The following is a 112194-nucleotide window of genomic DNA, read 5'->3' on the forward strand; positions in this document are numbered from 1 at the left end:
GAGAGAGAGAGAGAGAGAGAGAGAGAGAGAGAGAGAGAGAGAGAGAGAGAGAGAGAGAGAGAGAGAGAGAGAGAACCCCATGCGATGCAACAGATACGACACCCCGCGCAGGGTGTAGCGGGTATGGAACATCCGGGCGATCAGATCCGAGACCCGTGCCAGCGTCCAGCGTTGGTCCTCGTCGTAACCGTGCGCGGCGGGGTCCTGCTCCAACGCTTGGGCCAACCGATTCAGACGGGTGTCGTCCAAGCGGCAGGATGACCCGCCGGCACCTTTCGACGCCAGCGCCGCCGTGCCACCGGCCCGCCATCGACGGCGCCAGACATAGACCGCGTTGGTCGACACCCGCAACCGCCGGGCGATCTCCGCGACGGGCACATCCCGGACGAACAGGTCGGCCGCCTGTAATCGCACCGCTTCACGTCTGGCTCTGCCCTGCTCGGACAGGCCACCTCCATCCGCGTATCTCATGACTCGGGGATACCCACTCCTGGGGCATGGTCATCAAGAACACGCCGTGGACAGCACGATCAACCCTGGCCATTCAAGATCTGTAGCACTGTTCACAAAATTCATTCGGGTGGTTCGCCGATGTTGTGGAGTCAAAAGTCTACCCGCGCAGACAGTCACCATGAAGACCATGACCACGAGAATTTTCATTGACAACGCAATTGCGCTTCTGGCGAGTAAGCCTGCGGAACCGAGCAGGTGAAGAGCGCGGTAAGCAGTACAAGTTCTGCCACGAATCCTTCTAGTAGCTTTACTGCTGAGGACGACCAGCCCCACTGGAGTCAGTTAAATGTCGCATAGGCGGCTTTACGCTTTCCGAGAAAGCTCAGGCAGCTTGGCGAATAGAAGTGCGTGACACAGGCAGGTCCTGCAGCAATGATTTCATCACAGTTGGTATCGGGTGCGATCGAATACGGCCGTGCGGATGTCGTTCAAGAACGAGTACTTCGAAAACTGGGATCAAACTCGACCAGGGGTTAATACGGCTTGATGGACTATTCCGTGATGGATCTCGTGGTCGACTGTAAAGTCATTAATCAACTATCTCTATCCGGTTGATAGAGGGCGCTTAAATACCTATTTAGGCCCAATTGGTCGAAATCGATTTTAGCTCTAGCGATATCGGGATCGTCGCCGCGTAGCACCTTGCGATATTCCTTCACTGCTGCGGTTATGCCAGGAAATACACTTTCCGGCGGAGGTGTGTTGTGATGTCCGCAGAGTCCATCTAAAATCATTCCGACACGTTGCCGCCAGGCTGGGTCGACACAAAATTTGATTCCAATCTTATCTGGAATATTCATGCAATCTCTAGTAGCTGGGCAGTTATTTATAGGCAATCGCCAATCGATGGACCCATAGCATCCGAGATGCGTCCCGAAAGCCGCCTGCATCATGACATGTTCAGTGATCGACAGCTGCTCCCGCAAGATGATTCGGTTGTCAACTTGACTAGCATCGTGGTGCTGAGGGCCATCTTGAAACGTTACCGAGAACCAGTCGTAACCATCTGGTCGCTCGATCGAACATACGGCAGGAACGAGATCAGGCAAAAGTAACAATGGGGACAGCAGGGCGCGGTCAAATTGTTCGTTAACGATCTCCAGGTTGACGATTGAGGTTCGAAGGAGATCGATCTCCGCCACCATGTCATCCGCAATTAGTATAGTGCCGCCTTTCATTGAGGCAGACATTTGCGAAAAAAACTCTTCAGTGTGCGTAAGTGATCTTCGGACGGTCTCTACAGTTTCTTCTAGCATTAACCCAATCGAAGGAAGGCCGATCTGTCCTAGGTAGGAATTAACATTTCCGAGGGATGGCCTCTGCTTCCAGAATCTCTCATAGTCGCGGAATATTTGCCATATAAATCGACCTGTTGTTACATTTCGCTTTTCGAGATCACGTCTAATGCTCATGAAACTTTCAGCTAGACCAGGATTCGGTGCGGGAAGAACGCGGTGATCATAGAAACAAGCGATAAATAAGAGTGGAAGAACTCCAGCAATATCTTCACGCTTGATGGAATCAATGCTGCTCGACTGCCTGCTGGCCAGCACCCACAAGGGCCAGGTGTAGAGCAAATAGTCAGCTGTCTTAGGGACTACTTGCATGTCAAAATCGTCTGATTCCAAGATCGCGGCGCACCATGCTAGCGCCTCATAAACCGCCTGCAATCCAATAGGCAGTCGAAATTCGAAGTTGGATCCCGACAACTCGACGTGAAGTCCATCAAGTTCCAGTCGCACTGCTGAGACGGGAAGCGGGTTCGCTACACCAGCGCTGTACCAGTTGGGGGGCCATGCCTCCCAGAGTGTTTTGAACATTGCCAATTTATCACAAAATGGTTTCGTGTCGTATTTGCCCTTCGGCGAATCTATCAGTGTCTGTTTAAGTAAATTAAAACAATTGCGTCGAAAATACGATAACATCACCCCTGTGGGAGTGCCACTGAATTGGAGATAATGAACCCACTCATGACGGAAAACGTCATTTTGACCAATGCTGCGACCCGGCGTATTCTCTAGGGCTTCATTGGTCAACCTTATTACCTGATCTGCACATCGTGTATCGGCAAGAATTTTCAGCATAGAGCGGTCGATATTCAACTGAACTCTTACCTCCCTACGTATAACTGCTGGTCAGCAAGTCTACCTTCAAGCACGGGCACCTGAGTCGCTTGCGTGTGATCTAGGACCAATTTCACGACCTCGGCGTACACGTTGCCCAGAGAGACCGAGATGGAGCCTGATTTTCGGTATTCAGCCAGAACCTCTAGAAGGTGATAAGTGAATACGCCATGTTTTAGAGCGCTGTCCTCCAATGCGACTTGATTCGGCCCGCACGCCATTAGTACTGAAACGCCCTCTCCGACGTCGTGGAGACTTCCATTATCTGCGGTGACCGCTGCGTTCAGCCAAACATCAGAAATAGCTTGAATTTTTGTAAAGTTTGGCCCGTCCATTCCTCGTGAACGAAATTTTGAATCGAACGTACGACTACTGCCCGCGAGACAGCAGTCAAAAATAAAGGTAACATTTCCCGCGCTAATTCTTTTGAGAATTATTGGCAGCTCATTGCTGAGTGAGATACTTGTTGCATACAAATGATCCATGTCTGCGTCAGACGGAAGCAAGTAGGCTTCCGTGCCATTTCTGATGTCAGCGCCAACTGGCAGTTCGCGAGCCCCATGGCCAGCGAAGAAGGCGACGATATTATCCTCTTCGTTTGCCGTCTTTAACCAATCACCCATCGCGTCGCGTATAGTCGACGTAGTTGCTTGATCGTCAATGAGAAGCAGTGATTCTACGGATGTTGATGCACGTCCCTGAGTTAATTCGTCATAGAACACCCGTGCATCATTTGCCGCCCACGACAGGTTTGGTATCGCGATCGATTGGTACTTATCGATACCAACGGACAGCACATAAGACTTTGACATATTTGATCACCAATCTTGTGTCCAGAATTCATCATACACTGCTAACGCAACAGCCACACCGGACTCTTGGAGTCCTGTATACATAAGTGGCTTGGATGGCGAGCTTCCAAGTAGGTCAGGCAACATTCGCTTCAGTATCCGCCTGGCCAGAATCTTGCTCTCGTGATCGGCGGCGGTTTGCGCTAATTTAAGGATAACGACAATCAGTTCCAGTCGCGCCTGTGGTGCGCTATACCGATTATTGAAAGCGCGATACTGTTCGGTGGGATCAAAAAATATGGACCCGTGATAGTTTGCATCCAGTTCGAGCATCCGCTCCCAAGTCAAAAAGACGGTGAGACAATCGAATCCGGGCCGATCACCGAAGCGACTGTAGGCTACATTCGCTATTCCTCGCAATGCTGCCGTAAGCTCTGAGGGCGCTTCCAACGCTATGCCTCCACGTGGGCATTGTCCTCTAACGTTTTCGACGCATTGTCCATCGCCAGGTTCGGCGGATAATTTTCCATCAGGAGGTCTCCTCGGGCCGGTCGGGTTGCCGTTATTGGTCATCGCGTGCGAAGCGTTCTATGCTTCTAACCCTTCGCAGGCAACAAGCTACAGTTCCTATTCTATCCGAGGGCACGTTTGTGGACCGTCGCCGCTGCCAAGGTTGACCTGTCCACAACCGCGGCAGCCGAGTGTCTAACCCAGCCAGCTTGCCGTTCGCCCTCGTCCCTTCCGTCCCATCTGTGCAGTTTTCGCATCAGTAAGACAGCCGAGACCTGCATCGAGTCCGCGTTTGCCGACGCTTACAGTGCTGTTGGAGACCTCGAGGCGTTCGTTCAGGCCGGTCGGGTGGACGCGATCACGCCCGACTCGGTTCGCCGTGACCTGTGGAAGGCGGCCTGATGGCGGGCAAGAAGAGCGGACGTCGTCGGTTCGGCCTGGTGCGCAAGCTGCCGTCCGGACGTTTCCAAGCGATGTACACCGGGCCGGACGGCAAGCGGCATCCGGCACCGGAGACGTTCGCTACCGAGCGGGACGCGGACCGGTGGTTGGTTCACGTCGAGAGCGCCATTGCGCGCCGTGAGTGGACTGATCCGGAGCGGGCGAAGATCAGGCTTCAGGACTACGCGGAGTCGTGGATCTCCGAGCGGCCGAAGCTGCGTCCGCGCACGGTCCAGCTCTACGGCTGGTTGCTGAAGAAGTACATTGCGCCGCACCTCGGCAATGTCCAGCTCGGTAACCTGGATACCCCGATGATCCGGAAGTGGCGTGCTGACCTGCTTCGCGCGGGCGTCTCGGAGACGATGGCGGCGAAAGCTTATCGGCTCCTCCGCGCGGTGTTGATGACCGCGACAAATGAGGACCGGATCATTCTGCGGAACCCGTGTCAGGTGGCGGGTGCCGGTGCCGAGAGCCCGGATGAGCGGCCAGTGCTGACCGTTTCCCAGGTCTTCGACCTGGCCTCTCGGATGTCCGAGCCTCGCTATCGGACGTTTGTGCTGCTTGCCGCGTTCTGCACGCTGCGATGGGGTGAGATCACCGGACTTCGGCGAATGGACGTCGCACCCGATGGGAGTTGGGTTCAGGTCGCCGGGGCGTTCGTCGAGCTGCCTGGTCGGGAGTTGGTCTGGGGGCCGCCGAAGTCGCGTGCCGGGCGGCGGAAGGTGACAGTGCCGGTCAGGATTCGTGCCGACCTCCTCGCGCACCTGGAGGAGTTCACCCAGTCGGGGGCGGATGCCTGGGTGTTCACAGGCAAGCGCGGCAATCCGCTTCGGCGGGGTGACTTCAACCCGAGGACAGGGTGGAAGAAGGCGGTGGCCGCTGTTGGTGTTCCGCATCTGCACTTCCACGACCTGCGGCACACGGGCAACACGCTTGCCGCGCGGACCAAGGCCAGCACCAAAGACCTGATGGCGCGAATGGGGCACGACAGCCCGCGAGCGGCGTTGATCTACCAGCACGCGACCAGCGAGGCGGACAGGGAGATGGCGGCCGGGCTGGACGGGCTGATCGCCAGGGAGCGTGTGCCTGGGGGAGAGGAGGCCAACAAGGTGGCAGCGTGGCGGGCGCTGAGTGAGGAACAGCGGGAAGCGGTTCGGCAACTCGCGGTGGCCATGCCCGAGCGGTCGGGCCGCTCGTAGTGGATGACGACGAGGGCGAGGCGGGGGCGCTGGTCCCGGCTGGCTAGTGCACGTGGAGTGCACGGCGCGGTTCTGCCCACGGTATGACGAAGGCCTAGGGGAACCGGAAATCGGCTCTTACCTGGGCCTTCGTCGTTGAGCGGGTGACGGGAATCGAACCCGCCTCTACAGCTTGGGAAGCTGTCGTTCTACCAATGAACTACACCCGCGTGCACTGCGGGACCGATCATACACAGAGCGGGGTCGGGGTGCGCGGGGGTCGGGGGTGGTTAGGCTGTGGCTGTGTTGCTGAGTGATCGTGATCTGCGCAAAGAGGTCGAGTCCGGTCGGTTGCTGCTGGACCCGTTCGACGGGGAGATGGTGCAGCCGTCGAGCATCGACGTGCGGTTGGACCGGTTCTTCCGGGTCTTCAACAACACCAAGTACACGCACATCGACCCGATGATGCAGCAGGACGACCTGACGTCGCTGGTGGAGACGGCGGCGGACGAGCCGTTCGTGTTGCACCCCGGTGAGTTCGTGCTGGGGTCGACGTTCGAGAAGGTGACGTTGCCGGACGACCTGGCTGGGCGGTTGGAGGGCAAGTCGTCGTTGGGGCGGTTGGGGTTGTTGACGCACTCGACGGCGGGCTTCATCGACCCCGGGTTCTCGGGGCACATCACGTTGGAGCTGTCGAACGTGGCGAACCTGCCGATCACGCTGTGGCCGGGGATGAAGATCGGGCAGTTGTGCCTGTTCCAGCTGAGCAGCGCGGCGGAGTTCCCGTACGGGTCGAAGCAAGCGGGGTCGCGGTACCAGGGGCAGCGGGGGCCGACGCCGTCGCGGGCCTACCTGAACTTCCACCGGACTGACACGAACCGCTGACCGGCACGACCACCGACCGGTACGAACCACCGAGCAGCCCGAACCGCTGACCGGCGCGAACCGGCGACAACCCCGCTAGAGGTTGAAGCCGTAGCGGGACAGGACGCGTTCGCGCATCGCGGGGTCGTTGCGGGGCACGGGTTCGAGGAAGATCTCGTCGAGGTCGGGGAACTCGGCGCGCAGTTCGCCGTCGATGCGGACGCAGGCGCGTTCCAGGTCGGCGGCGCCGAGCGCGTCGTCGAAGTCGAGGCGGGCGCACAGGAGCACGCGGTCGGTGCCGGTGAGCATGCTGAGCAGGTCGACGACGGCCTCGACCTCGGGCGCCTCGCGCAGCCGCTGGCCGATCGCCCTGATCATGACGGGGTCGGCCTGGCGGCCGATGAGCAGGCCGCGGTTGGTGCGCGCGAGGGAGTAGGCGACGGCCGCGAGGAGCACGCCGATGGCCAGCGACGCGATGCCGTCCCACACCGACGAGCCGGTGAGCTGGTGCAGGCCGACACCGGCGAACGCGATCAGCAGACCGGTCAGCGCCGCCGAGTCCTCCAGGAACACCGTCTTCACGGTCGGGTCGTCGGACATCCGCAGGTACTCGACGATCGAGCGGTCCTGCGCCTTGGACTCGCGGCGGACCTGGCGGACCGCCTGCGCCCACGACACGGACTCCATGGCGAACGCGAGCGCCAGCACGATGTAGCCGACCAGCGGCCGGGTCTGCTCCTCGGCTTCGCCGAACACCGTCCGGAAACCCTCGTAGAACGCGAACATCGCGCCCGACGCGAAGATCGACACGGCGGCGAGCAGCGACCAGAAGTACCGCTCCTTGCCGTAGCCGAACGGGTGCTTGCGGTCCGCGGGCTTGTCCGAGCGGCGCAGGGCCGTCAGCAGCAGGGCCTCGGTGAACGTGTCGGCGACCGAGTGCGCGGCCTCCGACAGGATCGCCGCGGACCCGGTGATGATGCCCGCGACGGCCTTCATCACGGCGATGGCCAGGTTCACGACGAGGGCCAGCACCACGGTGAGCTTGCTCTCGCTGCCCTGATCTGCCGCTTCCTCGCTCATGGTGCTGACCCTATTGCGGCTCGCCGCCGGCCGCCCATTGGTGCGTCCGGGTGAGATCCGGCCCGTTGTGCAACAAACGGGACGTTTCCGGAGTCCTTACAAGTGGGATCTCGACAGCAGGTGCAGACCAAGGGGTGGCGGAGCCGCCCGCGTCCACTTAGGACGCGGGCGGCTCCGCCGGTTTCCCGGCCCGGCGACTTTGTGTCGAAAATCCCGCGCGCACGTGACCTGCGCGGTTAGCCTGCGCCATGGGATTCTTGGTGCAGGTGCTGTTGACGGCGGTGGCGGTGTGGGTGTCCACCGTGATCCCCGGCATCGATCTGGGTGAGGCGTCCACTCCGGCGAAGATCGGCACGCTGGTGCTGGTGGCCCTCGTCTTCGGCCTGATCAACGCGATCATCAAGCCGGTGGTGAAGCTGCTCGGCTGCGTCTTCTACCTCATCACCCTCGGCCTGTTCGGCCTGGTCGTGAACGGCCTGCTGTTCTGGCTCGCGGGCACCATCTCCGAGTCGGTCGGCCTGCCGTTCGAGGTCACCGGCTTCTGGCCCGCGTTCTGGGGCGCGATCATCGTCGCCATCACCGGCTGGGTGCTGAACATCGTCTACGAGAAGATCACCGACGAGGACTGAGCTCATCACGAACGTACGCATCACGAACGTACGTACAGCTCATCACGTTGTCACGAGGAGTGATAACACTTCGCCGAACGCTAGGCCGTCGATATAGTGAATCCGAGTGTTGCTCCGTTCAACCGAGAACGGAGCAACACTCGGGGTAGTCATCCGGTGACCGAAGGCGGTCCAGGCCTCTTGTCACCAGTGCCTACCACTCCTGTTGGAGTCAACTTCCGCTAGCAGCTCTGTCCAACCAGATGCGGAAGCCCAGCACCAGCAGTCCGGCTGCTGCCACGTGCGGCGCCGGACTGCTGCTCAGGAGGGTCATTACCTCCAGGATGATCACAATCGCGCTCACTGCGGCCACTTGTTGTCTGTCGGGCCCCTGTGGCGATATCGATTGCGCGGAGGAATCCACCATCTCTCACCCCCTCTCCCGAGTCGGCGGTGGCATCCGCCCGTGGTCGGAGCGGATGGGTTCGACGGCGCGGTGTTCATGTGGCACCGGCCAAGGCAGGGGTGAGTCGCAGGTGCTCCCGCAGGGCCGCGATGTCATCGTGATCCTTGGAACGGCCGAGCAGTTCCTTGTAGCGAAGAACCTCGTCCAGTTGGGCGAACCTGAGGTTGTCGACGAGCTTCGCACCGTCGATCAGCGCGTCGGTGTCGAAGTCGGCGGAGATCCACTGCTGTGAAAACTGGATCCGCCCGCCGTGGAACTGCCAGACGACGTCGCCGGTCTCGGTGCCGGTCGCCTTCGCGCCGCCCGACGAAGTGACCTTCTCCCAGGCACTTCCTCTCGCGAGCACGTCCAAGTCCTGGATGTCGTCGCGCAGATCCTGTACGAACAGGGGGGCGCTACCGAAGATCACGAAGTGGTCGGGGTCGAGGTCCAATTCCCTGACCAGTTCCAACAAGCGGTCACCCTCCCGCCTTGCTGGTCCTGGTTGGCCCTTCATACCGGCTCCCGCCTCGTCGTGGATGGCTTAGATGATCGAAGTCTGGCTGCCCGAAGCGATTTCCCCGAGCGCTTCCCTGTTCCAGATCTCGATGGTCTGCCTGCCGGTGTAGATGATCTCCGCGTCCCGGAGCCTCCGCATGATCTTCTTGATCGAATCGTGCGAGGCAGCGGCCAGTGATGCCAGGTCGCGCTGGTTGAAGCGGAGAACTTGCTTGCCGTCCACCTGTTCGCCGAGATCGAGGTCGAGCAGTTCGAGTAGGACGTTGGCGAGCTTCCGCTCGATCGCCCAGTCGGAGCCGACGAACTTGCTCGTGGCCTCATCCAGCCGTCCGTCCGCCGCCACCAGTTGGGCGTGCATGGCACGGGGGAACAGGTAGAGGAAGTTCAACCACTGCTGGCCGGGGATGCGCAGGGCGAGCACCTCGTCGTAGGCGACGATGCTGGCCGACCGCGGTTTGCCGCGGAGGAAGGCCATCTCGCCGATGATGTCGCCGGGCTTGCGGATGGCCACGATCCGAGGCGGCCTGCCTGCGACGACCTTCACGTGGCCCTTCTTGATGAGGAGGACCTCGTCGGTTTCCTCGTGCTCGTGGAAGAAGATCTGCTCCGGCGAGCGCGGTGCCAGGAGTTTCCCCACATGGTCGAGGTAGCGGATCTCGTGCTCTTCGAGGACGGGCCAGGCGGCATCGACGCGCGCATCCTCTTTGAGGACGGGCCAGGCGCTCTCGGCCTGCGTGTCGGACTGTGTATCGCCCATGAGAGCAAAGTGTACTTCTACCCTTAGTCGCGTGCAATCCGTCCTGTAGTGAGGTGTCTCCTCCTTCCGCAATGAGGCGGATTCGACACCAGGTGATAGGTGTGCAACTACCACAAGAAAAGTGCCCCCGATCCATGGATCGGGGGCACCAAGTGCTGAACATCGTCTACGAGAAGATCACCGACGAGGACTGAGCCTCCTCGGCTCCGGTGGCGCGGAACCCGCCGGAACCGAGGTGCCGGTCAGGGTTCGACGCCCTCGGCCGGGACGGTGGCCGAGGTGAAGGCGGAGAACTCGATGGCCGTGCCCGCGGGCAGGCCCTCGTAGTAGTCGGTGCCGGGCTTGGCCAGCACCATGCGGTTGCCGATGAACCGGCCGGTGGTCGGGTCGATGATGATGTCGTCGCGGAGGTGCTCGGTGGTCACGCCCAGCGCCACACCGGTCTGCCCGGCGAGGTTGGCGGCGTTCTCGGTGGTCTTCAGCCCCGGCAGTCGGATCAGGGCCTGGTAGAGCGCGGCCCGCAGGGCGGGAGGGGCCTCGGGTGTGCTCAGGACCGACACGGCGAGGGACAGGGCCTGCGGGGCGTCGGCCTTGGCCGCCGACCACAGCTCGCCGTACAGGGCGTCCGGGTCGAGGGGGAGGCTGGCCAGGAACGGTGGGGCGGGGGTGTACCAGCTGCCCCGGCGTTCGTCGCACGGCTTGCCGTCGTCGGGCGTCCCACCCAGCACGTGGAAGTCGGGCCAGTCGCCGCACGGCCCCCTGCGGTCCTGCGTGGTGCGCTTGAGCGAGTCCAGCAGGCCGTTGTCGCCCTCGGCCTTGGCCAGTTCCTCGCTGCCGAGCACCCACCGCCAGTCGAGCGTGGACGAGCGCTGGAGCCACTCGCCCGACCGCTGCTTCGGGATCCACGTCTGCTGGACGTCGTGCACCAGCGCGCCCAGGGGTTTGCCCGTCGTGGTCTTGGCGCTGCCCATGTCCCACGAGTGCCGGGCCAGGTAGCGGTACTCGCCGTCGGCCAACGGCTCGTCCGGCGATTTCAACGCGCTCCGGGCGGCCAGTTCCAACGACTCGGCGGCGCTCGCGGCGGGCACCTCGTCGGAGGCGGCCCGCACCGCGAACAGCCCGGCGGCGACGAGCACCGTCGCGGCCGCGGCGGCCAGCCACCTGCCGCGCCGAGGGGCCTGGACGGGTTCGGTCCAGGCCTCCTCCATCCTGGCCAGCGCCTTGGCGCGGGCCTCGGGGCCGAAGGCGGGTCCGGCGGGCTGGTCGGCGAGCGCCCGGTCCAGTTCCTGGTCGGTCCACTGGTCAGGCATCGCCGTTCTCCTCTGCGTCGATGAGCGGGCACGCGGCCCGCAGGTGGCGGCGGGCGCGGTGCAGGCGCGACCGGACGGTGCCGACCGGGATGTCCAGCGCCTGGGCGACCTCGGCGGAGTCCAGCCCGGCCCACCCGGTCAGCAGCAGCACGTCCCGGTCGCGCTGGGCGAGCCCGTCCAGCGCCTTGCCCAGCTGGCGGGCCCTGACCTGCGCGTCCACCTGGTCCAGGACCCGGTTCTCGTGGCTGTCGGCGTGCCCCGGCGTCTGGACCCGAGCCGTCGCGGCGCGTTCCCGCCGCCGCGACCGCAGGTGGGTCCGCATGAGGTTCGTCGCGATCCCGTACAGCCACGGCCGGACGGCGGCCCGGTCCGGGTCGTACCCGGAGCGGCCGCGGATCGCCGCGACGAACACGTCCGCCACGAGGTCGTCGGCCGCCTCTGGTGCCCATCTCGACAGGTACCGGTGCAGCTCGTCGGCGTGCGCGCTGAACAGCGCCTGGAAGTCCGCCGCCGTCCGGGGTGCGACGCGCTCGGGCGGCACCTCCGGCGGCGGGTTCTTGTCGACCACAGTCATCACCCAGGTGTTTGGCCGCAGCGCCGTCCCGCGTTCACGACGGCGCCCCCGGTCCGACTCGGACCGGGGGCGCCGTTGGTCACGCGGGTGTCAGGCCTCGACCGGCGACTCCTGCGCGGGGGTGGGCTTGTCCAGGCCGCGGCGGACGGACGTGAGCAGCAGCTGGGCGACGTCGACGACCTCGACGTGCGCGCCCGCCTTGCCCTCGTTCTGCCGCGCGGTCAGCCCGTCGGTGAGCATGACGCGGCAGAACGGGCAGCCGGTGGCGATCTTCGACGGGGCGGTGCCGAGCGCCTCGTCCACGCGGTCGACGTTGATGCGCTTGCCGATCCGCTCCTCCATCCACATCCGCGCGCCGCCCGCGCCGCAGCACATCGAGCGGTCGCCGTGGCGGGGCATCTCGCGCAACGTGGTGCCGGACGCGCCCAGGAGCTCGCGGGGCGCGTCGTAGACCTTGTTGTGCCGTCCGAGGTAGCAGGGGTCGTGGTAGGTGATGTCCTCGGTGACCTCGGCGACCGGGACGAGCCTGCGCTCGCGGACGAGCTTGTTGAGCAGCTGCGTGTGGTGCACGACCTCGTACTGGCCGCCGACCTGCGGGTACTCGTTGGCCAGCGTGTTGAAGCAGTGGGCGCAGGTGACGACGATCTTGCGCTTGCCCGGCTCGCGGCCCTCGAAGACGCCGTTGAGCACCTCGACGTTCTGCTGGGCCAGCATCTGGAACAGGAACTCGTTGCCCGCGCGCCGGGCCGGGTCACCGGTGCAGGTCTCCTCCGGGCCCAGGACGGTGTAGGAGACGCCCGCGGTCTGCAGGAGCTCGGCCACGGCGCGGGTGGTCTTCTTCGCGCGGTCCTCGAAGGCGCCCGCGCAGCCGACCCAGAACAGGTACTCGGCGTCGCCCAGCTCGCCGTCGAAGACGGGCACCTCGAAGTCGAGGCCCTCGGTCCACGCCAGCCGGTCCTTGGCGTTCTGGCCCCAGGGGTTGCCCTTGTTCTCCAGGTTCTTGAACATGCCGCCCAGCTCGGACGGGAAGTTCGACTCGATGAGCACCTGGTAGCGGCGCATGTCGACGATGTGGTCGACGTGCTCGATGTCCACGGGGCACTGCTCGACGCAGGCGCCGCAGCTGGTGCACGACCAGAGCACGTCCGGGTCGATGACGCCCAGCTCGTCGGGGCCGCCGATGAGCGGGCGCTCGGCCTCGGCGAGCGCCAGGACGTCGATGGACTCCAGGCGCTTCTGGTAGTCGTCGCCGGTGATGCCGACCTCGTCGCCCGCCATGTCCTTGCGGCCGCCGGCCAGCAGGTAGGGCGCCTTGGCGTTGGCGTGGTCGCGGAGCTGGGTGATCAGCAGCTTGGGGGACAGCGGCTTGCCGGTGTTCCACGCAGGGCACTGCGACTGGCAGCGGCCGCACTCGGTGCAGGTGCTGAAGTCCAGCAGGCCCTTCCAGGTGAAGTCCTCGACCTTGCCGACGCCGAACACGTCCTTGTCGGGGTCGGCCTCCTCCAGGTCGAGGACCTTGCCGCCGCTCATCATCGGGCGCAGTGCGCCCAGCGCCACGGCGCCGTCGTCCTCGCGCTTGAAGTAGATGTTGAAGAACGCGCTGAACCGGTGCCACGCGACGCCCATGGTGAGGCTGCGGCCCACGACGATCAGCCAGATCATGCCGGAGAGCAGCTTCGTGATCGCCATGATCGAGACCCAGTCCGGCGACGCGGGCAGCAGCCCGCTGACCGGCCCGGTGACGAAGCTCGACCACAGCGGCAGCTCCTCGATCCCGCTGGCCTGCTTGAACGCCTTCACGCCGAGGATGCCCAGGCCCTCGATGACCACCACGGCCTCGACGAAGTACGCGGCCTTGAAGTTCGAGCCCGCGAACCGGGACACGCGGTCGGCGCGCCGGGGGTGGTTGAGCTGGCGGATGACGATCAGCGCCACGCCGCCCGCGACCGTGCCGATGCCGAGCAGCTCGACGAGCAGGCCCCAGATCGGCCACGCGCCGAACACCGGCCAGTGGAACCCGGGGTCGAACACCTCGCCGTAGGCCTCGAACAGGACGGCGGAGCCGATCAGGAAGCCCCACATCACCATCCAGTGCCACGGGGCGACGGTGCGCACCTTGGCCATCCGGGTGTGCGCGACGAACTCGACGACCAGCGTCCGCAGCCGCGGCCAGAACGGCCCGGTGCGGGTCGGGTCGGGCTGGCCGAGCCGGATGATCCGCACCATCCGGACGGCACCCGAGACGAAGACGGCCCAAGCCACGACGCTGATGGCCACGCCGATGACGCCGAGGACCAGTTGCAGGGCTCCCATGTGGTGGCGGCCTTTCTCCAGAAGCTCGTGGCTGAGGAGATTACGCCTCATTACTCGCCGGTAACCACTTGGGCGTGGCGGGGGTCGCAGAAGTGTATCGATCAACACCGAACTTGTGGGACACTCGTTCCAGTAGTTGGCGCGGGTCGCTACACGGTCGCGGCGGACGCCGGGCCAACTGAGAAGGAAGCTGTCAGAAAGCTGCCGACCCGGCACGTCTTCCCGCGTTCGGCCCCTTCTGCCCGCACCATCAACGCGTCGGAACCCGTCGCCGCGTTCCCACGCCAGGGGTTGGAGACTGCGTGCTCACCTACTTGATCTTCGCGATCGCGGTGCTCGGTGAGATAGCCGCGACGGTCTCGTTGAAGCTGTCGGCGGGCTTCACCAGGCCGATCCCCACCGTCGTCGTGGTCGTCGGCTACCTGGTCGCGTTCACGGCGCTGGCCAGGGTGCTCGACCGCGGGATGCCCATCGGGGTCGCCTACGCCGTCTGGAGCGCCTTCGGCATCGCCGCGATGGCGGGCATCGGGGCCGTGTTCTTCGGCGAACGGCTGACGCCCACTATGGTCGTCGGCCTCGCGCTGGTGGTGTGCGGCGTGATCACGATCGAGTTGGGGAGCGCGCCCTGAGCGAACAGGTGGACGGCAGACGAGCTCGTGGGGAGCGCCGCAGGCAGGCGATCCTCGAGGCGACACTGCGGGTGATCGAGCGCGACGGGGTGTCCGGCGTGAGCCACCGGTCCGTGGCCCGCGAGGCCGGGGTGCCCACGACGTCCACCACCTACTACTTCGCCTCGCTCGACGACCTGCTGATCGCGACCCTGACGTGGTCGGCGGACAAGCTCGCCGACGACATCAGCGGGCTGATCGTCAAGCTGGTCGACGCGCCCGACAGCGGCGTCGGCGAGATCACCCAGCGGCTCGCCGACCTGGTGGGCGTGCACCGCGGCCGGACCATGGCCGAGTACGAGCTGTACCTGCTGGCCGCCCGCAGGCCCGAGCTCAAGTCGGCCGCCCGGCGGTGGCTCGACCTCATCACGGAGGCCGCGCGGCCGTACAACACCGACCCGGTGGCGTTCCGCGGGTTCCTGGCCGCCCTCGACGGGCTGCTGATGCAGGGGCTGATCGCCGACGAGCCACCCAGCGTGTCCGACCTGGAACCGGTTGTGTCTTACCTGATACGTCCGCAGGAGCACCTGGATCGGCTCCGCGGCGGGACAATGGGCGCATGAGGTTCGCCGGTCGTGAGTCGTGGCAGGTCGGGCACGGGACCAACCAGGCGGTGAACACCGCGTTGTTCCTGCGCGACACGCTCGCGCTCTCGGTGGACACCGTGCCGGAGCTGCCCGGCCTCGACCCGTCGGTGCCCGTGTTCATCCCGTCCGGCGTCGACCGGGCCGGGGTCACCGAGGAGTGGCTCGGGTGGTGGGCCGACGTGCTCGACCACGCCCGCGCCGAGACGCCCGTGGACGCGCGGTCCGTCCCGACCAACGAGGACTCGACGTCGCTGCTGACCCGACCCGCCCTGCGGGCCGCGGTCAGGGCGCTGCGGGATCCCGCAGCGGCCTGGGAGTCCACCCGCGGCAGGCGCCCCCGTCCGGGGGCGCTTCCCATCGGTGAGGTCGTCCGCGGTGTCGAGGTCAGGATGGGCAGGCAGGTGAAGCCGTTCCGGCTGGTCATCACGGACGTGCCGGTGCAGGGCCTGGTGTGGGAGCGGATGACGCCCAACCACGTGATCGCGTCCCAGCGGTTCCTCGAGGACCCGGCCAGGTGCGCCCCCGCCCTGCGCGCGGTAGTCGAGGACCTCGCCTGAGGCGGTAGGGATAGCCCCCGTATGGAGCCGGGGGTCCACCCTGGTGCACGCCGGGGGACGGGCCCCTAGCGTTGGTGTCATGACCGGCGAGTTAAAGGGGGCAGTGGTGGGGAAGCGAATCGCGTTGCTAGCCGTAGCGGCGGTGGCCACGACGTTGTCGCTGTCGGCCTGCGGTGTCAGGTTGACCCAGGAGAGCTCCTCCGACGACTACACGGTGAACGACCAGATCACGACCGTCCAGATCGACAACGACGGCGGTGACGTCAAGATCCGCTCGGTCGAGGGTGCGAGCGCCACCACCATCAAGCGGACGCTCAAGTACTCCAAGACGGCGTCCAAGCCCAGCGGTCCCACGCACCAGGTGAGCGGTGGCGCGCTGGTGCTCAACGGCTGCGGCAACGGCTGCGAGGCCTACTACGACGTCGCCGTGCCGTCCAAGGAGACGACGGTCAAGGGCGACCTGGGGTCCGGCGACTTCGAGGCGCAGGACGTGGCCACCGTGGACGTCACGGTCGGCTCCGGCAAGGCGACCGTGCGCGGCATCGCGGGCACCGTGCGGCTGGACAACAACTCCGGCGACGTCAACGGAACGAACATCGGCGGCGCGTTCACCGGCAAGATCGGCTCGGGCAACGTCGTGCTGTCCGACGTCCGCGGCGAGGTGCAGGTCGTGAACGCCTCGGGCGACGTCCGCGCCGAGAAGGTCGACGGGAACATCTCCGCCGAGGCGAGCTCCGGCAACGTGGTGGTCGAGCTGGCCAAGCCGCACAACGTGAAGGCCGACTCCAGCAGCGGCGACGTGACCGTGACGGTGCCGAACGCGGCCTACCGGGTCAGCGTCGACTCCGGCAGCGGCGACAAGAAGATCGACGTCAAGAACGACCCGGCGGGCCAGTTCGAGCTGACCCTGTCGGCGGGCAGCGGTGACCTGACGCTCAAGGCGGTCTGACCGCTCCGGGAGGCGGGTGTTCCTGCGGGAACACCCGCTTCCTGCTGTTCCGGCTGGGCCGATCGGGTGATAGGACGGCTGTATTCGTGCCGCCTGTTCGATCTCGGACGATCAGGTGAACACGATGGAACCCATCCGGGCCGTCGAACGAGGGGTTTGCCGAACCATGCTGTCGAAGTCGTGGGTGCCGCTCGAACGCGGTGCGGCGCAGTGAGCCCGTTGAGCCCCGACGGCCCGCCCGCGGAGGCGTTCGCCTACCGGCTGGTCCGCCTGCGCGAGGAGGTCGGGCTGAGCCTGGCCGAGGTCGCCGCCGCGTCCGGGTACTCCGAGCAGGCGCTGGCGCACGCCACCGACGGCCACGCGCTGCCCGCGTGGGAGCTGACCAGCGCCTACATCGCGGCGTGCGGGGACAACCCCGCGCAGTGGCGGCCGTGGTGGGACCACGCGAAGGCCACGGCCACTGCGGCACCCGCGCCGGCCCCGGTGGCGGCGACGACGACCACGGGCACCGCGCTCCGGTTCAGCAGCAGCCCCCGCGCCCGCTGGGGCGTCGGCATCGCCTTCCTGCTCGTGGTGCTGGTGGTGCTCGGGTTCGTGCTGTGGCCGAAGGGCGGCGGTGGCGGCGGGGGATCCGTGCCGGACGTGGCCACGGATCTGCCGACCTGCTCCGGGGCGACGTCGGCGACGCTGACCGTGGCCGCGTCGGTGGACAAGTCGAAGCAGCTCGCCGAGCTGGCCGGGTCCTACGGGCCGCACGAGGCCGACGGCCAGTGCGTGAAGGTGGACGTGACGTCGGTCGACTCGGGCACCGCGATGGTCGCGCTCGCGCGCGGCTGGGCGGAGTCCGACGGCCGCAAGCCCGACGTGTGGTCGCCCGCCGGGTCGGCGTGGCTGCCGCTGGCCAGGGCGCGGGCCACCCCCGAGACCAAGGCGCTGTTCCCGGACAAGCCGGGGCCCGCGATCGCGACCAGCCCGTCGACGATCGCGATGCCCGAGCCGATGGCCCGCGCGCTCGGCTGGCCGGACACCGCGTTCGGCTGGGCCGACCTCGCCTCGTGGGCAGGCGACCCGCACTTCTGGGCGGGCAAGGGCCACCCCGAGTGGGGCGCGTTCAAGCTGGGCAAGACCAACCCGAACTTCTCCACGTCCGGGCTCAACGCGACGCTCGGCGCGGTGTTCTCCACCGTGGGCAGCATCCGCGAGCTGCGGCCCGACGACGTCGACAAGCCCGAGGTGGCCGAACGGCTCAAGGCCGTCGAGCACTCGGTCGTGCACTACGGCAAGACGACGCTGACGTTCCTGGCGAACCTGCGGCAGGCCGACACCGACGAGGCGGGCGCCCCGGCGTACATCTCGGCGGTCACCATGGAGGAGAACTCGGTGGTGGCCTACAACGCGGGCTACCCGTGCGGCTCCTACAGCGACGACGAGGGCTGCGCGAAGACCGACCCGCCGAAGACGAAGCTGGTCGCGCTGTACCCCAAGGAGGGCGTGCTGTTCTCCGACCACCCGTTCATCACGCTGAACGGGGTCGAGGGCGCGAAGAAGGCCGTGGCCGACGACTTCCTGGCCTACCTGCACTCCGAGACCGTGCAGCGGGAGTTCGCCAAGTACGGGTTCCGCGACTTCAAGCAGCAGCCGGTCGACCCCGACGGGCCGGCCTACGGGTGGCTGCCGAAGGCGACGATCAAGACCCTGGGCTCGCCGCCGGACGACGTGCTCTCGAAGGTGCTGAGCTCGTGGCCCGCGCTGCGCAAGCCCGCGAACGTGCTGGTGTGCATCGACTCGTCGCTGTCGATGGACGAGAAGGTGCCCGGCACCGGCGCGACCAAGCTGGAGCTGGTGAAGCCCGCCATGCGCCAGCTCGCCGACGGGTTCGACGACACCGACCGGGTCGGGCTGTGGAAGTTCTCCTCCGGCATCGGCGCGGGCGGCTCGGACTTCGTGCCGCTGGTGCCGATCGGCACCATGGACGGCGCGCGCAGGCAGGACATCGCGGCGAACATCGACGGGCTCCAGGCCAACGGGGCGACCGGGTTGTACGACACGATCGACGCCGCCGTCGACCTCGTGCGCGGCACCTACGACCTGAACTCGATCAACGCGGTGGTGCTGCTGACCGACGGCGTCAACGACAAGGCGCGCGGGATCCAGCTGCCGACCGAGCTGCTCGACGCGATCAAGGCGAAGGACCAGGCGGGCGAGAAGCCGGTGCGGGTGTTCACCATCGCCTACGGCAGCGAGCTGGACGCCGACGGCAAGGCGGGCGCGCAGGCGCTGGAGACGGTCTCGAAGGGGACCGGCGCGAAGAAGTACGACGCCAAGGACCCGACGACCATCACGAACGTGGTCATCGACGTGCTGTCGAACTTCTAGCGGGTGGGTGTCCCGGATCACTCCGGTCCGGGAACAACACCGCCGGTCCGTCCGTTGGACAGGCAAGAAGGTTGAGCCCGTTGGACTCAAGTCCGGTGGACCTGGCAAACTTGAGCCGGTAGCGCTCAACGCGATACCCACCAGCACGTACTACCAGGAGGAATTCATGGCGCGAGCAGTCGGCATCGACCTGGGGACGACCAACTCCGTCGTCGCGGTCCTGGAGGGCGGCGAGCCGACGGTGATCGCCAACTCCGAGGGCTCCCGCACCACCCCGTCCATCGTGGCCTTCGCCAAGAACGGCGAAGTGCTCGTGGGCCAGCCCGCCAAGAACCAGGCGGTGACCAACGTCGACCGCACGATCCGCTCGGTCAAGCGGCACATCGGCACCGACTGGAAGACCGAGCCGGTCGACGGCAAGGCCTACACGTCGCAGGAGATCTCCGCGCGCGTCCTGATGAAGCTGAAGCGCGACGCCGAGGCGTACCTGGGCGAGGAGATCACGGACGCCGTGATCACCGTGCCCGCGTACTTCGAGGACGCCCAGCGCCAGGCCACCAAGGAAGCCGGTCAGATCGCCGGTCTCAACGTCCTGCGCATCGTCAACGAGCCCACCTCCGCCGCCCTGGCCTACGGCCTGGACAAGGGCGAGAAGGAGCAGACGATCCTCGTCTTCGACCTCGGCGGCGGCACGTTCGACGTGTCCCTGCTGGAGCTGGGCGACGGCGTCGTCGAGGTCCGCGCGACCTCCGGTGACAACCACCTCGGCGGCGACGACTGGGACCAGCGCGTCGTCGACTGGCTGGTCGAGCGCTTCAAGTCCGCGAACGGCATCGACCTGACCAAGGACAAGATGGCGCTCCAGCGGATCCGCGAGGCCGCCGAGAAGGCGAAGATCGAGCTGTCCAGCTCGAACAACGCCAGCATCAACCTGCCCTACATCACGGTCGACTCGGACAAGAACCCGCTGTTCCTGGACGAGACGCTGTCCCGCGCCGAGTTCCAGCGCATCACGAACGACCTGCTGGAGCGCACCCGCGCGCCGTTCAACAACGTGATCAAGGACGCCGGCGTCTCCGTCGGCGACATCGACCACGTCGTGCTCGTGGGTGGTTCCACCCGCATGCCGTCCGTGGCCGAGCTGGTCAAGGAGCTGACCGGTGGCCGCGAGCCCAACAAGGGCGTGAACCCGGACGAGGTCGTCGCCGTCGGCGCGGCTCTGCAGGCCGGTGTCCTCAAGGGCGAGGTCAAGGACGTCCTGCTGCTCGACGTCACCCCGCTGTCCCTGGGCATCGAGACCAAGGGCGGCGTGATGACCAAGCTCATCGAGCGCAACACGACGATCCCGACCAAGCGGTCCGAGATCTTCACGACGGCGGACGACAACCAGCCGTCGGTGCAGATCCAGGTGTTCCAGGGCGAGCGCGACTTCGCGTCGGACAACAAGAAGCTCGGCATGTTCGAGCTGACCGGCCTGCCCCCGGCCCCCCGCGGCCTGCCGCAGATCGAGGTCACCTTCGACATCGACGCGAACGGCATCGTCCACGTCGGCGCCAAGGACCTGGGCACCGGCAAGGAGCAGTCGATGACGATCACCGGTGGCTCCGCGCTGCCGAAGGACGACATCGAGCGCATGGTCAAGGACGCCGAGGCCCACGCGGAGGAGGACAAGCGCCGCCGCGACGAGGCCGAGGTCCGCAACCAGGCGGAGACCCTCGTCTACCAGACCGAGAAGGTCGTCAAGGAGAACGAGGACAAGCTCCCCGAGGACGTCAAGGAGAAGGTCAAGGCCGCCGTGGCCGAGACCAACGAGGCGCTCAAGGGCACCGACATCGCCGCGGTCCGCGCGGCCGTGGAGAAGCTCGCCACCGAGTCGCAGGCCATCGGCACCGCCCTGTACTCCAACACGGGTGCGGCTCCCGGCGCCGAAGGTGCCGAGGGCGCTCCGGGCGCGGCCGCCGGTGACAAGGGCGCCGACGACGTCGTGGACGCCGAGATCGTCGACGAGGACGAGAAGAAGTGACCCATCCACACGAGGACGAGCAGGCCCCGGCGGTGAACGACCACCGCCGGGCCGAGCCCGAGCCGGAGCAGGCCGTCGAGGCCGAGGTGCTCGACGTCGAGTTCGAGGGCGGCAAGCACGCGGCGCCCGAGGTCCTCTTCGAGGAGGACCCGGCCGCCGAGTTCAAGGCGCAGCTCGACGAGCGCACGGCCGACCTCCAGCGGCTGACGGCCGAGTACGCGAACTACCGCAAGCGCGTCGAGCGCGACCGGGAGGCCGTGGTCGCCAACGCCAAGGCGCAGGTGGCGGGCGAGCTGCTGGCCGTGCTGGACGACGTCGAGAGGGCCGCCGCCCACGGCGACCTGACCGGCGCGTTCAAGGCGGTGGCGGACAAGCTCGTCGGCGCGCTCCAGCACACCGGGCTCGAGTCGTTCGGCCACGACGGCGAACCGTTCGACCCGTCGGTGCACGAGGCGGTGCAGCACGGCACGTCCCCGGACGTGGCGGGCCCGACCGTCAGCGCCGTGCTGCGGCGCGGCTACCGGTTCGGCGAGCGCGTGCTGCGGCCCGCGCTGGTCGCGGTGACCGACTTCGAGGCGAGCGACGTGTCCGTGCCTGACCAGGCGCAGGACTAGGTACTAGGTACTAACGGAAAGGAGGAGACGTCCGGATGAGTGCTAGGGACTGGATCGAAAAGGACTTCTACCGCGAGCTGGGCGTCTCCTCCGACGCCTCGGCGGACGAGATCAAGAAGGCGTACCGGAAGCTGGCGCGGGAGCTGCACCCCGACGCCAACCCCGGTGACGCCAAGGCCGAGGCGCGCTTCAAGGCCGTGTCCGAGGCGAACGGCGTGCTGTCGGACACCGCCAAGCGCAAGCAGTACGACGAGGCCCGCAGGCTGTTCTCCAGCGGCGGTGGTTTCGGCGGAGGCTTCGGCGGTGGCGGCGGCAACAGGTTCGACGTCGGCGACGTGTTCAACCGCGCGGGCGGGCAGGCGGGCGGGGCCGGTGGCCTCGGCGACCTGCTCGGCGGGCTGTTCAACCGCCGCGGCGGCAACGCCTCGTCGGCGACCCGGCCGCGGCGCGGCGAGGACGTCGAGACCAACGTCCGCATCGACTTCACCGAGGCGGTCAAGGGCGCGACGGTGCCGATGCGCCTGTCCAGCCCGGCCGCTTGCGGCACCTGCGGCGGGTCCGGCGCGAAGCCCGGCACCGTTCCGCACACCTGCACGAACTGCGGTGGCGCCGGCCTGGTGACCCGCAGCCAGGGCGCGTTCGCGTTCAGCGAGCCGTGCCAGGACTGCCGCGGCACCGGCAAGATCATCGACGACCCGTGCCCCGAGTGCGGTGGCGACGGCGTCAGCACCAAGACCCGCACGCTGACCATCAGGATCCCCGCCGGGGTCGACGACGGCCAGCGCATCCGCCTTGCCGGACAAGGGGAACCGGGCCGCAACGGCGGCCCCACCGGCGACCTGTTCGTCCGGGTCCACGTGAACCCGCACCCGCTCTTCGGCCGCTCGGGCAACGACCTCACGCTGAACGTGCCGGTGTCGTTCGCCGAGCTCGCGCTCGGCACGACGTTGACGGTGCCCACGCTGGAGAGCAAGGTGACCTTGAAGGTGCCCGCGGGTACCGCCAGCGGCCGCGTCCTGCGCGCCAAGGGCAAGGGCATCGAGAAGCGCGACGGCAAGGTCGGCGACCTGCTCATCACGTTGCAGGTGGCCGTCCCGAACAACATGGACGCCAAGGCCGAGGAGGCCCTGAAGGCCTACGCCGAGGCCACCGCGCAGCACGACCCGCGAGCGGAGCTGAACGCACTGCTGGAGAGCAAGGGGAGGGCGACATGACCACACCGGGGTTCCCCTTCCCGCCCGGCACCGACGAGGACACCCCGTTCTTCGTGATCTCGGTGGCGGCCCAGCTCTCCGGCCTGCACGCCCAGACGCTGCGCAGCTACGACCGCCTCGGCCTGGTCTCGCCCGGCCGCACGTCCGGTGGCGGCCGCCGGTACTCGATGCGCGACATCGTGCTGCTCCGCGAGGTCCAGCGCCTGTCCCAGGAGGACGGCGTCAACCTCGCGGGCATCAAGCGGATCATCGACCTGGAGAACGAGGTCGACGCCCTCCGCGGCCGCCTCGCCGAGCTCACCCAGGAGCTGGCCAACGCGCTCGCCGCCGCCGACCACGCCGCGGCCTCCGTGCACAAGACCTACCGCCGCGACCTCGTCCCGCTCCGGCACGAGACCGCCCTCGTGGTCTGGAAGCCCCAACCCCGCCGCTGACGCCAGGAGGTGCCCGTCTTCACGGGCACCTCTGTAGGGGTTGCTCCACCTCCTTTCGGGAGACGTCCGCCGCGCCCGCCCATGGTGACGATCATGAATGGATCGACGTGATTGGTTGCGGAGGGTGATAACTGAGGATGCCTCGCGTGTAGGAATCCGCAGGTCGCCGGTCGGCGCGACCGGTCGGAGAACGGGTGGGAAAGGGCTTCGGCGCGCAATTTGTCGCTGAGCAGCGGAAATGGCAATTTGTTACCCGTTCGAGTCCGATCGGAGAGTTTTCCGCGTCGGATTCCGGTGTCGCACTCCGGAAATGCGCGACCTCCGAAGAAAATGTCGAACATCCGTGACGTTGTTTTAGTGGCCCGTCCCGGTTCGCCCTAACGCGCTCGTTCCGCCCAGTAATCCAGATGGCGCCGGGTGGCCAGGGTGTCGGGGTGGTCAGGGCCGAGCACGCGGGTCCGCACGGTGAGCAAATTCGCGAACTGGTCGCGCGCGCCTGCCACGTCCCCCGTCCGACCTGCCAGGTACGCCTTGTCGTGCCTGGTCACGAGGGTGTCGGGGTGGTCGCGGCCCAGGACGCGCTCGCGCACCGCGAGCAGCTCCGCGAACTGGGCGTGCGCCTCGACGGGATCCCCGGCCTCCGCCGTCCAGTATGCCCAGTCGTGCCTGGTCACGAGGGTGTCGGGGTGGTCAGGGCCGAGCACGCGGTCCCGCACCGCGAGCAGGTCCGCGAGCTGGTCGCGCGCGCCCGCCGCGTCCCCGGCCCGGCCGGTCCACCCCGCGACGTCCTGGCGGCTCGCGAGGGTGGTGGGGCATTCGGGGCCCAGAACGCGCTCACGCGCGCGGAGGAGCCCGGTGAGCAGGCGGAGACCCTCGGGGACGTCGGCCGCCCTGAACGACCAGTGAGCGGCCTTCCCGAGGGTCGCCAGGGTGTCCGGGTGGTCGTCCCCCAGGACCAGCCCGCGCGCGGCGAGCAGGTCCGCGTACTGCGCTCGCGCGGTCGCCGGGTCGCCCGCCACACCGGTCCAGTGGGCGAGGGTGCCGCGGGCGGCCAGCGTCCGCGGGTGCGCGGCGCCCAGGACGCGTTCGTGGAGGTCGACCAGCCGCGTGAACTGGTCGCGCGCCGCCGCCGGGTCCCCTGTCAGGCCGGTCCAGGTGGCCATGGCGTGCCGCAGGTCGAGCGCGTCCGGGTCGTCCGGGCGGAGGTGGTCCAGCAGGGCCTGCGCGTGGGGGCGCAGCAACCGCCAGCGGGCCGTGCTCACCGCGGTCACCGGAGTCGTCGGCCACGCGGCGTCGAGCAGCGCTTTCACGGTGGTGAGCCACGGCTGTACCCGGTTCTCGAGCCGGTCGCGGACCACGGCCTGGACCAGCAGGTGCACGTTCACCATCGCGGGTGTGGCGCACCGGGTGACCAGGCTGTAGGAGATCAGCTCCTTGGCGGTGTCGTAGCGGGTGACGGGGTCGGTCATGAGGTCGCGCAGCTCCGGCGGCGCGGCGATCTCGTCCGGGTTCGCCGGTGCCAGCAGGACGCCGATCGGGATGGCGTCCCCCGCGACGAACGACAGCAGCGTGAGCAGGGCTTTCGCCCGTGCGGAGAGCCTGGTGAACGACAGCTCCCAGGTGGTCGCGACGTTCTCGCCGTAGTCGGGGAGGCCGCCGGTGCGGTGCAGCCGGGCCGGGTGGTCGCGGTACGCGGTGGCGTACTCGGCCAGCGGCATCCCGGTGGTGCCGCAGAAGGCCCCGGCCTGGGCCAGTGCGAGCGGCAGGTGTCCCAGCAGGCCCGCCAGGGCGGACGCCGCCCGCCGGTCGTCCTCACCGGACAGCTGGACCAGCAGCCTGGCCGCGGCCTTCGGGCGCAGCGGGCCGACCCGGACCGGGCCGCCGCGGTCACCCGCGTCCACGTGCCTGGTCGTGACCAGGACGTGCCCGTTGCCGCGGGGAGGCACCAGGTCGCTCAGCGAGCCCATGTCCGGGAGCTGGTCCAGGACCAGCAGCCAGCCGCGGCACCTGCCGAGCTGGGTGTGCGCGGCCATGACGACGTCCTCGGCCGTGTCGGCCAGCCCCGGTGCCAGGTCGTCGAGCAGGGCCCTGAACTGGCTTTCGACGGCGCTCGGGTCACCCGCGGCGATCCAGTGCACGACGTCGTAGTCGGCGTGGTGGCGCTGCGCGTAGGCGCGGGCGAGGCTGGTCTTCCCGACGCCGCCCAGCCCGGTCAGCGTCCTGACCACCGGCAGGCCGGTGTTCTCCGCGCGGGTGAAGGCGGAACGGAGTGCCGCGAGCTCCTTCTTGCGCCCCACGACCTGCGCGGGGACGCCGATGTCGGAGCGGATCGCGGGGAGGCCGGGCGCGGCGCGTGCCACCGGCCCGGCAGGGGGAGGGTGCGGCGGCTGCCCGATGTGCACGGAGCCGTTGATCTGCCCGACCGCCAGCGTGTTGCCCTCGGAGGTGATGCCACCGGTGAAGGTGACCGGCGCCCACGTGCTGGGGCCAAGGTCGCGGATGGCGGCACCCAGGCGGGCCTCGAAGTCGTGGTCGTGCGCCGCCGTGGACCGCAGGGCGGCCGCGATCCGCTCGCGGGTGGCCGCGCTCGCGTCGCCGAACCGCTCCACCTCGGCCCGCAGGGTCTCCAGCTCGCGGGTGCCCGCGAGCTCCCCCGCCACCACGTCGTGCAGCCGGTCGAGCCCCCTGTCGGCCGTGTCCCGGTGGAGCTCGGACACGGCCCGGTGCAGGAGGAGCTCGACCGCCTTGTCGAAGTCCACCCCGTCCACCCCTGGTCGTCTGCCATCGGACGCGGCCGGCGGTCGCTCGAGTGCCCCAGTGGAATCGACCGCTCCGGCTGGGCGCGGCTCAGTCCAGGGTGAACGGGTCGTACTTGATGCGGTCGAGCGGGGTGCCCGCGACGAGCATCCTGGAGACCGTGGAGCGGATCATGGCGGGCGAGCCGCACACGAGCACGTCCCGGTCCTCCCAGGCGCCGTAGCGCGTCACGACGTCGGCGAGCGTGCCCTGCTCGACGCCGCGGGCGCCGGGGTCGGACTCGAGCACCGGGACGACGGTCAGCCACGGGTTGGTCATGGCGATGCGCTGCAGGTTGTCGAGGTCGTACAGGTCCTCGCGGGTCCGGCCGCCCATGAACAGGTGCACCCTGGGGTTCTCGCCCCACTGCGCCATGTCGTCGATGATCGCGTGCATCGGCGCGACGCCGGTGCCGCCCGCGACCATCAGGACGTCCTGCCTCGACGCGCGGTCGACACCGAGGCGGCCCATCGGGGGACCGAGGCGCCAGACGTCACCCGGCTGGGTGTGGCCGACCACGGAACGGCTGACCCAGCCGCCCTCCACGGACCTGATGTGGAACTCGATGCTCCCGTCCTCGCGCGGGGCGTTGGCGGGCGAGAAGTACCGCCACAGCCTGCCGCGCTGGGGCGTCTCCACGCTCAGGTACTGGCCCGCCCGGTAGGGCAGCGGGTGGTCGGGCATCAGCCTGACCACGGCCAGGTCCCAGCTGACGCGCTGGTGCTCCAGCACCGTGGCGCGCCAGAAGGCCGGGCCGTCGTCCGCGGCGGCCGCCTCCTGCATGGAGCGCGCCATGATCGTGTACGCCTCGGCCCACGCCAGCTCCACGGCCGGAGTCCAGGCGGTGCCCGCGTACTTCTTCACGGCGGCCAGCAGCGCGGTGCCCACGGCCTCGTAGTGCACGGTCACGACGCCGAACTTCCGGTGGTCGCGGCCGAGCTGGCGGAGGAACGGGATGAGGTCGTCCGGGCGGTCCACCATCTGCACGGTGTGCACGAGGGCGCGCAGCAGGCGGCTGCGCTGCACCTCCATGTTGGCGGGGAACATCTCGCGAGTGGCTGGCGAGAGGCTGAAGAGCATGCCGTAGAAGAACTTGGCGACTTCTTCGGCGCGCGGCTCCACCACCGCGAAGCTCTCCCGGATCATGCGCACCATTGCGGTGACGCCGGGGGGCGGTTCGCGGTGTGGCGGAGTAGGGATGGGGCTAAGCACGGCGTTCGCAGTCATGATCCGGGCGCAGTCTCCACGTTCTTAGAGGCGCCAGCAAGGCGCACCGTCCACGTCAAGCATCCAACCCCGACGCGTCGACATTAACCCTTCATCTGGCTGGTTGACTCCTTGATGCCACCTTCGAGTGCAGCTTGGTTACATAGCGTCGCACGACTACCGGCCATCGGGTCAATATCCGCAGTTGTGTGTACCTTGATCGCCCCTTGTCCGGCGCGGTCGCGCGTGCGTTGCCCGCAGTAATCGCCCGACGTCACGCGGTGTCCTCCCTGTCGAGACCCCGGTTCCTCCTGTCGAGTGGTCTCCACGTCACATCGAAAAAGGTTGTATCGAGCAACTATCCAGGCATATAGTTGTTGATGACAACTAAAGGAGAGGGACATGGGCCCGACGAGCGAGACCTGCGTCGACGTGCTCCGCCAGCTGCACGCCGCGTTCCAGCTCAAGCACGTGATGACCGCGCGGGTGTGGGCGGACGAGCCGCAGCTGCACCCGGCCGCGGTCGGTCTGCTGGCCGAACTGGCGCGCCGCGGCGAGAGCCGGGTCTCCGACCTCGCGCAGGCCCACCTGGTCGACACGTCCGTGGTCAGCAGGCAGATCGCCCAGCTCGAACGGGCGGGCCTGGTCGAGCGCCGGGTCGCCCAGCACGACGGCCGGGTGCAGCTGATCTCGGTCACCGCCCTCGGGCTCGCCCGGCTCGACAGCTGGCGGCGGACCCAGATCGACCTGGTCCGGCAGGCGCTCGCCGGCTGGACCGAAGAAGACGTCCAAGCGTTCGCACGCCAGTTCGGCTTGTTCACCGACGACCTGCGTTCCCGACTGCTGGTCCCGGAGGCCATTCGATGACAGACGCGACACCCATGACCCACCGCAAGATCCTGGAGGCCCTGTCCGGGATCCTGCTGGCGCTGCTGGTCGCGATCCTCAGCTCGACGATCGTCGCCAACGCCCTCCCGACGATCCTCGCCGACCTCAAGGGCAACCAGACCCAGTACACCTGGGTCATCACCTCGACGCTGCTGGCGTCGACGGCCACCACCCCGATCTGGGGCAAGCTGGCCGACCTGTTCAGCAAGAAGCTGCTGTTCCAGATCGCGATCACGATCTTCACGATCGGCTCGGTGCTCTCCGGGTTCGCGCAGGACATGGAGCAGCTGATCGGCTTCCGCGTCGTCCAGGGCCTCGGCATGGGCGGTGTGCAGGCGCTCGCGCAGGTGATCATCGGCGCGATGGTCAGCCCCCGCGAACGCGGCCGCTACAGCGGCTACACCGGCGCGGTCATGGCCGCGGCCACGGTCGGCGGCCCGCTGGTCGGCGGGTTCATCGTCGACACCCCCGGACTCGGCTGGCGGTGGACGTTCTTCATCACCGTGCCGCTCGCGGTCCTGGCGCTCGGCGTGCTGGCGAAGACGCTGAAGCTGCCGACCGTGAGGAAGGACGTGAAGATCGACTACGCGGGCGCGTTCCTGATCACCGGTGGCGTCAGCCTGGTGCTGATGTGGGTGTCGTTCGCGGGCAAGGACTTCGGCTGGATCTCGCTGGAGACCCTCGGCTACCTCGGCGGGGCCGCGGTCGCGCTGGTGGCGGCGTACTTCGTCGAGCGCCGGGCCAGCTCGCCGGTCGTGCCGCTGCGCCTGTTCAAGCACCGCACGCTCTCGCTGGCCGTGCTCGGCAGCGTCGCCGTGGGCACCTCGATGTTCGGCGCCTCGGTCTTCCTCGGCCAGTACTTCCAGCTCTCCCGCGGCTTCTCGCCCACGAAGGCGGGCCTGCTCACGCTGCCGCTGGTCGCGGGCCTGACGATCGCCTCGACCGTGTCCGGCCAGCTGATCTCGCGGTACGGCAAGTGGAAGAACTTCCTCGTGTCCGGCGCGGTGGTCCTGGTCGCCGGGCTCGGGCTGCTGTCCACGATCGACCACCAGACCAACCTGGTGCTGATGGGCGGCTACATGGCGCTGACCGGTGTCGGCCTCGGCCTGACCATGCAGAACCTGGTGCTGGCGGTCCAGAACGACGTCGCCATGGCTGACCTCGGCGCGGCCAGCTCCACGGTCACGTTCTTCCGCTCGCTCGGCGGCACGGCCGGTGTCGCGGTGCTCGGCTCGGTGCTGGCCAGCCAGGTCGGCACCAAGATCGCCGCGGGGCTGCCCCCCGGTACCCCGAAGGGCACCGGCGGCGGCACGCTCGACCTGGCCCACCTGCCCGGCCCCATCCAGGCGCTGGTGCGCGGCGCCTACGGCGACGCCATGGCCACGCTGTTCCTGATCGCGGCCTGCGCGGCCGTCGTGACCGTGGTCGCGGTGGCGTTGATCAAGGAAGTGCCCCTGCGGACCTCGATGGACATCCCGCAGCCGGTGGTCGGTGCGCCGACCGGTGAGGCACCTGTCCACCTGCCTGTGGATGCCGACCTGCGGAATGTGGACAACTCGGCCCCTGCTGTGGACAACTCGCTACTACATGTGGGTGATCGGCGGTAGGCAAGGCCAAGATGTGCCCCCGACGCGCGACGCGTCGGGGGCACTTCCGCGTTCAGGGCATGGCGGCCTTCTCGGCGGCGCCGCGCTCGACGCAGAACTCGTTGCCCTCCGGGTCGGCGAGCACGACCCAGCCGCGGCCGTCGGGCCTGCGCTGGTCGTCCACGAGGGTCGCGCCGATGCCGAGCAGGCGCTCGACCTCCTCGTCGCGCGTGGTGTCCGGCCGCAGGTCGAGGTGCACGCGGTTGCGGGCGGCGGTCTTGCCGTCCGGGACGCGGACGAACAGCAGCGGCGTGCCGTCCGGGACCAGGACGGACGCCTCGGGGTCGCCCGCGAAGTCGTCGTCGGCCAGCGGGGCGCCGGTGACCCCGCTCCAGAACGTGGCCAGCGCGAACGGGTCGACGCTGCTGAAGGTGATGTGGTGCGGTGTGGCGCTCATCGGGCGATCATCCCCAGTCGGTGTGCCACGCCACACCGATTTTTCAAGTTGAGCGGAACGGACTCAACTTTGCTGACGTTGTGCACTGTGTGGGCCAGTGCTGAAGGCTGGCCGAGGGACATCTGCGATGAGGTGAGGAATGGACGCTTTCAACCCGACCACGAAGACCCAGCAGGCGGTGTCGGCCGCGGTGCAGGCCGCGACGGTCGCCGGGAACCCCGACGTGGGCTCCGTGCACCTGCTCGGCGCGCTGCTGGCTCAGGGGGACGGGCTGACCGCGCCACTGCTGTCCGCCGTCGGCGCGGACCCCGCGCTCGTCCACAAGGAGCTGGACCAGATCGCGCGCGGGCTGCCCGCCGCCAGCGGGTCCTCGGTGTCCGCGCCGCAGCTCTCGCGCGACGCCGCGCGGGTGCTGGGCAAGGCCCAGGAGCTCGCGACCGAGATGGGCGACGAGTACGTCTCCACCGAGCACCTGCTGGTCGGTCTCGCCCAGCACGGCGGCCAGGTGGCCGACCTGCTGCGCCGCCACGGCGCGTCGCCGGAGGCGCTGCGCGAGGCGTTCACCAAGGTGCGCGGCTCGGCGCGGGTCACCAGCCCGGACCCGGAGGGCACCTACAAGGCGCTGGAGAAGTACGGCGTCGACCTCACCGAGCGCGCTCGCAAGGGCGAGCTGGACCCGGTGATCGGCCGCGACTCGGAGATCCGCCGCGTCGTGCAGGTGCTGTCCCGGCGGACCAAGAACAACCCGGTGCTCATCGGCGAGCCCGGCGTCGGCAAGACCGCCATCGTGGAGGGCCTGGCCCAGCGCGTGGTCGCCGGTGACGTGCCGGAGTCGCTGCGCGGCAAGCGCGTCGTGGCGCTGGACCTGGGCTCGATGGTCGCGGGCGCGAAGTTCCGCGGCGAGTTCGAGGAGCGGCTCAAGGCGGTGCTCAAGGAGATCACCGACTCGGCCGGTCAGGTCATCACGTTCATCGACGAGCTGCACACGATCGTCGGCGCGGGCGCCACGGGCGAGAGCGCGATGGACGCGGGCAACATGATCAAGCCGATGCTGGCCCGCGGCGAGCTGCGGATGGTCGGCGCGACCACGCTCGACGAGTACCGCAAGTACGTCGAGAAGGACCCCGCGCTGGAGCGCCGGTTCCAGCAGGTGCTGGTCGGCGAGCCGAGCGTGGAGGACACGGTCGGCATCCTGCGCGGCCTCAAGGAGCGCTACGAGGTCCACCACGGCGTCCGGATCACCGACACCGCGCTGGTGGCCGCCGCGACCCTCTCGGACCGCTACATCACCTCCCGGTTCCTGCCGGACAAGGCCATCGACCTGGTCGACGAGGCCGCGTCCCGGCTGCGCATGGAGATCGACTCGCGGCCGGTCGAGGTCGACGAGGTCGAGCGGGCCGTGCGCCGCCTGGAGATCGAGGAGATGGCGCTCGGGAAGGAGTCCGACCCGGCCTCCAAGGAGCGGCTGACGGCGTTGCGCGCCGAGCTGGCCGAGAAGCGCGAGGCGCTGGCGGGCCTGACCGCGCGCTGGCAGAACGAGAAGGGCTCCATCGACAAGGTCCGCGACCTCAAGGAGCAGCTGGAGCAGCTGCGCGGCGAGTCGGAGCGGGCCGAGCGCGACGGCGACCTCGGACGGGCCGCGGAACTGCGCTACGGCCGCATCCCGGCGTTGGAGAAGGACCTGGAGGCGGCCACCAAGTCGACCGAGCAGGCCTCGGCGATGCTCAAGGAGGAAGTCGGCCCGGACGACGTCGCGGACGTGGTCAGCGCGTGGACCGGCATCCCCGCGGGCAGGCTGCTGGAGGGCGAGACGTCCAAGCTGCTGCGCATGGAGGACGAGCTGGGCAACCGGGTCATCGGCCAGGCCGAGGCGGTGCGGGTCGTGTCCGACGCGGTCCGCCGGACCCGCGCGGGCGTGGCGGACCCGGACCGGCCGACCGGGTCGTTCCTGTTCCTGGGCCCGACCGGCGTCGGCAAGACCGAGCTGGCCAAGGCGCTGGCGGAGTTCCTGTTCGACGACGAGCGGGCGATGGTCCGGATCGACATGAGCGAGTACTCCGAGAAGCACTCGGTCGCCAGGCTGGTCGGCGCCCCGCCCGGCTACGTGGGCTACGACCAGGGCGGGCAGCTCACCGAGTCGGTCCGCCGCAGGCCGTACTCGGTCGTGCTGCTCGACGAGGTCGAGAAGGCGCACCCGGACGTGTTCGACGTGCTGCTCCAGGTCCTGGACGACGGTCGGTTGACCGACGGCCAAGGCCGGACGGTGGACTTCCGCAACACGATCCTGGTGCTGACCTCGAACCTCGGGTCGCACGCGATCGCGGACGCCAACCTGGACGAGGGCCAGCGGTACGAGGCCGTGATGTCGGTGGTGGGCAAGCACTTCAAGCCCGAGTTCCTCAACCGGCTCGACGACGTGGTGGTCTTCCACGCGCTGGGCACCGAGGAGCTGTCGTCCATTGTGGACATCCAGGTGCGCAGGCTCGCGCGGCGGCTCGCGCAGCGCAGGCTCACCCTGGAGGTCACGCCGTCGGCACGGGACTGGTTGGCCCTCAAGGGCTTCGACCCGGTGTACGGCGCGCGGCCGCTGCGCAGGCTGGTGCAGTCGGCCATCGGCGACCAGCTGGCGAAGGAGCTGCTCGCGGGCGAGATCCGCGACGGCGACACCATCAAGGTGGACATGGTCGAGGACAGCTCCGGCCTCATCCTCGGCCGCTCCTGACCGGTCCGGCCGACCCCGCCCGCGCTCCCCGCGGGCGGGGTCGGCGCCACCGACCGAGGTAACGGGTTGATCTGTTCGTGCGAACCACCACGCAAGTGATCTTCGTTCTCGTGGGTGGGACCGCTACCCTTCGCACTGTGGGAATACCTGCCTGGGTCTGGTTCACCGTCTGCGCGGTGGCGGGAGTAGCCGGTTTCGCGCTGCTCGCGACCGACCGGGCGCAGCGCACCGCGCGCAACCGCGAACGCCGCAGGTGGGCCGCGCTGCGCGGCTGGCAGTTCGAGGAGACCGACCACGTGCTCCCCACCAGGTGGGAGAGCGGCGCGATCGCCTACTACGGGACCGGCATGGCCAGGGACGTGGTGGCCGGGTCGACGTTCACCGCGGACGGCAGGCGGCAGGTCTACGTGCTGGACCACGAGACCAACGGCAAGGTCAACTCGGTGCTGGTCGGCGTCCGCTGCCGCCGCCCGTTGCCGGTGGTCATCGAGCTGTGGCTGCCCAGCGTGCCGTTCCAGCGCGACCAGATGCCGGACCTGCTCGGACCGGTCGGCTCGCGCTACGCGTTCGTCACGGAGCTGGCCGCGGCCCGCAAGCTGATCACCCCCGACCTGGTCGACGCCGCCGAGGAGATCGGCGCGGACGTGACCGTGGTCTGGTTCGAGGGCGACTGGGTGATGGCCGCCGCGCCGCCCAACTCGAGCCCCGCCCGCCTGGAGCGCCTGCTGCGCGACGTGGGCGAGCTGGCCGACGTGGTCGACCCGTTCGACTCCGACCAGGAGGCCGAGAGCGGCGGCGAGGTCTACCGCCCGTCGTTCGGCCGCAAGCCCGCCAGCTGACGTGATCCGCGACACCCGTCCTACCCGTCGGTAGGACCCGCTAACGTCCTCCCCATGCCTACCGCACTGGTGACCGGCGCGACCGTCGGGCTCGGCGCCGCGTTCGCCCGCCGACTCGCCGCCGAGGGACACGACCTCGTGCTCGTCGCGAGGACCGCCCCCCAGCTCGAGGAGCTGGCCGAGAAGCTCACCGCGCGCCACGGCGTCGCCGTCGAGGTGCTCGCCGCCGACCTCTCCGACGCCGGTCAGCGCGCCGCCGTCGAGAAAAGGCTCGCCGACCCGGCCCGACCGGTGGACCTGCTGGTCAACAACGCCGGGTTCGCCAGCGCTGGCGAGTTCCTGACCATGGACGTCGACCGACTCCAGGCGCAGCTCGACGTGAACGTGACGAGCGTCCTGCGGCTCACCAAGGCCGCCGTGCCCGGCATGGTCGACCGCGGTCGCGGCGCCGTGGTGAACGTGTCCAGCGTCGCCAGCTTCCTGCCCGGCCGCGGCACGACCTACAGCGCCGAGAAGTCGTGGGTCACGGTGTTCTCCGAGGGCATCTCCATGTCGATCGAGGCCACCGGGTCGCCGGTGCGGGTGATGGCGCTGTGCCCCGGCTTCGTCCGCACCGAGTTCCACCGCCGGGCGTCCATCGACATGAGCACCACCCCCGACCTGATGTGGCTGGACGCCGACCGGGTCGTCCACGACTGCCTCGCCGACCTGCGCGGCGGCAAGCCCCTGTCCATCCCCGGCCTGCAGTACAAGGCCATCGTCACGGCCAGCAGGCTCATCCCGAGGTCGCTGCTGCGCAAGGCCGCGTCGCGCTTCGCGGGCGGTCGTGGCCGGACCTGATCGCGCTGCTCCCGGTGGGTGTGCAAAGGTTGGGCCTCGTGCGAACCGAAGTGGTCCTTGACGCCGGAGCCAAAGCCGAGCTGGCCCGGTTGGTGAGTGAGTTGGCCGTCGTGCACGGCAAGGTGACGCTGTCCTCCGGTCGCGAGGCGGACTACTACATCGACCTGCGCCGGGCGACCCTGCACCACGCCGCCGCCCCCTTGATCGGCAAGCTGCTGCGGCAGCTCACGGCCGACTGGGACTACGTCGCCGCGGGCGGCCTCACCCTCGGCGCCGACCCGGTGGCGACCGCGATGCTGCACGCCGCGGCGGCCGCCGGTGACGTGCTGGACGCGTTCGTGGTCCGCAAGGAGGCCAAGAAGCACGGCATGCAGCGGCGCATCGAGGGGATCGAGGTCACCGGCCAGCGCGTGCTCGCCGTGGAGGACACGACCACCACCGGCAACAGCCCGCTGACCGCCGTGGACGCGCTGCGCGAGGCCGGAGCCGAGGTCGTCGGCGTCGCCACCGTCGTGGACCGCGGCACCGGCGCGAAGGAGATCATCGAGGCGCGGGGGCTGCCCTACCGCTACCTCCTCGACCTGGCCGACCTCGGCTTGAGCTGATGACCGCGGTCGTCCTGCTCCTGGTGGTCCTGGTCGTCCTCGGGGTCGGGGTGGCGGTCGGGCTGTCCCGGCGCAAGCGCAACCCCATGCTCAACCAGCAGTACGCGTCCGAGTGGGAACAGCGGATGCGCGCGGTCGAGGCCGCCCTCGGCTGGCGGTTCGTCGCCGAGGACCAGGGCTTCCAGGAGCGGGTCCCGCGGATCGGTCGGATGCTGGAGGCCGACCGCAGCCGGGTGAAGTTCCAGCTGGTCGGCCACTGGCGCGGCGTCCCGGTGCTCGCCGTCGAGGTCGTGCTGCGCACCGACAACGTCGTCACCCACGAGTACCGCACCTACTCCGCGGTCGTCGTCCCCCGCCCGGTCCCCGGCCCGTGGGTGTTGATCAGCCCCCGCGACGACTCCGTGTGGGGGCTGTTCGAGCAGTTCGTCCAGACCGGCGACCCCGCGTTCGACCAGCGCTACGAGGTCCGCCGCAAGAACCCCGCCTTCGCCACCGCCCTGCTCGCCTCCGGCCTCGTCCCCGCCCTGCTGGCCGACCCGCGCGCCGCGGGCGTCGCGATCGCGTTCGACGAACACGCCCTCGCCGCCGTCGTCCCCGGCGGCCTCGTCCAGGCCCCGTTGGGTCATCTGGCCGATCTGCTGCTCGACCTCGGCACCCGAGTGCCGTGGCAGGCGCTACCACGCGGGTGAACCCCGCGTTTATCACGCGCGCGGCGTGGAACCCCCGTTCTACATTGGAACGGGAGGTGGGACGTGGTCTCTCAAGCGCTGGCAGAGCTGATCATGATCGTGCACTTCGCCGTCCTGGTGTTCCTCGTCGTGGGCGGCTTCCTGGCCCGGCACTGGCGCGGCCTGATCTACCCCCACCTGGCCATGGCCACCTGGGGGATCCTGGTCGTCGCCTTCCCGCTCAACTGCCCCCTCACCGCCGCCGAGAACTTCTTCCGCACGCGGGCGGGACAACCGGAGCTGGTGGACGGCTTCATCGACCACTACATCGACGGCGTCGTCTACCCGCAGTCGGCCGCCGGCATCGTCCAACTGCTCGTGGCCGTGCTCGTGCTGGGTTCCTGGACGGGGTACTACCGGAAGTGGCGCGGGGAACGGCACGCCGGGGCGAACCACGTCGGGGCGCACTGAGGTTCGGCGTGCTGAAGTTCACTGTTTTTCAGTGGCGTTCAGTGCAATTGATTCGATGCCTATTCCTGGTGACGTGAGAATGGTCGGTCACTCCAACGGTCTAGCCACTTCGCGGTGCGGAGCCCTTCTTTGTTCGCGAAGGCCGATTCTGACCGGAGTGGCGTAACGGGTGCGTCCCATCCGTACCAACTTTCATTAACATCGCTGAAACGTGCCTTATCCTTCGACCATGGGTCGTGGAGAGGCGGTCGGCTATGGGGGTGACGCGAGCACGTCCTGATGTTCGGCAGTCGACACACCGCGTCGGTCGTGGCAAGTCGACATCCATGCTCGGCAGTTTCATGGCCTGGCTGCAGGACTACGTGATCCACACCGGAGTTCTCGGCATCGTCGAGGCCGTCCTGGGCCTGTTGGCCTTCGGTGCGCTGCTGAGCGCCCTGTTGGGCTCGGCGGCGATCAAGGCCGGTGCGATAGTCACCGTCCTCTTCGTGATCCTCGCGCTTTTCATACTCCTGGTCGCCAACAAGGTCGAGTGGCGGCGGCGAGCCGACGTCCCGCGACGGGTCCTCAGGAACTATTGCGACAGCCTTGAATCACGCGGGCAGCAATGGCGCACGAAGAGCTGGGTCGAAGAAGTCGACGTCCAGGCCAACGGTGATGTCCGCCAGCGAATTTCCCTCTCGGTCGTGGCGGAGTGCGAACAGCTCGACTTCGTCACGCTGACCACAGGTCCGAACTGGGATTGGCCCGACCGGAACAAGCCGAAAGTCCGACTGAAGGTTCGCAGCTTCGAGATGAGCGACGAGGGTGGGACGCGCTTCGACTACATGTCCGACTGGTTGGAACGCAGTCGTCTGAAGGTGATCGTCTACCTGCACGAGCCCGCGTCCATGGGCAGTGAGGTCAGCTTCGTCGTGGACTTGGAATGGCCTGCGAAGTGCGTGCCGCTGATGCGGGGCTACGACCCGGACGACTTCGTACTCCAGTTCGGCAAGCCCGTCGAGGAGGTGAAGTGCGTGGTCGTCCTACCGCCGGGCTTCAGGGTCTGCTTCGACAAGCTCGGCCTGACGACGGCGGACGACTTCACGCTCAAGAGCTTTCCGACCAGGTCAGGGCAAGTGGAGACGACTCTCGTCGTTCACAACGCACCCGCGAACCGGAAGTTCGGGATGCGACTCGACCTGCGACATGAAGCTCAGCCCTAGTGTTGGGCCTGGATCGGTGTGAAGGCTCCTACTTGTTGGAGTCGCCTCCACTGCCGCCTTCTCCGCCAGTCCGCAACATCGCACGCCGCAACACCGATTGACCCTCGCTTCTGGTTTCGCAAATGCAAATACGCCTGAACGGGCTAGTCCAGACGGGGTCGTACCATACGCCAGTGATCGTCCTAGAGGGATTCCACGTCGTTAAGCACGCGCTTCGTTTCGGTGCCGAATTGGACTCCTTCATCACCACGAGTCGGGCGAGCATGATGGGTCTCGCGGCCTCTCATGCGCCTGACCTGCTGGAACAGTTCGAAGCGGCCCGAGAAGTGTCGGGCGAGGAGTTCGTGCGGCTCGTCGGAAAGAAGCATCCGACAGGGGTCGCGGGGTTCACTCGGAAGCCTGACGTCGATGTGTCTGGGCTTCTGGCCGGTCGGACTTCGCCGCTTGTGCTGCTCGACAACCCGCGCAACCTCGGCAACCTCGGTGCGGTCATCCGGGTGGCGGCGGGGTTGGGGGCGGGTGGGGTGGTGTCGGTGGGGGATGTGGATCCGTGGCATCCGAACGTGCTGCGGGGGAGTGCGGGGTTGCACTTCGCGTTGCCGGTGGGCCGGGTCGACGGGGTGGGTGGGGTGCGGGGGCCGGTGTTCGCGTTGGACGCGGACGGGGAGGACATCGGTGGGGTGCGGATTCCGGGGGACGCGGTGCTGGCGTTCGGGTCGGAGAGGCACGGGTTGTCGGGGGCGGTGCGGGAGCGGGCGGACCGGTTGGTGTCGTTGCCGATGAGGCCGTTGGTGTCGAGCTACAACCTGACTACGAGCGTGGCGATGGCGCTGTACCACTGGGAGTTGTTCCAGCGCGCTTCTTGAACGATCAAGAGATCACGATGGCGTCGTGACGGTCGAGAGGTCCACCCCGAAGCTGCTGGCGGCCCGCGCAGGTGTCGCCGAACGGGCCGTGCAGTCGCGGCACCTGCGTCGGGTCTGGGGTGTGCCGGGCACGCTGCTGGGCGTCGCCGCCTGGCCGATGGACTGGCGCGGGCACCTGCACCTGAGGTTCAACTACTGGTGGCAGGCGCACCTGCTGGACTGCGTGGTGGACGCGCAGCTGCGCTCGCCGAACGAGGCGCGGCGGCAGGTGGTGCGGCGGCTGGTGCGCGGGGTGCGGGTGCGCAACCTGGTGGGCTGGACCAACGACTTCTACGACGACGTGGCGTGGCTCGGGCTGGCGCTGCTGCGGGCGGCGAAGGAGGTCGGGGTGTCGCGGCCGTCGGCGGTCGACGCGATCGCGGCCCGGCTGCGCGAGGGGTGGACCGACCACGGTGGTGGCGGGATCTGGTGGAAGCGCGATGACGACTTCAAGAACGTCCCCGCGAACGGGCCGACGGCGATCTTCTTCGCGCGGCTGGCTGAGGCGGGCGGTTCGCGCAGCGACCTCGTCCGGTCGCGGTCCATCGTGGACTGGATGGAGAAGGCGCTCGTCGACCCCGAGTCGGGGCTGGCGTGGGACGGGCTGCACGTCCACCCGACCGGTGAGGTGCGCGAGGTCGAGACGACGATCTACTCGTACTGCCAAGGGGTTCTGCTCGGCGCGAACCTGGAGCAGGCCCGCACGTCGACCTCGCCGGTGTGGCTCGACCGGGTCGAACGGCTGATCCGCGCGGTCGACAAGGAGCTCGCCGTCCACGGTGTGCTGCGCGGCCACGGCGGCGGCGACGGAGGTCTGTTCGGCGGGATCCTGTTGCGGTACCTGGCTCAGGCGGCCGTCGCGCTGCCCGAGCTGGACCCAGGACGGGCGGGCGCCGCGCGGCTCGCGGCCGACATCGTGTTCCTGTCGGCGGAAGCGGTGTGGAACAACAGGACCGTGGCCGTCAGCGGTCCGCTGTTCGGTCCGGAGTGGACGACCCCCGCCGTCGTGCCGTCACGGGAACGCACGCCCGAGAGCGACCTGTCGGTCCAGCTCGGCGGCTGGATGGCGCTGGAGGCCGCGGCGCTGCTAGAACGCCACGACCTCCGACCGTCCTAGCGCCTGAGGTACGCGTGGTACCAGTCGAGGTAGTTGGTCAGCTCGTCGAGGTCGAACTTCCACGACCGCAGCGCGGGGTCGCCGATGGCGGCGACGAGGTTGGCCTGGTCGAAGCGCTTGCGCCCGGTCAGGTAGGAGTTGTAGAACTCGATCTTGCGGTCGAACTCGCGGTCCAGCTGGCTGAAGCTGTCCACGTCGTCGGTGTACACCGGCCGCGACAGCCCCGTCTTCTCGAACATCAGCCCCAGACCCGGCCCCACGACGACCGGGTCCGGGTGCGTCAGGTGGAAGATCCCGCCGGCGGCACCGGACTGGCTGACGCTCACCGCGTCGGCCGCCACCAGGTCGACCGGCACGAGGTTCACCCGTGCCTCGGCGTCCGCGCGGATCCGCATCGGCCTGGCCAGGTCCTCCGCGGAGCCGAGCGCACCGAGCGCGCGCTTGAACTGGGAGAGCCGCCGCTGGATCCCGTAGAGCCCGGAGTGCCCGCCGCACAGCGCGTACGTCCGGCTGTGCCCGATCACGATGCTCGGCCGCAGGGTCCTGGTCGCGAACGCGGTCGCCCCCGCGACCAGCCGTTCCGCCGCGGCCTTGCTCTCCTCGTACCGGTTGTTCGTCTCGACGCCGTCCATCCGCACCTCGGCGACGTCCCCGTCGAGACGCCCGGCCACGTAGGCGGTGCTCATGTAGTTGAACGTCGTCGCGCCCGCCGCCTCGGCCAGCTCCAGCGCGTGCCGGGTGCCGCCGATGTTGGTGTCCCGCAACGCCTCCCAGTGCCGGTCCTCGTAGCGCAGGTCCGCCGCGCAGTGCCAGAACTCCGCCACGCCGGTCAGCCCCTCGACGCCGAGCCGGGGCGCCGCCAGGTCGGCGGTGACGACCCGGCACCGCTTGTCGACCTCCAGGCCGAACGCGCCGTACTCGCGCGCCGCCGTGCCCAGCACCTGCCGCAGCCGTTCCTCCGGGCCCGCCTTGCGGCCGGGCCGCACCAGGCAGACGACCTCGTCGTCGGTGCGCGCCAGCAGCTCCAGCACCAGCGCCGCCCCGACGAGGCCGGTCGCGCCGGTGACGGCGTGTGCGCCGGTCACCGCCCGCTCGCGGTGAAGCTGACCGGCATCCGGCCGATGGCGTTGATGAAGTTGCCCGCGACGTAGCGGGGCGTGCCGACGCGCAGGTCCGGCAGCTGCCGGTAGACCTCGGTGAGGATGTGCCGCAGCTCGATCCGGGCCAGGTGCGCCCCGAGGCAGAAGTGCGGTCCGCCACCGCCGAAGGCGATGTGCCGGTTCGGGCGGCGGGTGATGTCGAAGGTCCACGGGTCGGTGAAGACCCGCTCATCGCGGTTGGCCGACGAGTAGAAGAGCACCACGTGCTCCCCCGCCTCGATGGTCTGCCCACCCAGCTCGGTGCGCTCCACGGCGGTGCGGCGGAAGGTCATGATCGGGGTGGACCAGCGGATGACCTCCTCGATCGCGCCCGGAAGGTGCGCGTCGGGGTCGCCGAGCAGGAGGGCGCGCTGGTCGGGGAACCGGTCGAGCGCGTGCACGCCGTGGCTGATGGAGTGCCTGGTGGTCTCGTTGCCCGCGATGAACAGCAGGATGAAGAACGCCCGGATCTCGTCGTCGGTGAGCCGCTCGCCGTCCACCTCGGCCTCGATGAGCGCGCTCATCAGGTCGTCGTCCGGGTGGTCGCGCTTCTCGTCGATCAGGTCGAACGCCATCGCGGTGAACGCCACCACGCCGTCGCGCAGCGCCTGCGCGGGGTCGCCGTGGCCGTACTCCTCGTCCTTGCAGCCGATCATCGCGTTGGCGTGCACCAGCGCGCGGTCGCGCTCCTCCTCCGGGAGGCCGAGGATCTCGCAGATCGTCCAGATGGGCAGCCGCTCGGCGATGCCGGACACGAAGTCGACCTCGCCGAGGTGGGCGACCGAGGCGACCACGTCCCGCGCGGCCCGCTGGATGGCGGAGTCCATCAGCGCCATCCGGCGCGGGGTGAAGGTGCTCGTGATGAGCTTGCGCAGCAGCGAGTGGCGGGGCCCGTCCATGGCGATGATGGACTGCGTCGCCTCCGCCAGCGCGGGCGTCAGCACCTCCAGCGTCACGCCGCCGAAGTAGGCGGAGGAGGAGAACGTCCGGGGATTGCGGCTGACTTCCGAAACACCGTCATGGGAGACGACGGCCCAATAGCCCTGCGCTTCCGCGGTCGGCATAACGGGGTTTTCAATCGGTTCCTGCCACGACACCGGTCGATTCCGCCTGAGGTCGGCGAATCGGGAATCCCGGTCCCGCGGGGACAACGCCCAGAAATCCTCCGAGGAGAGGTCGACCGAAACGAGGTTTCCTGAAGTCTTCATGAGTCGCTCGCCAGTTCCGCGAGTATCTCGCCGCGCAGAACGTCCTCGAGGGCGACCAGCGCCCTGGCGACCGTGCTGCCGTCGAGCACCCGGTGGTCGTAGGTCAGCCGGACGTCGAGGGTGCCGTCCGGCTCGAGTTGCCCGTAGTTCAGCGTCGTCGTCAACGGCGAGAGCTGGTGCAGGCTGGCACCGCCCTCGGACGCGGTGATGCTCGCCGCGAACGTGCCCAGGAAGCGGGCGCGCCACGGGCCGCGCGCCTGGACCGCGAGCCACCAGACGAGCCTGCGGACCGGGAACGGCAGGCCGCTCAGCCCGAGGATGCGCCGGAAGCTGCGCAAAGTCCCCAGCGGCGCGGTCTTGTGCCGCCGGATGATCGCGTCGACCTGGCGCACCGACAGCGCCTCGGGGTGGACGATCCGGCTGAAGAACACCGCGTCCTCGCCGTGGTAGGTCCGCTCGACGCTGAACGAGGCGGCGGTCTCCTGGTGCTCGTAGAGGTGCGGCCAGGGGAAGGAGAAGTACGCGCGCCGCAGCTCCGGGTGGCGCGACGACACGAGGGCGTAGGCCTTCACGAAGATCGCGCACCAGCTGACCCGGTCCGGCATCGCGGTCCGGGCGGCGACCACGTCGCCGAGCCGCATCCGCCTTTGCATCGGAACGCTGGGGACCTTGCGCGAATGGTGCAGCAGGTCGCGCATGAACTTCCTGGGCGGCGAAAGCCGGATGTTCCGGCCGCGGCGGAGGGGGACGTCCGGAATGGATCTTGGAAGGGCCCCCGCGTGTTCGTCTACAGGTGTCCTGGTGAGCATGCGTTCGACGATAGGGAGGAAAAGGACACCCTCCGAGAACGCGCAGGCGGATAGGGGTTGATGTAAATCATATTGCGCTCAGTGGCAGCCGCAGGAACGACGGTGTTTGAACGTCGGAGCGAGCCGGATGGTTTCCGGGGCCCGATCGGGCTCGGTGATCCGGGTCAGCAGCAGCCGGACGGCCGTCCGCCCGATCTCCTCGATGGGCTGCGCCATCGTCGTGAGCGGCGGGTCGACCAGCTCGGACCACTCGACCTCGTCGTAGGACACCAGCGCCAGGTCGTGGCCGATCCGCAGTCCGCGCGCGCGGACCTCGTGCATGACGTTGGTGAGCACCATGTGGTCGCCCGCGATCACGGCGGTGGGCGGCGAGGCCAGGTCCAGCAGCGGGCCGAGCTTGCCGTCGGAGGACACCAGCTCCTCGTCCCACTGGAGTCCCGAACGGCCGAGCCCGAGCCGGTAGCCGAGCACCCGCTCGTCGGTCGTGGCCAGGCCGATCTGGCCGGTCACCATGCCGATCCGCCGGTGCCCGAGCTCCGCGAGGTGCCGGGCGAGCTGCGAGGTCGACTGCACGTTCTCCGGGCCGACCTGGTCCATGTCCTGGCTCATCGTCAGCCGGTCCACGAGCACGGTCGGGATGCCCAGCCGCCGCAGCTCCGGCAGCACCGCGCCGCCCGCGCCCGCCGACGGCGTCAGCAGCAGGCCGTCGACCCGCCGCCCGCGCAGCATCCGCACGGCGGCCTGCTCCGACTCGGCGGTGTCGCGGGTGTCGATCAGCACGAGCGAGTAGCCCGCGGTCGTCGCCTCGTTCTCGATCGCCGCGATCAGCTCGGCGAAGTACGGGTGCGACACCAGCGACACGGCCAGCCCCAAGGACTTCGTGCCGCCGGTCACCAGCGAGCGCGCGATGGCGTCCCCGGTGTAGCCGGTCTCCTCGATGGCCTTGAGGACGCGTTCCTTGGTGTCCGGTGCCACTGACCTGGTCTCGTTGATGACGTGTGAGACCGTGGTGATGGAGACCCCGGCGAGGGTCGCGACCTCCCGCATGGTGATCATGGTGCTCGCCCCGTTCCGCTGGGCAGGTGTTCGCTTGCGCAATCGCTTGCGACGGGACCCTACCTGGCAGGAGGCGTTTCCACTGGTTGCGGTGTTGTGTGTCGGCCTGACAACCGTCGACGTCAGCCAGCAGGTGGCTGAATTCCCCGCTCCGGGTGACAAGGTGCAGTCCGGGGGTGCCCACGTGGCGCCGGGCGGTCCCGCGGCCAACGCCGCCACGGCCGTCGCGGCGCTCGGCCACCGGGCGGTGCTGCTGACCGCGCTCGGGCGCGACGCCTTCGGCGCGTTCGCCGCCGCCGGGCTCGCCGAGCGGGGCGTGGAGTTCCACGACCTCGCCCCCGACTCGCGGATCTCGCTCAGCATGGTCGCCGTCCGCGAGCGCGACGGCGAGCGCACCGTGATCTCCCGCAACGCCGCCGAAGTCTCGCTCGCGGCCACAGTGGACGTCGTAACACCGTTTGTATTCCAAGCCGACGTGGTCCTGCTCGACGGGCACCTCGGTCCGCTGGCCCTCGCGGTGGCAACTGCCGCCAAAGATGCCGGTTTGCAGGTGGTGCTGGACGCCGGTAGCTGGAAACCTGTGCTGGAAGACCTGCTGCCGCTGGTGGACGTCGCCGCGTGCTCGTCGGCTTTCGGGCCGACCGAGGACGAGCTGCACGCCCGCGGGGTGCCGCTGGTGATCCGGACGAACGGCCCGAACCCCGTCACGTGGTCGAGTGACGGGGAGCTCCACGAGCGGCCGGTACCGGTGGTCCAGGTGCGCGACACCAACGGCGCGGGGGACGTGTGGCACGGTGCCCTTGCCGTCGCGCTCGCCCGGCACGACCCGGTCGCGGAAGCGGTCGGGTGGGCGAACGCGGTGGCGGCGGTCAGGGTGCGCAACACCGCGCAGGATTGGGTTGAGGAGTTGGCAAGGTGGCAGGACAGCAGGTGAAGTTCGACGAGCTCCTCGATCGTGCTCGCGCGCTCGTGGACACCGGGGAGCGCAGGCTGCTCGGCATCGGCGGCGCACCGGGGTCGGGCAAGTCCACGCTCGCCCGCCGCCTGGTCGACGCGCTGGGGGCCGACGCCGCGCTCGTCGAGATGGACGGGTTCCACCTCGCGCAGCGCGAGCTGCTCAGGCTGCGCATCAGCGAGCGCAAGGGCGCGCCGGACACGTTCGACGTCGCCGGGTACGTCGACCTGCTCGGCAGGCTCAAGGCCGCCGGGCCGGACGTGATCTACGCGCCGGAGTTCCGCCGCGAGATCGAGGAGCCGGTCGCCTGCGCCGTCCCGATCGACCCCGGCGTGCCGCTGATCGTCACCGAGGGCAACTACCTGCTGCTGAACTACGACAAGTGGAAGCGCGTCCGCATCGTGCTCGACGAGGCGTGGTTCCTGTTCATAGACGACGACCTGAGGGTGCAGCGGCTGATAGACCGGCACCTGAGGTTCGGCCGGACGCTGGCGGAGGCCGAGGAGCGGGTCCTGCACGGCACCGACCACGTGAACGCGCTCATGGTGAACTCGTCCAAGTCCGGCGCCGACCTGCTCATCACCGACGTGGTGTGACCTCGACCTCCTCGTCGATCGGCTTCTGCATCTCCTGGCGGTAGCGCCACAGGCCGTACGCGGTGCCGAGCACGAAGAAGGCGATGCTGACCACGACCGCGGCGGTCTCCAGCCACGGCAGCGACGTCAGCAGGCCCGCGCCGTAGTAGCCGGCCAGCACCAACGTCGGCACCCAGGCCAGCGCGCCCAACGTGGTCGCGAGCAGGAAGCGCTTGGTGTCCATCCGCGCCGCGCCCGCCACCATCGGCGCCAGCGTGCGCACCCACGGGATCCAGCGGGCCAGCACGATCGCCCAGAACCCGCGCCGGTCGAGGAAGTCCCGCGCCTTCTCCAGGTTGGTCCGGTTGAGTATCCGGCCGCCCTTGCGGGCCAGCAGGTGCGTCCCGGTCGTCCGCCCGATGTAGTAGCCGACCAGGTTGCCGACCACGGCCACCACCATCGCGGCGGCGGAGAGCAGCCACGCGTTGAGCGCGCCGCTCTGCTGGGCGATGATCACGCCCGCCGCGAACAGGAGCGAGTCACCGGGCAGGAACAGTCCGAAGATGAACGCGCACTCGGCGAACAGGAAGCCCAGCGTGATCAGCCACACCGCCACCGGACCTGCGGTGTCGAGGGGGCCGAACGCGAGCGTGATGGTCGATCCGGACAGAACCACTCGAACAGCCTACGTCGAGCCCCGGTGTCCGCAGGGCGACCTTGACCCAACCGGTAGTGGAATCCTGTGCGTCGTGACTGGTCGTGCACGCGCGGTCACGCGAACGCCCCCTCACCGCGGGGTAAGGGGGCGTGGCGCTGGACCGGTCGACCAGGTGGTTCAGTGCGCGGGCGGCGCCGCGACCGGGTCGGACCCCACGGCCGTGCGCAGCGGGATCTCCTTGATGAACCACGTGGTGACGAACGCCAGGATCATCACGAACGCGCCGGTCAGGAACACCGCGTCGATCGACTCGGCGAAGCCCTCCAGGAACGGCCGCGCCAGCCGGGGGTCGACCTGCTGGAGGAACGAGGAGTCCTGCAGGACGCCCGCGTTGCCGCCGCCCTGGAACGCGTCCAGGACCGGCTTGTTGACCGGGTTGTTCAGCACCGCCGGGTCGCGCAGGGCCGCCTGGAACTCGGGCGTGGGCACGATCCGGGCGAACGCGTCCCTGATGCTGTCCGGCACCGTGCTGAACAGGATCGACAGGAACACCGCGACGCCGACCGTGCCGCCCATCTGGCGGAAGAACGTGGCGGACGCGGTGGCGACGCCGAGGTCGCGCATCGGGACGGCGTTCTGCGCGGCGATCGTGAGGGTCTGCATGCAGTTGCCGAGACCGAAGCCGAACAGGGTCATGAAGATCATCGGCTGCCAGATCGCCGAGTCCGCGTCCACCGTGTGGAAGAGGAACATCGCGACGACCATCAGCGCCGTGCCGATGATCGGGAAGATCTTGTAGCGGCCCGTGCGCGAGGTGATCTGGCCGGACAGGATGGAGCCGGTCATGATGCCCAGCGTCATCGGGATCATCAGCAGGCCCGCCTCGGTGGGCGTGTGGCCCTTCACGATCTGCAGGTACTGCGGGATCATCGAGATGCCGCCGAACATGCCGATGCCGACGATGAACCCGGCGATGATGATCATCGTGAACGTCGAGGTGTTGAACAGCTTGAGCGGGATCAGCGCCTCGTCGCCCATCCTGGACTCGACCCAGATGAACAGCGCCACGCCGAGCACGCCGATGACGTAGCAGCTGACCGACCCGACGGAGCCCCAGCCCCACTCGCGGCCCTGCTCGGCCACGATCAGCAGCGGCACGATGCCCACGGTCAGGAACAGCGCGCCCCAGTAGTCGATGCGGTGGTCGTGCGCCTCGTGCGGGAGCCTGAGCACGCGGAACACGACGGCCAGCGCGACGATGCCGATCGGCACGTTGACCAGGAACACCCAGCGCCAGCCGGTGACCCCGAGGATGGTGTCCTGACCTGCGAGGAAGCCGCCGATGACCGGCCCGAGCACGCTCGAGGTGCCGAACACCGCGAGGAAGTAGCCCTGGTACTTGGCGCGCTCGCGCGGCGGCATCATGTCGGCGATGATCGTGAACGCCAGCGACATCAGACCGCCCGCGCCGAGCCCCTGGATCGCGCGGAACGCGGCCAGCTCGTACATCGACGTGGAGAACGTGCAGGCGAGCGAGCCGGCCACGAAGATCGTGATGGCGGTCAGGTAGAACGGCCGCCTGCCGTAGATGTCCGAGAGCTTGCCGTAGATCGGCGTCGAGATCGTCGACGTGATCAGGTACGCGGTCGTCGCCCAGGCCTGGAGGCTCAGCCCCTGCAGGTCGTCCGCGATCGTCCGGATGGACGTGCCGACGATCGTCTGATCGAGTGCCGCCAGGAACATGCCGATCATCAGGCCGCTCAGCACGGCCAGGATCTGCTTGTGGGTGAGCTGGGGAGCCCCAGCCTCGGCGTTGACCATTGGACGAGTCTGCGCCATGCGCGGGGATGCCGCTGCACGATTACCGCCGGTCGGGGGACCTTATGTGCCCGGTTGTCGTCTTCGCCCCGGTTCCGGTGTGAGGCGCGTGACGCTAGCTTGGGACCATGGCACTGGTCGAGGAACTCCGCGCGGCGTTGGGTCCGAACGCCGTCCTGACCGACACCGACGTGACGTCCGCCTACCAGCGCGACATGATGCCGTTGGCCCCGTTCGGCACCCCGCTCGCCGTGGTGCTGCCGACCGGCACCGAGCAGGTGCAGGCCGTGGTGCGGGCGTGCGCGGCCGCCGGGGTGCCGATCGTGCCGCGCGGCGCGGGCAGCGGCCTGTCCGGGGCGGCCAACGCGGTCGACGGGTGCGTGGTGCTGGTGACCACGAAGATGAACGCGATCGTGGAGATCGACGCGGACAACCGGCTCGCCGTCGTCGAGCCCGGCGTGGTCAACCTAGACCTGCGCGGCGCCGTGGAGAAGAACGGCCTGTTCTACCCGCCGGACCCGTCGAGCTACGACTGGTGCACGATCGGCGGCAACCTGTCCACGAACGCGGGCGGGCTGTGCTGCGTGAAGTACGGCGTGACCACGGACTCCGTGCTCGGCCTCGAGGTCGTGCTGGCCGACGGCGAGCTGCTCAAGACCGGTCGCCGGACCGTGAAGGGCGTCGCGGGCTACGACCTGACGAAGCTGTTCATCGGCAGCGAGGGCACGCTCGGCGTGATCACCAGGGCGACGCTGGCGCTGCGGCCGCTGCCGCAGGCCCCGGTGACGCTGGTGGCGGCGTTCACCAGCACGGAGGCGGCCGGGGCGGCGGTCAGCGCGGTCGTGCGCGAGGGCCTGGTGCCGTCGTTGATGGAGATCATGGACCGCACCTCGATCGAGGCGGTCGAGCTGTACCTGAAGACCGAGCTGGGCGCCGGACCCGGCTGCGCCGCGCTGCTCATCTGCCAGTCCGACACCGGTGTCGAGACCGGGATGCGCGAGCTGGCCGTGATCGAGGAGCTCTGCCGCAACGCGGGCGCCGAGCTCGTCTACGCCACCGAGGACGTCTCCGAGGGCCGCGACCTGCTGACCGCCCGCCGCGCCGTGCTGACCGCGCTGGAGGTCTACGGCGCGTGGCTCACCGACGACGTGTGCGTGCCGCGCACGCGGATCGCCGAGCTCATCGCGGGCTGCGAGCGGGTGAGCGCCGAGGTTGGGCTGCGCATCGCCGTCGTCGGCCACGCGGGCGACGGCAACATGCACCCCACGATCGTCTACGACCCCGCGTCCGAAGACGAGTTCGCCCGCGCCCGCAAGGCTTTCGACGACATCCTCGCGATCGGCCTCGGCCTGGGCGGCACGGTCACCGGCGAGCACGGCATCGGCAAGATCAAGCGCGAGTGGCTGGAACGCGAGATCGGTCCCGTCGGTCTGCGCGTGCACCGCGAGATCAAGCGCGCCCTCGACCCCGGCAACCTGTTCAACCCCGGCTCGATGTTCTCGCTGTAGCAATGACTTCGGGGCACGACCGTCCGAACAGGACGGTCGCGCCCCGAAGTCGGCTAGGACGCGGGGGTTCCCGGTGCCGGGTCGTGGGGAGTGGTGACGGGCGGGTTCACCGGGGTCGGCGCGATGGTGAACCGGCACGGCGGCTCCGGCCGGGAGAGGTCGCCCATCACGTCCCGCGCGCGAGCCGTCCACTCGTAGGTGTGCCCGTCGACGGTGAAGCCCTCGGGCAGCCGGACCTCCATCGGCCCGTTCTCGCCGTAGTCGACGACGGTGGTGAACGCCGCGCTGGGGTCGGCAGCGTCCCACGCCGTGAAGACGGTCTGCGACCAGCCGTACCACGGGTTCCGCCGGAGCGCGCCGAGCACGGGCCGCGGGCTCAGCGTGTAGTTCCCGTCCCACCGGCAGGCCTCGCCGTCGACCGTGGGGTCGGCGGGTGCGGTGGGCGCGTCGGTGTACACGAGGTCGATCGAGAGGTCGTCGGCGTACTTCCTGCCGTAGGCCGGGTCGCCCATCCGCTCCTCGGGCATGAGCAGCGCCAGCGTCAGCGACATCTCCTGGCTTCCTGCCGCGTCCCGCACCTCGTCGAGCACGTCCCAGGTGATCCGGGACGACACGCACCCCGGCTCCGCACCGGTCTGCTCGACCCTGGAGAGCTCGGCGGGCTGGTTGAGCCACGACGGGTTGTGCGCCACCTCGGTCCGCCACAGCTCGGTCGCCCGCGGCTTCGCGCAGTCGTTGGCGGAGATCTCGGTGACCGACACCGTTGCCGAGACGATCTCGACCTCGAAGTAGTTCTGCAGCAGGAACGTGAAGTAGGACTTCGAGGTGCGTTCCGGCCCGTTCCCGTCCCGCCACGTCCCGACCGGGGCCATGCGGTAGTCGAGGTCGTCCTCCGACGGCCGGGCGGAGTCCGCGATCCTGAGCAGGTTCGCGGACGAGTGCACCGGGCTGGGCATCGCCGAGGCGGGCGCGGCGGAGTACGCCACCACCCCGGTCGTCGCCAGCCCGCTGATCAGCAGCGCGCCCAAGGCACGCCGAACTGCTTTCCTGGTCGCCATTCCCAGTCCCCCCAGAGGTTCCCGGCGACGTGCGCCGCCGGGTGCACAGGCGGAACCCTGGCGGCGGGGGACCCCGTGCCGCAAGTGCTACCGGGAAGTCGGTACGGACTCGCCTGGGGGAGGCGTTCGGTGCTCCGGGGTCAGCGGTCGCGGTCCACGCGCGGGATGTACTGGGTGGCCTCCGCGTCCACGGGCGGGAACACCTGGGTGATGTCGGCGGCTTCCTGCTCCACCAGGGACTTCTTCTCGCGGCGCGCCTTGAGGAACTCGATGATGATCGGCACGACCGACACGAGGACGATCAGGATCAGCATCATCTCGATGTTCTTGCGCACGAAGTCGATCTGGCCGAGGAAGTAGCCCAGGACGGTCAGGCCCGCGGCCCAGGCGACGCCGCCGATGGCCGAGTAGGTGAAGTACTTCTTCGGGTCCATCCGGCCGACGCCCGCCATGGCGGTGATGAACGTGCGGACGATCGGCACGAAGCGGGCCATCACGATCGCGCGGGCGCCGTACTTCTCGAAGAAGCCCTCGGTCTTCTCGACGTACTCCTTCTTGAAGATCTTGGAGTCCGGCTTGCTGAAGAGCGCGGGTCCGGCGCGGTGGCCGATGTAGTAGCCGACGACGTTGCCCGCCATCGCGCAGACGGTCACGAGCAGGCACACCAGCCACAGCGGGTAGTCCAGCGCGCCGGTGGCCACGAACAGCCCGGCGGTGAACAGCAGCGAGTCACCCGGCAGGAAGAAGCCGACCAGCAGGCCGCACTCCGCGAAGATGATGAAGCACACCGCGAAGAGCGCGAACCCCCCGAAGCTGCTCAGGATGTACTCGGGGTTCAGCCACTGCGGGCCGAGGGCAACCGTGGAGGTGGTGAGCGCAGCCGTCACACACGACACCGTACAGGCTGGACGAACTGGTCATCCCCGACGTCGACCGTGGGCGTTCAGCGCAACGTGAAGACCCCGACGACCGTTCCCGCGGCCAGTCCGAGGAGCACGGCGAGCAGCAGCACCCACCAGATGGACAGCGACGGCGGGCGCTCCGGCGCGGCGGGCGCGGGCCGCACCACGTGCAGGCCGGAGCTGGTGGCCTGCGCGCGCAACGCGTTGGCCACCAGCCGTTCCTGGTCGTCGTGCATGACCTCGAAACTAGCCGATCGGGTCGGTCTAGTCCTTCACCCACGCGCCCTTGCTCATCACGTCGCGCGGCCGCAGCTCGGAGTCCAGCACGACCAGGTCCGCCGCGAGCCCGGCGCGCAGCTCGCCGGTCTGGTCACCCAGACCGAGCAGTGCGGCGGGCCGGGTGGACGCCGCGTGCGACGCCTCGACGATGCTCAGCCCACAAGCCGTAACAGCGTTGCGGAACGCCGCGTCCATGGTCAGGGTGCTGCCCGCCAACGAGCCGCCGCCCGCGAGCGTCGGCACGCCGTCCACGACGCGCACCTCCAGGCCGCCCACGTCGTAGACGCCGTCGCCGACCCCGGCCGCCGCGATGGCGTCGGTGATCAGCACGGTCCGGCCCGCGCCCGCGTGCTTCGCGGCCAGGTGCACGGTCGTCGGGTGCAGGTGCACGAGGTCGCAGATCAGCTCGACGGTGACCCGCTCGTCGTCCAGCAACGCGCCGATCGGGCCGGGCTCGCGGTGGTGCAGCGGGCGCATGCCGTTGAACAGGTGCGTCGCCACGGTCGAGCCCGCCTCGATGGCGGGCCGGATCTGCGCCTCGGTGCCGTCGGTGTGGCCGACGGCGGCCAGGACATCGTTGTCGACCAGCAGCCGGACGGCCTCGACCGCGCCCTCCAGCTCGGGGGCCAGCGTGATCATCCGGACCGCGCCCTTGCCCGCGTCGAGCAGCCTGGTCACCGAGTCGCGGTCCGGCGGCCGCAGGATCGCCGGGTCGTGCGCGCCGCACCGGGCGGCCGACAGGAACGGGCCCTCCAGGTGCAGGCCCGAGATCAGGCCCTCCTGCACCAGTTCGGCCAGCTTCGCGATCTGCTCCACCATCTCCGGCACCGGCCGCGACACCAGGCTGGCCAGCAGCGTGGTCGTGCCGTGCCTGCGGTGCGCCGACGCCGCCTTGCGCACCCGGTCGGGGTCGGCGTTGGTGAACGCCTCACCGCCGCCGCCGTGGCAGTGGATGTCGACGAAACCAGGAACCACCAACGACCCGCCCACGTCCGTGGTCGGCCCGTCGGGCGGGGTGCCCTCGCCGACGGCCAGGATCCGGCCGTCGCGCACCGCCAGCCAGCCGGACTTGAGCACGCCGTCCGGCGTGACCACCCGACCACCGGTCAAGGTCACGTCCACCGGTCCGCCCCACGTGCTCATGAACCCTCCAACTCGTCGATGGCGAGCAGCGCCGCACCGAGGCAACCGGCCTCGTCGCCGAGCGCGGCCAGCCGCAGTTCAGGTCGTCGCTGGAAGGTGATCAACCCGTCCAGCTTCTTGCCCAGTGGCGCGACCAGCAGGTCGCCGGACAGCGCGAGTCCGCCGCCGAGCACGACCGCCTCCGGCCCGAGCACGCCCGCCAGCACCACGATCCCCCTGGCGAGGGCGTCGATCGCCTCGTCCCACACGACCGCCGCGTCGTCGTCACCCGCGCGGACCATGGCGGCCACCTCCGCCGCGCCGCCCACCCGGACGCCGGTCCGCTCGGTGAACCGGCGGGCGATGCCCCCGGAGGACGCGCGCACCTCGACGCACCCGGTCTGCCCGCAGCCGCACGGGTCCCCGTGGCCGACGTCGACGTGGCCGACCTCGCCCGCGTACCCGCCGCCGCCGTAGATCCGGCCGTCCAGCACGAGCGCGCCCGCGATCCCGGTGCCGATCGGCATGATCACCGCGTTGCGCAGGCCGCGCGCGGCGCCCATCCGGCACTCGGCGAGACCGCCCGCGCGCACGTCGTGTCCGAACGCGACGGTCAGCCCGGTGCGCTCGGCGATGAGATCCCGGAACGGGAAGTCGTTCCAGCCCAGGTTGGTGGAGTACACCCCGATGCCCTCGCGCTCGTCCACGACGCCGGGAACGACGACGCCGACGGCGTCGATCCCGTGCTCGGCGGTCGGCCGCAGCGCGTCGACGACGTCGACCACCAGGTCGACGACCGCCTCGGCTGTCGACGGACCGTCCACACCCCTGGGGGTACCCCGCCGCCGCTGTTCCACCGCGACGACGCGCTCGGGCGTACCCGCCACCAGCGCCGCTTTGGTCTCGGTTCCGCCGACGTCGACGGCCACCACGTGTCTCGTGCGTGCCACGAGGGTCGATACTGCGGCATGCACCGCCCATTGGTCTATACCAAGCACCGGAATGGGTCCGGTCGCGGAATCATGTGGGCGATGAACCGGTACGAGCGGCTCACCGCCCTGTTGGAGATGCTCGCCGCCCGCGGCCGCCTCGGGACCGACGAGGCGGCGGCCGAGCTGGGCGTCTCGGGGGCCACCATCCGCCGGGACCTCGACCACCTCGCCGAGCAGCAGCTGCTCAGCCGGACGCACGGCGGGGCGATCGCCCAGGCCGTGTCCTACGACCTCCCGATGCGCTACAAGAGCACCCTCAAAGCCGACGACAAGCAGCGCATCGGCCGGGCCGCGGCGACCCTCGCCGAACCGGGCTCGGTGGTCGGGCTGACCGGCGGCACCACCGTCACCGAGGTGGCCAGGGGGCTCGTGACCAGGCCGGACCTCGACCTGACCGTGGTGACCAACGCCCTCAACATCGCGGGCGAGCTGGTCGTCCGACCGCGGGTGAAGCTCGTCGTCACCGGCGGGGTGGCGCGGCCGCAGTCCTACCAGCTGATCGGTCCGCTGGCGGCCAGGATCGCCGACGAGCTGTCCCTGGACATCGCCTTCGTCGGCGTCGACGGCCTGGACCCGCAGCTCGGCGCCACCGCCCGCCACGAGGGCGAGGCGGAGCTGAACCGGGTCTTCGCCACCCACGCCGAACGCGTCGTCGTGGTCGCGCACTCGTCCAAGCTCGGCAGGCGGACCCTCGCCAAGATCTGCGGCACCGACGAGGTCGACGTGCTGGTGACCGACAAGGGCGCGACGGACCACACCGTCGCGCCGTACCTCGAACGCGGCGTGGAGGTCCACCGCGCCTAGCGCGACGCGGCCGTCCGGGACCACGCGGGCACCCGGCGGGTCATCGCGGGACTAGCGCGCCGCCATGATCTTCTGCAGCGCGTCGAGGGCACGGCTGGCCGTCGACTTCACGGTGCCCTTCGAGATCCCGGTGGCCTCGGCGATCTCCGCCTCGGACATGTCGCCGTAGTAGCGCAGCACGAGCACCTCGCGCTGCCTCGGCGGCAGCTGCTGGAGCGCCGCGACCACGGCCTGGTGCTCCGCCGTGAGCATCGCGAGGCTCTCGGCCGAACGCGCGTTCACCGCGTGCGGCGGCGTGTAGTCACGCGCCGTCTTGCGCCTGCGCAGCACGCTGCGCGACCCGTTGACGACCGCGGTCCGCAGGTACCCCAGGGCCGCCTGCGCGTCGCGCAGGTTGCCCCAGTTGCGGTGCAGACCCGTGAAGGCCTCCTGCACCACGTCCTCGGCTGTCGCGGGCTCGTCGACGAGCAGCAGCGCCAGTCTGACCAACCGCATCCGGTGCTGGCGGTAGAGGTCCTCCAGCGTCAGCGGACCGGCGGGCGCCGGAGCGGCGCCGTCCTGGATGCGGAGGTTGGTCAGCGTGTCCTGCACGCGCACGACGCCGCTGTTGTTCTGCTCGGGACCGACCACGGGGAGGACGTTACCGGTCTCCGGGTAGCTTCGGTTCGGCAACACAGGTTCTCGCTGGAGGTGCGCATGGCCAGGTTCGCGGTCGAGTTCGTGTACGGCCCAGACACGGCGAAGCTGGAGGAGGTCCGGCCGCGCCACCGGGAGTACCTGGACACGCTGGTGGAGAAGGGTGTCCTGCTGCTCTCGGGGCCCTACGCGGACGGGCTCGGGGCGCTGCTGGTGTTCGAGGCGGCGGACGAGGCGGAGGTGCGGGGGTACCTGGCGGCGGACCCGTACGCGCCGGCGGGGGTCGTGGGGAGGATCGGGGTGCGGGAGTGGAATGCGGTGAAGGGGACGTTGCTTTAGGGGGTGTGTTCGCCGAGGTTGAGGCTGGGTGTCGCTGCCTAGGTGAACGGGGTGTCGCTGCCTAGGTCAACGGGGTATCGCTGCGGCCGTGGGCGGTGCGGCCGGCTTGACTTGGGGCCCCTTTTTTGGGCTTCGTCGGGCGAAAAAGGGCAGGTGGTAGAGCCTGCCCGCCGACCAATTTTAAGCCCAAAAACCCCAAGTCAAGCCGGCCGCCAGCGGACGGGCGTGCTCGCTTCCAGCGTCGTTGGGCGGGTTGCTCGCTTCCAGCGTTGTGGGCGGGTTGCTCGCTTCCGCGTCGCTGGGTGGGGTGGGTTGGGTTGGGTTTGCTGGTTAGCGGGTTGCCGCTTGTCCGCCTGGGCCTACGGGGCGTGAGGATTCTTTGGCGCCGCGTTGGGCGATGTCGGCCAGCATGGCTTTGTCGCCCTTGGGGACGACTGCGGCTGATCGTCGTTCGACCACGGCCGGTGTGAAGGCGCGGAGCACCTTCACGCGGCCGACCCAGCCTGGTACGTGTACTGCCCGCGCTCGTTTCGCGACGCTCTTGGCGACGGCTTTCCCCACGTCGGAGACGTCGTACTTCTTGCTGGCCAGGCCTGGTAGTGCTTGGCGCATGGGGCCGAGGACGGGGTGTTGGTCGGCGCCGTTGACCATGTCGGTGTCGATCCACGAGAAGTAGGCGATGCCGACGTCGACGCCGAGGTGGCGGACCTCGGCGCGGAGGCTGTTGGCGAAGGCCTCGACGCCTGCCTTGGCGGCGGAGTAGGCGGCGTTGCCGGGGATCTGGACGATCGCGGCCAGTGAGGACACGACGAGGCAGTAGCCGCGGCTGGCGATGAGGTGGGGGAGGCAGGTGCGGACGGTGCGCCAGACGCCGAGCAGGTTGACCTCGATGACGCGTTCGAACGCGGGCGGGTCGATGGAGCGGACGAAGCCCGCCGAGGCGATGCCGGCGTTCGCGACGACGACGTCGATGCCGCCGAAGTGCTCGACGACGCCGGCCACGGCGGTCTCCAGGGCGGACCAGTCGGTGACGTCGGCCTCCCAGGCCCGGCCGCCGCAGTCGGCGGCGACCTGGGCCAGCAGGTCGCCCTCGAGGCCGATGAGGGCGAGCTTCGCGCCCCGGGCGGCGAGGCGCCGGGCGGCGTCGGCGCCGATGCCCCTGGCCGCGCCGGTGATCAGGACAACCTTGCCGTTGACGTCCACGGTGACCTCCCGAGCAGTTCCGGAAGGCCACCGTAGCTCAACTTACCGCCAGTAAGCTACTGGCGAGTTCAATTAGACGCTGGCGTCGGTGAGGCGGTCGACCTCGGCGTTGCTGAGGGTCAGGTCGAGCACCGGGAGGAGGGCGTCGAGCTGCTCGGTGTTGCGCGCGCTGGCGAGCACAGAGGGCACGGTCGGCTGGGCGGTGAGCCAGGCGAGCGCGACGGCGGCGACCGACGTGGCGCGGGCCGCGGAGATCTCGTCGAGGGCGGCCAGCACGCGCAGGCCGCGGTCGTCGAGGAACTTGGTCGCGCCCGCCGCGCGCGGGCTGTCCACGTCGACGCCGGGGCGGTACTTGCCGGTCAGGAAGCCCTTCGCCAGGCCCCAGTAGGGCAGTGCGGACAGGTCGTTCGCGGCCACGACGTCGGCCACGTCGCCCTCGTAGGCCGAGCGCGCGACCAGGCTGTACTCGGGCTGCAGCGCCACGAACCCGGCCAGGCCCTCGCGGTCGGAGATGGCCAGGGCGTTCGCCAGCCGTTCCGCGGAGTAGTTCGACGCCGCGATCTGCCGGACCTTGCCCGCCCGGACGAGCCGGTCGAACGCCGCCAGCGACTCCTCGGTCGGCGTGTCCAGGTCGTCGCGGTGGGCGTAGTACAGGTCGATGTGGTCGACGCCGAGCCGCTTGAGCGACGCCTCGGCCGCGGCCTCGATCGTGGCGGGCTTGAGGTTGTCCAGGCCCTTGGTCATGCCGACCTTGGTGGCGATCAGGACGTCCGCCCGGTTGCCGCGCGCGGCCAGCCACCTGCCCAGGATCGTCTCGGACTTGCCGCCCGCGTACAGGTCGGCGGTGTCGATGAAGTTGCCGCCCGCCCGCGTGTAGGCGTCCAGCACCGCGAAGGACTGCTCCTCGTCGGCGGTCCACCCGAAGACGTTGCCGCCGAGGGTCAGGCGGGACACGTCCAGGTCGCTGTTCCCCAGTTTCGTCATGGGTCGAATCTAACCGCACGGCGGGGACTCCACCGGGCGGATTAAAAGCCGCAGGGGAAGGGTTGGCCGGAGAGGTCCGATCCGATCAACGGGGAGTCGACATGGCAGTGGAGCTGGGAACGTTCGGCGTGTGGAGCCAGGCGCAGCTGTGGGTCGGGGCGGGGGACGCCGCGGCCGAGCTGGAGCAGCTCGGCTACCGGACCCTGTGGCTCGGCGGCTCCCCCGGAGGTGACCTCCAAGCGGTGTCCGACGTGCTCGCGGGCACCCGTGAGCTCACCGTCGCCACCGGCATCGTGAACGTCTGGTCCGAGCCCGCCGAACGGCTCTCCGCCACCTACCGCAGGATCGAGGACGAGCACCCCGGCCGGTTCCTGGTCGGCATCGGCGCGAGCCATCCCGAGGCCGTCGGCGAGTACGTGAAGCCCTACGACAAGCTCGTGTCGTACCTCGACGAGCTTGACGTGCCGCAGGACCGCCGGATCCTCGCCGCGCTCGGCCCGCGCGTGCTCAAGCTCGGCGCCGACCGCACCGCGGGCGCCCACCCGTACCTCGTGACGCCCGAGCACACCGCCACGGCCCGCGAGGTCCTCGGCGTCGGCCCGGTCCTCGCGCCGGAGCAGCACGTCGTCCTGGAGACCGACCCGGACGCCGCCCGCGCGCTCGCCCGCCAGTCGATCCAGCTCTACCTCGGGCTGCGCAACTACACCGGCAACTGGCTGCGCCTCGGCTTCACCGAGGACGACCTCGCCGACGGCGGCAGCGACCGGCTGGTCGACGCCCTGGTCGCGTGGGGCAGCCCGGAGCAGGTCGCGATCCGGCTGCACGCCCACCTCACCGCGGGCGCCGACCACGTCGCCGTGCAGGTCATCGCCCCGCAGGGCGGCCACGACCCCGAGGCGTTCCGGGAGCTGGCCGCCGCGCTGTTCTAGGCGGTGATCTCGACGCCCCGCCAGAACGCCACGTGGTCCTTGATCTGCGCGGCCTCCGCCTTCGGCTCCGGGTAGTACCAGGCCGCGTCGGTGTTCTCCGCGCCGTTCACGTCGAGGGAGAAGTAGCTCGCGGTGCCCTTCCACGGGCACCGCGAGGTGGTGTCCGAGGGCTTGAGGAACTTCGACTCGACCGACGACATCGGGAAGTACTGGTTGCCCTCCACGACCTGCGTTTCGTCACTGCTCGCGATAATTTCGCCGTTCCACCGCGCGGTAGCCATGGGCCAACTATGCCCATGATCGACTGGGTCCGCACGGCGGCGTCGTAGGATGCCGTTGATACGGCGTTCAGGGCACCTGAGGAGGACGACCGATGCCCATCGCAACCCCCGAGGTCTACGCCGAGATGATCGGTCGCGCGAAGGCGAACGAATTCGCCTACCCCGCGATCAACGTCACCTCGTCGGAGACCCTCAACGCGGCACTCCGCGGATTCGCCGAGGCCGAGAGCGACGGCATCATCCAGGTCTCGACCGGCGGTGCGGAGTTCGCGTCCGGCACCAAGGTCAAGGACATGGTCACCGGCGCTGTCGCACTGGCCGAGTTCGCACACGTGGTCGCCGCGAAGTACCCAGTCAACATCGCGCTGCACACCGACCACTGCCCCAAGGACAAGCTGGACGGCTACGTCCGCCCGCTGGTCGCGATCAGCCAGGAACGCGTCGCCCGCGGCGAGAACCCGCTGTTCCAGTCCCACATGTGGGACGGGTCCGCGGTGCCGCTCGACGAGAACCTCAAGATCGCCGCCGACCTGCTCCAGGAAGCCGTCAAGGCGAAGATCGTCCTGGAGATCGAGGTCGGTGTCGTCGGCGGCGAGGAGGACGGCGTCGACAACGAGATCAACGACAAGCTCTACACCACCCCCGAGGACTTCCTGAAGACCGTGGAAGCACTCGGCGCGGGCGACCGGGGCCACTACCTGCTCGCCGCGACCTTCGGCAACGTGCACGGCGTCTACAAGCCGGGCAACGTCAAGCTCCGTCCCGAGGTCCTCAAGCAGGGCCAGGACGCGGTCGTGGAGAAGCTCGGCCTCCCCGCGGGCTCCAAGCCGTTCGACCTCGTCTTCCACGGCGGCTCCGGCTCGCTGCTGGAGGAGATCCACGAGGCGCTCTCCTACGGCGTCGTGAAGATGAACATCGACACGGACACGCAGTACGCGTTCACCCGGCCGATCGTCCAGCACATGTTCACCAACTACGAGGGTGTGCTGAAGATCGACGGCGAGGTCGGCAACAAGAAGGTGTACGACCCGCGCAGCTACCTCAAGGCGGCCGAGGTCGGCATGGGCGCCCGCATCGCCCAGGCCTGCGAACACCTGAAGTCCTCCGGCCGCATGATCGCCGGCTGAGTCCTTCGGTTCGACGCGAAATGCCCCTCGGTTCGCCGGGGGGCATTCTCGTTGTCCGGTAACGCCCTTCGCCGGCCGGTCGATGTGATCACCAGGCCGAGTCGGGAGGGCGTGGTGGTGGAGTCGTCCAGTGCGCCGGTCCCCGGCGGTCAGCCGTCCTCCGGCGACCCCGACCAGTGGCAGCAGCTGCTGGAGAACGCGCTCAAGTTCGTCTTCTCGTGGATCGTGCTGGCCCCGATCGCGATCATCGTCGCGGGCAAGCTCGCGACGCAGGTGGTGCGCCTGCCCGGTCAGCGCGGGCAGCTGTTCCAGATCAAGATCCCGGCCCTGATCACCATGCGGGCCTCCGGGCAGGAGGTGACCCTCGGCTTCGCGGTGTTCATCCTGTGCCTCGCCTGCACGGGGTTCTTCGCGGGCAAGGGCGTCTACCACGTCTTCGTCGACGGGTTCGGGATAGATCCGGGCCAGTTCAACGTGCTGTGCGTCTTCAGCGCGTTCCTCTCGGTCGCGCTGACGTCCTTCCTGCTGGTGGTCGTCCGCGTCGCGGGTCACCTCCGCGGCCGCTCGGAGTCGGCCGCCAAGCGCGAGTACGAGGCGAAGATCGAGGAACTGGGGCAGCGCGGCTCCCTCGACCGCCAACCCGGCAGCGGAGGGGAGCGGAGATGACCGAGGACACCCCGTCCACCGGCGAGCTGCGACCGGACAGCGCACGCGGCCGGGTGATCGCCGTCATGTCCGGCAAGGGCGGGTCCGGGAAGACGATGGTCGCGACCACGATCGCGCGCAGGCTTTCGGGCGAGGACCACCCCGTCCTGCTGGTCGACGGCGACCTCGGCACCGGCGGGCTCTCGTACTACCTGGCGCTGAACTACGTGCGCAACATCCGCAACGGCCTCACCGACCTGCTGCTCGGCAGACCCGTCGAGGACGGGGAACTGCGCTCCCGGTACCTCCAGCGGGTCACCTTCGCTCCGCGCTCCGGCAACGCGCTGTTCCTGCCGGTGGGGGACTTCCGCAAGCTCAAGCTGGTGCGTTCCGAGCCCGTGGTCCCCTCCGAGCCACCGGTGGCCCTTCTCCTGGAGCGGTCGCTCGGCAGGCTCAAAGCGGCCCTGATGACCGAGGAGGCGACCATGGTCGTCGACTGCCGCGGCGGGGTCGACGAGGAGACGTTCGCCATCGGACGGGTCGTCGACGACATCATCCTGGTGTCGGAGCCGGACACCACCTCGTTCCAGGCGACCCGCCACCTCGCGGAGTCCCTCAGCGACGAGGGGCTGGGGCACAAGATCACCGGGTTCGTCCTCAACAAGGTGTTCGAGGACCCGACCGTGGTCCTGCGCAACGGGACCAGCTCGTTCGGCGCCCAGCCGCTCGGCGCCGTCCCGTTCGACCCGGTGGCGACCAGGGCGTTCCTCGTCGGCGAGGTGCCGCCCGCGAGCTCGGCGTTCTGGGTGCACGTGGTCGACGCGCTGGCCCGGCTGTACCCGCACGACGTGGACCCACCCGACCGCGAACGGCTCTACCGGCCCGAGCAGTACGCCGCGCTGGGCCTCACCTCACCCGCTTCGACACGCGGCGGCTACGCCTTGGCGATGGTCGCGCTGGTGCTGGGCAGCGTCCTGGTGGTCGGTGAGGCGGCAGGGGGCGTGAACGGCACGACCAGGCTCGTCGGCCTGGTCGTGCTCGCCACGACCGCCCTGTTCGCCGGGATCGAGTCGGTCCGCAGGACAGTGGGGCGGACCATCGAGGCCCTGTTCCGCCTCGTCGGGCTCTAGGACCGCTCAGGCGAGCGCCGGAGCCCGTCGTCGTGCCCACTGGTCCACGCCCAGCCACAGCGCCGTCAGCAGGGCGAACGTCACCCAGGCCGACGGGTACAGGATCGGGGGTGCGGCGAGCCACTGCTGCTGGACCCAGATGCCGCCGTAGCCGATGCCGGTCACGGCGGCCGCGCCCAGCACCGCGGCGGCCACCCTGGGCAGCGCGGAGGTGTGGGCGAGGTCGACGCAGACGCCGACGAGGAGCAGGAAGAGGGGCATGGCGGAGGTGGGGAAGCCGATGCCCATGAGGACGGGCCAGACCAGGCAGCGGTAGGCGACGTAGCCGCCCGCGACGAGGGTGGCGGACCAGGGCCTGCCGATGGTGCGCCTGGCCAGCACGAGCACGACGCCGGTGGAGACCAGGCCCCACAGCGGGTAGACCCAGTCGGCGATGGGGAGCGCGAAGCTGAGCACGGCGCTGCGGTCGACCGGGCGGCCGATCTGGTCGGCGGCGAACTGGAGCAGGATCGGCTCGGCCTCGGGTCTGCCGGCGTCCCAGGCGGCGAGCGAGACCACGCCGTACTCCTGGTGCTGGTTGGGGAACCAGGTGTTCTCCAGGAAGAACGCCCACAGCGCCGCCAGGCCGAACGTGCCCGCGCGGCCCTTCGGGTAGTGGCGCAGCCAGCCGCGGATGGCGCCCGCGAGCATGATCGCGGTGCCCAGGTACAGCATCGCGTGCGAGCCGCTCCACGACGTGATGTCGAGGCCGTTGATGCGGTGGTTGATCAGGTCGATGGGCAGCGCGATGAGGAACACCCCGGTGCCCCACTGCATCAGCCGCAGCGCGAGCCGGTCCACCCCGTAGCCGGTGAACGTGTGGAACAGCGTCAGCGCGACGACGATGATCGTGCCCGCGGTGTTGAGCAGGTGCGGCGGTGCGAGCTCGTCGCGCAGCCACTTGAAGTGCCAGGCGACGTCCCACGACGAGCCGAGCAGTTTCAACAGCAGCCCGACGAGCCAGAGCCGGTAGAGCAGCTCGGCGAGCGGCGTGGGCGTGTCGCGGCCGGGTTCTCCGCGCTCCCAGTACTGGTCGCGGAAGTCCGCGACGCGTCCCCTTACCCCCGTGTTCACCCGGTCATGATGCGCGGCGGGAGTTCCCGCTGGAAGCGCGGCTCTCCCTGGTCTTTGCCGAGATGTCCCCTAGGGGTCGCCGCCGACCAGGGCGAATGGCGGCGATGACACCCCAACGGGTGAGCGGCTTTGCTCCGGACGGCGGATCGCGGGAAGGTACCCCGCTGAGAGTCCGCTGAGAACGAACAGGAGATCGACATGGGCAAGAAGGTCGTCGCGGGCGTCGTCGTCTCGGCACTGGTGTTCGCGATGGTGGCCGTGGTCGCGAGGGTGTTCCTGTCCTGACGGCGGCGGTGGGGCACGATTACCCCATGACCAACCTCCTCGGTCCGGACCCGACCCTGCTGCCGGAACGCCCGGAGGCGCAGGCCGCCTCCGACGGCGGCACCGATCCGGGCAAGATCGTCCGCGCCTACCCGGACTTCAGCGAGGCGTGGGCGCTGCTCGCGGAGCGCGCCCTGCAGGCGGGCGACCCGGTCGCCGCGTACGCCTACGCCCGCACCGGCTACCACCGCGGCCTCGACCAGCTCCGCCGGGCCGGCTGGAAGGGCTTCGGGCCGGTCCCGTGGCGGCACCGCCCGAACCAGGGCTTCCTGCGCGCGCTCGCGGCACTGGCGCGGGCGGCCGACGAGATCGGCGAGGCGGAGGAGTACGAGCGCTGCTCGAAGTTCCTCGTCGACAGCGACCCGCAGGCGCCCGCCGCCCTCGGCCTGGGCTGATCCGGATGGGCGCGGTGCGGGCGGAGCTGTCGCGGCGCCTGCGGCGGTGGCAGCGCACCGCGCTGCCCATCGTGCAGGCCGCGCTGGCCGCCGGGCTGGCGTGGTTCGTGGCGACGGCGCTCGTCGGGCACCCGCACCCGTTCTTCGCGCCCATCTCCGCGGTCGTCTGCCTCGGCGTCTCGCTGGGGCAGCGGCCGCGCCGGGTGGCCGAGCTCGTGGTCGGCGTCTCGGTGGGCGTCGGCGTCGGCGACGTGCTGATCTCGCAGATCGGCTCGGGGCCGTGGCAGATCGCCCTGGTCGTGGCGCTGGCGATGTCGGCGGCCGTGCTGCTCGACGGCGGCGCGGTCATCGCGCTGCAGTCCGGGTCGTCCGCGGTGCTGGTGGCGACGCTGCTGCCGCCCAGCACGAACGGCGGGTTCGACCGGATGGTGGACGCGCTGGTCGGCGGGCTCGTCGGCCTGGCCGTGACGGCGCTGCTGCCCGCGAACCCGCTCACGATCGCCCACCGGCACGGCAAGGTCGTGCTCGGCGAGCTGTCCACGGCCCTGCGCGGCATCGCGAGCGCCGTGGACGAGCACGACACCGTGAAGGCGGCGGGTGTGCTCGCGCAGCTGCGCAAGAGCCAGTCGGCCGTGGACGACTTCAAGGACGCGCTCAAGGCGGGCAAGGAGATCGCGACCATCGCGCCGATCCGCTGGCGCCGCCGCGACGAGCTGGACCGCTACCGCGAGGCCGCCGCCCCCGTCGACTACGCCCTGCGCAACACCAGGGTGCTGGCCCGGCGCGCCATGGCGGCCCTGCGCGACGGCGAGGGCACGCCGGAGATCCTGCCCGACGTGCTGCGCAGCTACGCCGACGCGGTGGACCTGCTGCGCACCGAGCTGGCCCGCGGCGAGCGGCCGGAACGGACCCGTGCGGCGGTCCGCGACGCGGCCAGCACGGCGACCACGCGGGAGCTCGGCGGCGACGGCTTCTCGACCAGGGTGGTGCTCGCCCAGATCCGCTCGGTCGCGGTCGACCTGCTCCAGGCCACCGGCCTCACGCGGGCGGAGGCCGCGGAGGCGCTGCCGCCGCTGTCCCGCAAGCCGTGAGGGGACCGGGGCCCCCTCACGGCGTCAGCCCTCAGGCCGGTTGAGCACCCCGACCAGCAGCTCGTGCACGGCGGAGAGGTCCTCCGGGTCCTTGAGCGCGCAGGCACCACCCGTGAGGGCGTACCACTCGTCCGCTCCCTCGTAGCGCACCTCGGCCCGCACCGACCCGTCCTCGGCCAGCACGGTGCGCAGCTCCAGCTCGCCGGTGATCACGCCGACGTCGTCGGTCATGATCCCGCCGGGGCCCGCGACGAACGGTGACGAGTATTCGGCCATCAGCACCTTCCGAGCATGTCCTGCAACGCTGCCTTCTCCGACGAGTTCACGGTAAGCGCCCACTTGTACTTCGTGCGCGTCCACATCTTCGCGTAGGTGCACCAGTACGACGTCAGCGGCGGCTTCCAGGTGGCCGGGGTCTGGTCGCCCTTGGCCTGGTTCACGTTGTCCGTGACCGCGATCAGCTGCGGCCCGCTCAGGTCGTTCGCGAATTGCTGGCGCTTGGCCGTCGTCCAATTCCGCGCACCGGTCCGCCATGCCGCGGCCAACGGCACGACGTGGTCGATGTCCACATCGGACGAGGCCGTCCAGGTGGCCCCGTCATAAGGGCTGAACCAGCTTCCGGAAGTAGCGGCGCAGCTCGAATCCGTGACCACGCCGGAACCATCGCGCTTGAGCACGGTCTCCCTGGTGTTGCAGGCACCGGAAATCGTGATCCAGTGCGGGAAGAGATCGCGCGAATACCCCGTCATGGCTCCGTCGGTGGCCACCGTCAACGCCGCTAGCTCGGACTTCGCGGTGGCGGTGCTGGGGATGCCCGGTGGTGTCGCGTTCGCGGACGTGGCGAGTCCGAGTGCGAGCGCGGCGGTTGTCAGCAATGACAGGGCCGTCCTGCGGACGGCATTGTTGACCGTTGACATGTTTCCGACCTCCCGATTGGTGGATCGGAATTACTGTCGGACCGTCGAACGGTTCAGAACAATGCTTTCCGGTTACTTCTCGAAGAATGCTTCGGGGTCTACAACCCGCGCACCAGTCGCAGATCCTCCGTGTGGCGGTACCAGGTCCACTTGTTCATCTGGCGGGGGTGCGCGATTCCGTCGGACGTCACCGCGGTCGGCAGGCAGCCGAGCTGGAAAGCGCGTCCGGCGGTCTCCCGCACCTTCCGGCCGAGCAGCCGCTTGTGGATCACCCGGACGATGAGCCCGGCGCCGCCGTCGGGGTCCGGCGTGACCTCCAGGCGGGTGGCCTGGCCGCGCAGCACGTTGTCGTCGTCGCAGTAGCCGACACCGCGCACCGGGCTGATCACGCCGAGGCCGACCAGCACGCCGCCGGTGTCGTCGCGCAGCACCGGCACCTTGTCCGGGTCGCCGGACAGCGCCAGGTCGAGGGCGCGGCCGGTGTCGGTCGGCAGCCCCCACAGCGCGGCCACGGCCGACTCCGGCGACGACGGCACGTAGGCCAGCGGCACCTCCGCGACACGCTCGGTCCGCAACAACCTCAACACCACCGCGTTGAGGTCCGCGTCGGTCCCCGCGACGACGAGACGCCGGTCACCCAAATCGGACGTGATCGCGTCGACGTGCGCTTTTCCAGGCCGGGAGGGCACCTGGAGCACCTCGATGCCGTCACGCTCAGTGATCATCGGCGACTCATTGTCGAGGCTGGCGTTTCCGCAGGCCAGCACGATTCCGCGCACCATCAGCTCCTGGTCTACCCTCATGCACCGGCATTGCCCTTCCCAGTCCTACCCCTTGGAGTTTCACATGCCGGCCGTCGTGCTGATCGGTGCCCAGTGGGGCGATGAGGGCAAGGGCAAGGCCACGGACCTGCTCGGGGAGCGCGTCCAGTGGGTCGTGCGCTACCAGGGCGGCAACAACGCGGGGCACACCGTCGTGCTGCCCGACGGCCAGAACTTCGCCCTCCACCTGATCCCCTCGGGCATCCTCACGCCCGGAGTGACGAACGTCATCGGCAACGGTGTCGTCGTCGACCCCGGCGTGCTCCTGGCCGAGCTGGGCGGGCTGGAGGAGAAGGGCGTCGACACCGACCGCCTGCTGATCTCCGCCGACGCGCACCTGATCATGCCGTACCACGTGGCCATCGATAAGGTCACCGAGCGCTACCTCGGCAAGGCCAAGATCGGCACCACCGGTCGCGGCATCGGCCCGTGCTACCAGGACAAGCTCGCCCGCGTCGGCGTCCGCGTCCAGGACCTCCTCGACGAGAAGATCCTGCGGCAGAAGGTCGAGGCCGCGCTGGACATCAAGAACCAGATGCTGGTCAAGGTCTACAACCGCAAGGGCCTCGAGGTCGACCAGGTCGTCGACACGGTGCTGGAGCACGGCAGCAAGTTCGCCTCCCGGATCGCCGACACCCGGCTGCTGCTGAACCAGGCGCTGGAGCGCGGCGAGACGGTGCTGCTGGAGGGGTCGCAGGGCACCCTGCTGGACGTGGACCACGGCACCTACCCGTTCGTGACCTCCAGCAACCCGACGTCGGGTGGCGCGTGCGCCGGATCGGGCATCGGGCCGACGCGGATCACGACGGTGATCGGGATCCTGAAGGCGTACACGACACGCGTGGGCTCCGGGCCGTTCCCGACCGAGCTGAACGACGACATGGGCGAGTACCTGCGCAAGACCGGCGGCGAGGTCGGCGTGACGACCGGCCGCAACCGGCGCACCGGGTGGTTCGACGCGGTGATCGCCCGGTACGCGGCACGGGTCAACGGCATCACGGACTACTTCCTGACCAAGCTGGACGTGCTCTCCAGCCTGGAGAAGGTCCCGGTGTGCGTAGCGTACGAGATCGACGGCACCCGCGTCGAGGAGATGCCGATGTCGCAGTCCGACGTGCACCACGCCGTACCGGTCTACGAGGAGCTGCCGGGGTGGTTCGAGGACATCAGCGGCTGCCGTTCGTTCGACGAGCTGCCCGCGAACGCACGGGCCTACGTGGAGTTCCTGGAGTCGATCTCCGGGGCTCGGATGTCGGCGATCGGAGTCGGTCCGGGACGCGACCAGACGATCGTGCGGCACGACATGCTGGGGTGATCACGGCTCGGTGAGGAGGGGCGGTCTTCGGACCGCCCCTTTTCGTTGGGGTGGATTGGTTCTGGCTTCGGGTTCCGGCGGGGTCGGGCCGTGGCTTCGGCTGTCAGCGTGCTGTGGCCGATTTGACTTGGGGCCCCTCTTTTTGGGCCTCGTCGGGCGAAAAAGGGCAGGTGGTAGAGCCTGCCCGCCGACCAATTTTAGGCCCAAAAACCCCAAGTAAAATCGGCCACGTTCCGTGGGGTGTCCGGCGGTTGGTCGGGCTGGTGGCTTTAGGGCTGGAGTCGGCCTGTCAGCCTGTCCGCCTGGTTGCTCCTTTTGCCGGGAAGGCTCGTACACCGAGGTGTGTCAGCATTCGGGACGGGGGTGTCCGTGCGTTGACATCGTGTTGCGCGGCCCCAAAACTCGGGGTCATGGGTGAGCGCGAGGTTCTGGTCGCTCGTCTGCACGTCGACCTCCGGCGGCAGGCGAGTGCGATCTGTCGCGCGCGCTGATCATCGTTTGACGTCCGGGCGCTGACGCCCGCATTCCTTTTCGGTCACCGCTGGGAGAAATCGTGTCGATTTCCGCCGCGGGTGTACTCGCGCGCCCGGATGATGCAACGGCCGTGGCGGGTGGCACCCGGAGATCTCGAAAACGTCGTCCGCCCGATCTGCGCCGCTGGATCAGCCCGCTCGCGCTGGTCGTCCTCTGGCAGGTCGCGAGCAGCAGCGGTGTGCTGCCGCCGGACAAGCTCGCGTCGCCGGTGACGGTGCTGGGCTCCGCGGTGGAGCTGACCGCGGACGGGCAGCTGGGCAGTGCGTTCCTGGTGTCGATGGGGAGGGTCCTCGGCGGGTTCGCCATCGGGGCGCTCGTGGGTGTCGCGCTGGGGTTGTCGTCGGGGCTTTCCCGTTGGGGGGAAAGGATTTTCGACCCGCCGGTGCAGATGCTGCGGACGTTGCCGCACCTGGGGCTGATCCCGCTGTTCATCCTGTGGTTCGGCATCGGCGAGGAGCCGAAGCTGGCGCTGGTGGCGGCCGGGGTGGCGTTCCCGCTGTACCTCAACCTGCACGCGGGCATCCGGCAGACCGACCCCGGTCTCCTGGAGGCGAGCCGGGTGCTGGGGTACACGGCCGTCGAGCGGGTGGTGCACGTCGTGCTGCCGTCGGCGCTGCCGCAAACCCTGGTGGGGCTGCGGATCTCGCTCGGTGCGGCCTGGTTGTCGCTGATCGTCGCGGAGCAGGTCAACGCGGACGCGGGCATCGGGTACCTGATCAACAACGCGCGGGAGTTCCTGCGCACGGACGTGGTGGTGGTCGGGCTGCTGGTCTACGCGCTGCTGGGGTTGGCGACCGACGGGCTCGTGCGCGGGCTGGAGAGGAGGTTGCTGCGGTGGCAGGTGCGGTGAGCGTTCGGGGGCTGGTCAAGGAGTTCGGTGACCGGCGGGTGCTCGACGAGGTCGACCTCGACATCCGGCCCGGCGAGTTCGTGGCGCTGCTGGGGCGCAGCGGGTCCGGGAAGTCCACGCTGCTGAGGATCCTGGCGGGGCTCGACGCCGAGGTGCGGGGGACGGTCGAGGTGCCCGGCACGGTGTCCGTGGCGTTCCAGCAGCCGCGGCTGCTGCCGTGGCGGCGGGTGTGGCGCAACGTGTCCCTCGGGCTGAGGGGTGCGGGCAAGCAGAAGGCCGCCGGGCGCGCCGTCGCCGAGAAGGCGCTGGCGGAGGTGCGGCTGACCGACCACGTGGACGCGTGGCCGTTGACCCTGTCCGGTGGTGAGGCGCAGCGGGTGTCGCTGGCCCGCGCGCTGGTCCGCGAACCGGACGTGCTGCTGCTGGACGAGCCGTTCGGCGCGCTGGACGCGTTGACCAGGCTCGCGATGCACCACCTCGTCGACCAGTTGTGGCGCGACCACCGGCCCGCCGTGCTGCTGGTGACCCACGACGTGGACGAGGCACTGCTCCTCGCCGACCGGATCCTCGTGCTGGACGAGGGCCGGATCGTCGCCGAACACCGCGTCGGCCTGTCCAGGCCGAGGCGCCGAGCCGCTTTCGCCGAGCTCCGCACCAGGGTGCTGGCCGACTTGGGGGTTGACGACGTTGAAGCCGCTTAGGGATCTGCTGGTGGGTGTGCTCGCCGCGGGACTGCTGGCCGCCTGCGGGACGGCGGCCACGACGTCCTCGCGGGTGCCGAACGCCGTCAGCGCCGAGGACCTGGCCAAGGTGACGCTGAAGGTCGGCGACCAGAAGGGCGGCTCGAAGTCGCTGCTCACGGCCGCGAACCTGCTCGCCGACGCGCCGTACAAGATCGAGTGGGCCACGTTCACGTCCGGTCCGCCGCTGCTGGAGGCCGCGTCGGCCGGGGCGATCGACGTCGGCGGGGTCGGCAACACGCCGCCGATCTTCGCGGCGGCCGCGAACGCGAAGATCGCCGCCGTGTCGGTGGCGAAGGGCAACGTCACCAGCGACGCGTTCCTGGTGCCCGGCGACTCGCCGCTCAAGGAGGTCGCCGACCTCAAGGGCAGGAAGGTCGCCGTGGCGAAGGGCAGCTCGGCGCACGGCCAGGTGCTCCTGACCCTGCGCAAGGCTGGCTTGTCCACAAAGGACGTGACGCTGAACTTCCTGCAGCCGTCGGACGCCTACGCGGCGTTCACGCAGAAGCAGGTCGACGCCTGGGCGGTCTGGGACCCCTACACCGCGCAGGCCGAGCTGGAGGCGGGCGCCCGCGTGCTGGCGACCGGTGAGGGCACCTCGAACGGCTACACGTTCCAGGTCGCGGGCACCGCCGCGCTGTCCGACGCGGGCAAGAACTCGGCGATCAAGGACCTGCTCATCCGGTTGGCGAAGGCCCAGCAGTGGGCCGACACCCACCGCGAGGAGTGGGCGCGGGCGTGGGCGGAGGAGACCGGGCTGAAGATCGAGGTCGCCCGCGCCGCCGTCGACCGCGGCGGTGACCTGCCGGTCGCGCTCGACGACGCCGTCGTGAAGTCCGAACAGGACCTGGCGGACGCGTTCAGCGAGGACAGGACGTTGCCCGGCAAGGTGGACTTCGCGAAGTTCACCGACCGCCGGTTCCAGGAGGACCTCAAGGCCGCCCGCGGAGGCAACTCATGAGCGTGACCCTGCACTGGTTCCTGCCGACCTCGGGCGACGGCCGCACGATCGTCGAGCGGTTCCACGCGAACCGCACCCAGGGCGCGCCCGCGCAGCGGGAGGCCGACATCGACTACCTGGCGCAGGTCGCCCGCGCCGCGGAGGCGAACGGCTTCGTCGGCGTGCTCACCCCGACCGGCACCTGGTGCGAGGACGCGTGGCTGACCACGGCCGCGCTGATCGCCGAGACGAAGGCGCTGAAGTTCCTGGTGGCGTTCCGGCCCGGTGTCATCTCGCCGACGCTGGCCGCGCAGATGGCGTCGACCTACCAGCGGATCTCCAGGGGGCGGCTGCTGCTCAACGTCGTGACCGGCGGGGACGCGGTCGAGCAGCAGCGGTTCGGCGACTGGCACGACCACGACCAGCGCTACGCGCGCACCGACGAGTTCCTGCACGTGGTGCGCAACGCGTGGAGCGGGCAGCCGTTCGACTTCTCCGGCGAGCACTACCGGGTCGCGGGCGCGACCGTGCTGGCCGCCCCGGACCCGACGCCGCGGATCTACTTCGGCGGCTCCTCGGACGCCGCGCTCCCGGTGGCGGCCCGGCACGCCGACGTGTACCTGACCTGGGGCGAGCCGCCCGAGGCGGTGGCCGAGAAGATCGGCCGCGTGCGCGCGTTGGCGGAGGCGCGGGGCCGCAGGATCCGGTTCGGCATCCGGTTGCACACGATCAGCCGCGACACGTCGGCCGAGGCGTGGCTGGAGGCGGCGAAGCTGCTGGACGCGCTGGACCCGGAACAGGTGCGCAAGGCCCAGTCGCAGCTCGGCGCGAGCCAGTCCGTCGGCCAGCAGCGGATGGTCGCCCTGCACGGCGGCGACCTCGGCGCGGGCGTGCGCGGCCTGGAGATCCACCCCGGCCTGTGGGCGGGCATCGGGCTCGTCCGCGGCGGTGCGGGCACGGCGCTGGTCGGCAGCCACAGCGAGGTCGCCGACCTGGTCGAGGAGTACCACTCGCTGGGCGTCGAGGAGTTCGTGCTGTCGGGCTACCCGCACCTGGAGGAGGCGTACTGGTTCGGCGAGGGCGTCCGGCCCGAGCTCGCCCGGCGGGGCCTGCTCGCGGGCCAGGAGGACCTGGTCAAGACCGGCTGACGCGCGCGACGGCCTCCCCCACGACGTGCGGGGGAGGCCGTCGCGCGTGCGGTGGTGTCAGCGCCGCAGGGTGGAAAGCGCTTCCACCGCGGTGTCCGCGTTGTCGCTGAACAGCCCGTCGATGCCCGTGGCGAAGAACTTCGCGTACTCGTCGAACGCGCGGCCGTAGGCGGCCGGGTCGGCCGAGGACCGGTAGTCGGCGGGCAGGAACGTGTTCTCGTTGCGGAAGGTGAACGGGTGCACGACCAGCTTCGCGGCGTGCGCGTCCCGCACCAGGTTCGTCGGCGCCAGCAGGAAACCGGCCGCGTCGCGCGGGATGATCCGGTCCTTCGACGGGCCGATGCCGTCGGCGTAGGTCGCGACCTCCTTGAGCCCGGCGGGCGTGACCAGGTCGTCGTAGGTGCGCCTGTCACCGGCCTTGACGAAGTCGTAGGGCGCGCCGGTGGCGTTGACCAGCTGCACGATCGGCACCCGCAGCGACCGGTTGAGGGTCTTGAGGTTCGCCACCTCGAACGACTGCACGAACACCTTGGCGTCACGGCGGTTCAGCCCGTTGCGGTTGAGCGCGTCGACCAGCTTCGGCTCCAGCGCGAGCCCGATGTCCTGGAAGTACGTGGGGTGCTTGGTCTCCGGGTAGATCCCGACGTCGCGCCGCAGCTCCTTGGACAGCCGCCGCTGGAGGTCGATCACCTCCTGGAACGTCGGGATCTCGAACCGGCCGTCGTAGAGGGTGTTGCGGGCCCGCGTCTCCGGGATGCGCTCCTTGGCGCGCAGGGTCTTCAGCTCGGCCAGCGTGAAGTCCTCGGTGAACCAGCCGGTCAGCGCGACCCCGTCGATCACCTTGGTGGCCTTGCGGCCCGCGAACTCCGGGTGCGCCGCGACGTCCGTCGTGCCACCGATCTCGTTCTCGTGCCTGGTGACGAGCTTGCCGTCCTTGGTGGAGACCAGGTCCGGCTCGAGGTAGTCCGCGCCCATCCGCACGGCCAGCTCGTAGGACGCCAGCGTGTGCTCCGGCCGGTAGCCCGCCGTGCCGCGGTGCCCGATCACCAGCGGGCCGTCCGGGTGCCGCCACTGCTGGACGGCCACCTCGCCGGTGTCCTGCCGCGCGGCCGATGCGGCGGGCAGCACCGCGATGCCTACGAGCGCCATGGTGGTGAACACCACCCCGGCGAGAACCGTGCGCGCCATGGTCGACCTCCTCGTGTCCCGACTCCCACGGCGGCAGCTTCGCCGCGCGGAGCGTCCTGCCGGCCACGTTATGAGGTACCGGCGGCCACGTCACGGTGAACAGCGGGCGGCCGGTCAGTCGCGGGACAGGGCGGCCTCCTCCAGGTCCAGCTCGCGCATGACCCTGAACAGCACCTCGTCGTCGATCTGCTTGTTGTCGCGGGCCTCGACGAACACCTGCCGCTCGGCGTCGAGCATCGTGCGGCGCAACCGCCGGTACGCCGCCGCCGGGCTCTCCAGCTCCTGCCTGCCGAGCCGTTCCCACGCCGCGTTGCCGCGGTGCTCGGCCAGCGTCCGCAGCCGTTCCACGATGTGCGCGGGGGTGGTGTCGCCGTCGTTGATCAGCTCGTCGAGCCTGGTCACCGCGGCGGTGGCGGCGTTCTGCTGCACCTGCGCCTCGGCCAGCGCGTCCTTGCTGCCCTCGTTGCCGGTGACGCACAGCTTGCGGATCACCAGCGGCAGCGAGAGCCCTTGCAGCAGCAGGGTGCCGACCGTGACGACGAACGTGCAGAACACGATCACGTCGCGGCCCGGCATCCCCGGTGGCAGCGCGGACGCGGCGGCCAACGAGACCACGCCGCGCATCCCCGCCCAGGAGATCACCGTGATCTGCTGCCAGGTCGTGTCCTTCTCCCGCTCACGGGTCCCCGCCGACCACAGCCGCGGCAGGTACGCCGACGGGAACACCCACGCGAACCGGGCGACGATGGCCACCGCCAGCGCCACCACGGCGGCCGTGATCAGCGAACCGGTGATCTCCACGTCGGTCACGATGGTCTTGAGCTGCAGGCCGATCAGCGCGAACACGAACGCCTCCAGCAGCGCGTCCGCCGACCGCCACACCGCCGTGTCCTGCAACCGCGTGTAGTACGAGGCCCGCGTCGAGTTGTGCCCGATGTACAGGCCCGCGACCACCACGGCGAGCACGCCGGAGCCCTCCAGCTCCTCGGCCATCAGGTACGCGCCGAACGGCACCAGCATCCCGAGCCCGCTCTCCAGCACGCCGTCGTCGAGCCGCTGCCGGACGAACTGCACGACGACGCCGACCACCAGGCCGACGAGCACGCCGACCCCGGTGGCCTCCAGGAACGTCAGCACCCCGCTCCACCTGGTGGCGGCCGCGCCCGTCGCGGCCGCCACCGCGACCTTGTACGCGGTCAGCGCGGTGGCGTCGTTGACCAGGCTCTCGCCGGTCAGCAGCGTCATCGCCCGGCGGGGCAGGCCGAGCCTGCGGCCGATCGTCACGGCCGCGACCGCGTCCGGCGGCGCCACGACCGCGCCGAGCACCAGCGCCGCCGCCAGCGGCAGGTCGGGCAGCACGAGGTGCACGGCGAACCCGACGGCGAACGTCGTGAACAGCACGAGGCCGACGGCCAGCAGCCCGATCGGCCGCAGGTTGGCCTTGATGTTGAGGAACGAGCTGTCCAGCGCGGCCGAGTACAGCAGCGGCGGCAGCACCAGCACCAGGATCAGCTCGGGTTCGATCTGGAACTCCGGCATGCCCGGTATGAACGAGGCGGCGAGGCCGAGCGCGACCAGGAGCAGCGGCGCCGACCAGTTGAAGCGGCGGGCGACGCCGGTGACCAGCAGTGCGCCGAGGAACAACACGAGGATCTCTGGTCCGTGCATGTGCTCATCTTCCGTCAGGATGTCGGGCATGACCTGCCCACACGTGAACACACTGCCCGCCGAAGTGATGCCCGACTCCGCCGGCGCGTGCTCCGACTGCGTCGGACTGGGCGAGGAGAGCTGGGCGCACCTGCGCATGTGCCTGACCTGCGGACACGTGGCCTGCTGCGACTCCAGCCCGCACAAGCACGCGACCGCGCACCACCACGCCACGTCCCACCCGGTGATGCGCTCGTTCGAGCCCGGCGAGAGCTGGCGCTGGTGCTACGAGGACCTGCGGATCGTCTGAGGGTGTTCTGTGACGACGGTCACGGGTACGGTGCGACCAGCTGATCGACATCGGGGGTGTCCGTGGCTGGTCCAGTCGAGCGGGTCAGCTCCTCCCCGGAGGAGCGGCCGGACGTCGCGGAGCTGGTCGCCGAGTACGACGAGGAACGCCCCTCGCGCAGGCTGACCGGCCGCTGGGAGCTCGGCGTCCGGGTCGCGGCCCTCGCCGTCGCGCTGCTGGTGCTCAAGCAGGTGTTCGACCCGTTCGCCAAGGGCAACCAGTTCTACCTGGTGGTGTTCCTCGGCCTGACCCTCCCGCTGGTGTTCCTGGGCTATCGGCCGTGGAGGTCGGCGGCCGACCGCCCCGGCCCGCTGGACTGGGTGCTCGCGCTGGTCGCGCTGCTCGTCGGCCTGTACCCGGTGCTCGGCGGCTACGACGCGTTCCTGGACCGGCAGGGGCAGCTGTCGGCGCTCGACGTCGTCGCGGGCGCGCTGCTGCTCGTGCTGGTGCTGGAGGCGTGCCGCCGCACCACCGGTCTCGTGCTCCCGGTCGTGTGCCTGGTGTTCCTCGCCTACGCCTACTACGGCGGGTACCTGCCGCAGGGCTGGGCGGTCGCGCACGCGGGCATCGACTTCAGCCACGTCGTGAACGCGCTCTACAACGACGCGAGCGGCTTTTTCGGCACCCCGCTGGACGTCGCCGCGACCTACATCGTGCTGTTCACCATCTACGGCGCGGTGCTCGACTCGTCCGGCGCGGGCAAGTTCTTCGTGGACATCAGCTTCGCCGCGTTCCGCAACTCCCGCACCGCGCCCGGCCGCACCGCCGCGCTGTCCGGGTTCCTGCTCGGCACCGTGTCCGGCTCGGGCACCGCGACGACGGTCAGCCTGGGCGCGGTCACGTGGCCGATGCTGCGCAAAGCGGGTTACCCGAGGGAGAACGCGGGCGGGCTGCTGGCGGCGTCCGGCATCGGCGCGATCCTCTCGCCGCCCACGCTGGGCGCGGCGGCGTTCATCATCGCCGAGTACCTGCAGACCTCGTACCTCGACGTGCTGCTGTGGGCGACCGTGCCGACGTTGTTGTACTACCTGGGGATCGTGCTCGCGGTGGAGGCGGACGCCCGCCGGTTCGGCGCGAAACCCGTCGCCGTGGACTCGCCCAGCGCGTGGAAGCTGTTGCTGCGCGGCGGTTACCACTTCCTGTCGCTCGGGATCATCGTGCTGTTCCTGGCGCTGGACATCCCGCCGTTCGCCGCCGTCGTGTACGCGACCGGGGTGGCCGCGCTGTTCGCGCTGGTCGCCCGCTGGCGGTCGCGTGAGGACGGTTTCCTGTTGGCGTGGCTGCGATCCGTGGCCGACGCGCTGTCGTCGGGGGTGCGCGGCGCGCTGCCGGTGATCGCGGTGTGCGCGGCGGCCGGGATCATCACGTCCACGATCACCAAGACCGGTCTCGGCCAGGTCCTCGCCTCCGCGCTGGTGGGCGCGGCCCGCGCGGTGTCGTCCAACCCGACCGCCGTGCTGGCGCTGACGGTGGTGTTCGCGGCGGTCGCGGTCGGCGTGCTGGGCCTCGCCGTGCCGGTCACCGCGTCGTTCATCATCTCGTGGGTCGTGATCGGACCGGCGCTGGCCGACCTCGGCGTCGCCGCGCCGGAACGCGCGATGTTCATCTTCTACTACGCGGTCCTGTCCGAGGTCACGCCGCCGACCGCGCTGGCCGCCGTGGCCGCCGCCGCGATCACCGGCGGCGCGGTGATGAGGACGATGTGGCAGACGTGGAAGTACACGCTGCCCGCGTTCCTCGTGCCGATCGCGTTCGTGCTGACCGACAACGGGTCCGCGCTGCTGCTCCAGCGCTCCGCCGTCGACGCGGTGTGGGTGACCGCCGTGTCGGCGCTCGGGGTCGCGGCGCTGGCGGTCGTCACCGGCGGCTGGCTGGTCGGCCGGGCGGGCCTGCCCGAGCGGCTGCTCTGCGTGCCCGCCGCGCTGCTGCTGCTCTACCTCCAGCCGACCACCATCGCCGTAGGGATCGGGTTCCTGGCGGTGGCCGTGGTCGTGCACCTCGTGTTGCGGAAGGGGAGAACCCAGGATGCGTAGCTGGAACCTGAAGGTCGCGGTGGCCGTGCTCGCGGTCGGGCTGGTCGCCGCCGGGTGCGGCGGCAAGCGCGAGGCGGCCGGGTCCGGTGACGCCGCCGCGGGCTCGTGCGAGGCGGCCGACGGGCGGATCACCATCGCGACCGGCAACGCGGGCGGCGTGTACTACGTCGTCGGCGGCGGGCTGGCGCAGCTGATCAGCGCCAACACCAAGCTCAAGGCCACCGCCGCGGAGACCGGCGCGTCGGTGCAGAACATCCAGCAGCTCGTCGCTGGCAACTACGACGTGGCGTTCTCGCTGGCCGACACCGCCGCGGACGCCGTGAACGGCAAGGACGCGTTCGACGGGAAGCCGCAGAAGGTCAAGGCGCTGACCCGGCTGTACTCGAACTACACGCAGGTGCTGGTGCGGACCGACAGCGGTATCGACGGCATCGCGGACATGAAGGGGAAGCGGATCTCCACGGGCTCCCCCAAGTCCGGCACCGAGGTCATCGCCAACCGGCTGCTCGCCGCGGTCGGCCTCGACCCGGCCGCCGACGTGCAGGCGCAGCGGCTGGACCTGACCAAGACCGCGGACGGCATGAAGGACGGCAGCATCGACGGGCTGGTCTGGTCCGGCGGCCTGCCCACCGCGCAGATGACCGACATCACCACCTCGTTGAAGGGCAAGGTGAAGCTGATCGACATCAGCGGTCAGCTGGACGCCCTCAAGAAGATCAACCCCGTCTACGACGTCGCCCCGATCCCCGCCGCCACCTACGGCATGGCCGCCGACGTGCCCTCGATCGTGGTGCCGAACGTGCTCCTCGTGCGCGAGGACTTCCCGGCCGCGAACGCGTGCGCCATCACGAAGCTGATCTACGACAAGAAGGCCGACCTGGAGAAGGTGCACCCGGCGGCCAAGGACATCACCAAGGGCAAGGCCGCCGAGACCGCTCCGGTGCCCCTGCACCCCGGATCGGAGCAGGCACTGAAGGGTTAGGCCGGATAGTCAACTACGCTGCTCCATCGTGCGTGTCCTGGTCATCGGGTCTGGCGCCCGTGAACATGCCCTTGTCCTCGCTCTGGCGAAGGACCCCGAGGTGATCGCGCTTGCCTGCGCACCGGCGAATGCCGGGATAGCGGGGCTGGCCGAGGTCTACGGGGTCGACGTCGGCGACGCCGGGGCTGTCGCCGCCCTGGCCAAGGAGTGGAACGCCGACCTCGTCGTGGTCGGCCCCGAACAGCCCCTTGTGGCGGGCGCGGCCGACGCCGTGCGCGCCGCGGGCATCCCGTGCTTCGGCCCGTCGAAGGACGCGGCCCGCATCGAGGGCTCCAAGGCGTTCGCGAAGGACGTGATGTCGGCCGCGGGCGTGCCCACGGCGACCAGTGAGATCGTCGACACGTCGGCACGCCTCGACTCGGCGCTGAACCGATTCGGCCCGCGCTGGGTGGTGAAGGACGACGGCCTCGCCGCGGGCAAGGGCGTCGTGGTCACCAGCGACCGCGCCGTGGCCCGCGCGCACGCCATGACGCTGCTCGAAGGCGGCCACCCCGTCCTCCTGGAGTCCTTCCTGGACGGTCCCGAGGTCTCCCTGTTCTGCCTCACCGACGGCACCACCGTCGTCCCGCTGCTGCCCGCGCAGGACTTCAAGCGCGTCGGCGACGGCGACGCGGGCCCCAACACCGGCGGCATGGGCGCCTACTCCCCGCTCTCCTGGGGCGGCCCCGACCTCGTCGACACCATCGTCGGCACCTGCGTGCAGCCCGTCGTCGACGAGCTGCGCGCCCGCGGCAACCCGTTCACCGGCCTGCTCTACGCCGGGCTCGCCATGACCTCCACCGGCCCGCAGGTCATCGAGTTCAACTGCCGCTTCGGCGACCCCGAGACCCAGTCCGTCATCTCCCTGCTCCGCACCCCGCTCGCCGGCCTCTTCCTGGCCGCCGCGACCGGCGAGCTCGCCGCCCACCCGCCGCTCGACTGGGCCGACGGCTACGCCGTCACCGTCGTCATCGCCGCCGAGGGCTACCCCGGCATGCCGCGCACCGGCGACGTCATCGGCGGCAGCGAGGCCGAGGGCGTCCTGCACGCGGGCACCCGCCGCCGCGAGGACGGTGCCGTCGTCTCCGCGGGCGGCCGCGTCCTCTCCGTCGTCGGCACCGGCGACTCCCTCGCCGAAGCCCGCACCGACGCCTACACCCGCGTCGCGGGCGTCCACCTCACCGGCTCCCACCACCGCACCGACATCGCCCTGAAGGCCGCGAACGGCGAGGTGACCACCCCGTAACCACGCCGGGTCACCATTCCCCGAACAGCGGAACCGGCCACGCCCGCACTTCGTCCAACCACAGGTGCGCCTCACGCCGGCGTTGGTAGCCTGCGAAGCGGGACCGGACCGTCACCGACCGTACGGGGGTAGGACGACGTGGCACAGGAGAACATGGCAGGCAACGCCCTTCTCGGGGCGGCCGCCACTGCCGGCGGTGCCATCGGCGCAGCCGTCGGCTCGCTGTTCGCCGCCGAGGGCGCCCTGGGCAAGATGCTCGGCAGCGGCGCCCCCACCCAGGGTTTCGAGATCGACAGAGAGAGCGTCCTGCAGGCGGGCCAGATCATCCAGGGCGAGATCGCGAAGCTCGGCAACAAGCTCACCGAGGCGACCGGGTCGCTCCAGGTGAACGCCGAGGACGAGGTGAACAGCGCCATCGCCAAGGCCTGGAACTCACGCTTGGTCCAGGGTGAGGAGTCTTACGCGGGGCGGGTCCGGCAGTACATCGCGAGTCTCCGCAACCTGGTCGAGCAGCTCCGCACCGCCGCGGAGCACTACGGTTTCACCGATGAAGAAGTAGTAGCCGCATTGGGGCCCAAGCACTGATGTCCAAGATCCTTTCCGGGTTCGCCCTTCTCGCGGCAGGTCTGGTGCTGGTGGGGTGCACCAGCGAGGTCGGTGGGTCCGCGGGTACCGACACCACCAAGGCGCCCGCCTCGTCGACCTCCTCCGCGGGGTCGTCCTCGAAGGTGGCGCCTCCGGTGCGCCCCAGCGTGATCAACGTCAACACCCTCGACCCGTGCAAGGCGCTCACCGCCGACCAGGCGAAGGAGATCGGGGCGCCCACCACCACCCGGCAGGACGCCGACCTGGTGAAGAAGGGCAAGGCTCCCGGCTGCCTGTACAGCAGCGTCGGGTACTACACGTACAACGTGGTGCTCATCTCGAACGAGGGCGTCGGGTACTGGCGCCAGGGCAGCGGCAACGTGGACCGCAAGGAGACCCAGGTCGCCGGGTACGACGCCATCCGCACCAACCTCATCGGTCAGCACGACTCGTGCAGCTTCTGGGTGGACGTCGCCGACGGGCAGATGGTCTACGTGAACTTCCTGCCCATCGACGAGATGACCCTCGACCAGGTGTGCGACAAGGCGCAGAAGGGCACTGAACTAGCACTGGCAACGCTCAAGACCTTGGCGTGAGGGGAACCATGTCGTACGAGCAGCTTCCTGACTTCCGGTTCGAGGGCCGTGACAACGCCGCCCTCTCGCAGTTGGTCGCCCAGTTCAACGCCGGTGACAGCGCCCGCGCCTTCGGTGAGGCCTCCGAGCAGCTGCGCAAGCTGGCCGCGCAGCTGGAGGACACCGACAACACCCTGCGTCGCGAGCTGGGCAAGCTCGGCATCGCGTGGAAGGGCGCTGCCGGGGACAAGGCCGGGACCGCGTTCAAGGCGGAGGCCGACTACGCGGATGAGATGAACACCAGCGGGCAGCAGAACTCGACGGCGACGATGGTGCAGAGCGAGTCGCACAGCAGTGCGCGCAACAGCATGCCGGAGCCCGCGAAGCTCAACGGTGCCACCGAGACGTCGTTCGTGGACGACGTCGGCGGGTTCTTCGGGTACGAGACGGACCACGCGGCGGAGGTCAAGGAGACCAACGCGGCGCGGGAGCAGGCGATCCAGGGGCTGACGCAGTACACGCAGGCGAGCCAGGCGGCGCTGGACGAGTTCCAGGCGCCGGGCAAGCCGCCGAACTTCGAGGTGACGAGCACGTCGTCGGCGGTGGGCACCCCGGTCGGCTCGGGCATCTCCGGGATCGGCAACCCGACGCCGGGCATTCCCGGTGGCACCACCGGTGGTGTGCCGGTGGGTGGTGTGCCGAACCCGCCCGGCGGTGGCGGTGTGGTGCCGACGCCGAACCTGCCCGGTGGCGGGGTCGTGCCTCCTCCCGGTGTCGTGCTGCCCCCCGGCGGCACGACGGGGATCGCGCCGCCGTTCACCGGTGGTGGGACCACGGTCAACCCGGCCGCGGCCGGGATGGTGCCGAAGGGCGGCGGGATCGGGCCGGGGCTGGGGATCGGGCTCGGGCTGGCCGGTGCGGCCGGGCTGGGTGCGGCCGCGGCGACGGCGAAGGGCGCGCGGGTCGTGCGCGGTACCGGCGGGCCCGGAACCGGTGCGGCGCCGAAGGTCCCGGTCGCGAAGCCGGGTGCGCCCGGTGTGGGCGGCAACGGCACGATCGGCAAGGGCGGCACGGCCGCGGGTGGCATGGCCGCTGAAGGCGAAGGGCGTGCGGCGGGTCGCGGCGCGGCCGGCGCGCGCGGTGGGGCCGGGTCGATGATGCAGCCCGCCGCCGCGGCCGGTGGTCGTGGGGCCCAGGGTGAGGAGGACGACGAGCACGTGCGCAAGTACGGGGTCGACTCCGACGACGTCTTCGGCGACGATCGGATGGTCGTCCAGTCCGTGATCGGTGAGGAACCCCAGAACAAGTGACAACGCCGGGCTCGGTCGTGCTTTCCACCCTGGAGTTCGACGTCGTGTGGGAGGCCGCCCGGCTGGTGCGGCGCAACGTCGCGCTGGACGTGCCGAGTCCGGGGATCACGCACACCGAGCGCGCGGAGTTCGTGCGCGGTGCGTGGGCCTCGCTCGAAGGGCGCGGTCTGGCCCGCGGTGGCCGGGTCGTGCCCGAGATCGCGGACGCGCTGGCACTGCTGTCCAACCCCCAGGTCTCGATCGACATCTGGATCTGGGCGGGCGGCCGCAAGATCACCGGACTCGCCGCGGCGGCCGGTGAGGAGGCGGTGCTGGCCGTCGTCGACGGCGGCGAGGTGTGGCTGATCGAGTCCAGGGGCAGTGCGCTCGCCGAGGCCGCCGTGTCGGTGGCCGGTGACATGCCCGCGGGCTTCGGGCGGTCCATCAGCCTGCCCAACGACGTCCTGCGCGCGGCTTCCGACGAGGCCGGTCGCAACGCCGAGAAGCTCGTGCTCGCCTTGGAGCGCAAGGGTTTGCCGCTCAGCGAGGCCCAGGAGCTCGCCCGCATGGCCGACGGCATGGGCACCCGCGGCCAGTTCGGCGCCGAACGCGGCCAGAACGGCGGTCCGCCGCTGCGCGCGGGCCGTGTGGTCGCCTTCCACGACGCCGCTTCCGGCCGGTTCCTGCACCAGGTGCGGCCCAGCACGGACGGCCGCAGCTGGAGCACGATCACGCCCGTCGACAACGCCCGGCTGGCCGCCTGCGTGTGGGAGCTGCTGCAAGAGGTCTGACGGCGGAACCGCGCCACCGCCCGTCGCGTCGAACACCCAAGCGGGTTCGGGGGGTCCGGAGCCATGCCCGCGGCCATCGGGAGTTGACGTCTGGTGACCCCAGAGCGACAGACCATGAGTTCCGCCGCCTACCTCGCGGCATGGGAACACCTCGACCTCGGCGCCATGCCGATCGTCCTACACGTCCAGCACGACCGCCTGGCGGTCGCCGCGGCCCTGAGCGAGCTGTCCGACCTGGACCTGCTGCGGGGCAACGAGATCGACCCCTGGCTCACCGCCGCGTTCACGCTGCTGGCCAACCCGCCGCGCTCGGCCGACCTGCGCCTGGGCATCGGCCGGTCGGGCGTGCGCGCGCTGGCCGGGTCGGCGGGCGGCGGTGGTGTGCTGGCGGTGCTGAGCGACCACGAGCTGACCGTCCGCGACCTCGCCCACGAGGACCTGGCCGCCGAACTGGTCACGCTCGTGCCGCCGTTCGCACCCGCCACCCGGCTGCGCGGCCGGTTCGGCGCCGCCGTCCTCGACCCGTCGGGCCGCAGGCGCCGGGCCGCCGACTCCGTCGACTTCCACGACGCGGAAACGGGTCGCCTCCTGTCCGACGGCACCGCCGCCGACCCCGAGGTGCTCAAGGAGAGGGTCGTCACGCTCCTGCGTGACCTCGATGGATGACTTTCGGCGCTAAACCGGGACGGCGCCCCATCGCCGTTCTAACATCGAAGACGACTGCAAGGGGGTTGGCGTGGTTATCGCGAAGATCAACGCCGAGGCGATGGAACAGTGCCGGAGCACCGTCTCCAGCCAAGCCGGGCAATTCGGCGCGGTGGGCGACGGTTTCGCCGACCAGTACGGGAATCCGGACATCTTCGGCAAGCTCGCCGGTTCCGGCGGACTCGCGTCCGCGGTGTCCGGTCTGGACAGCGCGGTGGGCACCGAGCTCGCCGCCGCCGAGACCGTGCTCGGCAAGGTCGAACGCGCCCTCGACAAGGTCCAGAACTCCGTCGTCGACCTCGACGACCAGGCCGCCCACGCCTTCCGGACGGTGCGACCATGAGCGCGAAGGACGAGGTCGCGGCTCTGCCCGGCGGCCAGGCGCTCGCCGCGCTCGCGGAGAAGGTCGACACCGCCCAGCCCGAGGCCGTCAAGGAGATCGCCACCCGCTGGAAGGAAGCCGCGGACAAGTGCGGCGAAAGCGGCAACACGGTCCAGCAGTCGGTCAACCAGCTCGACGGCGCCTGGGAAGGCGTGTCCGCCGACGGTTTCGTCGCCTACATGGGCGAGTTCACCAAAAGCGGCAATTCCGTCAAGGACGCCCTGACCAACGCCGCCACCGACCTGGAATCCGCCGCGGCCGCCCTGGAAACCGCCAAGACCTCCATCACCCGCATCTGCGAAGACCTGCTCAGCGCCGCCCGCCGCGTCCGCGCCCAGAACCCCGATGCCGAACCGACCGACATCGACGCCCACATCCAGGGCCTCTGCGCCGACGCCGCAGGCGACGCCCAACCCGTCATCGCCACCGCCGAGAACGCCCTCAACACCGCGTTGAGCGCCCTCAAGGGCCGCGCCACCGCCATCTCCCCCAAGTTCTCCGCCTTGGGCGACCCCACCATCCAGAAGTTCGTCCCCGCCACCGACAACCCCGTCGAGTGGACCCCCAAGACCGAAGCCGACACCAACACCTCCAGCGCCGACGCCCCACCCGCCCCCCAGGACACCACCCCGGTCAACCAGCCGCCCAGCACCTCCACCCCCAGCGGTGGTAGCAGTAGCGGCGGTGGCGGAGGCGGCGGCGCCGCATTCGCCGGAGGCGGCGGTGGCGGCGGAGGCGGTGGCGAATCCGGCGGCGGTGGCGGCGGCTTCGGCGGCTTCGGCGCCAGCGGCCCCCCGCCAACCAGCGGTCCCCCGCCCGGCAACGTCGACCAGTGGATCCGCGAGGCCATCCGCATCCTCCAGGAGAACGGCATCCCGGTCACCGACGCCAACATCGACGAGATCTGGACCATCATCGAGAAGGAGTCCGGCGGCAACCCGCACGCCATCAACGACTGGGACTCCAACGCCGCCGCGGGCACCCCTTCCAAGGGCTTGATGCAATGCATCGACCCCACCTTCAACTCCTACAAACTCCCCGGCCACGACGACATCTACAACCCCGTGGACAACATCATCGCCGGCGTCCGCTACACCTTCAGCCGCTACGGCGGCTTCGAAGGCCACCCCGGCCTGGCCTCCATGGCCAGCGGCGGCGGCTACCAGGGCTACTAAAGACAAAGACAAAGGCAAAGACAAAGTGAGGCCGTGGCGTGCCAACACGCCACGGCCAACACCACGCCCACTCGACGCGCAGCGAGCACCCGCCCCAGCCACATTGGGCGAAGCCCGCCAGCGCGCATCCGGCGCGGAGCGCCTGGGGCCTTGTCGGCGCCAGCCGATGCCTTGTCCAACGGCGCAGCCGAGGATGCCTTGTCGGGCGCAGCCCGATGCCCTGTCGAGCGCAGCTCGATGTCTGGCGAAGCCAGATCCCCTCCCGCCCCCGATAAACAGCGCCCTCCTGATTGATCTTGGTTTGTCAAGACAGCCCTATCGTCTTGACAAACCAAGATCAATCATTGGAACAATTGCGCGCACGGGGGCCGGGCTTCGCCAGGGGGTGGACACAATGCAATCCGAGGGCCGGGCTTCGCTCTTCCCCCAGACCTCAACCCCACCATTAACCTCCCCCACATGCCCCACCCCCTGACCCCCGCCTCCAGAGCCGACATCCCTCCCTTCCACGTCATGGACGTCATGTCCGCCGCCGCCACCCGCCAACGCACCCACGGCGACGTCATCTCCTTCGCCGCCGGCCAACCCTCCAGCCAAGCCCCTTCCCCCGTCCGCGCAGCCGCCCAACGCGCCCTCACCGACCTCCCCCTCGGCTACACCGAACAACTGGGCATCCTCGAGCTCCGCACCGCCATCGCCTCCCACTACCGCCGCCAGTACGACCTCGACATCTCCCCGCGGGACGTCGTCATGACCACCGGCTCCTCCGGCGCCTTCCTCCTGGCTTTCCTCTCCGCCTTCGACCCCGGCGACCGGGTGGCCCTCGCCCGACCCGGCTACCCCGCCTACCGCAACATCCTCAACGCCCTCGGCTGCGATGTCGTCGAACTGCCCTGCGGCCCGGACACCAGGTTCCAGCCCACCGTCGAGATGCTCGAGGAAGCCGGCCCGCTCAAGGGCCTGGTGGTCGCCAGCCCCGCGAACCCCACCGGCACGGTCCTCGCCCCCGAAGAGCTCACCGCCCTGGCCCACTGGTGCACGGCGAACGACGTGCAGCTCGTCAGCGACGAGATCTACCACGGCATCGGCTACGGCCGCCCCCAGAGCTGCGCCTGGGAGACGTCCCGCGACGCCGTCGTCGTCAACTCCTTCTCCAAGGCCTTCGCCATGACCGGCTGGCGCCTGGGCTGGATGCTCGCCCCCGCCCACCTGCACCGGGCCATCGACCGCCTGACCGGCAACTTCACCCTCTGCCCGCCCGCGCTGGCCCAGCACGCGGCCATCGCGGCGTTCGACCCCGAGTCGTACGCCGAGATGGACCTCCTGGTCGCCGGTTACAAGACGAACCGGGACCTGCTGCTGGACGGCCTGCGCGACCTGGGCATCACCGAGGTCGCCCCCGCCGACGGCGCCTTCTACGTCTACGCGGACGTCAAGCACCTCACCGACGACACCATGACCTTCTGCCGCGAACTACTGGAAGGCACCGGCGTGGCCATCGTCCCCGGCGTCGACTTCGACCCCGTCCACGGCCACGAGTTCGTCCGGATGAGCTTCGCGGGCTCCACCAACGACATCGAGGAAGGTCTGCGGCGGCTCAAGACCTGGCTCTAGTGGCACTGCCACAGGAACCGGCCCTCCCCCGCCATCTCGTCCACGAACGCGTACCCGGTCCCGGCGTCCCCGAAGTTCGGCTGCTTCTCGAACGGCAGGTCGCCGAACTGGGCGAGGAACCGGTAGTCCCCCTCGGGCCAGTCGTTGTTCTGCACCCACTCCGGGTACCCGCCCACGAGGTTGTCCGCGGACCCCGTCTCGCCCCGCGTCGGCATCAGGTCCACCGCGAAGTCCGGCCCGTACGTGGGCCCGGTCGCCTGGTCCGACACGCGCAGGAACGACGGCACCGGGCCGGGCTGCACGAGGCAGGCGTTCTCGCCGCCCTCGGGCTCCCACGTGTCGTCCACGTACTCCTCGTCCTCGGTCATGAACAGGTACACCAGCCGCTCGCCGGGCAGCGCGATCTGGCCGAGGAACCTCATCTGCGTGCCCAGCTCCCGCGACAGCGGCCAGGTGGGCGTGTCCAGCCACACGGGCTGGCCGCCGAACTTGGTGACGGGGTCGGTGATCGGTCCGCTGGGTGTGAAGACGGGGCGCATGGGACTGTTCTACCTGGGTGGGCCGACAATTCCGGGAACCGACGTGCCCCGGCGGTCGTTCACCGGGTGAGAAACTTCAGGGGGAGGACATCATGATCCGGATCATCGCGGTTCTGCTGGCGATCTGGTTGGCGCTGACGATCCTGGGCGCCGTGGTCAAGGGCCTGGTGTGGCTGGCGGTCATCGGGGGCGTGCTGTTCCTCGGCACGGCCGCATACGGCGCGATCAAGGGCAAGTCCAGGACCTGAACCACTGGAAAACCCCAGGTCGAGGGTTCACTATGGACCAATGCTCCAAGCGGACGAACGCCGCCTCGTCGCCTGGGAGAACCGTGCCGAGTGGCCGCTGACGGGCCTCGCGGTCGTCTTCCTCGTCGCCTACGCCTGGCAGGTGCTGGACGACGGCGCCACGCCGGGCGTGCGGACGGCGTTGGAGATCGCCCTGTGGGTGGTCTGGTTCGTGTTCGCGGTGGACTACGTGGTGCGGCTGAAGCTGGCCGTGAACAAGCCGCGGTTCATCGTCCGGCACCTGTTCGACCTGCTCGCGGTGCTGCTGCCGATCGTGCGGCAGCTCCGCGTCCTGCGCCTGGTCACCGTCCTGAACGTGCTGAACAAGCGGCTCGCGGGCAAGATCCGCCAGCGGGTCGGCATCTACGTCGCGGGCGTGACGCTGATGGTCGGCCTGTGCGCGTCGCTGGCCGTGCTGGACGCCGAGCGGCACCACGAGAACGCCACCATCACCACGTTCGCGGACGCGGTGTGGTGGACGCTGACCACGATCTCGACGGTCGGCTACGGCGACCGCTACCCGGTGACCTGGGAGGGCAGGCTGGTCGCGGGCCTGCTGATGGTCGGCGGCATCGCCCTGCTGGGTGTCATCACGGGAACGATCGCGTCGTGGCTGGTGGAGAAGCTCAGCGGCGTCGAGGAGCAGCTCCAGCGCACCGACGACGCGCTCGTCGCCGAGGTCCGCTCGCTGCGCACCGAGCTGGCCGAGCTGCGCGCCGAGCTGAACAGGACCGCGCTCGGCGGCCAGCCGCTCAACGGCTCAGCGGGCCCCGAGCACGCCTAGCCGCACCAGCTCCTCCCGCGCGGGCACGGCGCCGCGCCACAGCACGCCGCCCATGCCCGCGGTGAGCGCGCCGTCGATGTTGACCTGCCGGTCGTCGAAGAACACGCAGTCCCGCGGCTCCGCGCCGAGCTGCCGGGCCAGCGCCTCCCAGATCGCCGGGTCGGGCTTGGCCACGCCCAGGTCGCCGGAGAACACCAGGTGCCGGAAGTCCTTGGTCCACTCCTGCCGCTCGGCGACCCGCGCGAACGACACGGGCGCGTTCGACAGCAGCGCCAGCGGCAGGTCGGCCAGCTCGTCCAGCAGCGCCAGGCTCTCCGGCGCGGGGTGCAGCCACCCCTCGATGTCGACCTCGGTCAGCTCGGCCGCCAGCTCCGGCGACACGGACACGCCGACGCCGTCACCCACGGCCCGCCAGTAGTCGAGGTCGGCCTGCCCGCGGTCGTAGGCGTCGCGCGGGGCCCAGTAGGCCGCGTCGAGCGCGTCCACCGGCACCCCGAGCAGCGCCGCGAGCGTCGGCAGCGCCGCCGTCCTGGTGCTGATGACCTCGCCGTAGTCGAACACGATCCACACGCGGGACGCTCCCTCAGCTGGCGGACGAGATGCGGCGCAACGTCTCCTTGATATCAGCCTCGGTGACGTCGCGGTGCGTGACGAAGCGCAACTTGCCGCCCATCGGCCCGGCGTACACGCCCAGGTGCCGCAGCCCGGTGAGGGTGACCTCCAGGTCGGGCACCTCGGCCAGCACGATGTTCGTCTCCGGCGTCGGCACGGTCCAGCCCAGCTCGACCAGCCCGTCGGCGAGCGTCCGCGCGTTCGCGTGGTCCTGCGCGAGGTCGTCGATCCGGTCCAGCCCGACCAACCCCGCGGCCGCGAGCACGCCACCCTGGCGCACGCCGCCGCCGAGCATCTTGCGGGTCCGCCGCGCCTCGGCGACGAACGTGGGCGACCCCGCCACCACGGACCCGACGGGCGCGCCGAGGCCCTTGCTCAGGCACACCTGCACGCTGTCGACGCCCACGGTCAGCGCGGCGGGCGGGACCCCGAGCGCCACGGCGGCGTTCCACAGCCGGGCGCCGTCGAGGTGCACGCGCAGCCCGGTCTCCTTGGCCACCGACACCAGCATCGCGTGCTCGTCGGGCTGGGTGACCGTGCCACCGGCGTAGTTGTGCGTGTTCTCCAGGCACAGCAGCGTGGTGCGCAGGTCGTAGTACGGCCCCTCGGTGCCCGCGGCGGCCCGGATGGCCTGCGCCGAGGCCCGGCCGGGCGCCGCGTCCCACTCCAGCGCCTGCGGCATGCCGCCCGCGAGCCACGCGCCGCTCCCCAGCTCGGCGTCCAGCACGTGCGCGCCGACCGGAGCCAGGAACCGGTCGCCCCGGCGCAGGTGGATCATGAGCGCGATGAGGTTGCCCATCGTCCCGCTCGGCACCCAGAGCGCCGCGTCGACGCCGAGCAGCTCGGCGACGCGTTCCTCCAGCGCCCGCATCGTGGGGTCGTGGTCGATGACGTCGTCCGCGACCTCGGCCGCCGACATGGCTATGCGCATGGCCTCGTCCGGCTGGGTCACGGTGTCCGAGCGGAGGTCAATGGGTGAGAGCTGGGTCACGAATGGATCACATCACACCGGACGGGTGCACACCGAACGCGAACCGAAGTAGGACGATGGGGGGTGACGCACATCTCCCGGGGTGTCCGTGCAACCGTTGGCCCGACGAGTTACGTCCCGTATTCGCAAGCACGACGAGCGGAGAGAGTCCGCGTGGACCAGCACGACGAGCAGGAGTTCGCGGAGTACTTCGCAGCTCGCCGGGAGGCCGTGCGCCGAACGGCGTTCCTGCTCTGTGGTGACTGGCACCGGGCGGACGACTTCGCGCAGACCGCGTTCGTCGCGCTGCACCGCAGGTGGCGCAAGATCCGGGACAAGCAGGCCCTGGACGCCTACGTCCGCCGCTCCGTGGTGCGCGCGGTGATCGACGAGTCCCGGCGGCCCTGGCGGAGGGAGCGGTTCGTTGACCGGCTACCCGAGGCACCCGCGGGCGACGGCGAGATCGGTGACGCGGTCGCCACGCGGGAAGCCCTGGTCCAGGGCTTGCGGCGGGTACCTCCCCGACAACGGGCGGTGCTCGTGCTGAGGTTCCTGGAAGGACTGGACGTGGCAGGGGCCGCCGAGGCGCTGGGATGCTCGGAGGGCACCGTCAAGAGCCAGACCGCGAGGGGGCTGGCGGCACTGCGCGAAGCCCTCGGCGACGCGATCGACGACTTGCGACCGGCTTCGTGAACGCGTCGGGGAGGTGGATGCAGGTGGACGAGAAGAAGCTCGCCGAGCTGTTCGAGGACGCGGTGCGGGACGCGCCACCGCCGTCCTTCGACGCGGGCGACGTCCGCGCGGCGTCGGACCGCGCGACCAGGCGGCACCGCTCCGCCGTCGCGCTCGGCTCGACGATGGCCGCGGTGGTCCTGTTCGGCGGTGTCGCGCTCGGCACCGGCCTGTTCAACGGTGCGGCGAGCGACTCGCTCACCAGTGCCGACGCCGCCGGGTCCGCGAACGCGCCCAAAGCCGCCACGCCCTACGGAATGGCCACCGACACCGCGCCCGAGCAACGGGAAGTGCCGTCGGTCAACAGCGTCCCCGGAGACACCTCCTTGCAGGGAGAGGCGGCTTCGGGGAGTGTCAGCCCCCCGGCTGACAGCGCCCCCAGTGGGTGCACCGTCGACCGGGAGCTCGCCAACGCCCTCGCTGGCGAGCTCCCGGCCGATGCCTCGACGGTCTCCGCGCCCGCCGCGCTCACCTGCCCCACGGGGTCCAAGGCGGCGTCCTACGCCGTGGCGGGCGGCGCGTTCTACGCCGTCGTCACGCCCGGTAGGCAGCCGCTGACCAGCGCCACCGGTGAGCAGCTGACGGGCAAGCTGACCAAGAACGGGAACACGCTGTACGTGGTCACCGACTCCGCCGCGTTCGCGGGCAAGGTCGACGCGGTCACCGCGAAGATCCGCGAGAGGTTCTGACCGGCCCTCCCGGTGTCCTCGGCCCCAACCGCGCGAGCGGGTGACGCCGACATGGGACAATGGGCCGTTATGACCGCTGCAACACCCAAGGGCGAGCGCCGCCGTCAGGCGCTCGTCGAGGCCGCCATCGGCCTGCTGGTCGACGGCGGGTTCGACGCGGTCCGGCACCGGGCGGTCGCGGAGCGCGCGGGCCTCCCGCTGGCGTCCACCACGTACTACTTCGACTCCCTCGACGAGCTCATCGCGGCCGCGCTCGACCACCACGGCCGCGCCGAGATGGCGTACGGCAAGGCCCGGTTGGCCGAGCTGGACCCGGCGGAGTGCGGCGGCGAGGCGTTCACCGACCTGGTCCTCGACCTGCTGCTGGGCCCGCCCGGCGACGTCGAGGCGGTCGTCCTGCGCTACGAGCGGCTGGTCGCCACCGGCCGCCGCCCGTTCCTGCGGCCGCTCATGCGCGAGCTGAGCGGCGAGCTGCACGCCCTGATGCTGGCGATCTTCACCAAGGCGGGCAAGAACGTCACCGCCGACCAGGTCGCCGAGCTCATCGCCCTGGTCGACGGCGCCGTGGTGAACGCGCTCGTCGAGGTCAGCCCCGACCCCAGGGCGGCAGCCCACCGGATGCTCACCGTGGCGTTGGCGCGAACGTCCTGAGACGCCGTGCAACCCCGTTCGCCCGCGGTGCGTGACAAGGGGTGAGTGCGCGGAAGGGGTATGCATGCGCAAGGCCGAGGAGCAGGGCTTTCGTGAGTTCGCGGTGACCCACGCCGCCTCACTGCGCCGCACCGCGTTCCTCTTCTGCGGCGACTGGCACACGGCCGAGGACCTGATGCAGCAGAGCCTGATGAAGCTCTACCAGGCCTGGCACCGGGTCCAGCAGCAGGACCACGCGGGGGCGTACGCCCGCAAGATCCTCTTACGGACGTGGCTGGACGAGAAACGCAGGCCGTGGAGGCGTGCCGAGCAGCGCGACGGGGAACTCCCCGAGCAGGCCGACTCGAACGCCGACCCCGACCTGGTGAGCGGCCGCCTGTGGGCCCGCGAGCTGATCCAGAAAGCACTGATCAAGGTGCCTCCCAGACAACGTGCCGTGCTCGTCCTGCGGTACTTCGAGGATTTGTCCGTCACGGACGTCGCGGCGGTGATGGGGTGCACCGAAGGCACGGTGAAGAGCCAGACGGCGAGAGGGCTCGTGGCTTTGCGAGCCGCCGTCGACGCGTTGGAGAACAACGGCTCGACTATGGAATCGGAGGTGGCGTCGTGAGCGAGCAGGACTTGCGTGACTGCATGCGGGAAGCTTTGTGGGACGAGCCTCCGCTGAACTTCGACCCCGACTCCTTCATGGAACGAGCCGAGAAGCTGACCAAGCGCAGACGCGCCCTGGCCAGCGTCGGCGTCGCCACCGCCCTCATCATCGCCACGGTCGCGACGCTGCCCGCGGCCATCATGGCCAACAGGTCGCAGGTCGACACCGCCACGAGCAGCGAGGCCGCGCCGCCCAGCTCCACCAAGGGGCTGGCGACCATGAAGTGGCCGCCGAACGGCGCCACCCGCCAGAACCACGTGTACGCCGAGGTCCAGCCCCACCTCCTGGTCGTGTGGCAGGACTACCTGAGCCCCGCGATCCAGCGCACGGGGGTCGACCCGAACAGCATCGGGACGTGGAGCCCGGACTTCCAGGGGTCGTCCTACGTGCAGGACAACTCGGTGTCCGACGTGCTCCGCGGGTCGGTGGTGTACTCCGGCCCCACCGGGTCCGCGCAGCTCGACGTGACCATCGCGGGCCCCGGCGCGTGGGACCCGGCGCCGGACCAGCTCTGCCAGAAGTACTACTCGGAGCCCAGCACCTGCACGTCGACGGCGCAGGGCGACGGGTCGGTGCTGGTCATCGGCGAGTACATGAGGGACGTGCAGGGCAAGAGGGTCCCGGCCGAGCGCAGCGCGTTCCACTACCGGCCGGACGGGTCGGTCGTCATGATGAGGTCGAGCAACGCCATGATCTCCTCCGTGCAGAAGTCGAGCACGGACGACCTGATCCCCTTGACGGGGGAGCAGCTGGCGGCGATGGCCTCCAATCGGGGCATCACGCTGACCCCGTGACCGGCCGGTTGACTAGGCTCGCACCGTGAGCAAGCCCCGGATCTCGAACGTCCTCGCAGGTCGCTACGCCTCGAACGAACTGGCGACCCTGTGGTCCGCGGAGCACAAGATCGTGCTGGAGCGCAGGCTCTGGCTCGCGGTGCTGCGGGCGCAGGCTTCCCTCGGCATCGAGGTGCCCGACCAGGCCATCGCCGACTACGAACGGGTCGTGGAGCAGGTGGACCTCGCGTCCATCGCGGCCCGCGAGCGGGTCACCCGCCACGACGTGAAGGCCCGCATCGAGGAGTTCAACGCCCTCGCCGGGCACGAGCAGGTGCACAAGGGCATGACCTCGCGCGACCTGACCGAGAACGTCGAGCAGCTGCAGGTGCTGCGCTCGCTGGAGCACGTCCGCGCCCGCACGGCCTCCGTGCTCGCCCGGCTCGCCCGGTTGGCGACCGAGTACACCGACCTCGTCGTGGCGGGCCGGTCGCACAACGTGGCCGCGCAGGCCACGACGCTGGGCAAGCGCTTCGCGTCCGCGGCCGACGAGGTGCTGGTGGCGTTCACCAGGCTCGACGAGCTGATCGCCCGCTACCCGCTGCGCGGCATCAAGGGCCCGGTCGGCACCGCGCAGGACATGCTCGACCTGCTGGGCGGCGACCCGGCGAAGCTCGTGGAGCTGGAGCGCACGGTCGCGGGCCACCTCGGCTTCGAGAAGGTGCTGACCAGCGTCGGCCAGGTGTACCCGCGCTCGCTCGACTTCGACGTGGTCTCCAGCCTCGTGCAGCTGGCCGCGGGCCCGTCGTCGCTGGCCAAGACCATCCGGCTGATGGCGGGCCACGAGCTGGTCACCGAGGGCTTCAGGCCCGGCCAGGTCGGCTCCAGCGCCATGCCGCACAAGATGAACACCCGCTCGTGCGAACGCGTGAACGGTTTCGCGGTGGTCCTCCGCGGCTACCTGTCGATGGTCGGCGAGCTGGCAGGCGACCAGTGGAACGAGGGCGACGTGTCGTGCTCGGTCGTCCGCCGGGTCGCGCTGCCGGACGCGTTCTTCGCGCTGGACGGCCTGCTGGAGACGCTGCTGACGGTGCTCGACGACTTCGGCGCCTACCCGGCCGTGGTGGCCCGCGAGCTGGACCGCTACCTGCCGTTCCTCGCCACGACCAAGGTGCTGATGGGCGCGATCCGGGCCGGTGTCGGCCGGGAGACCGCGCACGAGGTGATCAAGGAGAACGCGGTCGCCGTCGCGCTCGCGATGCGCGAGCAGGGCGCCGAGAACGACCTCCTCGACCGGCTCGCCGCCGACGACCGGCTGCCGCTGGACCGGGCCGCGCTCGACGCGCTGCTGGCCGACCGGCTCTCGTTCACCGGCGTGGCCGCGCAGCAGGTCGAGTCGGTCGTGGGCCAGGTCGAGGACGTCCTGACCAAGTTCCCGACCGCGGCGGGGTACGTGCCGGAGCCCATCCTGTGACTCCGGTCGTCCACGGTCTGTCCCTCTACCCGATCAAGGGTTGCGCGCCGACCGAGCTCACCACGAGCGCGGTCGGCGAGACCGGCCTCGCGCACGACCGCGAGTTCATGCTGGTCGACGCCGAGGACGGCCACTTCATCAGCCAGCGCAAGCTCGCCGCCATGGCCGTCATCCGCCCGACCGTCCTGGACGGCGGCGACCGCCTCGTGGTCTCCGCACCCGGACGTCCGGACCACGAGCACAAGACCCGCCGCGACGGCGACCGCAGACCGGTGAAGGTGCACTGGTGGGACGGCGTCGGCGTGGACCAGGGCGACGACGCCGCCGACTGGTTCAGCGCGGTCCTCGACCGCCCGTGCAGGCTGGTCCGCGTCCCACCGGACCTGGACCGCGGCCTCGAAGGGGAGGGCAAGGTCGGTTTCGCCGACGCCCACGCGCTGCTGATGACCTCGCTGTCGTCGCTCGACGGACTCAACGAGCGCATCCTGCAACGCGGCGCCGACCCGGTCCCGATGAACCGCTTCCGCCCCAACATCGTCGTCTCCGGCTGGCCCGAACCGCACACCGAGGACCGGGTGCGCCGGGTGTCGATCGGCACCGCCGTGCTCGGCTACGCCCGGATCTGCGTGCGCTGCGTCGTGCCGACCGTGGACCAGGAGCTGGGTGTCCGGGCGGGCCACGAGCCGACCAGGACGCTGGCGGAGTACCGGCGCGCGGAGGGCGGGGTGACGTTCGGGATGAAGGCCATGGTGCTCCGGCACGGCACCGTGTCCGTCGGCGACGTCCTCGACGTCACCACCTGGGCGGACTGAGCACCGAGCAGCACACCGGCCACAGCGATCAGGGGTCCCCCGGCGAGGGGGACCCCTGATCTTCACGTTACCCGGGTGGTCCGACAGTTTCAGCGGGTGCTGAGGACGATCATGCGTCGGCTACAGCTGCTGCCACCGCAGCTCGCCCTGCCCGTCCGGCACGCACCTCATCGGCCGCAGCCGCCGGTTGACCGCCATCGCGCCCTCGATCGCGCAGGTCGCTCCCTGCACGACGATCGGCCCGTCCTGCGGTTTCTCCGGCGGGGTCGGCGCGACCTCGGTGGGCGGAGGCGGCGGTGCGGGCGGAAGGGTCTCGACGGGTGGTGGTGGAGGTGGTTCGGGGGTGGGCTCGGCGACCGGTTCCGCCGGCGGGAGGGGCTGGACCGAGATGGGTCTGTTGGACGGCACGGACGCCGCGGTCGACGAGCTGGTCTGCGGTGACGTGGAGATGCTCGGCACGGTCGGTGGGGGTTTCGGCGCGGCGTCGGGGGATCCGCAGCTCGTCGCGATGAGCAGCACCACCAAGCCTGCGCCCGCGACTGCTGCGGTGGACCAGACGGCCTTCTTCCGGAACGGCACGACAAGCACCATAGGTGCGGATGGGCGCAACCAGAACCCCTGAACGGGCTACAGCCGCCCCGCGTCGATGATGCGCCGCAGGAACCGCCTGGTGCGCTCGTGGGTCGGGTCGCCGAGCACCTGCTCGGGCGGACCGGACTCGACGAGCTTGCCGCCGTCGAGGAAGCAGACGCGGTCGGCGACCTGCTTGGCGAAGCCCATCTCGTGCGTGGCCATGAGGATCGTGCGGCCCTGACCGGCCAGTTCGCGCACCAGCGCCAGCACCTCGCCGACCAGTTCGGGGTCGAGCGCGCTGGTGATCTCGTCGAACAGCAGCAGCCGCGGGTCGTAGGCCAGCGCCCGCGCGATGGCGACCCGCTGCTGCTGCCCGCCGGACAGCCGGTCGGGGTAGGAGTCCGCCTTGTCCGCCAGGCCCACACGGGAAAGCAGGTCGCGGGCGCGGTCGTCGGCGGTCCCGCGCGGCACGCCGTGCACGACGCGGGGCGCCAGGGTCACGTTGTCCAGCACGGACATGTGCGGGAACAGGTTGAACGCCTGGAACACGATCCCCATCGCGCGCCGGGCGCGGTCGGCGTCCACCCGCGGGTCGGACACGTCGACCCCGTCGAGCAGCACCTGGCCGTCGTCCAGCTCCTCAAGCAGGTTCGCGCAGCGCAGCAGCGTGGACTTGCCGGACCCGGACGAGCCGATCAGCACCACGACCTCGTGCTCGTGCACGTCGAGGTCGACGCCGTCGAGCACGGTGGCCTGGCCGTACCGCTTCACCAGCCCCCGCACGGCGAGCACCGGATCCGTTGCGGACGTGGACATCAAGCCCCCTGCCTGCGCGCGGCGCGCCGCGACATCCAGTCGGCCAGCCGTCCGGACGGCACGGCCAGCAGCACGAACAGCAGCCCGGCCACGACGTACGGCGTGAAGTTGTACGACCCCGCCGACTCGATCTGCGCGGCCCGCACGGCGTCGACCGCGCCGAGCACCGAGATCAGGCCGCAGTCCTTCTGCAGCGCCACGAAGTCGTTGAGCAGCGCGGGGAGCACGCGCCGGACCGCCTGCGGCAGCACGACCAGGCGCATGGTCTTGCGGTGGTCAAGGCCGAGCGACCGCGCGGCGGCCAGCTGCGACGGGTGGATCGACTCGATGCCCGCGCGGAAGACCTCGGCCACGAAGGCGGAGTAGACGAGCACCAGCGCGATGCCGCCGAGCAGCACCGGGTCGTTCGGGATGCCGCTGAGCCGCAGTCCGGGCAGGCCGAAGCCGACCAGGTACAGGCAGATGATCAGCGGCAGCCCGCGGAACAGGTCCACGTACCCGGTCGCGAGCGCCCGCAGCGGGAACCACACCGGGCCGCGCAACGTCCGCAGCCCGGCGATCCCCAGCGCCAGCACCAGGATCAGCACCTCGGCGACCACCAGCACCCGGAGGTTGAGCCACAGCCCGTCCAGGACCGCGGGCAGCGTCCGCCACGCCGTGGAGAGGTTGAAGAACGACAGCCTCACCCGCGGCCAGCCCGGTGCCCGTGTGACCGAGAACCACACCGCGGCGGCGAACACCACCGTGGACACCAGGGCGACCGCGGTGGAGCGACGAGAGCGGGAACGCTTGTACGCCAAGCGCTCCCGCTGGAGGTCACTGGTCACTTGAGCTCGGGGGCCTTGCCCTCGGTCGTCAGCCACTGTTTCTCGATCTCGGCCAGCCTGCCGCGCGACCGCAGCGCCTCGACGGCCGTGGACGCGCAGCCGGTGAGCTTGCTGCCCTTGTCCAGAACGATGCCGAACTGCTCGGGCTTGCCGTCGCCAGGCGGGATCTGGCCGACGATCGTCGCGTCCTCCATCTCGGAGGAGGTGATGAAGAACGCCGTCGGCAGGTCCACCACGAGCGCCTCGACCTGCCCGGCGCGCAACGCGGCCTTCGCGTCGTCGTTCGTGTTGTAGACCGCGATGTCCTGCGTGGCGACCAACCGCTTGGCGGCGTTGAAGCTGGTGGTGCCGACCTGGGCGCCGATCTTGGCCTTCCGCAGCTCCTCCACCGACTTCGCGCCCGCGACCGGGGCGGTCTTGAGCGCGACGACGGCCTGGGCGACGGTGTAGTACGGCGCCGAGAAGTCCACCGCCTGCTTGCGCTCCTCGGTGATCGAGAACTCGGTGAGGTTCAGGTCGTAGGTCTTCGCACCGGGCTGGATGGCCGCGTTGAACGGCACCCGCACCCAGGCGACGTCGGTCTTGGCGTAGCCGAGCTGTTCGGCGACGGCGTAGGCCACGGCGGACTCGAAGCCCTTGCCGTTGGTGGGGTCGTCGTCCTGGTACCACGGCGGGTAGACGGGCTGGTCGGTGCCGAACGTGAGCTTCCCCTTGACCAGGGTCGCCAGGTTGTCCTTCGTGCAGGGGACGCCGTCGACGGCGGTCGGGCCGGACGGGGGCGTGGCCTGGTCCACCGGGGCACAGGCGGCCAGCAGCAGGGCTGCGAAGAGCAGGGCGGGAGCGCGCATGCCGGGGAATCTAGCCTCCTCCGGCCGTTTTCGGTCAGGAGGCTCGCCATCCGGGAAATCCGAAATCTGCCTGTGACCTGCGGGTATGTCTGTGGACGAGGTAGTCCGATTGGTCTGAACAACCAGGCGATCCGCGTGATCGACGGCACCCGCGGCCGCCGGCCGGGCGGGGGACTCGGGCGAAGTACGCTGGTCCGCGTGCCCAAGCTCGCCGATTACCAGCAGGTCGCCGTAGGCAAGGTCCGCAGGCTCTACGCCGTGGACGACGAGCTGTTGCTGCTCGTGGCGACCGACCGCATCTCCGCCTACGACCACGTGCTGTCCAGCGAGATCCCGGACAAGGGCCGGGTGCTCACCGCGATGAGCGTGTTCTGGTTCGAGCAGCTGGCGGACGTGGTGCCCAACCACCTCGTGGCCTACGACGACGAGCGCGTCCCCGCCGAGGTGCGCGGGCGCGCGCTGCTGGTCAAGCGGCTGGAGATGGTGCAGGTCGAGTGCGTGGCCCGCGGCTACCTGACCGGGTCGGGCCTGTCCGACTACCGGCGCACCGGCGCGGTGTGCGGCGTCGAGCTGCCGCCGGGGCTGGTCGAGGCGGACGAGCTGGCGGAGCCGATCTTCACCCCGGCCACGAAGGCCGAGCTGGGCTCGCACGACGAGAACGTGAGCTTCGAGGCCGTGAGCGCGCAGGTGGGGTCCGAGCTGGCGAACCAGCTCCGCGACACCACGCTCGCCGTGTACCGCGAGGGCCGCGACTTCGCCCGCAAGCGCGGGATCCTGCTGGCCGACACGAAGTTCGAGTTCGGCCACGACCGGGACGGCGCGCTGGTCCTCGGCGACGAGGTGCTGACCCCGGACTCGTCGCGCTACTGGCCCGCGGACACCTACCGGCCCGGCCGCGTGCAGCCGTCGTTCGACAAGCAGATCGTGCGCGACTGGCTGACCTCGCCCGCCTCCGGCTGGGACCGCGCGTCGGACACGCCACCGCCGGCACTGCCGGACGAGGTGGTCACCACCACCCGCGCGAGCTACATCGAGGCCTACGAGCGGATCTCCGGCCGCTCGTTCGCCGACTGGATCTCCTGACCGGGCCCGGCGCGGAAGACCCCTTCCGCGCCGGACCACCCGTCACAGCGCGGAGAGCAGCTCGTACTCCTCGGACGCGGTCAGACCGGCCCGCCGCACCCGGTCGATGCCGAGCTCGTACTCGTAGGCCAGCGAGTCGCGGGCCGTGTCGCCCACCGGCCGCACCCGCAGCCCGGCGGCCATCGCCGGGCGGGCGTCGCGGAACATCATCGCCAGGTGCGACTCGGTCAGCCACAGCGGCATCGACCGCGGGCCTGCCCACGGCGCGATCTTCAGCCGCTCCAGCACGTCCAGCGGCACCCGCACCAGCTCGGTGCCCTGCGGCGCCACGGCCCCGGCGATCTCGCCCAGGAAGAAGCTCAACGGCTCCGACGGCCCCATCCCGTCGAACGTCCCCACCAGCCGGTTCTCCGCCGAGTCGACGATCCACGCCGCCAGGTCCCGCACGTCCACGTGCGACGCGGCCTGGTCCGGCGCGTCCGGCACCGCGACCTGCCCACCCTGCGACATCCGCGCGGGCCAGTACCCGAACCGGTCGCTCGGATCCCCCGGCCCGGTGATCAGCCCGGCCCGCAGGATGAATGCCCGGTCACCCACCGCGTCCAGCACCGCGTGCTCGCTGGCCACCTTGACCGACCCGTACCGGTTCGCGTCGAACGGCGCGGTCGGGTCGTCCTCCAACGGCGGCAACGTCGGCGACTCGACGCTCTGACCCGGCTTCGAGTGGTCCTGGTACACCGAGCAGCTGGACACGAACGTCCAGTGCGGCGCGCTGTCCCCCAGCACGTGCAGCGCCTCGCGCACCCAGTTCACCGACATCTTCGCCACGTCGACCACCGCGTCGAAGTGCTCACCCCGCAGCACCTCGAGCGCACCGGGTCTGTCCCGGTCCACCACCGCCAGCTCGGCTCCGTCGGGCACCGCCCCGGTCGTTCCGCGTGCCGCGCACACCACCTCGTGGCCGCGCCGCACCGACTCCGCCGCCACCGCCTTGCTGAGGAAGACGGTTCCACCCAGCACCAGGATTCGCATGGCCCTAACACTGACAACCGATTCGCGTTCCCGCCACCGGTCTCGCAGAGGGCGAACACCCCGACCAGGTGATTTACGCCAAAGTGATCGCCCGATGGCCGTAAGTGATCTTCCCGGAACTTGCGACCAGGGCAACGAAACCGCTCATTTGCGGGTGGTATGCGGACCACTGGCCCAAACGCCTGAAATGTCGCACGTGCGAGTGGGTGATGCTCACCACCGGTCGGCGTCACACCTTGAGGATCTGACCGAGCCCGCTCTTGTCGAAACCGGTGATCTCGTTGAACAACGCGAAGAAGCTGAAGGGCACCAAGGCGGCGAACGCGATCCAGTTCTGCCGCCGGACGTGCCTCGCCAGCGCCTTGAGGACCTGGTCGGCGTCGGCGGGCAGCGGCGCTCCGTCGGGTGCCGCGAGCTCGGTGATGCGGACGCGCTCGCGCTCGACGTGGCCGATGTTGGTCTTCAGGATGTACACGTAGGCCGCCGACAGCAGCGCGAGGAAGGGCGGGATCGCGCTCCACCACGACGCGCCGTCGCTCAGGTGGGCCATGAACAGGATCGGCACCCAGGCCACGCTGACGGTCAGCATGACGGCCATGGAGCAGTCCTGGACCATGTTCCCGACCGGCGTGCCCAGGATGTACTTGCGGGGTGGGTGCCCGGTGACGGCCGCGGCCACGGCGAACCTCGGCAGGAGCACGCACGCCGACACGCCGACCGCCAGGCTCGTCAGCGCGACCGGGAGCGACGTCGCCCCGGAGGCCGACCACAGGGCGGGGCCGGTCATCCACGCCGCCGTCGTCCCGAACGCCAGCGCGCAGGACACCGCCGTGCCCAGCAACCCGCTGTCGACGGGGACGTTCGACAGGTGCCCGGCGTTGCCGACCACGCCCTCCAGGACGAACAACCCGGACAGGACGGCGAGCGAGGTCGACAGCGTCGCCTGCTTCCAGTCGCCGTAGCCGTCGGTCAGCTGGTAGGCCATCAGCCCCGACCACAGCAGGCAGCCCGCCGAGGTGGTCGACCTGGGCGCGGGCACGGGCCTGCTCCCGGTGGCCACGCCGACCGCGACCAGCAGGACCAGGGTGATGACCGGGACCACAAGCGGCCCGAACTCGTTCCGGCCCGCGACCCAGCGGTCCTCGGACGTGGTTCCGACGACCGAGGCGAGGAAGGAGAGCAGGGCGGCGCTGTACATCGTGGAGATCGCGAGGTACGCGTTCCACTTCAGCGCGGTCAGCTCCGTCGCGGCGGCGTTCGTCGTCTCGGCTTCGACGACGCGGTCGAAGGTGAGGCGGATGACGAGGGCGGGGATCCTGAGGAACAGCAGCGCCGCGGCCACGCCGACGACGACGCTGTACGCGCCGACCAGTTCCTGCTCCTGGGCGAAGTACCTACCGCTGAGGCCGAACGCGATCACGGGAGCCCCGGCGAGGGTCTTGAGCAGCACGGGCACGACCTTCTCCCCGGTGAGCCCGAAGAGGGCGCGCAGGAGGAGCACCTGGACCGCGACCGCGAAGATCGAGACCGCGCACCCGGTCGACAGCAACGGGATCGTCGTCGCGGGCAGACCCGACACCGCTTGGACGGGGCCCGCCGCGCACAACGCCGAACACACCGCCACGGCGATCCGGCCACCGCTCGTCCGCGGCCCGAGGACGCTCGCGCCGAACGCTCCCACCAGTGCCGCGCACACCACCGGCAGGACGGTCACCAGGCTGTTCGTCCGACCGGGGAGGAACAGCAGCGCGGTCGCCATCGCCGGCAGCGCCGCGGCGGCGCACGCGAGCAGGCACGGCAGCACGGCGGTGCGACGGGTGGCCCACACGAGCACGCAGGCCGCCGCGATCGCCGACCCCGCGACCATGACCGACGTGGTGGTCAGCGTCGACCCGCCGGTCGAGTTGTCCTCGGCCAGCAGCGCGGTGAACGTGAGCGCGGGGACCAGCGCGCCCAGGACACCGGCCGGGCCGAGTCCCTCCGGCGGCGCGCCCTGACGCAACCGGCTCACCGCGGCGGCGCAGGCCCCGGCGAAGAAACCACTGGCCAGGACCAGGAAAGCGGCGTGGTACCACCCGACCGCGTTGAAGGTTCCGGGCGCGGGGAACGTCCAGTTCACGACGGGCGCCGGGGCGGCGAGCCACTGCGCCTGCAGTGCGATCCCGCCCAGCGCGCCCACGCCCGCGGCCGCGCCGACCGCCCGTCGGGTGGTCCGGCCCCACCCGCGAACCGGCCCGGCGGACCTCACCAGCGCGTACGCGAGCAGCGGCAACAGGATCCCGTCACCGATGGTCGCCGCGCGGAAGGTGAACAGACCGGGCAGCGACCGGTCGCCGAGCCCCAGGGCCGAGGCGGTGGCGAGGGCGCCGAAACCCAGGACGAACACGGTCGCCGCCGCTGCTGAAGCCCATCGACGCGGCGTGAGCGACATGCGCTGCCTCCGTCCGTGCCGGTCGTCCTCGAACGGTCGGTCGATGAGTGGTCGCCAGTGGCGGCTGGCGTGTTACCCACCTCGGCCATGTTGACCACTGGCCAAAGCGCCCGGAATGCCGCACGTGCGAGTGGGTGATCCTCCAGCGCGTCGGCGTGCCCGCCGATGGTCACCACCGTGAGTCTGCACGCGTTCGTCGACGAGTCCCGTCGCAACGACCGGTACCTGCTGGTGGTTGCCATCATCGATCCCGGAGACCTGACCAGGCTGCGCAAGCTGCTCAGGACCCTGCTGCTGCCGGGGCAGAAGGAGGTGCACTTCAAGAAGGAGGAACCGGGGCACCGCAAGGTCATCCTGTCGCGGTTGGGCCGGTGCGGTCCGGTCGTGCACGTCTACCAGCGCGGTTGCGCCGATGGTGAGGAGCGCGCCCGGCAGGAGTGCTTGATCGCGATGGTCCTCGACCTGGTGGCCGTCGGAGTGGTGCGCCTCGTGCTGGACAGCCGTGAGGTGCGCGACCACCACGACAAGCGGACGGTCAAGGCGGTGCTCGGCAAGCGTTCGGCGGAGTCGCAGTTCATCTACGAGCACATGCTGAGCACCCAGGAGCCGTTGCTGTGGATCGCCGACGTCGTCGGGTGGTGCTACGGCGCGGGAGGGGACTGGAAGCGACGGGTCCTACCGCTCGTGGGCAGGGAGGTCGACCTGGACACCTGGTCCGGATAGCGCGAAGCGCGGCTGCCGACCGTCCGGACGGGAACCGCGCTCACTTCCTCGGCCTACGGGGCCTCGGCTCCTCAAATATACATCGTCGCCTCCGCCGATCAAGCTGTGTAACCCGAACGTGTGATGACCTGCGGATGTGGCCCAGAGCACCCGTGGCCGGGGTGAACGTGCAGGTCAGGTAGGCTGCGGGTATCCCCCGCCCTCGTAACAGGGAGCAGCCTGCTGTGGCTCGTGTCGTTGTCGACGTCATGCCGAAGCCCGAGATCCTCGACCCGCAAGGCCAGGCGGTGGCGAACGCGCTGCCCCGGCTGGGTTTCGAGGGGATCACCAGTGTCCGCCAGGGCAAGCACTTCGAGTTGGAGGTCGACGACTCGGTCGACGACGCCACGCTCGAGAAGATCGCCGAGACCTTCCTCGCGAACCCGGTCATCGAGGACTGGGTGGTTCGGCGGGTCGAGGCATGAGCGTCCGCGTTGGGGTGATCACGTTCCCCGGCACGCTGGACGACGTCGACGCCGCGCGCGCGGCGCGCTACGCGGAGGCCGAGGCGGTGCCGTTGTGGCACGGCGACCCGGACCTCAAGGGCGTCGACGCGGTGATCGTGCCGGGTGGGTTCTCCTACGGCGACTACCTGCGCTGCGGCGCCATCGCCCGGTTCGCGCCGGTGATGGACTCGGTCATCGAGGCCGCGGGCAAGGGCATGCCGGTGCTGGGCATCTGCAACGGGTTCCAGATCCTGTGCGAGGCCGGGCTGCTGCCCGGTGCGCTGATCCGGAACTCCGGCCTGCACTTCGTGTGCAAGGACCAGTGGCTGAAGGTGGAGAACAACACCACCGCCTGGTCGTCGCGCTACGAGCTGGGTGCCGAGATCCTCGTGCCGCTGAAGTCCGGTGAGGGCGGCTACCAGGCCACGCAGTCCACTGTGGACGAACTGGAGGGCGAGGGCCGCGTGGTGTTCCGCTACGTCGGCGACAACCCCAACGGGTCGCGCGACGGCATCGCGGGCGTCACGAGCGCGAACGGCCGGGTGGTCGGCCTCATGCCGCACCCGGAGCACGCGATCGACGCGCTGACCGGCCCCACGGACGACGGACTGGGCATGTTCCTCTCCCTGATGGACGAAGTGGTGAACGCATGACGATCGACACCGTGAAGCACGCGGAGACCACGCCGGACCAGGAGCAGCCGTTCCGGGAGCTGGGCCTCAAGGACGACGAGTACGCCCGCATCCGCGAGATCCTCGGCCGCAGGCCGACGGACGCCGAGCTGGCGATGTACTCGATCATGTGGAGCGAGCACTGCTCCTACAAGTCCTCCAAGGTGTTCCTGCGCAAGTTCGACGAGTCGCTGACCGACGAGATGCGCTCGAAGATGCTCGCGGGCATCGGTGAGAACGCGGGCGTCGTGGACATCGGCGACGGCTGGGCCATCACGTTCAAGGTCGAGTCGCACAACCACCCGTCCTACGTCGAGCCCTACCAGGGCGCGGCGACGGGTGTCGGCGGCATCGTGCGCGACATCATCGCGATGGGCGCGCGGCCGCTGGCCGTCATGGACTCGCTGCGCTTCGGCAAGGCGGACGCCCCGGACACGCGCCGGGTGCTGCCCGGTGTCGTCGCGGGTGTCGGCGGCTACGGCAACTGCCTCGGCCTGCCGAACATCGGCGGCGAGGTCGTGTTCGACGAGTCGTATGCGGGCAACCCGCTGGTCAACGCCCTGTGCGTCGGCGTGCTGCGCACCGAGGACCTGCACCTGGCGCACGCGTCGGGCGCGGGCAACAAGATCATCCTGTTCGGTGCGCGCACCGGGCTGGACGGCATCGGCGGCGTGTCCGTCCTCGCCAGCGACACGTTCGCGGGCGACGACGGCGGCGGCAAGCGCAAGAAGCTGCCCGCCGTGCAGGTCGGCGACCCGTTCACCGAGAAGGTGCTGATCGAGTGCTGCCTGGAGCTGTTCCAGGAGGGCATCGTGGTCGGCATCCAGGACCTCGGCGGTGCCGGGCTGTCCTGCGCCACCTCGGAGCTGGCCAGCGCGGGCGACGGCGGCATGCACGTCTACCTGGAGCGGGTCCCGCTGCGGGCGACCGGCATGACCCCGGCCGAGATCCTGTCCAGCGAGTCGCAGGAACGCATGTGCGCGGTCGTCGCGCCGGAGAACGTCGACGCGTTCATGGCGGTCTGCGGGAAGTGGGACGTCATCGCCTCCGAGATCGGCGAGGTCACCGAGGGCGAACGCCTGGTGATCACGTGGAACGACGAGGTCGTCGTGGACGTCCCGCCGCGCACCGTGGCGCACGAGGGCCCGGTGTACAACCGGCCGATCGAGCGCCCGGCCGACCAGGACGCGCTCGTGGCCAACGGCCCCGAGTCGCTGGCCCGGCCGACCGAGCCCGCGGACGTCCTCAAGACCGTCCTCACCATGGCCGCCTCGCCGAACCTGTCGTCGCGCCGCTGGGTCACCCAGCAGTACGACCGCTACGTGCGCGGCGGCACGGTCCTGGCGCAGCCGTCGGACGCGGGCATGATCCGCATCGACGAGGAGACCAACCGCGGCATCGCGCTGGCGACCGACTGCAACGGCCGGTTCACCAAGCTCGACCCGTACGCGGGCGCGCAGCTGGCGCTGGCCGAGGCCTACCGCAACGTGTCGGTCAGCGGTGCGACGCCCATCGCGGTGTCGGACTGCCTGAACTTCGGCTCGCCCGAGGACCCGGCCGTGATGTGGCAGTTCGAGCGGGCCATCCAGGGCATCATCGACGGCTGCCGCGAGCTGGGCATCCCGGTGACCGGCGGCAACGTCAGCTTCTACAACCAGACCGGCAGCACGGCGATCCTGCCGACGCCGGTCATCGGTGTGCTCGGCGTGATCGACGACGTGCGCCGCCGCATCCCGACGGGCATCGGCGCCGAGGCGGGCGAGACCCTGCTGCTGCTGGGCGACACCCGCGACGAGTTCGGCGGCTCCGAGTGGGCGCACCACGTGCACGGCCACCTCGGCGGCGTGCCGCCGAAGGTCGACCTGGCCCGTGAGCGCCTGCTCGGCGAGGTGCTGCTGGCCGGGTCGCGCGACGGCATGGTGTCCGCCGCGCACGACCTGTCCGACGGCGGCCTGGCCCAGGCGCTGGTCGAGGCCTGCCTCATCGGCGAGACCGGTGCGCGGGTGTTCCTCGACAGCGAGCAGGACGCGTTCACGCAGCTGTTCAGCGAGTCCGCGGGCCGCGTGCTCGTGGCCGTGCCGCGCAGCGAGGAGCTGCGGTTCACCGACATGTGCACCGCGCGCCAGCTGCCTTGGCGCAAGGTCGGTGTCGTCGACCCGGAGTCCGAGTCCCTGGAGTTCCAGGACCTCGGCCAGCTCCCGCTCGGCGAGCTGCGCGCCGCCTGGGAAGGCACGCTTCCCGCGCTGTTCGACTAAGGCGGTCGGTGGGGAGGCGGGAAACGCCTCCCCACCGGCACGTCAGCCGAAGGCCAGCGCCTGCAACCGGTCGTAGCCGCCGTTGAACTGGTTCTGGTCGATCGGCGAGGACGAGTACTGCCACATCGTGTAGTTGCCCCAGTCGTAGGGGAGCGCGCCGACGGCGGAGGCGTACCTGGCCACCCACAACGGGTTGGTGGTGCTGAAGCCCGCGTTGACGCACTGGTTCCACCAGCTCGTCGACGTGTAGATGACCGGGAACACGCCGGTCCGCGCGCGGTAGGTGTCGCTGAAGTCCAGCATCCAGTTGGTCATGGCAGCTTTGCTCAAGCCGTAGCAGGTGCTGCCGTATGGGTTGTACTCCGCGTCCAGCGCACCCGGCAGGGTCCGGCCGTCCGGTGACCAACCGCCGCCGTGGGCGATGAAGTAGTCCGCCTGCGCCGCGCCGCTCGACCGGTCCGGCAGCGCGAAGTGGTAGGCGCCGCGGATCATGCCGACGTTGTAGGAACCGTTGTACTGCTGGGCGAAGTACGGGTTCACGTACCCCGTGCTCTCGGTCGCCTTCACGTAGGCGAACTGCTTGCCCTGGTTCCAGTAGGCCGCCCAGTCGACGTTGCCCTGGTAGCCGCTGACGTCGATGCCCGCCACGGTCGCCTGGATCGACGGGTCCTTCCTGGGCTTGACGCGAAGTCTCGCGCCGCCCTCGTGCTTGCGGATCTGCGATCCCATGGCGTGGTCCTGCTGGACCGCTTGGTCCTTCTTCGGAACCGCCGGAGCCGCGTTGACAGGGGAGAACGCGGTGACCAGCAGACCGGTGCACGCCGCCAGCGCGACAGCGCTGCGCACAAGTGGGTTCATGTCTCGGACTCCTCGAGCCAGTGCAGGGTGGATGACTCGATCCGAGAGTGTGCAGCACCTACTAACACGCCGGCCAGCCTTCACGTGAATTAGTCACGAGAATGGCCTAGGCGAACGCACTCACCGTCATCACCCGAATGCGCTCGTCGTGGTCCGCCGGTGCCGCCACGTGGTGCCAGACCGGGTAGACGCCCCTGGTGACCGGCAACGCTCCCGGCGCGGCCGAGTGGCGGGCCACCCAGAGCGGGCTCACCTGGCCCACGTCGGCACCCGCGCTGCGCCGCCACCAGCTCGGCGACGTGTAGACGACGGGGTGGCGGCCGGTCCACTCGCGGTAGGTCTCGCTGAACTCGAGCACCCACTCCGACAGCCCGGCCTTGGACATCCCGAAGCACGCCTTGCCGTACGGGTTGTACCCGAGGTCCAGTGCACCCGGCAGGGTCATGCCGTCACCGGACCACGCGCCGCCGTTGTCGACGAAGAGCTCCGCCTGCTCGGCGCCGCTCGACCGGTCCGGCAGCGCGACGTGGTAGGCGCCGCGGATCATGCCGACGTCGAACGACTCGGCGTACTGCCGCCGGAAACCGGGCTCGACGTACCCGGTGCCGTCGGTCGCCCGGACGTAGGCGAACCGCTTGCCGTGCTGCCAGTGCCCGGTCCAGTCGACGTCGCCGCCGAGGTCGCTGACGTCGACGCCCGTCTCGGTCCGGTCGGTGTGCTTGCGGGGCGCGGTGCTCAGCGGTCAGCCCAGCGCCACGCGGACGAGCTGGTCCGCGTTGCCGTTGAACAGGTTCTGGTCGCCGGGGAAGAGCCCGGCCGCCTCCCACTGCCAGATCGTCTGGAAGTCCCAGCCGATCGGCAGCGCGCCCAGCACCTCGGCGTAGTGCGCGACCCACAACGGGTTGGTCCGGCCGAAGTGGACACTGCCGCCGACGCACCTGTTCCACCAGCTGGTGGACGTGTAGATCGTCGGGTAGCGCTGGGTCCGCGCGACCACCCGGTTGCTGAAGTCCAGCACCCACTGGGTCATCGCGGCCTGGCTCAGGCCGTAGCAGGTGTCGCCGTAGGGGTTGTACTCCATGTCCATCGCGCCGGGCAGCGTCTTGCCGTCCGCCGACCAGCCGCCACCGTTGTCCACGAAGAAGTCCGCCTGCTCGGCGCCGCCGGAGCGGTCCGGCAGCGCGAAGTGGTAGGCGCCGCGGATCATGCCGACGTCGTAGGAACCGTCGTACTGCTGGGCGAACTTCGGGTTCTTGTACCCGGTGCCCTCGGTCGCCTTGACGTAGGCGAACCGGGCGCCGTCGTTCCACGACCGCTGCCAGTCGACGTCGCCCTGGTGGCTGCTCACGTCCATGCCGGGCACCTCGCCGACCGGCGCGAGGGAGCGGGAGGTCCGGGTACTGCCCTCGTGCTTCTCGATCTGCGACCCCGCGAAGTGGTCGGCCGACCCCTCGGGCAGCGGGTCGGCCGCCGCGGGCGCGGGGACGAGCGCGCCCGCCGCGAGCGCGAGGACCGCGAACCGGGTGGTCCAGGTGCGGAAGCGGGTTCGGGCCACAGGACGCCCCCATCCGGTCGTAGATCATGGGCCGTACGGCCTAGATCTTCCGTCCGATCCCGGCGAACCGCACCTGGTGATCACCCGAGTGGACCAGTGGAAGGGCACGTTCGGGGACGTGCCCGGACTAGTCCAGGCGTGCGAGCTCGTCGGCGGTCAACTCCACGTGGGTGGCCGCGGCCGAGTCGCGGATGCTCTCCGGCCGCGACGAGCCGGGGATGGGGATGACGACCGGCGCCTTGGCCAGCATCCAGGCCAGGCACACCTGCTGCGGGCTGGCGTCGTGCGCCTCGGCGACCTCGATGAACGCCGAGTTGACCTCGCCGAGCCCGCCCGCCTTGCCGATGCCGCCCAGCGGGCTCCACGGCAGGAACGCGATGCCCAGCTCCGCGCACAGCTCCAGTTCGGGTTCACTCGACCGGTACGCCGGGGAGAACTGGTTCTGCACGGCGGCGAGCCTGCCGCCGAGGACCTCGTTGGCGAGCTTGATCTCGTCGGGGTCGAAGTTCGAGATGCCCGCCTGCTTGATCTTGCCCGCGTCCAGCAGCTCGGCGATCGTGCCGAACGAGTCGGCCAGCGGGACGGACGGGTCGGGGCGGTGGAACTGGTAGAGGTCGATCGCCTCGACGCCGAGCCGCTTGAGCGACGCGTCGCACGCCGACCGCAGGTACTCGGGGCTGCCGTTGAGCCCCCAGCCGCCGCCGGGCGTCCTGGTGTGGCCGCCCTTCGTGGCCACGAACACGTCGGCGCCCGCCGACCCGAGGCCGCGCAGGGCCTCCGCGATCAGCTCCTCGTTGTGCCCGAAGTCGGTGTCGTCCTTCGAGTACGCGTCCGCGGTGTCGATGAGGGTCACGCCCGCCTCGACCGCCGCGCGGACCGTGGCCAGCGCCCGTTCGCGGTCGGGGCGGCCTTCGACGGACAACGGCATGCCGCCGAGTCCGATGGCGCTGACCTCGACTTCGCCGATCCGGCGGGTGAGCATCAGGTGTACCTCCTGGGGGAACGTGCGGAACTGCTGCTTCGAAGTGTGCGCCGACCGGATTAAGCTGTCCAACAGAACGTCCGGATGGCATTCAGCAGTGTGGGTGATCAATCGTGGAGCTTCGCCAGCTGGAGTACTTCGTCGCGGTAGCCGAGGAGTGCCACTTCACCAGGGCCGCCAAACGCGTGCACGTCGCCCAGTCGGGTCTTTCCGCGTCCATCCGGGCGTTGGAGAACGAGCTGGGCGCGGCCCTGTTCGTGCGCAGCACCCGCCAGGTGGAGCTCACCGAGGCGGGCCGCGCGCTGCTGGTCGAGGCGCGCCGCGCGCTCGGCTCGGTCGACGCCGGGCGGGACGCGGTCGCGGCCGTCCAGGGGCTGCTGCGCGGCACGCTGTCGGTCGGCAGCCTCCAGTGCCTGCACGTCGTCGACCTGCCCGCCGTGCTGGCGGCGTTCCACTCCGCGCACCCCGGCGTGGAGATCCGGCTGCGCCAGGGCGGCACCGCCGACCTGGTCGACGAGGTGCGGGCCGGGCGGGTCGACGTGGCGTTCGTGACCCGGTCGTCCGACCGGGACGTCCGCATGTCCACTTTGGACACCGAACCGCTGGCGCTGGCGTGCGCACCGGATCACCCGATGGCGCAACGGTCCTCGGTCGCCCTGCCGGAGCTGCTGGGCGAGTCCTTCGTGGACTTCAACGCCGGGTGGGGCACGCGGGACGTCGTCGACCGCACGCTGGCGGCGGCCGGGGTGGACCGCCGCGTCGGCGTGGAGGTCAACGACGTCCACTCACTGCTGGACTTCGTCCGGTTCGGACTCGGCGTCGCGCTCGTGCCGCGCTCGTTCTCGCTCAAGACGGACCGCGTCCGGTTCGTCGGCCTGGACGGCGGCCCGGTCGCGGAGACCGTCGTGGTCACCGGGGCGACCGTCAGCGCCGCCGCCAGGGCGCTGCTGCACCTCGTACGCCCCGGCTAGCTCCCAGCCCTCCGGCTTCGCCACCCGCATCCCGGTGCCCGGCCGGACCGTGAGCACGCCCCTCAACGGCTTCGGCAGGTCGGTGCTGAGGTGCAGGAACGTGCCCACCTCCGCGCGGGACACGTCGAGCTCACCCGCGAACCGCACGTCCTGGAAGGAGAGGCCGCCGTCGAACCGCGCGTCCGCGGCGGACACCCGGCCGTGGAACCGCGCCCCGGAGAAGAGCGAGGGCTTGGACGCCTCCACCTCGTTGATCATGGTGATGCCGTAGAAGTTCGCCCGCCGCGCGACGATCCGCCCGACCCGCCTGCCGGACAGCCGGAAGTACTCGAGGCTCGCCCCGGTCAGGTCCAGGTGGTAGGCCGTCGGGTCGGTGTCCATCCCCCACGGCAGCAGGTCGGTGATCAGCCG

At 69.8% G+C, this 112194-nt stretch carries 114 protein-coding genes, 1 tRNA gene and 1 pseudogene (1 of these 116 only partly in view); 67 read left to right on the forward strand and 49 right to left on the reverse strand.

What is annotated here, in order from left to right; translation table 11 throughout:
* The 4 genes from CLV43_RS47430 to CLV43_RS47440 form a co-directional block, all read right to left on the reverse strand.
* Nucleotides 1-471, reverse strand: a 471-nt coding sequence (locus tag CLV43_RS47430) for a helix-turn-helix domain-containing protein (protein WP_146175129.1), incomplete at its 3' end; no start/stop codon positions are given.
* A gap of 575 nt (nt 472-1046) precedes the next feature.
* A complete protein-coding gene (locus CLV43_RS47435; RefSeq protein WP_146175130.1) occupies nt 1047-2549 on the reverse strand; it encodes a hypothetical protein in 1503 nt (500 codons plus the stop codon).
* A gap of 74 nt (nt 2550-2623) precedes the next feature.
* Nucleotides 2624-3448, reverse strand: coding sequence for a caspase family protein (locus tag CLV43_RS42540; RefSeq protein ID WP_106195999.1), 825 nt, complete (start codon nt 3446-3448; stop codon nt 2624-2626).
* A gap of 6 nt (nt 3449-3454) precedes the next feature.
* Nucleotides 3455-3760: a hypothetical protein gene (locus tag CLV43_RS47440; protein ID WP_146175131.1), complete on the reverse strand. Its 306-nt coding sequence runs from the start codon at nt 3758-3760 to the stop codon at nt 3455-3457.
* Between the two features lie 578 nt (nt 3761-4338).
* Here CLV43_RS47440 and CLV43_RS42550 point away from each other — a divergent pair.
* The gene (locus CLV43_RS42550) at nt 4339-5577 is read left to right on the forward strand and encodes a tyrosine-type recombinase/integrase (protein WP_106196248.1); all 1239 of its coding nucleotides are present in this window, start codon (nt 4339-4341) and stop codon (nt 5575-5577) included.
* A 138-nt stretch (nt 5578-5715) separates the two neighbouring features.
* Here the strand turns inward: CLV43_RS42550 and CLV43_RS42555 are convergent.
* Nucleotides 5716-5786, reverse strand: a tRNA-Gly gene (locus CLV43_RS42555).
* A 73-nt stretch (nt 5787-5859) separates the two neighbouring features.
* On the opposite strand from CLV43_RS42555, the gene dcd reads away from it, so the two are divergent.
* Nucleotides 5860-6441, forward strand: coding sequence for a dCTP deaminase (dcd, locus tag CLV43_RS42560; protein WP_106196000.1), 582 nt, complete (start codon nt 5860-5862; stop codon nt 6439-6441).
* 75 nt (nt 6442-6516) lie between these two features.
* On the opposite strand, the gene CLV43_RS42565 is transcribed toward dcd, so the two are convergent.
* Nucleotides 6517-7500 (reverse strand): cation diffusion facilitator family transporter, encoded by a 984-nt coding sequence (locus CLV43_RS42565; protein WP_106196002.1) that lies wholly within the window; start codon nt 7498-7500, stop codon nt 6517-6519.
* 248 nt (nt 7501-7748) lie between these two features.
* Here CLV43_RS42565 and CLV43_RS42570 point away from each other — a divergent pair, with 248 nt between their 5' ends.
* Nucleotides 7749-8129, forward strand: a complete 381-nt coding sequence (locus CLV43_RS42570; RefSeq protein WP_106196004.1) for a phage holin family protein — start codon at nt 7749-7751, stop codon at nt 8127-8129.
* A 479-nt stretch (nt 8130-8608) separates the two neighbouring features.
* Here the strand turns inward: CLV43_RS42570 and CLV43_RS42575 are convergent, their stop codons facing one another.
* From CLV43_RS42575 to CLV43_RS42595, 5 genes are all read right to left on the reverse strand, one after another.
* Nucleotides 8609-9028 carry a hypothetical protein gene (locus CLV43_RS42575; RefSeq protein WP_106196006.1) on the reverse strand — a complete coding sequence of 140 codons (420 nt, stop codon included), beginning with the start codon at nt 9026-9028 and terminating at the stop codon, nt 8609-8611.
* 69 nt (nt 9029-9097) lie between these two features.
* Complete coding sequence (locus CLV43_RS42580) at nt 9098-9829, reverse strand: Crp/Fnr family transcriptional regulator (protein ID WP_106196008.1); 732 nt, start codon at nt 9827-9829, stop codon at nt 9098-9100.
* A 242-nt stretch (nt 9830-10071) separates the two neighbouring features.
* Nucleotides 10072-11139 (reverse strand): CU044_5270 family protein, encoded by a 1068-nt coding sequence (locus CLV43_RS42585; RefSeq protein WP_106196010.1) that lies wholly within the window; start codon nt 11137-11139, stop codon nt 10072-10074.
* Nucleotides 11132-11713: an RNA polymerase sigma factor gene (locus CLV43_RS42590; protein WP_106196250.1), complete on the reverse strand. Its 582-nt coding sequence runs from the start codon at nt 11711-11713 to the stop codon at nt 11132-11134. Before CLV43_RS42590 ends, CLV43_RS42585 begins: the two co-directional genes overlap by 8 nt.
* A 90-nt stretch (nt 11714-11803) precedes the next feature.
* Nucleotides 11804-14026 (reverse strand): (Fe-S)-binding protein, encoded by a 2223-nt coding sequence (locus CLV43_RS42595; RefSeq protein WP_106196012.1) that lies wholly within the window; start codon nt 14024-14026, stop codon nt 11804-11806.
* 302 nt (nt 14027-14328) lie between these two features.
* Between CLV43_RS42595 and CLV43_RS42600 the strand changes: the two genes are divergently transcribed.
* The 9 genes from CLV43_RS42600 to CLV43_RS42640 all read left to right on the forward strand — a co-directional run bounded on the left by CLV43_RS42600 (nt 14329) and on the right by CLV43_RS42640 (nt 23448).
* Nucleotides 14329-14655 (forward strand): DMT family transporter, encoded by a 327-nt coding sequence (locus CLV43_RS42600; protein WP_106196013.1) that lies wholly within the window; start codon nt 14329-14331, stop codon nt 14653-14655.
* Complete coding sequence (locus CLV43_RS42605; protein ID WP_106196252.1) at nt 14652-15257, forward strand: TetR/AcrR family transcriptional regulator; 606 nt, start codon at nt 14652-14654, stop codon at nt 15255-15257. Before CLV43_RS42600 ends, CLV43_RS42605 begins: the two co-directional genes overlap by 4 nt.
* Nucleotides 15254-15838 (forward strand): hypothetical protein, encoded by a 585-nt coding sequence (locus tag CLV43_RS42610; RefSeq protein WP_106196015.1) that lies wholly within the window; start codon nt 15254-15256, stop codon nt 15836-15838. Before CLV43_RS42605 ends, CLV43_RS42610 begins: the two co-directional genes overlap by 4 nt.
* A gap of 106 nt (nt 15839-15944) precedes the next feature.
* Nucleotides 15945-16787, forward strand: a complete 843-nt coding sequence (locus CLV43_RS42615) for a DUF4097 family beta strand repeat-containing protein (protein ID WP_170156264.1) — start codon at nt 15945-15947, stop codon at nt 16785-16787.
* A gap of 210 nt (nt 16788-16997) precedes the next feature.
* On the forward strand, nt 16998-19163 hold the full coding sequence (locus tag CLV43_RS42620) for a substrate-binding domain-containing protein (RefSeq protein WP_170156265.1): 2166 nt from the start codon (nt 16998-17000) through the stop codon (nt 19161-19163).
* A 166-nt stretch (nt 19164-19329) separates the two neighbouring features.
* Nucleotides 19330-21186, forward strand: a complete 1857-nt coding sequence (gene dnaK, locus CLV43_RS42625; protein ID WP_106196019.1) for a molecular chaperone DnaK — start codon at nt 19330-19332, stop codon at nt 21184-21186.
* Entirely contained in the window at nt 21183-21800 is a 618-nt protein-coding gene (grpE, locus tag CLV43_RS42630; protein ID WP_106196021.1) for a nucleotide exchange factor GrpE, read from the forward strand. The genes dnaK and grpE overlap by 4 nt, the downstream gene beginning before the upstream one ends.
* Before the next feature lie 35 nt (nt 21801-21835).
* Nucleotides 21836-23014 (forward strand): molecular chaperone DnaJ, encoded by a 1179-nt coding sequence (gene dnaJ, locus CLV43_RS42635; protein WP_106196022.1) that lies wholly within the window; start codon nt 21836-21838, stop codon nt 23012-23014.
* Nucleotides 23011-23448: a heat shock protein transcriptional repressor HspR gene (locus CLV43_RS42640; protein WP_106196024.1), complete on the forward strand. Its 438-nt coding sequence runs from the start codon at nt 23011-23013 to the stop codon at nt 23446-23448. Before dnaJ ends, CLV43_RS42640 begins: the two co-directional genes overlap by 4 nt.
* Nucleotides 23449-23825: 377 nt before the next feature.
* On the opposite strand, the gene CLV43_RS42645 is transcribed toward CLV43_RS42640, so the two are convergent.
* Complete coding sequence (locus CLV43_RS42645) at nt 23826-26207, reverse strand: tetratricopeptide repeat protein (protein ID WP_170156266.1); 2382 nt, start codon at nt 26205-26207, stop codon at nt 23826-23828.
* Nucleotides 26208-26295: 88 nt separating this feature from the next.
* Nucleotides 26296-27399, reverse strand: a complete 1104-nt coding sequence (locus CLV43_RS42650) for an FAD-binding oxidoreductase (RefSeq protein WP_106196027.1) — start codon at nt 27397-27399, stop codon at nt 26296-26298.
* Nucleotides 27400-27852: 453 nt separating this feature from the next.
* On the opposite strand from CLV43_RS42650, the gene CLV43_RS42655 reads away from it, so the two are divergent.
* Both CLV43_RS42655 and CLV43_RS42660 read left to right on the forward strand, forming a co-directional pair.
* Complete coding sequence (locus tag CLV43_RS42655) at nt 27853-28317, forward strand: MarR family winged helix-turn-helix transcriptional regulator (protein WP_106196029.1); 465 nt, start codon at nt 27853-27855, stop codon at nt 28315-28317.
* Entirely contained in the window at nt 28314-29945 is a 1632-nt protein-coding gene (locus CLV43_RS42660; RefSeq protein ID WP_245887456.1) for an MDR family MFS transporter, read from the forward strand. The genes CLV43_RS42655 and CLV43_RS42660 overlap by 4 nt, the downstream gene beginning before the upstream one ends.
* Before the next feature lie 52 nt (nt 29946-29997).
* Here the strand turns inward: CLV43_RS42660 and CLV43_RS48275 are convergent, their stop codons facing one another.
* Nucleotides 29998-30381: a VOC family protein gene (locus tag CLV43_RS48275; protein WP_170156267.1), complete on the reverse strand. Its 384-nt coding sequence runs from the start codon at nt 30379-30381 to the stop codon at nt 29998-30000.
* A gap of 139 nt (nt 30382-30520) precedes the next feature.
* On the opposite strand from CLV43_RS48275, the gene clpB reads away from it, so the two are divergent.
* From clpB to CLV43_RS42710, 9 genes are all read left to right on the forward strand, one after another.
* Nucleotides 30521-33103, forward strand: a complete 2583-nt coding sequence (clpB, locus tag CLV43_RS42670; RefSeq protein ID WP_106196034.1) for an ATP-dependent chaperone ClpB — start codon at nt 30521-30523, stop codon at nt 33101-33103.
* Nucleotides 33104-33240: 137 nt separating this feature from the next.
* Nucleotides 33241-33942 (forward strand): type III secretion system chaperone family protein, encoded by a 702-nt coding sequence (locus CLV43_RS42675; protein WP_106196036.1) that lies wholly within the window; start codon nt 33241-33243, stop codon nt 33940-33942.
* Between the two features lie 54 nt (nt 33943-33996).
* Nucleotides 33997-34782, forward strand: a complete 786-nt coding sequence (locus CLV43_RS42680) for an SDR family NAD(P)-dependent oxidoreductase (protein ID WP_106196037.1) — start codon at nt 33997-33999, stop codon at nt 34780-34782.
* 50 nt (nt 34783-34832) lie between these two features.
* Nucleotides 34833-35387 carry an orotate phosphoribosyltransferase gene (gene pyrE / locus CLV43_RS42685; protein WP_106196039.1) on the forward strand — a complete coding sequence of 185 codons (555 nt, stop codon included), beginning with the start codon at nt 34833-34835 and terminating at the stop codon, nt 35385-35387.
* Complete coding sequence (locus CLV43_RS42690; RefSeq protein WP_106196040.1) at nt 35387-36076, forward strand: hypothetical protein; 690 nt, start codon at nt 35387-35389, stop codon at nt 36074-36076. The genes pyrE and CLV43_RS42690 overlap by 1 nt, the downstream gene beginning before the upstream one ends.
* Nucleotides 36077-36139: 63 nt before the next feature.
* A complete protein-coding gene (locus CLV43_RS42695) occupies nt 36140-36526 on the forward strand; it encodes a DUF2784 domain-containing protein (protein ID WP_106196042.1) in 387 nt (128 codons plus the stop codon).
* A 341-nt stretch (nt 36527-36867) separates the two neighbouring features.
* Nucleotides 36868-37731, forward strand: coding sequence for a hypothetical protein (locus tag CLV43_RS42700; protein WP_146175132.1), 864 nt, complete (start codon nt 36868-36870; stop codon nt 37729-37731).
* 173 nt (nt 37732-37904) lie between these two features.
* Nucleotides 37905-38597 carry a TrmH family RNA methyltransferase gene (locus tag CLV43_RS42705; RefSeq protein ID WP_245887457.1) on the forward strand — a complete coding sequence of 231 codons (693 nt, stop codon included), beginning with the start codon at nt 37905-37907 and terminating at the stop codon, nt 38595-38597.
* 25 nt (nt 38598-38622) lie between these two features.
* Nucleotides 38623-39753, forward strand: coding sequence for a glycoside hydrolase family 76 protein (locus CLV43_RS42710; protein ID WP_106196047.1), 1131 nt, complete (start codon nt 38623-38625; stop codon nt 39751-39753).
* Here the strand turns inward: CLV43_RS42710 and CLV43_RS42715 are convergent.
* The 4 genes from CLV43_RS42715 to CLV43_RS42730 form a co-directional block, all read right to left on the reverse strand.
* Nucleotides 39750-40838 (reverse strand): SDR family oxidoreductase, encoded by a 1089-nt coding sequence (locus tag CLV43_RS42715; protein ID WP_106196049.1) that lies wholly within the window; start codon nt 40836-40838, stop codon nt 39750-39752. The genes CLV43_RS42710 and CLV43_RS42715 overlap by 4 nt on opposite strands.
* Nucleotides 40835-41956 carry a cytochrome P450 gene (locus CLV43_RS42720; RefSeq protein ID WP_170156268.1) on the reverse strand — a complete coding sequence of 374 codons (1122 nt, stop codon included), beginning with the start codon at nt 41954-41956 and terminating at the stop codon, nt 40835-40837. The genes CLV43_RS42715 and CLV43_RS42720 overlap by 4 nt, the downstream gene beginning before the upstream one ends.
* A 140-nt stretch (nt 41957-42096) precedes the next feature.
* The gene (locus CLV43_RS42725; protein ID WP_106196052.1) at nt 42097-42798 is read right to left on the reverse strand and encodes a hypothetical protein; all 702 of its coding nucleotides are present in this window, start codon (nt 42796-42798) and stop codon (nt 42097-42099) included.
* Between the two features lie 189 nt (nt 42799-42987).
* Nucleotides 42988-43965: a LacI family DNA-binding transcriptional regulator gene (locus CLV43_RS42730; RefSeq protein ID WP_106196053.1), complete on the reverse strand. Its 978-nt coding sequence runs from the start codon at nt 43963-43965 to the stop codon at nt 42988-42990.
* A 91-nt stretch (nt 43966-44056) separates the two neighbouring features.
* On the opposite strand from CLV43_RS42730, the gene CLV43_RS42735 reads away from it, so the two are divergent.
* Both CLV43_RS42735 and CLV43_RS42740 read left to right on the forward strand, forming a co-directional pair.
* Complete coding sequence (locus CLV43_RS42735) at nt 44057-44899, forward strand: PfkB family carbohydrate kinase (RefSeq protein WP_245887473.1); 843 nt, start codon at nt 44057-44059, stop codon at nt 44897-44899.
* A complete protein-coding gene (locus tag CLV43_RS42740; RefSeq protein WP_245887458.1) occupies nt 44881-45516 on the forward strand; it encodes a nucleoside/nucleotide kinase family protein in 636 nt (211 codons plus the stop codon). Before CLV43_RS42735 ends, CLV43_RS42740 begins: the two co-directional genes overlap by 19 nt.
* On the opposite strand, the gene CLV43_RS42745 is transcribed toward CLV43_RS42740, so the two are convergent.
* Together CLV43_RS42745 and CLV43_RS42750 are read right to left on the reverse strand one after the other, a co-directional pair.
* The gene (locus CLV43_RS42745) at nt 45500-46171 is read right to left on the reverse strand and encodes a DedA family protein (protein WP_106196057.1); all 672 of its coding nucleotides are present in this window, start codon (nt 46169-46171) and stop codon (nt 45500-45502) included. The genes CLV43_RS42740 and CLV43_RS42745 overlap by 17 nt on opposite strands.
* Before the next feature lie 159 nt (nt 46172-46330).
* Nucleotides 46331-47974: an MDR family MFS transporter gene (locus tag CLV43_RS42750; RefSeq protein ID WP_245887459.1), complete on the reverse strand. Its 1644-nt coding sequence runs from the start codon at nt 47972-47974 to the stop codon at nt 46331-46333.
* 125 nt (nt 47975-48099) lie between these two features.
* On the opposite strand from CLV43_RS42750, the gene CLV43_RS42755 reads away from it, so the two are divergent.
* Nucleotides 48100-49479, forward strand: a complete 1380-nt coding sequence (locus tag CLV43_RS42755; protein ID WP_106196060.1) for an FAD-binding oxidoreductase — start codon at nt 48100-48102, stop codon at nt 49477-49479.
* Between the two features lie 53 nt (nt 49480-49532).
* On the opposite strand, the gene CLV43_RS42760 is transcribed toward CLV43_RS42755, so the two are convergent.
* From CLV43_RS42760 to CLV43_RS42780, 5 genes are all read right to left on the reverse strand, one after another.
* Nucleotides 49533-50507, reverse strand: coding sequence for a hypothetical protein (locus CLV43_RS42760; protein WP_106196061.1), 975 nt, complete (start codon nt 50505-50507; stop codon nt 49533-49535).
* Nucleotides 50508-50677: 170 nt separating this feature from the next.
* On the reverse strand, nt 50678-51424 hold the full coding sequence (locus CLV43_RS42765) for a DedA family protein (protein ID WP_170156269.1): 747 nt from the start codon (nt 51422-51424) through the stop codon (nt 50678-50680).
* A 56-nt stretch (nt 51425-51480) separates the two neighbouring features.
* Nucleotides 51481-51675 carry a hypothetical protein gene (locus tag CLV43_RS42770; protein ID WP_106196064.1) on the reverse strand — a complete coding sequence of 65 codons (195 nt, stop codon included), beginning with the start codon at nt 51673-51675 and terminating at the stop codon, nt 51481-51483.
* 28 nt (nt 51676-51703) lie between these two features.
* Nucleotides 51704-52861: an N-acetylglucosamine-6-phosphate deacetylase gene (nagA, locus tag CLV43_RS42775; RefSeq protein ID WP_106196066.1), complete on the reverse strand. Its 1158-nt coding sequence runs from the start codon at nt 52859-52861 to the stop codon at nt 51704-51706.
* Nucleotides 52858-53790: an ROK family protein gene (locus CLV43_RS42780; RefSeq protein WP_245887460.1), complete on the reverse strand. Its 933-nt coding sequence runs from the start codon at nt 53788-53790 to the stop codon at nt 52858-52860. Before CLV43_RS42780 ends, nagA begins: the two co-directional genes overlap by 4 nt.
* 81 nt (nt 53791-53871) lie before the next feature.
* On the opposite strand from CLV43_RS42780, the gene CLV43_RS42785 reads away from it, so the two are divergent.
* A complete protein-coding gene (locus CLV43_RS42785) occupies nt 53872-54636 on the forward strand; it encodes a DeoR/GlpR family DNA-binding transcription regulator (protein ID WP_106196069.1) in 765 nt (254 codons plus the stop codon).
* 51 nt (nt 54637-54687) lie between these two features.
* Here the strand turns inward: CLV43_RS42785 and CLV43_RS42790 are convergent, their stop codons facing one another.
* Nucleotides 54688-55266 carry a SigE family RNA polymerase sigma factor gene (locus CLV43_RS42790; protein ID WP_106196071.1) on the reverse strand — a complete coding sequence of 193 codons (579 nt, stop codon included), beginning with the start codon at nt 55264-55266 and terminating at the stop codon, nt 54688-54690.
* Between the two features lie 66 nt (nt 55267-55332).
* Here CLV43_RS42790 and CLV43_RS42795 point away from each other — a divergent pair, with 66 nt between their 5' ends.
* Nucleotides 55333-55611, forward strand: a complete 279-nt coding sequence (locus tag CLV43_RS42795; protein ID WP_106196073.1) for a YciI family protein — start codon at nt 55333-55335, stop codon at nt 55609-55611.
* Between the two features lie 330 nt (nt 55612-55941).
* On the opposite strand, the gene CLV43_RS42800 is transcribed toward CLV43_RS42795, so the two are convergent.
* Both CLV43_RS42800 and CLV43_RS42805 read right to left on the reverse strand, forming a co-directional pair.
* Nucleotides 55942-56814, reverse strand: a complete 873-nt coding sequence (locus tag CLV43_RS42800) for a short-chain dehydrogenase/reductase (protein ID WP_106196074.1) — start codon at nt 56812-56814, stop codon at nt 55942-55944.
* Between the two features lie 72 nt (nt 56815-56886).
* Nucleotides 56887-57798: an aldo/keto reductase gene (locus CLV43_RS42805; RefSeq protein WP_211304831.1), complete on the reverse strand. Its 912-nt coding sequence runs from the start codon at nt 57796-57798 to the stop codon at nt 56887-56889.
* Between the two features lie 101 nt (nt 57799-57899).
* Here CLV43_RS42805 and CLV43_RS42810 point away from each other — a divergent pair, with 101 nt between their 5' ends.
* Nucleotides 57900-58727 carry an LLM class F420-dependent oxidoreductase gene (locus tag CLV43_RS42810; RefSeq protein WP_106196078.1) on the forward strand — a complete coding sequence of 276 codons (828 nt, stop codon included), beginning with the start codon at nt 57900-57902 and terminating at the stop codon, nt 58725-58727.
* Here CLV43_RS42810 and CLV43_RS42815 read toward each other — a convergent pair.
* Nucleotides 58724-59008: a DUF427 domain-containing protein gene (locus CLV43_RS42815; RefSeq protein WP_106196079.1), complete on the reverse strand. Its 285-nt coding sequence runs from the start codon at nt 59006-59008 to the stop codon at nt 58724-58726. The two genes, CLV43_RS42810 and CLV43_RS42815, sit on opposite strands and share 4 nt — an antisense overlap.
* A 92-nt stretch (nt 59009-59100) precedes the next feature.
* Between CLV43_RS42815 and fbaA the strand changes: the two genes are divergently transcribed.
* From fbaA to CLV43_RS42830, 3 genes are all read left to right on the forward strand, one after another.
* A complete protein-coding gene (gene fbaA / locus CLV43_RS42820) occupies nt 59101-60135 on the forward strand; it encodes a class II fructose-bisphosphate aldolase (RefSeq protein WP_106196081.1) in 1035 nt (344 codons plus the stop codon).
* Between the two features lie 117 nt (nt 60136-60252).
* Nucleotides 60253-60801, forward strand: a complete 549-nt coding sequence (locus tag CLV43_RS42825) for a hypothetical protein (RefSeq protein ID WP_146175133.1) — start codon at nt 60253-60255, stop codon at nt 60799-60801.
* Entirely contained in the window at nt 60798-61910 is a 1113-nt protein-coding gene (locus tag CLV43_RS42830; RefSeq protein WP_106196084.1) for a CpaE/TadZ family protein, read from the forward strand. The genes CLV43_RS42825 and CLV43_RS42830 overlap by 4 nt, the downstream gene beginning before the upstream one ends.
* A 6-nt stretch (nt 61911-61916) precedes the next feature.
* Here the strand turns inward: CLV43_RS42830 and CLV43_RS42835 are convergent, their stop codons facing one another.
* Nucleotides 61917-63023 (reverse strand): hypothetical protein, encoded by a 1107-nt coding sequence (locus CLV43_RS42835; RefSeq protein WP_106196086.1) that lies wholly within the window; start codon nt 63021-63023, stop codon nt 61917-61919.
* A gap of 311 nt (nt 63024-63334) precedes the next feature.
* On the opposite strand from CLV43_RS42835, the gene CLV43_RS42840 reads away from it, so the two are divergent.
* Both CLV43_RS42840 and CLV43_RS42845 read left to right on the forward strand, forming a co-directional pair.
* Entirely contained in the window at nt 63335-63742 is a 408-nt protein-coding gene (locus tag CLV43_RS42840) for a DUF3151 domain-containing protein (RefSeq protein WP_106196087.1), read from the forward strand.
* A gap of 5 nt (nt 63743-63747) precedes the next feature.
* Complete coding sequence (locus CLV43_RS42845) at nt 63748-64833, forward strand: FUSC family protein (protein WP_211304832.1); 1086 nt, start codon at nt 63748-63750, stop codon at nt 64831-64833.
* A 24-nt stretch (nt 64834-64857) separates the two neighbouring features.
* Here the strand turns inward: CLV43_RS42845 and CLV43_RS42850 are convergent, their stop codons facing one another.
* The 3 genes from CLV43_RS42850 to CLV43_RS42860 form a co-directional block, all read right to left on the reverse strand.
* On the reverse strand, nt 64858-65109 hold the full coding sequence (locus CLV43_RS42850) for a hypothetical protein (protein ID WP_106196257.1): 252 nt from the start codon (nt 65107-65109) through the stop codon (nt 64858-64860).
* A complete protein-coding gene (locus CLV43_RS42855) occupies nt 65109-65750 on the reverse strand; it encodes an HNH endonuclease family protein (protein ID WP_106196089.1) in 642 nt (213 codons plus the stop codon). Before CLV43_RS42855 ends, CLV43_RS42850 begins: the two co-directional genes overlap by 1 nt.
* Nucleotides 65751-65848: 98 nt before the next feature.
* Nucleotides 65849-66475: a hypothetical protein gene (locus tag CLV43_RS42860; protein ID WP_245887461.1), complete on the reverse strand. Its 627-nt coding sequence runs from the start codon at nt 66473-66475 to the stop codon at nt 65849-65851.
* A gap of 121 nt (nt 66476-66596) precedes the next feature.
* Here CLV43_RS42860 and CLV43_RS42865 point away from each other — a divergent pair, with 121 nt between their 5' ends.
* The 6 genes from CLV43_RS42865 to CLV43_RS42890 all read left to right on the forward strand — a co-directional run bounded on the left by CLV43_RS42865 (nt 66597) and on the right by CLV43_RS42890 (nt 72098).
* Nucleotides 66597-67886 carry an adenylosuccinate synthase gene (locus CLV43_RS42865; RefSeq protein ID WP_106196091.1) on the forward strand — a complete coding sequence of 430 codons (1290 nt, stop codon included), beginning with the start codon at nt 66597-66599 and terminating at the stop codon, nt 67884-67886.
* A gap of 410 nt (nt 67887-68296) precedes the next feature.
* Nucleotides 68297-68377 (forward strand): putative leader peptide, encoded by an 81-nt coding sequence (locus CLV43_RS50565; RefSeq protein WP_106196093.1) that lies wholly within the window; start codon nt 68297-68299, stop codon nt 68375-68377.
* Nucleotides 68378-68439: 62 nt separating this feature from the next.
* Nucleotides 68440-69270 (forward strand): ABC transporter permease, encoded by an 831-nt coding sequence (locus CLV43_RS42875; protein ID WP_106196095.1) that lies wholly within the window; start codon nt 68440-68442, stop codon nt 69268-69270.
* On the forward strand, nt 69255-69971 hold the full coding sequence (locus tag CLV43_RS42880) for an ABC transporter ATP-binding protein (RefSeq protein WP_106196097.1): 717 nt from the start codon (nt 69255-69257) through the stop codon (nt 69969-69971). Before CLV43_RS42875 ends, CLV43_RS42880 begins: the two co-directional genes overlap by 16 nt.
* A 10-nt stretch (nt 69972-69981) precedes the next feature.
* A complete protein-coding gene (locus CLV43_RS42885; RefSeq protein WP_106196099.1) occupies nt 69982-70971 on the forward strand; it encodes an ABC transporter substrate-binding protein in 990 nt (329 codons plus the stop codon).
* Entirely contained in the window at nt 70968-72098 is a 1131-nt protein-coding gene (locus CLV43_RS42890; RefSeq protein ID WP_106196101.1) for an LLM class flavin-dependent oxidoreductase, read from the forward strand. Before CLV43_RS42885 ends, CLV43_RS42890 begins: the two co-directional genes overlap by 4 nt.
* Before the next feature lie 57 nt (nt 72099-72155).
* Here the strand turns inward: CLV43_RS42890 and CLV43_RS42895 are convergent, their stop codons facing one another.
* A complete protein-coding gene (locus tag CLV43_RS42895) occupies nt 72156-73286 on the reverse strand; it encodes a glycerophosphodiester phosphodiesterase (RefSeq protein WP_245887463.1) in 1131 nt (376 codons plus the stop codon).
* Between the two features lie 114 nt (nt 73287-73400).
* A complete protein-coding gene (locus tag CLV43_RS42900; protein WP_106196263.1) occupies nt 73401-74954 on the reverse strand; it encodes a Na+/H+ antiporter in 1554 nt (517 codons plus the stop codon).
* 28 nt (nt 74955-74982) lie between these two features.
* Between CLV43_RS42900 and CLV43_RS42905 the strand changes: the two genes are divergently transcribed.
* The 12 genes from CLV43_RS42905 (at nt 74983) to CLV43_RS42960 (ending at nt 86698) form a co-directional block, all read left to right on the forward strand.
* Nucleotides 74983-75243: a UBP-type zinc finger domain-containing protein gene (locus CLV43_RS42905; RefSeq protein WP_106196103.1), complete on the forward strand. Its 261-nt coding sequence runs from the start codon at nt 74983-74985 to the stop codon at nt 75241-75243.
* 62 nt (nt 75244-75305) lie between these two features.
* A complete protein-coding gene (locus CLV43_RS42910; RefSeq protein ID WP_106196265.1) occupies nt 75306-77315 on the forward strand; it encodes a TRAP transporter permease in 2010 nt (669 codons plus the stop codon).
* Complete coding sequence (locus CLV43_RS42915; protein ID WP_106196105.1) at nt 77308-78297, forward strand: TAXI family TRAP transporter solute-binding subunit; 990 nt, start codon at nt 77308-77310, stop codon at nt 78295-78297. Before CLV43_RS42910 ends, CLV43_RS42915 begins: the two co-directional genes overlap by 8 nt.
* A 28-nt stretch (nt 78298-78325) precedes the next feature.
* Entirely contained in the window at nt 78326-79582 is a 1257-nt protein-coding gene (gene purD / locus CLV43_RS42920; RefSeq protein ID WP_106196106.1) for a phosphoribosylamine--glycine ligase, read from the forward strand.
* Nucleotides 79583-79720: 138 nt separating this feature from the next.
* Nucleotides 79721-80167 carry a hypothetical protein gene (locus CLV43_RS42925; RefSeq protein WP_106196108.1) on the forward strand — a complete coding sequence of 149 codons (447 nt, stop codon included), beginning with the start codon at nt 79721-79723 and terminating at the stop codon, nt 80165-80167.
* Entirely contained in the window at nt 80167-80763 is a 597-nt protein-coding gene (locus CLV43_RS42930; RefSeq protein ID WP_106196110.1) for a DUF3558 domain-containing protein, read from the forward strand. Before CLV43_RS42925 ends, CLV43_RS42930 begins: the two co-directional genes overlap by 1 nt.
* Before the next feature lie 8 nt (nt 80764-80771).
* A complete protein-coding gene (locus tag CLV43_RS42935) occupies nt 80772-82052 on the forward strand; it encodes a hypothetical protein (RefSeq protein WP_106196112.1) in 1281 nt (426 codons plus the stop codon).
* Entirely contained in the window at nt 82049-82822 is a 774-nt protein-coding gene (locus CLV43_RS42940) for an ESX secretion-associated protein EspG (protein WP_106196113.1), read from the forward strand. The genes CLV43_RS42935 and CLV43_RS42940 overlap by 4 nt, the downstream gene beginning before the upstream one ends.
* Nucleotides 82823-82936: 114 nt before the next feature.
* The gene (locus CLV43_RS42945; RefSeq protein ID WP_106196115.1) at nt 82937-83488 is read left to right on the forward strand and encodes an ESX secretion-associated protein EspG; all 552 of its coding nucleotides are present in this window, start codon (nt 82937-82939) and stop codon (nt 83486-83488) included.
* Between the two features lie 70 nt (nt 83489-83558).
* Entirely contained in the window at nt 83559-83870 is a 312-nt protein-coding gene (locus CLV43_RS42950) for a hypothetical protein (protein ID WP_106196117.1), read from the forward strand.
* Nucleotides 83867-85084: a transglycosylase SLT domain-containing protein gene (locus CLV43_RS42955; RefSeq protein WP_106196118.1), complete on the forward strand. Its 1218-nt coding sequence runs from the start codon at nt 83867-83869 to the stop codon at nt 85082-85084. Before CLV43_RS42950 ends, CLV43_RS42955 begins: the two co-directional genes overlap by 4 nt.
* A gap of 459 nt (nt 85085-85543) precedes the next feature.
* The gene (locus tag CLV43_RS42960) at nt 85544-86698 is read left to right on the forward strand and encodes a pyridoxal phosphate-dependent aminotransferase (RefSeq protein WP_106196120.1); all 1155 of its coding nucleotides are present in this window, start codon (nt 85544-85546) and stop codon (nt 86696-86698) included.
* Here CLV43_RS42960 and CLV43_RS42965 read toward each other — a convergent pair.
* Nucleotides 86695-87237: a hypothetical protein gene (locus CLV43_RS42965; RefSeq protein ID WP_106196122.1), complete on the reverse strand. Its 543-nt coding sequence runs from the start codon at nt 87235-87237 to the stop codon at nt 86695-86697. The genes CLV43_RS42960 and CLV43_RS42965 overlap by 4 nt on opposite strands.
* A 92-nt stretch (nt 87238-87329) precedes the next feature.
* Between CLV43_RS42965 and CLV43_RS48280 the strand changes: the two genes are divergently transcribed.
* Nucleotides 87330-87485, forward strand: coding sequence for a hypothetical protein (locus tag CLV43_RS48280; RefSeq protein ID WP_170156270.1), 156 nt, complete (start codon nt 87330-87332; stop codon nt 87483-87485).
* 40 nt (nt 87486-87525) lie between these two features.
* Nucleotides 87526-88308 (forward strand): potassium channel family protein, encoded by a 783-nt coding sequence (locus CLV43_RS42970; RefSeq protein WP_106196124.1) that lies wholly within the window; start codon nt 87526-87528, stop codon nt 88306-88308.
* Here the strand turns inward: CLV43_RS42970 and CLV43_RS42975 are convergent.
* Together CLV43_RS42975 and CLV43_RS42980 are read right to left on the reverse strand one after the other, a co-directional pair.
* Complete coding sequence (locus CLV43_RS42975; protein ID WP_106196126.1) at nt 88285-88878, reverse strand: HAD-IA family hydrolase; 594 nt, start codon at nt 88876-88878, stop codon at nt 88285-88287. The genes CLV43_RS42970 and CLV43_RS42975 overlap by 24 nt on opposite strands.
* 13 nt (nt 88879-88891) lie before the next feature.
* On the reverse strand, nt 88892-89911 hold the full coding sequence (locus CLV43_RS42980) for a threonine aldolase family protein (protein ID WP_106196128.1): 1020 nt from the start codon (nt 89909-89911) through the stop codon (nt 88892-88894).
* A gap of 153 nt (nt 89912-90064) precedes the next feature.
* On the opposite strand from CLV43_RS42980, the gene CLV43_RS42985 reads away from it, so the two are divergent.
* The 7 genes from CLV43_RS42985 (at nt 90065) to CLV43_RS43015 (ending at nt 95673) form a co-directional block, all read left to right on the forward strand.
* Nucleotides 90065-90583, forward strand: a complete 519-nt coding sequence (locus CLV43_RS42985) for a SigE family RNA polymerase sigma factor (protein ID WP_106196129.1) — start codon at nt 90065-90067, stop codon at nt 90581-90583.
* A gap of 23 nt (nt 90584-90606) precedes the next feature.
* Nucleotides 90607-91311: a hypothetical protein gene (locus CLV43_RS42990; protein ID WP_146175134.1), complete on the forward strand. Its 705-nt coding sequence runs from the start codon at nt 90607-90609 to the stop codon at nt 91309-91311.
* A gap of 69 nt (nt 91312-91380) precedes the next feature.
* The gene (locus tag CLV43_RS42995; RefSeq protein WP_106196133.1) at nt 91381-91962 is read left to right on the forward strand and encodes a TetR/AcrR family transcriptional regulator; all 582 of its coding nucleotides are present in this window, start codon (nt 91381-91383) and stop codon (nt 91960-91962) included.
* Between the two features lie 64 nt (nt 91963-92026).
* Nucleotides 92027-92572, forward strand: coding sequence for an RNA polymerase sigma factor (locus tag CLV43_RS43000; RefSeq protein WP_106196135.1), 546 nt, complete (start codon nt 92027-92029; stop codon nt 92570-92572).
* On the forward strand, nt 92569-93408 hold the full coding sequence (locus tag CLV43_RS43005) for a hypothetical protein (protein WP_106196137.1): 840 nt from the start codon (nt 92569-92571) through the stop codon (nt 93406-93408). The genes CLV43_RS43000 and CLV43_RS43005 overlap by 4 nt, the downstream gene beginning before the upstream one ends.
* A gap of 25 nt (nt 93409-93433) precedes the next feature.
* Nucleotides 93434-94861 carry an adenylosuccinate lyase gene (purB, locus tag CLV43_RS43010; protein WP_106196139.1) on the forward strand — a complete coding sequence of 476 codons (1428 nt, stop codon included), beginning with the start codon at nt 93434-93436 and terminating at the stop codon, nt 94859-94861.
* Nucleotides 94858-95673, forward strand: coding sequence for an MOSC domain-containing protein (locus tag CLV43_RS43015; RefSeq protein WP_106196141.1), 816 nt, complete (start codon nt 94858-94860; stop codon nt 95671-95673). The genes purB and CLV43_RS43015 overlap by 4 nt, the downstream gene beginning before the upstream one ends.
* Nucleotides 95674-95793: 120 nt before the next feature.
* On the opposite strand, the gene CLV43_RS47445 is transcribed toward CLV43_RS43015, so the two are convergent.
* Genes CLV43_RS47445 through CLV43_RS43035 form a run of 4 tightly spaced genes read right to left on the reverse strand, consistent with a single transcriptional unit; the run spans nt 95794 to nt 98737 of the window.
* The gene (locus CLV43_RS47445; protein ID WP_146175135.1) at nt 95794-96252 is read right to left on the reverse strand and encodes a hypothetical protein; all 459 of its coding nucleotides are present in this window, start codon (nt 96250-96252) and stop codon (nt 95794-95796) included.
* 48 nt (nt 96253-96300) lie between these two features.
* Nucleotides 96301-97062 carry an amino acid ABC transporter ATP-binding protein gene (locus CLV43_RS43025; protein ID WP_106196145.1) on the reverse strand — a complete coding sequence of 254 codons (762 nt, stop codon included), beginning with the start codon at nt 97060-97062 and terminating at the stop codon, nt 96301-96303.
* Nucleotides 97062-97889 (reverse strand): amino acid ABC transporter permease, encoded by an 828-nt coding sequence (locus CLV43_RS43030; RefSeq protein ID WP_211304833.1) that lies wholly within the window; start codon nt 97887-97889, stop codon nt 97062-97064. Before CLV43_RS43030 ends, CLV43_RS43025 begins: the two co-directional genes overlap by 1 nt.
* A complete protein-coding gene (locus CLV43_RS43035; protein ID WP_106196149.1) occupies nt 97886-98737 on the reverse strand; it encodes an ABC transporter substrate-binding protein in 852 nt (283 codons plus the stop codon). The genes CLV43_RS43030 and CLV43_RS43035 overlap by 4 nt, the downstream gene beginning before the upstream one ends.
* Before the next feature lie 198 nt (nt 98738-98935).
* Here CLV43_RS43035 and CLV43_RS43040 point away from each other — a divergent pair, with 198 nt between their 5' ends.
* Complete coding sequence (locus CLV43_RS43040) at nt 98936-99820, forward strand: phosphoribosylaminoimidazolesuccinocarboxamide synthase (protein ID WP_106196266.1); 885 nt, start codon at nt 98936-98938, stop codon at nt 99818-99820.
* Between the two features lie 42 nt (nt 99821-99862).
* Here CLV43_RS43040 and CLV43_RS43045 read toward each other — a convergent pair whose 3' ends face one another.
* Both CLV43_RS43045 and CLV43_RS43050 read right to left on the reverse strand, forming a co-directional pair.
* Nucleotides 99863-100852 (reverse strand): NAD-dependent epimerase/dehydratase family protein, encoded by a 990-nt coding sequence (locus tag CLV43_RS43045; RefSeq protein WP_106196151.1) that lies wholly within the window; start codon nt 100850-100852, stop codon nt 99863-99865.
* Nucleotides 100853-101081: 229 nt separating this feature from the next.
* The gene (locus CLV43_RS43050; RefSeq protein WP_146175136.1) at nt 101082-103283 is read right to left on the reverse strand and encodes a hypothetical protein; all 2202 of its coding nucleotides are present in this window, start codon (nt 103281-103283) and stop codon (nt 101082-101084) included.
* A 177-nt stretch (nt 103284-103460) separates the two neighbouring features.
* Between CLV43_RS43050 and CLV43_RS43055 the strand changes: the two genes are divergently transcribed.
* The 4 genes from CLV43_RS43055 (at nt 103461) to purL (ending at nt 107417) form a co-directional block, all read left to right on the forward strand.
* On the forward strand, nt 103461-104006 hold the full coding sequence (locus CLV43_RS43055) for a hypothetical protein (RefSeq protein WP_106196268.1): 546 nt from the start codon (nt 103461-103463) through the stop codon (nt 104004-104006).
* A gap of 224 nt (nt 104007-104230) precedes the next feature.
* On the forward strand, nt 104231-104470 hold the full coding sequence (gene purS, locus CLV43_RS43060; RefSeq protein ID WP_106196155.1) for a phosphoribosylformylglycinamidine synthase subunit PurS: 240 nt from the start codon (nt 104231-104233) through the stop codon (nt 104468-104470).
* Nucleotides 104467-105144: a phosphoribosylformylglycinamidine synthase subunit PurQ gene (purQ, locus tag CLV43_RS43065; RefSeq protein WP_106196157.1), complete on the forward strand. Its 678-nt coding sequence runs from the start codon at nt 104467-104469 to the stop codon at nt 105142-105144. The genes purS and purQ overlap by 4 nt, the downstream gene beginning before the upstream one ends.
* On the forward strand, nt 105141-107417 hold the full coding sequence (purL, locus tag CLV43_RS43070) for a phosphoribosylformylglycinamidine synthase subunit PurL (RefSeq protein ID WP_106196159.1): 2277 nt from the start codon (nt 105141-105143) through the stop codon (nt 107415-107417). Before purQ ends, purL begins: the two co-directional genes overlap by 4 nt.
* Before the next feature lie 42 nt (nt 107418-107459).
* Here purL and CLV43_RS43075 read toward each other — a convergent pair whose 3' ends face one another.
* The 4 genes from CLV43_RS43075 to CLV43_RS43090 form a co-directional block, all read right to left on the reverse strand.
* Nucleotides 107460-108275, reverse strand: a complete 816-nt coding sequence (locus CLV43_RS43075; RefSeq protein WP_106196161.1) for a lysozyme — start codon at nt 108273-108275, stop codon at nt 107460-107462.
* Between the two features lie 106 nt (nt 108276-108381).
* A complete protein-coding gene (locus CLV43_RS43080) occupies nt 108382-109014 on the reverse strand; it encodes a GH25 family lysozyme (RefSeq protein ID WP_106196163.1) in 633 nt (210 codons plus the stop codon).
* A gap of 3 nt (nt 109015-109017) precedes the next feature.
* Nucleotides 109018-109830: a lysozyme gene (locus CLV43_RS43085; RefSeq protein WP_106196165.1), complete on the reverse strand. Its 813-nt coding sequence runs from the start codon at nt 109828-109830 to the stop codon at nt 109018-109020.
* Between the two features lie 127 nt (nt 109831-109957).
* Nucleotides 109958-110812 carry an aldo/keto reductase gene (locus CLV43_RS43090; RefSeq protein ID WP_106196166.1) on the reverse strand — a complete coding sequence of 285 codons (855 nt, stop codon included), beginning with the start codon at nt 110810-110812 and terminating at the stop codon, nt 109958-109960.
* Between the two features lie 113 nt (nt 110813-110925).
* Between CLV43_RS43090 and CLV43_RS43095 the strand changes: the two genes are divergently transcribed.
* Nucleotides 110926-111783: a LysR family transcriptional regulator gene (locus CLV43_RS43095; protein ID WP_106196168.1), complete on the forward strand. Its 858-nt coding sequence runs from the start codon at nt 110926-110928 to the stop codon at nt 111781-111783.
* A 123-nt stretch (nt 111784-111906) separates the two neighbouring features.
* Here CLV43_RS43095 and CLV43_RS49870 read toward each other — a convergent pair.
* Nucleotides 111907-112194, reverse strand: a pseudogene (locus CLV43_RS49870) (pentapeptide repeat-containing protein) (its annotated part continues 498 nt past the right edge of the window); the annotation flags it as partial.

It is taken from the genome of Umezawaea tangerina (assembly GCF_003002815.1).
In the GTDB taxonomy this organism is placed as follows: Bacteria; Actinomycetota; Actinomycetes; order Mycobacteriales; family Pseudonocardiaceae; genus Umezawaea; species Umezawaea tangerina.

What these genes read in the sequence shown, in the direction of transcription:
- CLV43_RS42750 (WP_245887459.1), bottom strand. Translation starts at nt 47,974, where the DNA reads ATGGTCAACGCCGAGGCTGGGGCTCCCCAGCTCACCCACAAGCAGATC.
- CLV43_RS42680 (WP_106196037.1), top strand. Translation starts at nt 33,997, where the DNA reads ATGCCTACCGCACTGGTGACCGGCGCGACCGTCGGGCTCGGCGCCGCG.
- CLV43_RS42815 (WP_106196079.1), bottom strand. Translation starts at nt 59,008, where the DNA reads ATGGCTACCGCGCGGTGGAACGGCGAAATTATCGCGAGCAGTGACGAA.
- CLV43_RS42810 (WP_106196078.1), top strand. Translation starts at nt 57,900, where the DNA reads ATGGCAGTGGAGCTGGGAACGTTCGGCGTGTGGAGCCAGGCGCAGCTG.
- CLV43_RS42650 (WP_106196027.1), bottom strand. Translation starts at nt 27,399, where the DNA reads ATGGTGCGCATGATCCGGGAGAGCTTCGCGGTGGTGGAGCCGCGCGCC.
- CLV43_RS43045 (WP_106196151.1), bottom strand. Translation starts at nt 100,852, where the DNA reads ATGCGAATCCTGGTGCTGGGTGGAACCGTCTTCCTCAGCAAGGCGGTG.
- CLV43_RS42655 (WP_106196029.1), top strand. Translation starts at nt 27,853, where the DNA reads ATGGGCCCGACGAGCGAGACCTGCGTCGACGTGCTCCGCCAGCTGCAC.
- CLV43_RS42565 (WP_106196002.1), bottom strand. Translation starts at nt 7,500, where the DNA reads ATGAGCGAGGAAGCGGCAGATCAGGGCAGCGAGAGCAAGCTCACCGTG.
- CLV43_RS42895 (WP_245887463.1), bottom strand. Translation starts at nt 73,286, where the DNA reads ATGGCGCGCACGGTTCTCGCCGGGGTGGTGTTCACCACCATGGCGCTC.
- dnaK (WP_106196019.1), top strand. Translation starts at nt 19,330, where the DNA reads ATGGCGCGAGCAGTCGGCATCGACCTGGGGACGACCAACTCCGTCGTC.
- CLV43_RS42905 (WP_106196103.1), top strand. Translation starts at nt 74,983, where the DNA reads ATGACCTGCCCACACGTGAACACACTGCCCGCCGAAGTGATGCCCGAC.
- CLV43_RS42755 (WP_106196060.1), top strand. Translation starts at nt 48,100, where the DNA reads ATGGCACTGGTCGAGGAACTCCGCGCGGCGTTGGGTCCGAACGCCGTC.
- CLV43_RS43090 (WP_106196166.1), bottom strand. Translation starts at nt 110,812, where the DNA reads ATGCTCACCCGCCGGATCGGCGAAGTCGAGGTCAGCGCCATCGGACTC.
- CLV43_RS43000 (WP_106196135.1), top strand. Translation starts at nt 92,027, where the DNA reads ATGCGCAAGGCCGAGGAGCAGGGCTTTCGTGAGTTCGCGGTGACCCAC.
- CLV43_RS42860 (WP_245887461.1), bottom strand. Translation starts at nt 66,475, where the DNA reads ATGATCACTGAGCGTGACGGCATCGAGGTGCTCCAGGTGCCCTCCCGG.
- purQ (WP_106196157.1), top strand. Translation starts at nt 104,467, where the DNA reads ATGAGCGTCCGCGTTGGGGTGATCACGTTCCCCGGCACGCTGGACGAC.
- CLV43_RS42955 (WP_106196118.1), top strand. Translation starts at nt 83,867, where the DNA reads ATGAGCGCGAAGGACGAGGTCGCGGCTCTGCCCGGCGGCCAGGCGCTC.
- CLV43_RS43050 (WP_146175136.1), bottom strand. Translation starts at nt 103,283, where the DNA reads ATGTCGCTCACGCCGCGTCGATGGGCTTCAGCAGCGGCGGCGACCGTG.
- CLV43_RS42930 (WP_106196110.1), top strand. Translation starts at nt 80,167, where the DNA reads ATGTCCAAGATCCTTTCCGGGTTCGCCCTTCTCGCGGCAGGTCTGGTG.
- CLV43_RS42960 (WP_106196120.1), top strand. Translation starts at nt 85,544, where the DNA reads ATGCCCCACCCCCTGACCCCCGCCTCCAGAGCCGACATCCCTCCCTTC.
- CLV43_RS42720 (WP_170156268.1), bottom strand. Translation starts at nt 41,956, where the DNA reads ATGCCGACCGCGGAAGCGCAGGGCTATTGGGCCGTCGTCTCCCATGAC.
- CLV43_RS42915 (WP_106196105.1), top strand. Translation starts at nt 77,308, where the DNA reads ATGCGTAGCTGGAACCTGAAGGTCGCGGTGGCCGTGCTCGCGGTCGGG.
- CLV43_RS50565 (WP_106196093.1), top strand. Translation starts at nt 68,297, where the DNA reads ATGGGTGAGCGCGAGGTTCTGGTCGCTCGTCTGCACGTCGACCTCCGG.
- nagA (WP_106196066.1), bottom strand. Translation starts at nt 52,861, where the DNA reads ATGAGCACGTGGGGCGGACCGGTGGACGTGACCTTGACCGGTGGTCGG.
- CLV43_RS42855 (WP_106196089.1), bottom strand. Translation starts at nt 65,750, where the DNA reads ATGTCAACGGTCAACAATGCCGTCCGCAGGACGGCCCTGTCATTGCTG.
- CLV43_RS42640 (WP_106196024.1), top strand. Translation starts at nt 23,011, where the DNA reads ATGACCACACCGGGGTTCCCCTTCCCGCCCGGCACCGACGAGGACACC.
- CLV43_RS42580 (WP_106196008.1), bottom strand. Translation starts at nt 9,829, where the DNA reads ATGGGCGATACACAGTCCGACACGCAGGCCGAGAGCGCCTGGCCCGTC.
- CLV43_RS42845 (WP_211304832.1), top strand. Translation starts at nt 63,748, where the DNA reads ATGGGCGCGGTGCGGGCGGAGCTGTCGCGGCGCCTGCGGCGGTGGCAG.
- CLV43_RS42970 (WP_106196124.1), top strand. Translation starts at nt 87,526, where the DNA reads ATGCTCCAAGCGGACGAACGCCGCCTCGTCGCCTGGGAGAACCGTGCC.
- CLV43_RS42830 (WP_106196084.1), top strand. Translation starts at nt 60,798, where the DNA reads ATGACCGAGGACACCCCGTCCACCGGCGAGCTGCGACCGGACAGCGCA.
- CLV43_RS42610 (WP_106196015.1), top strand. Translation starts at nt 15,254, where the DNA reads ATGAGGTTCGCCGGTCGTGAGTCGTGGCAGGTCGGGCACGGGACCAAC.
- CLV43_RS42890 (WP_106196101.1), top strand. Translation starts at nt 70,968, where the DNA reads ATGAGCGTGACCCTGCACTGGTTCCTGCCGACCTCGGGCGACGGCCGC.
- CLV43_RS42900 (WP_106196263.1), bottom strand. Translation starts at nt 74,954, where the DNA reads ATGCACGGACCAGAGATCCTCGTGTTGTTCCTCGGCGCACTGCTGGTC.
- CLV43_RS42550 (WP_106196248.1), top strand. Translation starts at nt 4,339, where the DNA reads ATGGCGGGCAAGAAGAGCGGACGTCGTCGGTTCGGCCTGGTGCGCAAG.
- CLV43_RS42730 (WP_106196053.1), bottom strand. Translation starts at nt 43,965, where the DNA reads ATGATCACCATGCGGGAGGTCGCGACCCTCGCCGGGGTCTCCATCACC.
- CLV43_RS42945 (WP_106196115.1), top strand. Translation starts at nt 82,937, where the DNA reads ATGAGTTCCGCCGCCTACCTCGCGGCATGGGAACACCTCGACCTCGGC.
- CLV43_RS42700 (WP_146175132.1), top strand. Translation starts at nt 36,868, where the DNA reads ATGGCCTGGCTGCAGGACTACGTGATCCACACCGGAGTTCTCGGCATC.
- CLV43_RS42585 (WP_106196010.1), bottom strand. Translation starts at nt 11,139, where the DNA reads ATGCCTGACCAGTGGACCGACCAGGAACTGGACCGGGCGCTCGCCGAC.
- CLV43_RS42865 (WP_106196091.1), top strand. Translation starts at nt 66,597, where the DNA reads ATGCCGGCCGTCGTGCTGATCGGTGCCCAGTGGGGCGATGAGGGCAAG.
- CLV43_RS42935 (WP_106196112.1), top strand. Translation starts at nt 80,772, where the DNA reads ATGTCGTACGAGCAGCTTCCTGACTTCCGGTTCGAGGGCCGTGACAAC.
- fbaA (WP_106196081.1), top strand. Translation starts at nt 59,101, where the DNA reads ATGCCCATCGCAACCCCCGAGGTCTACGCCGAGATGATCGGTCGCGCG.
- CLV43_RS42660 (WP_245887456.1), top strand. Translation starts at nt 28,314, where the DNA reads ATGACAGACGCGACACCCATGACCCACCGCAAGATCCTGGAGGCCCTG.
- CLV43_RS43035 (WP_106196149.1), bottom strand. Translation starts at nt 98,737, where the DNA reads ATGCGCGCTCCCGCCCTGCTCTTCGCAGCCCTGCTGCTGGCCGCCTGT.
- CLV43_RS42795 (WP_106196073.1), top strand. Translation starts at nt 55,333, where the DNA reads ATGGCCAGGTTCGCGGTCGAGTTCGTGTACGGCCCAGACACGGCGAAG.
- CLV43_RS42770 (WP_106196064.1), bottom strand. Translation starts at nt 51,675, where the DNA reads ATGCACGACGACCAGGAACGGCTGGTGGCCAACGCGTTGCGCGCGCAG.
- CLV43_RS48275 (WP_170156267.1), bottom strand. Translation starts at nt 30,381, where the DNA reads ATGAGCGCCACACCGCACCACATCACCTTCAGCAGCGTCGACCCGTTC.
- CLV43_RS42805 (WP_211304831.1), bottom strand. Translation starts at nt 57,798, where the DNA reads ATGACGAAACTGGGGAACAGCGACCTGGACGTGTCCCGCCTGACCCTC.
- CLV43_RS42725 (WP_106196052.1), bottom strand. Translation starts at nt 42,798, where the DNA reads ATGCGCGACCTGCTGCACCATTCGCGCAAGGTCCCCAGCGTTCCGATG.
- CLV43_RS48280 (WP_170156270.1), top strand. Translation starts at nt 87,330, where the DNA reads ATGATCCGGATCATCGCGGTTCTGCTGGCGATCTGGTTGGCGCTGACG.
- CLV43_RS42850 (WP_106196257.1), bottom strand. Translation starts at nt 65,109, where the DNA reads ATGGCCGAATACTCGTCACCGTTCGTCGCGGGCCCCGGCGGGATCATG.
- dnaJ (WP_106196022.1), top strand. Translation starts at nt 21,836, where the DNA reads ATGAGTGCTAGGGACTGGATCGAAAAGGACTTCTACCGCGAGCTGGGC.
- CLV43_RS42995 (WP_106196133.1), top strand. Translation starts at nt 91,381, where the DNA reads ATGACCGCTGCAACACCCAAGGGCGAGCGCCGCCGTCAGGCGCTCGTC.
- CLV43_RS42595 (WP_106196012.1), bottom strand. Translation starts at nt 14,026, where the DNA reads ATGGGAGCCCTGCAACTGGTCCTCGGCGTCATCGGCGTGGCCATCAGC.
- CLV43_RS42540 (WP_106195999.1), bottom strand. Translation starts at nt 3,448, where the DNA reads ATGTCAAAGTCTTATGTGCTGTCCGTTGGTATCGATAAGTACCAATCG.
- CLV43_RS42840 (WP_106196087.1), top strand. Translation starts at nt 63,335, where the DNA reads ATGACCAACCTCCTCGGTCCGGACCCGACCCTGCTGCCGGAACGCCCG.
- CLV43_RS42690 (WP_106196040.1), top strand. Translation starts at nt 35,387, where the DNA reads ATGACCGCGGTCGTCCTGCTCCTGGTGGTCCTGGTCGTCCTCGGGGTC.
- clpB (WP_106196034.1), top strand. Translation starts at nt 30,521, where the DNA reads ATGGACGCTTTCAACCCGACCACGAAGACCCAGCAGGCGGTGTCGGCC.
- CLV43_RS47440 (WP_146175131.1), bottom strand. Translation starts at nt 3,760, where the DNA reads ATGCTCGAACTGGATGCAAACTATCACGGGTCCATATTTTTTGATCCC.
- CLV43_RS42965 (WP_106196122.1), bottom strand. Translation starts at nt 87,237, where the DNA reads ATGCGCCCCGTCTTCACACCCAGCGGACCGATCACCGACCCCGTCACC.
- CLV43_RS42785 (WP_106196069.1), top strand. Translation starts at nt 53,872, where the DNA reads ATGAACCGGTACGAGCGGCTCACCGCCCTGTTGGAGATGCTCGCCGCC.
- CLV43_RS42590 (WP_106196250.1), bottom strand. Translation starts at nt 11,713, where the DNA reads ATGACTGTGGTCGACAAGAACCCGCCGCCGGAGGTGCCGCCCGAGCGC.
- CLV43_RS43075 (WP_106196161.1), bottom strand. Translation starts at nt 108,275, where the DNA reads ATGAACCCACTTGTGCGCAGCGCTGTCGCGCTGGCGGCGTGCACCGGT.
- purL (WP_106196159.1), top strand. Translation starts at nt 105,141, where the DNA reads ATGACGATCGACACCGTGAAGCACGCGGAGACCACGCCGGACCAGGAG.
- CLV43_RS43025 (WP_106196145.1), bottom strand. Translation starts at nt 97,062, where the DNA reads ATGTCCACGTCCGCAACGGATCCGGTGCTCGCCGTGCGGGGGCTGGTG.
- CLV43_RS42570 (WP_106196004.1), top strand. Translation starts at nt 7,749, where the DNA reads ATGGGATTCTTGGTGCAGGTGCTGTTGACGGCGGTGGCGGTGTGGGTG.